116 protein-coding genes, 1 tRNA gene and 3 pseudogenes (2 of these 120 cut by a window edge) are annotated in these 110,089 nt (G+C 66.2%); 65 read left to right on the top strand and 55 right to left on the bottom strand.

Features of this window, described 5'->3' with window-relative positions:
• Both SL003B_RS21015 and SL003B_RS21010 read left to right on the top strand, forming a co-directional pair.
• Window positions 1-1,253, top strand: partial view of a CHASE domain-containing protein gene (locus tag SL003B_RS21015; RefSeq protein WP_013654881.1) — the 3' portion only. Its footprint begins 391 nt before the window's first position; the window shows 1,253 of its 1,644 coding nt (coding positions 392-1,644); the start codon falls outside the window, past its left edge; the stop codon is at window positions 1,251-1,253.
• A gap of 145 nt (window positions 1,254-1,398) precedes the next feature.
• Window positions 1,399-2,220 carry a lytic murein transglycosylase gene (locus tag SL003B_RS21010; protein WP_013654880.1) on the top strand — a complete coding sequence of 274 codons (822 nt, stop codon included), beginning with the start codon at window positions 1,399-1,401 and terminating at the stop codon, window positions 2,218-2,220.
• An 8-nt stretch (window positions 2,221-2,228) separates the two neighbouring features.
• Here the strand turns inward: SL003B_RS21010 and maiA (SL003B_RS21005) are convergent, their stop codons facing one another.
• The 3 genes from maiA (SL003B_RS21005) to SL003B_RS20995 all read right to left on the bottom strand — a co-directional run bounded on the left by maiA (SL003B_RS21005) (window position 2,229) and on the right by SL003B_RS20995 (window position 5,345).
• Window positions 2,229-2,879 (bottom strand): maleylacetoacetate isomerase, encoded by a 651-nt coding sequence (gene maiA, locus SL003B_RS21005; RefSeq protein WP_013654879.1) that lies wholly within the window; start codon window positions 2,877-2,879, stop codon window positions 2,229-2,231.
• A gap of 139 nt (window positions 2,880-3,018) precedes the next feature.
• Window positions 3,019-4,269 (bottom strand): alpha/beta hydrolase family protein, encoded by a 1,251-nt coding sequence (locus SL003B_RS21000; RefSeq protein WP_013654878.1) that lies wholly within the window; start codon window positions 4,267-4,269, stop codon window positions 3,019-3,021.
• Between the two features lie 269 nt (window positions 4,270-4,538).
• Window positions 4,539-5,345, bottom strand: coding sequence for an undecaprenyl-diphosphate phosphatase (locus SL003B_RS20995; RefSeq protein WP_013654877.1), 807 nt, complete (start codon window positions 5,343-5,345; stop codon window positions 4,539-4,541).
• A 174-nt stretch (window positions 5,346-5,519) separates the two neighbouring features.
• On the opposite strand from SL003B_RS20995, the gene SL003B_RS20990 reads away from it, so the two are divergent.
• Both SL003B_RS20990 and queG read left to right on the top strand, forming a co-directional pair.
• Window positions 5,520-6,212, top strand: coding sequence for a glutathione S-transferase family protein (locus SL003B_RS20990; RefSeq protein WP_013654876.1), 693 nt, complete (start codon window positions 5,520-5,522; stop codon window positions 6,210-6,212).
• A 35-nt stretch (window positions 6,213-6,247) separates the two neighbouring features.
• Window positions 6,248-7,369, top strand: a complete 1,122-nt coding sequence (gene queG / locus SL003B_RS20985; protein WP_013654875.1) for a tRNA epoxyqueuosine(34) reductase QueG — start codon at window positions 6,248-6,250, stop codon at window positions 7,367-7,369.
• Here queG and SL003B_RS20980 read toward each other — a convergent pair.
• From SL003B_RS20980 to rplU, 17 genes are all read right to left on the bottom strand, one after another.
• On the bottom strand, window positions 7,351-8,556 hold the full coding sequence (locus tag SL003B_RS20980) for an acyl-CoA dehydrogenase family protein (RefSeq protein ID WP_013654874.1): 1,206 nt from the start codon (window positions 8,554-8,556) through the stop codon (window positions 7,351-7,353). The genes queG and SL003B_RS20980 overlap by 19 nt on opposite strands.
• Before the next feature lie 17 nt (window positions 8,557-8,573).
• Window positions 8,574-9,344: an SDR family NAD(P)-dependent oxidoreductase gene (locus tag SL003B_RS20975; RefSeq protein WP_013654873.1), complete on the bottom strand. Its 771-nt coding sequence runs from the start codon at window positions 9,342-9,344 to the stop codon at window positions 8,574-8,576.
• A 57-nt stretch (window positions 9,345-9,401) separates the two neighbouring features.
• A complete protein-coding gene (locus SL003B_RS20970; RefSeq protein ID WP_013654872.1) occupies window positions 9,402-9,932 on the bottom strand; it encodes an RNA pyrophosphohydrolase in 531 nt (176 codons plus the stop codon).
• A 124-nt stretch (window positions 9,933-10,056) separates the two neighbouring features.
• Window positions 10,057-11,217, bottom strand: a complete 1,161-nt coding sequence (locus tag SL003B_RS20965) for a divergent polysaccharide deacetylase family protein (protein WP_148259358.1) — start codon at window positions 11,215-11,217, stop codon at window positions 10,057-10,059.
• A gap of 114 nt (window positions 11,218-11,331) precedes the next feature.
• Window positions 11,332-12,678 (bottom strand): S41 family peptidase, encoded by a 1,347-nt coding sequence (locus tag SL003B_RS20960; RefSeq protein ID WP_013654870.1) that lies wholly within the window; start codon window positions 12,676-12,678, stop codon window positions 11,332-11,334.
• Entirely contained in the window at window positions 12,675-14,069 is a 1,395-nt protein-coding gene (locus tag SL003B_RS20955) for a murein hydrolase activator EnvC family protein (RefSeq protein WP_242390294.1), read from the bottom strand. The genes SL003B_RS20960 and SL003B_RS20955 overlap by 4 nt, the downstream gene beginning before the upstream one ends.
• Window positions 14,070-14,180: 111 nt before the next feature.
• The gene (gene rlmH / locus SL003B_RS20950; RefSeq protein ID WP_013654868.1) at window positions 14,181-14,663 is read right to left on the bottom strand and encodes a 23S rRNA (pseudouridine(1915)-N(3))-methyltransferase RlmH; all 483 of its coding nucleotides are present in this window, start codon (window positions 14,661-14,663) and stop codon (window positions 14,181-14,183) included.
• Window positions 14,664-14,725: 62 nt separating this feature from the next.
• Entirely contained in the window at window positions 14,726-15,115 is a 390-nt protein-coding gene (rsfS, locus tag SL003B_RS20945; protein ID WP_013654867.1) for a ribosome silencing factor, read from the bottom strand.
• 179 nt (window positions 15,116-15,294) lie between these two features.
• Window positions 15,295-15,891, bottom strand: coding sequence for a nicotinate-nucleotide adenylyltransferase (locus SL003B_RS20940; protein ID WP_013654866.1), 597 nt, complete (start codon window positions 15,889-15,891; stop codon window positions 15,295-15,297).
• 38 nt (window positions 15,892-15,929) lie between these two features.
• Window positions 15,930-17,210 (bottom strand): glutamate-5-semialdehyde dehydrogenase, encoded by a 1,281-nt coding sequence (locus SL003B_RS20935; RefSeq protein WP_013654865.1) that lies wholly within the window; start codon window positions 17,208-17,210, stop codon window positions 15,930-15,932.
• Between the two features lie 47 nt (window positions 17,211-17,257).
• Window positions 17,258-18,394 carry a glutamate 5-kinase gene (proB, locus tag SL003B_RS20930; RefSeq protein WP_013654864.1) on the bottom strand — a complete coding sequence of 379 codons (1,137 nt, stop codon included), beginning with the start codon at window positions 18,392-18,394 and terminating at the stop codon, window positions 17,258-17,260.
• Complete coding sequence (gene obgE / locus SL003B_RS20925; protein WP_013654863.1) at window positions 18,394-19,440, bottom strand: GTPase ObgE; 1,047 nt, start codon at window positions 19,438-19,440, stop codon at window positions 18,394-18,396. Before obgE ends, proB begins: the two co-directional genes overlap by 1 nt.
• Window positions 19,441-19,464: 24 nt before the next feature.
• Entirely contained in the window at window positions 19,465-20,001 is a 537-nt protein-coding gene (locus SL003B_RS20920) for a GNAT family N-acetyltransferase (RefSeq protein ID WP_013654862.1), read from the bottom strand.
• Window positions 19,998-20,564: a GNAT family N-acetyltransferase gene (locus tag SL003B_RS20915; protein ID WP_013654861.1), complete on the bottom strand. Its 567-nt coding sequence runs from the start codon at window positions 20,562-20,564 to the stop codon at window positions 19,998-20,000. The genes SL003B_RS20920 and SL003B_RS20915 overlap by 4 nt, the downstream gene beginning before the upstream one ends.
• Window positions 20,561-21,166 carry a GNAT family N-acetyltransferase gene (locus SL003B_RS20910; RefSeq protein ID WP_013654860.1) on the bottom strand — a complete coding sequence of 202 codons (606 nt, stop codon included), beginning with the start codon at window positions 21,164-21,166 and terminating at the stop codon, window positions 20,561-20,563. Before SL003B_RS20910 ends, SL003B_RS20915 begins: the two co-directional genes overlap by 4 nt.
• A 125-nt stretch (window positions 21,167-21,291) precedes the next feature.
• Window positions 21,292-21,561, bottom strand: coding sequence for a 50S ribosomal protein L27 (gene rpmA / locus SL003B_RS20905; RefSeq protein WP_013654859.1), 270 nt, complete (start codon window positions 21,559-21,561; stop codon window positions 21,292-21,294).
• 49 nt (window positions 21,562-21,610) lie between these two features.
• On the bottom strand, window positions 21,611-21,988 hold the full coding sequence (rplU, locus tag SL003B_RS20900; RefSeq protein WP_041375682.1) for a 50S ribosomal protein L21: 378 nt from the start codon (window positions 21,986-21,988) through the stop codon (window positions 21,611-21,613).
• Between the two features lie 542 nt (window positions 21,989-22,530).
• Here rplU and SL003B_RS20895 point away from each other — a divergent pair.
• Window positions 22,531-22,620, top strand: a tRNA-Ser gene (locus SL003B_RS20895).
• A 495-nt stretch (window positions 22,621-23,115) separates the two neighbouring features.
• Here the strand turns inward: SL003B_RS20895 and SL003B_RS20890 are convergent.
• Entirely contained in the window at window positions 23,116-23,964 is an 849-nt protein-coding gene (locus SL003B_RS20890; protein ID WP_013654857.1) for a MurR/RpiR family transcriptional regulator, read from the bottom strand.
• Between the two features lie 152 nt (window positions 23,965-24,116).
• Here SL003B_RS20890 and SL003B_RS20885 point away from each other — a divergent pair, with 152 nt between their 5' ends.
• Genes SL003B_RS20885 through SL003B_RS20870 form a run of 4 tightly spaced genes read left to right on the top strand, consistent with a single transcriptional unit; the run spans window position 24,117 to window position 28,082 of the window.
• Window positions 24,117-24,776, top strand: coding sequence for a 5-formyltetrahydrofolate cyclo-ligase (locus tag SL003B_RS20885; protein WP_013654856.1), 660 nt, complete (start codon window positions 24,117-24,119; stop codon window positions 24,774-24,776).
• A gap of 24 nt (window positions 24,777-24,800) precedes the next feature.
• Window positions 24,801-25,763: an ABC transporter substrate-binding protein gene (locus SL003B_RS20880; RefSeq protein ID WP_013654855.1), complete on the top strand. Its 963-nt coding sequence runs from the start codon at window positions 24,801-24,803 to the stop codon at window positions 25,761-25,763.
• Window positions 25,763-26,527: an ABC transporter ATP-binding protein gene (locus tag SL003B_RS20875; protein WP_013654854.1), complete on the top strand. Its 765-nt coding sequence runs from the start codon at window positions 25,763-25,765 to the stop codon at window positions 26,525-26,527. Before SL003B_RS20880 ends, SL003B_RS20875 begins: the two co-directional genes overlap by 1 nt.
• A gap of 16 nt (window positions 26,528-26,543) precedes the next feature.
• Window positions 26,544-28,082: an ABC transporter permease gene (locus SL003B_RS20870; RefSeq protein ID WP_206771948.1), complete on the top strand. Its 1,539-nt coding sequence runs from the start codon at window positions 26,544-26,546 to the stop codon at window positions 28,080-28,082.
• A 464-nt stretch (window positions 28,083-28,546) separates the two neighbouring features.
• Here SL003B_RS20870 and SL003B_RS20865 read toward each other — a convergent pair whose 3' ends face one another.
• Window positions 28,547-29,488 (bottom strand): EAL domain-containing protein, encoded by a 942-nt coding sequence (locus SL003B_RS20865; RefSeq protein WP_158306648.1) that lies wholly within the window; start codon window positions 29,486-29,488, stop codon window positions 28,547-28,549.
• On the opposite strand from SL003B_RS20865, the gene SL003B_RS20860 reads away from it, so the two are divergent.
• Window positions 29,481-30,515 carry an IS481 family transposase gene (locus tag SL003B_RS20860; protein ID WP_013651458.1) on the top strand — a complete coding sequence of 345 codons (1,035 nt, stop codon included), beginning with the start codon at window positions 29,481-29,483 and terminating at the stop codon, window positions 30,513-30,515. The genes SL003B_RS20865 and SL003B_RS20860 overlap by 8 nt on opposite strands.
• Window positions 30,516-30,580: 65 nt before the next feature.
• On the opposite strand, the gene SL003B_RS20855 is transcribed toward SL003B_RS20860, so the two are convergent.
• The 5 genes from SL003B_RS20855 to SL003B_RS22940 all read right to left on the bottom strand — a co-directional run bounded on the left by SL003B_RS20855 (window position 30,581) and on the right by SL003B_RS22940 (window position 35,161).
• Complete coding sequence (locus SL003B_RS20855) at window positions 30,581-32,560, bottom strand: sensor domain-containing diguanylate cyclase (protein ID WP_083812140.1); 1,980 nt, start codon at window positions 32,558-32,560, stop codon at window positions 30,581-30,583.
• Between the two features lie 222 nt (window positions 32,561-32,782).
• Window positions 32,783-33,166, bottom strand: a complete 384-nt coding sequence (locus SL003B_RS20850) for a hypothetical protein (RefSeq protein ID WP_013654850.1) — start codon at window positions 33,164-33,166, stop codon at window positions 32,783-32,785.
• Window positions 33,163-34,488 carry a recombinase family protein gene (locus SL003B_RS20845; RefSeq protein ID WP_013654849.1) on the bottom strand — a complete coding sequence of 442 codons (1,326 nt, stop codon included), beginning with the start codon at window positions 34,486-34,488 and terminating at the stop codon, window positions 33,163-33,165. Before SL003B_RS20845 ends, SL003B_RS20850 begins: the two co-directional genes overlap by 4 nt.
• On the bottom strand, window positions 34,485-34,940 hold the full coding sequence (locus SL003B_RS20840; RefSeq protein ID WP_013654485.1) for a DUF2924 domain-containing protein: 456 nt from the start codon (window positions 34,938-34,940) through the stop codon (window positions 34,485-34,487). Before SL003B_RS20840 ends, SL003B_RS20845 begins: the two co-directional genes overlap by 4 nt.
• Window positions 34,937-35,161 (bottom strand): hypothetical protein, encoded by a 225-nt coding sequence (locus SL003B_RS22940; RefSeq protein WP_013654486.1) that lies wholly within the window; start codon window positions 35,159-35,161, stop codon window positions 34,937-34,939. Before SL003B_RS22940 ends, SL003B_RS20840 begins: the two co-directional genes overlap by 4 nt.
• 167 nt (window positions 35,162-35,328) lie before the next feature.
• Between SL003B_RS22940 and SL003B_RS20835 the strand changes: the two genes are divergently transcribed.
• From SL003B_RS20835 to SL003B_RS20785, 10 genes are all read left to right on the top strand, one after another.
• Window positions 35,329-36,042, top strand: coding sequence for a hypothetical protein (locus SL003B_RS20835; protein WP_013654487.1), 714 nt, complete (start codon window positions 35,329-35,331; stop codon window positions 36,040-36,042).
• 73 nt (window positions 36,043-36,115) lie between these two features.
• Window positions 36,116-36,373, top strand: coding sequence for a type II toxin-antitoxin system ParD family antitoxin (locus SL003B_RS20830; protein ID WP_013654488.1), 258 nt, complete (start codon window positions 36,116-36,118; stop codon window positions 36,371-36,373).
• Window positions 36,373-36,717, top strand: coding sequence for a type II toxin-antitoxin system RelE/ParE family toxin (locus tag SL003B_RS20825; RefSeq protein ID WP_013654489.1), 345 nt, complete (start codon window positions 36,373-36,375; stop codon window positions 36,715-36,717). The genes SL003B_RS20830 and SL003B_RS20825 overlap by 1 nt, the downstream gene beginning before the upstream one ends.
• Before the next feature lie 401 nt (window positions 36,718-37,118).
• Window positions 37,119-40,610: a toprim domain-containing protein gene (locus SL003B_RS20815; RefSeq protein WP_013654490.1), complete on the top strand. Its 3,492-nt coding sequence runs from the start codon at window positions 37,119-37,121 to the stop codon at window positions 40,608-40,610.
• Window positions 40,607-41,134: a hypothetical protein gene (locus SL003B_RS20810; protein ID WP_013654491.1), complete on the top strand. Its 528-nt coding sequence runs from the start codon at window positions 40,607-40,609 to the stop codon at window positions 41,132-41,134. Before SL003B_RS20815 ends, SL003B_RS20810 begins: the two co-directional genes overlap by 4 nt.
• A complete protein-coding gene (locus tag SL003B_RS20805; protein WP_013654492.1) occupies window positions 41,131-41,559 on the top strand; it encodes a hypothetical protein in 429 nt (142 codons plus the stop codon). The genes SL003B_RS20810 and SL003B_RS20805 overlap by 4 nt, the downstream gene beginning before the upstream one ends.
• Entirely contained in the window at window positions 41,556-41,765 is a 210-nt protein-coding gene (locus SL003B_RS20800; protein WP_479687517.1) for a hypothetical protein, read from the top strand. Before SL003B_RS20805 ends, SL003B_RS20800 begins: the two co-directional genes overlap by 4 nt.
• A 316-nt stretch (window positions 41,766-42,081) precedes the next feature.
• Window positions 42,082-43,401: a site-specific DNA-methyltransferase gene (locus SL003B_RS20795; RefSeq protein WP_013654848.1), complete on the top strand. Its 1,320-nt coding sequence runs from the start codon at window positions 42,082-42,084 to the stop codon at window positions 43,399-43,401.
• Window positions 43,401-44,390: a DNA cytosine methyltransferase gene (locus tag SL003B_RS20790; protein ID WP_013654847.1), complete on the top strand. Its 990-nt coding sequence runs from the start codon at window positions 43,401-43,403 to the stop codon at window positions 44,388-44,390. Before SL003B_RS20795 ends, SL003B_RS20790 begins: the two co-directional genes overlap by 1 nt.
• Window positions 44,387-44,656 (top strand): DUF7220 family protein, encoded by a 270-nt coding sequence (locus tag SL003B_RS20785; RefSeq protein WP_013654846.1) that lies wholly within the window; start codon window positions 44,387-44,389, stop codon window positions 44,654-44,656. Before SL003B_RS20790 ends, SL003B_RS20785 begins: the two co-directional genes overlap by 4 nt.
• Window positions 44,657-44,665: 9 nt before the next feature.
• On the opposite strand, the gene SL003B_RS20780 is transcribed toward SL003B_RS20785, so the two are convergent.
• Both SL003B_RS20780 and SL003B_RS20775 read right to left on the bottom strand, forming a co-directional pair.
• On the bottom strand, window positions 44,666-45,253 hold the full coding sequence (locus SL003B_RS20780) for a DUF3489 domain-containing protein (RefSeq protein ID WP_013654845.1): 588 nt from the start codon (window positions 45,251-45,253) through the stop codon (window positions 44,666-44,668).
• 95 nt (window positions 45,254-45,348) lie between these two features.
• Window positions 45,349-45,678: a hypothetical protein gene (locus tag SL003B_RS20775; RefSeq protein ID WP_049792625.1), complete on the bottom strand. Its 330-nt coding sequence runs from the start codon at window positions 45,676-45,678 to the stop codon at window positions 45,349-45,351.
• Between the two features lie 85 nt (window positions 45,679-45,763).
• On the opposite strand from SL003B_RS20775, the gene SL003B_RS20770 reads away from it, so the two are divergent.
• Genes SL003B_RS20770 through SL003B_RS20755 form a run of 4 tightly spaced genes read left to right on the top strand, consistent with a single transcriptional unit; the run spans window position 45,764 to window position 50,307 of the window.
• Entirely contained in the window at window positions 45,764-46,375 is a 612-nt protein-coding gene (locus SL003B_RS20770) for a hypothetical protein (protein ID WP_013654843.1), read from the top strand.
• On the top strand, window positions 46,323-49,415 hold the full coding sequence (locus SL003B_RS22935) for a terminase gpA endonuclease subunit (protein WP_083812139.1): 3,093 nt from the start codon (window positions 46,323-46,325) through the stop codon (window positions 49,413-49,415). The genes SL003B_RS20770 and SL003B_RS22935 overlap by 53 nt, the downstream gene beginning before the upstream one ends.
• A gap of 3 nt (window positions 49,416-49,418) precedes the next feature.
• Window positions 49,419-49,634, top strand: coding sequence for a phage head-tail joining protein (locus SL003B_RS20760; protein ID WP_013654841.1), 216 nt, complete (start codon window positions 49,419-49,421; stop codon window positions 49,632-49,634).
• A 4-nt stretch (window positions 49,635-49,638) separates the two neighbouring features.
• Window positions 49,639-50,307, top strand: coding sequence for a phage portal protein (locus SL003B_RS20755; RefSeq protein WP_013654840.1), 669 nt, complete (start codon window positions 49,639-49,641; stop codon window positions 50,305-50,307).
• Here SL003B_RS20755 and tnpC read toward each other — a convergent pair.
• The 3 genes from tnpC to tnpA form a co-directional block, all read right to left on the bottom strand.
• Window positions 50,290-51,855, bottom strand: coding sequence for an IS66 family transposase (tnpC, locus tag SL003B_RS20750; protein WP_013654839.1), 1,566 nt, complete (start codon window positions 51,853-51,855; stop codon window positions 50,290-50,292). The two genes, SL003B_RS20755 and tnpC, sit on opposite strands and share 18 nt — an antisense overlap.
• Window positions 51,856-51,924: 69 nt before the next feature.
• Complete coding sequence (gene tnpB, locus SL003B_RS20745) at window positions 51,925-52,281, bottom strand: IS66 family insertion sequence element accessory protein TnpB (protein ID WP_013654838.1); 357 nt, start codon at window positions 52,279-52,281, stop codon at window positions 51,925-51,927.
• Window positions 52,278-52,694 carry an IS66-like element accessory protein TnpA gene (gene tnpA / locus SL003B_RS20740; RefSeq protein ID WP_013650727.1) on the bottom strand — a complete coding sequence of 139 codons (417 nt, stop codon included), beginning with the start codon at window positions 52,692-52,694 and terminating at the stop codon, window positions 52,278-52,280. Before tnpA ends, tnpB begins: the two co-directional genes overlap by 4 nt.
• A gap of 52 nt (window positions 52,695-52,746) precedes the next feature.
• Here tnpA and SL003B_RS23920 point away from each other — a divergent pair, with 52 nt between their 5' ends.
• Window positions 52,747-53,364 (top strand): phage portal protein, encoded by a 618-nt coding sequence (locus SL003B_RS23920; RefSeq protein WP_013654836.1) that lies wholly within the window; start codon window positions 52,747-52,749, stop codon window positions 53,362-53,364.
• Here the strand turns inward: SL003B_RS23920 and SL003B_RS20730 are convergent.
• The 8 genes from SL003B_RS20730 to SL003B_RS20695 all read right to left on the bottom strand — a co-directional run bounded on the left by SL003B_RS20730 (window position 53,342) and on the right by SL003B_RS20695 (window position 60,025).
• Window positions 53,342-53,941, bottom strand: a complete 600-nt coding sequence (locus SL003B_RS20730) for a glutathione binding-like protein (RefSeq protein ID WP_013654835.1) — start codon at window positions 53,939-53,941, stop codon at window positions 53,342-53,344. The genes SL003B_RS23920 and SL003B_RS20730 overlap by 23 nt on opposite strands.
• A 58-nt stretch (window positions 53,942-53,999) precedes the next feature.
• Window positions 54,000-54,617 carry an OmpW/AlkL family protein gene (locus SL003B_RS20725; protein ID WP_013654834.1) on the bottom strand — a complete coding sequence of 206 codons (618 nt, stop codon included), beginning with the start codon at window positions 54,615-54,617 and terminating at the stop codon, window positions 54,000-54,002.
• 101 nt (window positions 54,618-54,718) lie between these two features.
• Window positions 54,719-55,939 (bottom strand): NAD(P)/FAD-dependent oxidoreductase, encoded by a 1,221-nt coding sequence (locus tag SL003B_RS20720; RefSeq protein WP_041375677.1) that lies wholly within the window; start codon window positions 55,937-55,939, stop codon window positions 54,719-54,721.
• Between the two features lie 54 nt (window positions 55,940-55,993).
• A complete protein-coding gene (locus SL003B_RS20715; RefSeq protein ID WP_013654832.1) occupies window positions 55,994-56,899 on the bottom strand; it encodes a VOC family protein in 906 nt (301 codons plus the stop codon).
• Window positions 56,900-56,932: 33 nt separating this feature from the next.
• On the bottom strand, window positions 56,933-57,529 hold the full coding sequence (locus SL003B_RS20710) for a 2-hydroxychromene-2-carboxylate isomerase (protein WP_013654831.1): 597 nt from the start codon (window positions 57,527-57,529) through the stop codon (window positions 56,933-56,935).
• The gene (locus tag SL003B_RS20705) at window positions 57,526-58,629 is read right to left on the bottom strand and encodes a dihydrodipicolinate synthase family protein (RefSeq protein WP_242390293.1); all 1,104 of its coding nucleotides are present in this window, start codon (window positions 58,627-58,629) and stop codon (window positions 57,526-57,528) included. Before SL003B_RS20705 ends, SL003B_RS20710 begins: the two co-directional genes overlap by 4 nt.
• Window positions 58,593-59,651: a gentisate 1,2-dioxygenase gene (gtdA, locus tag SL003B_RS20700; protein WP_013654829.1), complete on the bottom strand. Its 1,059-nt coding sequence runs from the start codon at window positions 59,649-59,651 to the stop codon at window positions 58,593-58,595. Before gtdA ends, SL003B_RS20705 begins: the two co-directional genes overlap by 37 nt.
• A gap of 50 nt (window positions 59,652-59,701) precedes the next feature.
• A complete protein-coding gene (locus SL003B_RS20695; RefSeq protein ID WP_013654828.1) occupies window positions 59,702-60,025 on the bottom strand; it encodes a 2Fe-2S iron-sulfur cluster-binding protein in 324 nt (107 codons plus the stop codon).
• Between the two features lie 360 nt (window positions 60,026-60,385).
• Between SL003B_RS20695 and SL003B_RS22535 the strand changes: the two genes are divergently transcribed.
• On the top strand, window positions 60,386-60,910 hold the full coding sequence (locus tag SL003B_RS22535; RefSeq protein WP_013654827.1) for a MarR family winged helix-turn-helix transcriptional regulator: 525 nt from the start codon (window positions 60,386-60,388) through the stop codon (window positions 60,908-60,910).
• Between the two features lie 52 nt (window positions 60,911-60,962).
• On the opposite strand, the gene SL003B_RS20685 is transcribed toward SL003B_RS22535, so the two are convergent.
• The 7 genes from SL003B_RS20685 to SL003B_RS20655 all read right to left on the bottom strand — a co-directional run bounded on the left by SL003B_RS20685 (window position 60,963) and on the right by SL003B_RS20655 (window position 68,512).
• Complete coding sequence (locus SL003B_RS20685; RefSeq protein WP_013654826.1) at window positions 60,963-61,820, bottom strand: fumarylacetoacetate hydrolase family protein; 858 nt, start codon at window positions 61,818-61,820, stop codon at window positions 60,963-60,965.
• 114 nt (window positions 61,821-61,934) lie between these two features.
• Window positions 61,935-63,287, bottom strand: coding sequence for a cytochrome P450 (locus tag SL003B_RS20680; protein WP_242390292.1), 1,353 nt, complete (start codon window positions 63,285-63,287; stop codon window positions 61,935-61,937).
• 73 nt (window positions 63,288-63,360) lie between these two features.
• Entirely contained in the window at window positions 63,361-64,812 is a 1,452-nt protein-coding gene (locus tag SL003B_RS20675) for an aldehyde dehydrogenase (RefSeq protein ID WP_041375676.1), read from the bottom strand.
• Between the two features lie 155 nt (window positions 64,813-64,967).
• Complete coding sequence (gene hcaB / locus SL003B_RS20670; protein WP_013654823.1) at window positions 64,968-65,801, bottom strand: 3-(cis-5,6-dihydroxycyclohexa-1,3-dien-1-yl)propanoate dehydrogenase; 834 nt, start codon at window positions 65,799-65,801, stop codon at window positions 64,968-64,970.
• 32 nt (window positions 65,802-65,833) lie between these two features.
• Window positions 65,834-66,139 carry a non-heme iron oxygenase ferredoxin subunit gene (locus tag SL003B_RS20665; protein ID WP_083812138.1) on the bottom strand — a complete coding sequence of 102 codons (306 nt, stop codon included), beginning with the start codon at window positions 66,137-66,139 and terminating at the stop codon, window positions 65,834-65,836.
• A gap of 11 nt (window positions 66,140-66,150) precedes the next feature.
• Complete coding sequence (locus SL003B_RS20660) at window positions 66,151-66,747, bottom strand: aromatic-ring-hydroxylating dioxygenase subunit beta (RefSeq protein ID WP_277914632.1); 597 nt, start codon at window positions 66,745-66,747, stop codon at window positions 66,151-66,153.
• Between the two features lie 46 nt (window positions 66,748-66,793).
• Window positions 66,794-68,512, bottom strand: a complete 1,719-nt coding sequence (locus tag SL003B_RS20655; protein ID WP_277914612.1) for an aromatic ring-hydroxylating dioxygenase subunit alpha — start codon at window positions 68,510-68,512, stop codon at window positions 66,794-66,796.
• Between SL003B_RS20655 and SL003B_RS20650 the strand changes: the two genes are divergently transcribed.
• The 7 genes from SL003B_RS20650 (at window position 68,394) to SL003B_RS20620 (ending at window position 77,340) form a co-directional block, all read left to right on the top strand.
• A complete protein-coding gene (locus tag SL003B_RS20650; protein WP_277914611.1) occupies window positions 68,394-69,350 on the top strand; it encodes a TAXI family TRAP transporter solute-binding subunit in 957 nt (318 codons plus the stop codon). The two genes, SL003B_RS20655 and SL003B_RS20650, sit on opposite strands and share 119 nt — an antisense overlap.
• A 90-nt stretch (window positions 69,351-69,440) precedes the next feature.
• Window positions 69,441-71,387 (top strand): TRAP transporter permease, encoded by a 1,947-nt coding sequence (locus tag SL003B_RS20645; RefSeq protein ID WP_013654817.1) that lies wholly within the window; start codon window positions 69,441-69,443, stop codon window positions 71,385-71,387.
• 29 nt (window positions 71,388-71,416) lie between these two features.
• The gene (locus tag SL003B_RS20640; protein ID WP_013654816.1) at window positions 71,417-72,112 is read left to right on the top strand and encodes a fumarylacetoacetate hydrolase family protein; all 696 of its coding nucleotides are present in this window, start codon (window positions 71,417-71,419) and stop codon (window positions 72,110-72,112) included.
• Between the two features lie 8 nt (window positions 72,113-72,120).
• Complete coding sequence (maiA, locus tag SL003B_RS20635) at window positions 72,121-72,780, top strand: maleylacetoacetate isomerase (RefSeq protein ID WP_041376357.1); 660 nt, start codon at window positions 72,121-72,123, stop codon at window positions 72,778-72,780.
• Between the two features lie 21 nt (window positions 72,781-72,801).
• Entirely contained in the window at window positions 72,802-75,156 is a 2,355-nt protein-coding gene (locus SL003B_RS20630) for a hypothetical protein (protein ID WP_013654814.1), read from the top strand.
• Between the two features lie 55 nt (window positions 75,157-75,211).
• Complete coding sequence (locus SL003B_RS20625; RefSeq protein WP_013654813.1) at window positions 75,212-76,444, top strand: CaiB/BaiF CoA transferase family protein; 1,233 nt, start codon at window positions 75,212-75,214, stop codon at window positions 76,442-76,444.
• Window positions 76,441-77,340 (top strand): hydroxymethylglutaryl-CoA lyase, encoded by a 900-nt coding sequence (locus SL003B_RS20620; protein WP_013654812.1) that lies wholly within the window; start codon window positions 76,441-76,443, stop codon window positions 77,338-77,340. Before SL003B_RS20625 ends, SL003B_RS20620 begins: the two co-directional genes overlap by 4 nt.
• A 139-nt stretch (window positions 77,341-77,479) precedes the next feature.
• On the opposite strand, the pseudogene SL003B_RS23915 reads toward SL003B_RS20620, so the two are convergent.
• A pseudogene (locus tag SL003B_RS23915) lies at window positions 77,480-77,911 on the bottom strand (IS66 family transposase); the annotation flags it as partial.
• Between the two features lie 308 nt (window positions 77,912-78,219).
• Window positions 78,220-79,224 (bottom strand): annotated as a pseudogene (locus SL003B_RS20615) (ISAs1 family transposase); the annotation flags it as partial.
• Window positions 79,225-79,543: 319 nt separating this feature from the next.
• Here SL003B_RS20615 and SL003B_RS20610 point away from each other — a divergent pair.
• The 9 genes and pseudogenes from SL003B_RS20610 to SL003B_RS20575 all read left to right on the top strand — a co-directional run bounded on the left by SL003B_RS20610 (window position 79,544) and on the right by SL003B_RS20575 (window position 87,047).
• Window positions 79,544-80,749 carry an IS256 family transposase gene (locus SL003B_RS20610; protein ID WP_013654810.1) on the top strand — a complete coding sequence of 402 codons (1,206 nt, stop codon included), beginning with the start codon at window positions 79,544-79,546 and terminating at the stop codon, window positions 80,747-80,749.
• Window positions 80,750-80,943: 194 nt separating this feature from the next.
• The gene (locus tag SL003B_RS20605) at window positions 80,944-81,267 is read left to right on the top strand and encodes a 2Fe-2S iron-sulfur cluster-binding protein (protein ID WP_013654809.1); all 324 of its coding nucleotides are present in this window, start codon (window positions 80,944-80,946) and stop codon (window positions 81,265-81,267) included.
• Between the two features lie 54 nt (window positions 81,268-81,321).
• Window positions 81,322-81,744, top strand: a pseudogene (locus SL003B_RS24065) (cupin domain-containing protein); the annotation flags it as partial.
• Window positions 81,745-81,829: 85 nt separating this feature from the next.
• On the top strand, window positions 81,830-82,381 hold the full coding sequence (locus SL003B_RS23900; protein WP_013654808.1) for a cupin domain-containing protein: 552 nt from the start codon (window positions 81,830-81,832) through the stop codon (window positions 82,379-82,381).
• A gap of 71 nt (window positions 82,382-82,452) precedes the next feature.
• Window positions 82,453-83,451, top strand: a complete 999-nt coding sequence (locus SL003B_RS20595) for a dihydrodipicolinate synthase family protein (protein ID WP_242390290.1) — start codon at window positions 82,453-82,455, stop codon at window positions 83,449-83,451.
• Window positions 83,448-84,044 (top strand): 2-hydroxychromene-2-carboxylate isomerase, encoded by a 597-nt coding sequence (locus SL003B_RS20590; protein WP_013654806.1) that lies wholly within the window; start codon window positions 83,448-83,450, stop codon window positions 84,042-84,044. The genes SL003B_RS20595 and SL003B_RS20590 overlap by 4 nt, the downstream gene beginning before the upstream one ends.
• A gap of 36 nt (window positions 84,045-84,080) precedes the next feature.
• A complete protein-coding gene (locus SL003B_RS20585) occupies window positions 84,081-84,986 on the top strand; it encodes a VOC family protein (RefSeq protein WP_013654805.1) in 906 nt (301 codons plus the stop codon).
• Window positions 84,987-85,086: 100 nt separating this feature from the next.
• Window positions 85,087-86,292 (top strand): NAD(P)/FAD-dependent oxidoreductase, encoded by a 1,206-nt coding sequence (locus tag SL003B_RS20580; RefSeq protein WP_013654804.1) that lies wholly within the window; start codon window positions 85,087-85,089, stop codon window positions 86,290-86,292.
• Between the two features lie 98 nt (window positions 86,293-86,390).
• Window positions 86,391-87,047 carry an OmpW/AlkL family protein gene (locus SL003B_RS20575; RefSeq protein WP_013654803.1) on the top strand — a complete coding sequence of 219 codons (657 nt, stop codon included), beginning with the start codon at window positions 86,391-86,393 and terminating at the stop codon, window positions 87,045-87,047.
• Window positions 87,048-87,319: 272 nt separating this feature from the next.
• Here the strand turns inward: SL003B_RS20575 and SL003B_RS20570 are convergent, their stop codons facing one another.
• The 3 genes from SL003B_RS20570 to istA (SL003B_RS20560) all read right to left on the bottom strand — a co-directional run bounded on the left by SL003B_RS20570 (window position 87,320) and on the right by istA (SL003B_RS20560) (window position 90,547).
• On the bottom strand, window positions 87,320-88,228 hold the full coding sequence (locus SL003B_RS20570) for an IS3 family transposase (protein ID WP_013654802.1): 909 nt from the start codon (window positions 88,226-88,228) through the stop codon (window positions 87,320-87,322).
• A gap of 289 nt (window positions 88,229-88,517) precedes the next feature.
• Window positions 88,518-89,288: an IS21-like element helper ATPase IstB gene (gene istB, locus SL003B_RS20565; RefSeq protein ID WP_041375673.1), complete on the bottom strand. Its 771-nt coding sequence runs from the start codon at window positions 89,286-89,288 to the stop codon at window positions 88,518-88,520.
• A complete protein-coding gene (gene istA, locus SL003B_RS20560) occupies window positions 89,285-90,547 on the bottom strand; it encodes an IS21 family transposase (RefSeq protein WP_013654800.1) in 1,263 nt (420 codons plus the stop codon). Before istA (SL003B_RS20560) ends, istB (SL003B_RS20565) begins: the two co-directional genes overlap by 4 nt.
• 514 nt (window positions 90,548-91,061) lie before the next feature.
• Here istA (SL003B_RS20560) and istA (SL003B_RS20555) point away from each other — a divergent pair.
• The 21 genes from istA (SL003B_RS20555) to SL003B_RS20455 all read left to right on the top strand — a co-directional run bounded on the left by istA (SL003B_RS20555) (window position 91,062) and on the right by SL003B_RS20455 (window position 107,457).
• Window positions 91,062-92,558 carry an IS21 family transposase gene (gene istA / locus SL003B_RS20555; RefSeq protein WP_013650724.1) on the top strand — a complete coding sequence of 499 codons (1,497 nt, stop codon included), beginning with the start codon at window positions 91,062-91,064 and terminating at the stop codon, window positions 92,556-92,558.
• Window positions 92,555-93,325: an IS21-like element helper ATPase IstB gene (gene istB, locus SL003B_RS20550; protein WP_013650723.1), complete on the top strand. Its 771-nt coding sequence runs from the start codon at window positions 92,555-92,557 to the stop codon at window positions 93,323-93,325. The genes istA (SL003B_RS20555) and istB (SL003B_RS20550) overlap by 4 nt, the downstream gene beginning before the upstream one ends.
• 152 nt (window positions 93,326-93,477) lie before the next feature.
• On the top strand, window positions 93,478-94,077 hold the full coding sequence (locus SL003B_RS20545) for a hypothetical protein (RefSeq protein WP_013654799.1): 600 nt from the start codon (window positions 93,478-93,480) through the stop codon (window positions 94,075-94,077).
• Entirely contained in the window at window positions 94,037-94,972 is a 936-nt protein-coding gene (locus SL003B_RS20540) for a hypothetical protein (protein WP_013654798.1), read from the top strand. The genes SL003B_RS20545 and SL003B_RS20540 overlap by 41 nt, the downstream gene beginning before the upstream one ends.
• Window positions 94,973-95,095: 123 nt before the next feature.
• Window positions 95,096-95,677, top strand: coding sequence for a sigma factor (locus SL003B_RS20535; RefSeq protein WP_041375671.1), 582 nt, complete (start codon window positions 95,096-95,098; stop codon window positions 95,675-95,677).
• 34 nt (window positions 95,678-95,711) lie between these two features.
• Entirely contained in the window at window positions 95,712-96,053 is a 342-nt protein-coding gene (locus SL003B_RS20530; RefSeq protein WP_013654796.1) for a hypothetical protein, read from the top strand.
• Window positions 96,053-96,547: a hypothetical protein gene (locus SL003B_RS20525; RefSeq protein ID WP_013654795.1), complete on the top strand. Its 495-nt coding sequence runs from the start codon at window positions 96,053-96,055 to the stop codon at window positions 96,545-96,547. Before SL003B_RS20530 ends, SL003B_RS20525 begins: the two co-directional genes overlap by 1 nt.
• Entirely contained in the window at window positions 96,544-96,843 is a 300-nt protein-coding gene (locus SL003B_RS20520) for a hypothetical protein (protein WP_013654794.1), read from the top strand. Before SL003B_RS20525 ends, SL003B_RS20520 begins: the two co-directional genes overlap by 4 nt.
• Entirely contained in the window at window positions 96,843-97,676 is an 834-nt protein-coding gene (locus SL003B_RS20515) for an ATP-binding protein (protein ID WP_013654793.1), read from the top strand. The genes SL003B_RS20520 and SL003B_RS20515 overlap by 1 nt, the downstream gene beginning before the upstream one ends.
• 6 nt (window positions 97,677-97,682) lie before the next feature.
• Entirely contained in the window at window positions 97,683-98,426 is a 744-nt protein-coding gene (locus SL003B_RS20510) for a hypothetical protein (protein ID WP_013654792.1), read from the top strand.
• A gap of 5 nt (window positions 98,427-98,431) precedes the next feature.
• The gene (locus tag SL003B_RS20505) at window positions 98,432-98,659 is read left to right on the top strand and encodes a hypothetical protein (protein WP_013654791.1); all 228 of its coding nucleotides are present in this window, start codon (window positions 98,432-98,434) and stop codon (window positions 98,657-98,659) included.
• Between the two features lie 140 nt (window positions 98,660-98,799).
• On the top strand, window positions 98,800-99,015 hold the full coding sequence (locus tag SL003B_RS20500; protein WP_206771947.1) for a DUF6511 domain-containing protein: 216 nt from the start codon (window positions 98,800-98,802) through the stop codon (window positions 99,013-99,015).
• Between the two features lie 8 nt (window positions 99,016-99,023).
• Window positions 99,024-99,794 carry an isoleucyl-tRNA synthetase gene (locus SL003B_RS20495; protein ID WP_013654789.1) on the top strand — a complete coding sequence of 257 codons (771 nt, stop codon included), beginning with the start codon at window positions 99,024-99,026 and terminating at the stop codon, window positions 99,792-99,794.
• A complete protein-coding gene (locus SL003B_RS20490) occupies window positions 99,791-101,071 on the top strand; it encodes an ATP-dependent DNA helicase (RefSeq protein ID WP_013654788.1) in 1,281 nt (426 codons plus the stop codon). The genes SL003B_RS20495 and SL003B_RS20490 overlap by 4 nt, the downstream gene beginning before the upstream one ends.
• 58 nt (window positions 101,072-101,129) lie before the next feature.
• Window positions 101,130-103,991, top strand: a complete 2,862-nt coding sequence (locus SL003B_RS20485; RefSeq protein WP_206771946.1) for a DUF7146 domain-containing protein — start codon at window positions 101,130-101,132, stop codon at window positions 103,989-103,991.
• 107 nt (window positions 103,992-104,098) lie between these two features.
• Entirely contained in the window at window positions 104,099-104,638 is a 540-nt protein-coding gene (locus tag SL003B_RS20480) for a hypothetical protein (protein ID WP_013654786.1), read from the top strand.
• Entirely contained in the window at window positions 104,635-104,892 is a 258-nt protein-coding gene (locus tag SL003B_RS20475) for a DUF6378 domain-containing protein (protein WP_013654785.1), read from the top strand. The genes SL003B_RS20480 and SL003B_RS20475 overlap by 4 nt, the downstream gene beginning before the upstream one ends.
• The gene (locus SL003B_RS20470) at window positions 104,889-105,089 is read left to right on the top strand and encodes a hypothetical protein (protein ID WP_013654784.1); all 201 of its coding nucleotides are present in this window, start codon (window positions 104,889-104,891) and stop codon (window positions 105,087-105,089) included. Before SL003B_RS20475 ends, SL003B_RS20470 begins: the two co-directional genes overlap by 4 nt.
• The gene (locus SL003B_RS20465) at window positions 105,082-105,522 is read left to right on the top strand and encodes a DUF6362 family protein (RefSeq protein WP_013654783.1); all 441 of its coding nucleotides are present in this window, start codon (window positions 105,082-105,084) and stop codon (window positions 105,520-105,522) included. Before SL003B_RS20470 ends, SL003B_RS20465 begins: the two co-directional genes overlap by 8 nt.
• Before the next feature lie 394 nt (window positions 105,523-105,916).
• Window positions 105,917-107,239: a DNA modification methylase gene (locus SL003B_RS20460; RefSeq protein WP_041375670.1), complete on the top strand. Its 1,323-nt coding sequence runs from the start codon at window positions 105,917-105,919 to the stop codon at window positions 107,237-107,239.
• Window positions 107,236-107,457, top strand: a complete 222-nt coding sequence (locus tag SL003B_RS20455; RefSeq protein ID WP_041375669.1) for a DUF7220 family protein — start codon at window positions 107,236-107,238, stop codon at window positions 107,455-107,457. Before SL003B_RS20460 ends, SL003B_RS20455 begins: the two co-directional genes overlap by 4 nt.
• 52 nt (window positions 107,458-107,509) lie before the next feature.
• Here the strand turns inward: SL003B_RS20455 and SL003B_RS20450 are convergent, their stop codons facing one another.
• From SL003B_RS20450 to SL003B_RS20440, 3 genes are all read right to left on the bottom strand, one after another.
• A complete protein-coding gene (locus tag SL003B_RS20450) occupies window positions 107,510-107,755 on the bottom strand; it encodes a hypothetical protein (RefSeq protein WP_013654780.1) in 246 nt (81 codons plus the stop codon).
• 4 nt (window positions 107,756-107,759) lie between these two features.
• Window positions 107,760-108,305, bottom strand: coding sequence for a DUF3489 domain-containing protein (locus SL003B_RS20445; protein WP_013654779.1), 546 nt, complete (start codon window positions 108,303-108,305; stop codon window positions 107,760-107,762).
• Between the two features lie 102 nt (window positions 108,306-108,407).
• Window positions 108,408-108,629, bottom strand: coding sequence for a hypothetical protein (locus SL003B_RS20440; protein WP_013654778.1), 222 nt, complete (start codon window positions 108,627-108,629; stop codon window positions 108,408-108,410).
• A gap of 147 nt (window positions 108,630-108,776) precedes the next feature.
• On the opposite strand from SL003B_RS20440, the gene SL003B_RS20435 reads away from it, so the two are divergent.
• Together SL003B_RS20435 and SL003B_RS20430 are read left to right on the top strand one after the other, a co-directional pair.
• Window positions 108,777-109,346, top strand: a complete 570-nt coding sequence (locus SL003B_RS20435) for a terminase small subunit, Nu1 (RefSeq protein ID WP_013654777.1) — start codon at window positions 108,777-108,779, stop codon at window positions 109,344-109,346.
• Window positions 109,261-110,089: the 5' portion of a phage terminase large subunit family protein gene (locus SL003B_RS20430; protein WP_041375668.1), read on the top strand. It continues 1,148 nt past the right edge of the window; only the first 829 of its 1,977 coding nucleotides appear in the window; the start codon lies at window positions 109,261-109,263; the stop codon falls past the right edge of the window. The genes SL003B_RS20435 and SL003B_RS20430 overlap by 86 nt, the downstream gene beginning before the upstream one ends.

The following is a 110,089-nucleotide window of genomic DNA, read 5'->3' as shown; positions in this document are numbered from 1 at the left end:
AGTGGCGCACGCCGATCGTCCTGATCGAGCCGGCCAACCCGCGCAACGAGGCGGCGCTGGGCTTCGACATGTTCGGCGAGGAACGCCGGCGTGCGGCGATGCGCCAGGCGATCGAGACCGGCGAGGCGACGGCCTCCGCACCCGTGCAACTGGTCCAGGAGATCACCGAAGACAAGCAGGCCGGCTTCCTCGTCTACCTGCCGTTCCATGCCGACGGCAAGCCCGACAGGACAGGAAACGGGACCTTCCGGCTGCCCGACGGCTTCGTCTACGCGCCATTCCGGGCCGGCGACTTCCACCAGGCAGCGCTGTCGAAGCAGCCGGTGCTGCCGGTCGTTCTGGAGACCTTCGACGTGACCGATGGCAACCCGGTGCTGCTGTTCCGCTCCGGGGCATTCGACGCCCTCGCCGCGCCGCGCGGCATGGCGGTCGACCTGACTGCGGACATCATGGGCCGAACCTGGCAGTTCCGCATCCACTCTACCCTGGGCTGGAGCGACCAGAGCGACTTCATGGCCGTCTACGGCCTCGGCGCCATTTCCCTCGTGCTCGCCTTTTCGCTCGCCGCGCTGGCCCATTCCCAGTACCGCGGCTTTGCCGCGATCCGGGCCCTGGCCGAGGCCAATGCCCGCAGCCTGCAGGAAAAGGAACTGATGCTTCAGGAGATGAAGCATCGCATGAAGAACGCGCTCGCCCGTGTGCTCGCCATCGCGCGCCAGACCGCGGCGAATTCGGAATCGCTCGATCACTTCACCAGTTCCTTCTCTGCGCGGGTCATGGCCATGTCCAACGCCCAGGACATGCTGACCCGCTCGCGCTGGCAGAAGGCCGATCTCGACAGCCTGCTGCGCATGGAGCTGGTGCAGGTGCTCGGCGAGGATCTGATCGACAAGGCGCTCTACGGTCCGCCGGTGGAGGTTAACGAACGCGCCACCCAGGCGCTCGGCCTGGTCTTCCACGAACTGGCCACCAACGCGCTCAAGTACGGCGGCGTCTCGGACGAGGGCGGTGCGCTCGAGGTGCGCTGGGCCTGGGAGACGGCGGGCCGCGACCGCTTCCTCTCGATCGTCTGGACCGAGACGCGTCCGCAGGCCAGCGAACAACCGCTGCCGCCGGCCGAGGAGCGCAAGGGCTTCGGCACGCGCCTGATCAGGGTCAATGTCGAGGGCGAGTTGCGCGGCACGGTCGAGCGCGAGGTCAGCGCGGCCAGCACGGTGATCCGCATCCGGCTGCCGCTCAGGTCGCTGGCCTAGGCCCGGACCAGAGCCGGCGGCAGTTTCCCAGGGACAACCGGCCATGAGGCGTCGCAATGGAATACCGTCGCGTCCACAAACGGGTTAGTCTGCTTGAGGGCGGCCTTCGCGGCGGTCCTGCCGCATCGTTTCGGAGGTCCCGGTCGTGGTCGCACGCCTGTTGCTGCTGCTTTTCGCCCCGCTTGTGTCCCTGTGCCTATTCTTCGTCCCGCCGGCAGCCGCAGCCCGCTGCGGCGATGGGCCAGCCGGCTTTCCCGTCTGGCTGGAGGCGTTCAAGCGCGAAGCGCCCGGCCACGGCCTGAAGGGCCACACGGTGGAGGCCGCGCTCGCCGGCGTTACCTACGATCCCCAGGTGGTCAGGCTCGACCGGTCGCAGAAGTCGTTCAAGCTCAGCTTCGAGCAGTTCTACGCCCGCCGCGTCGACAACGCGATGATCGCCCGCGGCCAGCGGCTGGCCCGCGACTATGCCGGCCTGCTCGGGCGGATCGAGAAGACCTACGGCGTACCGCCGGCCGTGCTGATCGCGATTTGGGGCCTGGAGACCGGCTACGGCGCCAATTCCGGCAAGATGTCCGTGCTGCGCTCGCTGGCCACGCTCGCTTACGACTGCCGGCGCTCGGCCTTTTTCACCAACGAACTGGTCGCCGCGCTCAAGATCGTCCAGCGCGGCGACATGGCTCCGGCCGAGATGCGTGGCGCCTGGGCCGGCGAGATCGGCCAGACCCAGTTCCTCGCCTCGTCCTACCTGAACTACGCCGTCGACGGCGACCGCGACGGCCGCCGCGACCTGATCCGCTCCGTGCCCGACGTGCTCGCCTCCACCGCCAACTACCTCAAGGCCAAGGGCTGGCGCGCCGGCCAGCCGTGGGGACCGGGCACCGCCAACCACGCCGTGCTTAAGGAATGGAACCGCGCCGAGGTCTACGTGAAGACCATCGCGGTGATGGCCGAGAAGATCGGCCGCTGATCCCGCCGTTACTCCGCGTCGGGCTGATTCGCCGGCGCGGCGTCGACGAAGGCCGGGATCTGCATGCAGGCCGCGTGGATGCGCCGGATGGTCGGATAGGGTGCCATGTCGACGGCAAAGCGCGCGTTGTTGGCGACCTGCGCGACCAGGCAGATGTCGGCTAGGCCGACCGTGTCGCCATGGCAGAAGGTGCCGGTCTCGGAACTGTCGGCAAGCAGCCGTTCCATCGGCGCGAAGGTCTCCGCCACCCAGGTACGGAACCAGTCGGCGACCGCGGCGTCGTCGGCGCCGAAGCGGTCCTTGAGCGCGTTGAGGATCCTCAGGTTGTTCACCGGATGGATGTCGCAGGCGATCATCTGCGCCAGCATGCGCACCCGCGCGCGCGCCTTCGGATCGGCCGGCAGCAGCGGCGGCTCGGGCACCGTCTCGTCCAGGAACTCGATGATCGCCAGCGACTGGGTGATCACGGTACCGTCGCGCCACAGCAGCGCCGGCACCAGGCCCTGCGGATTGACGGCGAGATAGTCCGCCTCGCGGTGCTTGCCGAAGCGTAGGTGATGGGTCACCTGACGGTAGGCCAGCCCCTTCAGCGCCAGCGCGATGCGCGCCCGGTAGGAGGTCGAGCTGCGGAAGTAGCTGTGCAGGACGATGTCGGACATGGCGGTTGCCTCGCGCCTGTGGGGACGGTGCCGGGCGGCGCTGCCACGGCCGGCAAGTGATTGCAGATGCAACCATTGCCGGTCAAGGGCGGGCGGGGGCTTCGGGACCTTGGCCGCGGCGCGGCGGCGACGGACGCGTCTATTGGCTGCCGTCGAACCAGGTCTTCCACAGCGGCACGGCGCGGGCAAAGGTGCCGCGGTGCGAGGTGTCGCCAGTGGAAATCGCCTCGACGAGCGGATTGCCGTTGCCGATCGCCTGCTGATAGGTCATCGCCATGCGGCCGATGCCGGTCGTGATCGCCTCGTCCGTTTCGCCGTAGTAGTTGCGCACCGGCGTGCGGATGACCCACCGGTACGCCTGTGTCTCGGCAATCAGCCGGCCGTAGGCGGAGGCGGCGAAGAACCGGGCGTCGAAATATTCGGGCTTCAGCAGCGTCTTCAGGTCGGTCGGGACGTCCGCGGGGTTCAGCGGCTCACGGGCATAGGCCTTGCGCGACACCTCGTAATACGCGTCGGCGATCAGCGAGCGGGCGAGGCCCGGAATGCCGTAGTAGTTCTCGAAAGAGAACGACGACAGGATGAACAGGCTGTTGACCCAATCGGCGTCGATTTTGCGCGGGAAGTTGAGGAAGCCGTTCAGCGCCGCGAACACGTCGAGCGGCGCGCTCGCGGTGGCTGCCCCCTTCACGGCGACGCCGGCCTGTTCCAGCTTTTCCAGCATGGCCATGGTGACGAAACCGCCTTGCGACCAGCCGGCCAGATGGAGCCCGGTGTCCTCCAGGTTCATGTGCGCGAGTACGGCCCGGCTCGCCGTCAGCATGTCGTATGTCGCCTGCTGGTGGCTCGCCTTGACCATGTAGCCCTCCGGCTCCGCCGACTGGCCGAGGCCGAAGTAGTCCGCTCCGATCAGCAGGTAGCCCTGACCGGCGAACTGGGCGAGCATCAGTTGCGTTTCCGGCGACTGGTCGGCAAAGGACGGCACCTCCTCCTTCCCGTACACTGTGCCGTGCTGGTAGGATATCAGCGGGAAGCGCGTTGCGTCCGTGTCCGGGACGGCGAGCAGCCCGGTTGCCACCGTCGGCTTGTTGCCCCGCTCCGGGATCGTTGAGGAATAGGTAATGCGATAGAGCCGGACCGCGTTCGCCGCCGGCGTGTAGGTCTCGGTGATGCCGGCGAACTTCGGCGTGTCGACGGTCAGGATCTGGTTCAGCTTGTCGACGTCCCAACGGGCGAGAAACTGGTAGCTGACGCCCGAAGTCACCTGCGCCGGCTGGCTGTCCTCCGCCGTGGCCTGCATGCCGCCTCCACCGGCGAACAGCGCCCCTGCCGTCGCTACGGTCACCACCGCCGCGGCGTTCCGGCCCACAGCCAAAATTGCTTTGAAAATCATCTGTGTCTCCGAAACAGGTCCCGCCCCGCTGTCGCAGCCCCTTGACGCGGCACCGATCGTCCCAGCCTGCGCGCCTTCTTCTATCCGGTTCGATCTAAGAATCCGTTTAAGCGCCCGTTGCGGGTGCAGGCGCACGTCTTCCGGCCGGCAGGCCATGTGTCTTGGGGGCATCCCCCGAGACGCCCGCTGCGCGGGCTTCTCGGGATAAGGGCGGGGTCGTAAGGGCGTCTGAGGATGGCGGCGGATGGGCAGGGCGCGGCTGCCGCGCTTCAGCCCGCGAAATACAGCCCGACGAAGCCGGCGACGCCGACGAAGATGCGCCAGTAGGCGAAGGGGGCGAAGCCGTGGCGGGAGACGAAGTCGAGCAGGCCCTTGACCACGAACACGCCGGCGACGAAGGAGGTGACGAAGCCGATGGAGATGATCATGGCGTCGTCGGCCGACAGCACGTCACGGTTCTTGTAGAGGTCGTAGGCGAAGGCGCCGGCCATGGTCGGCATGGCCAGGAAGAAGGAGAATTCCGCCGCCGAGCGCTTGTCGGTGCCCATCAGCAGCGCGCCGGCGATGGTCGCGCCCGAGCGCGACACGCCGGGGATCATCGCCACCGTCTGGCACAGGCCGATGGCCAGGCACAGACCGAGCGGATAGTCCATGGCGTTGGTGTAGCGCGGCTTCAGCGGCAGGCGGTCGATGTAGAGCAGCACCACGCCGCCGATCAGCAGGGTCGAGCAGATCAGTTCCGGCGATTCGAACAGCACGGTCTTGATGAACCCGTGGGCGAACACGCCGATGACGGCCGCCGGCAGGAAGGCGACGACGATGCCGGCGACGAAGCGGCGCGAGCGCGCGTCGGAGGGCAGCGCCAGCGCGATCGACCACAGCCGGCCGAAATAGACCGTCAGGATGGCCAGGATGGCGCCGAGCTGGATCAGCACCTCGAAGGTCTTGCCCGTGCTCTCGAAGCCCAGAAAATGCCCCAACAACAGGATATGGCCGGTGGACGAGACGGGAATGAACTCCGTCAGCCCCTCGACGATGCCGAGGATGAAGGCGCTGACGATCGTGTCGTTGGTCATGGTGCGAAGGGCTCCGGAAAAAAGAGGTCTGCGCGCAGGATTGAATGTTCGCCGCGTCCTGGTCTAAGCGGGACGCGGGCGGAGGGAAAAAACCGGAAACAGGATGCTAACCATATTCCCCTAGGGTGGCGTCCGCGACCGGGAGCAACCCGGCGCCGAAGGTGCAGTCACTGAATGCTCACGCTCTATCATCATCCATTCTCTCCGTCTTCCCGTTTCGTGCGTCTCATCCTCGCCGAGTATGGCGCCGGCTTCGAAATGAGGCACGTCAACCCCTGGGAGCGGCAGCGCGACTTCCTGCTGCTCAATCCCGCTGGCACCTTGCCCGTTCTGGTGGAAAACGACGGCCCGCCGATCTGCGGACCGGGGCCGATCATGGAATATCTCGACGAGACGCGCGGCTATGCCGTCGGCGACCGTCGGCTGATGCCCGACCACCCCGAACGGCGCGCCGAGGCCCGCCGGCTGGTCGACTGGGCACTGCGCAAGTTCGACGACGAGGTCGTCGGCCATTTCGTCCGCGAGCGCATCTACAAGCAGGACATGCCGCGCTCGGTCGGCGGCGGCGAACCGGATTCGGCGGTGCTGCGCGTCGCGCGCGCCAATATCCACCACCACATGCGCTATTTCGGCTATCTTGCCGCCTCGCGCAAATGGCTCGCCGGCGACCGGCTCAGCTTCGCCGACTTCGCGCTCGCCGCCGAGCTGTCCTGCGCCGACTACCTGGGCGAGGTGCCATGGGCGGAGGAGGAGAACGTCAAGACCTGGTACGCGCGGGTCAAGTCGCGCCCGAGCTTCCGCCCGCTGCTGGGCGAGAAGATGCTCGGCATGCCGCCGGCCCTGTGCTACGCGGATCTCGACTTCTGAACCCGGAGGGCGCCCGGACTGCACCGGCGAAGCTGATGGCGGCGCTGCGCGCCCGTGCCGCCGCGCTCGGCTTCGATGCCCTCGGCGTCGCGCCGTCCGACGCGATTCCGCAGGCGCCGGCGCGCCTGCGCCGCTTCCTGGCCGACGGCCATCACGCCACCATGGCCTGGATGGCCGAGACGGAAGCGCGCCGCGCCGACCCGCGCGTGCTGTGGCCGCAGGTGCGATCTGTCATCATGCTCGCGATGACCTACGGCCCCGACACCGATCCGCTCGCCCATCTCGCGGATCCGTCCTCCGCCGGCATCTCTGTCTATGCCCGCAACCGTGACTACCACGACATCGTCAAGGGCAGGCTGAAGGAACTCGCCAGCCTGCTCGTTGCGCGCGCCGGCGGCGACGTGAAGGTCTTCGTCGACACCGCCCCGGTGATGGAAAAGCCGCTGGCCGAAGCCGCGGGTCTCGGCTGGCAGGGCCGGCACACCAACCTGGTCTCGCGCCGGCTCGGCTCCTGGTTCTTCCTCGGGTCGATCTTCACCACCCTCGACCTGCCGGCCGACGGACCGGAGGCCGATCATTGCGGCTCCTGCCGCGCCTGTCTCGACGCCTGTCCGACCGATGCCTTCCCCGCGCCCTATCGGCTCGATGCCCGCCGGTGCATTTCCTATCTGACCATCGAGCACGACGGTCCGATTCCGGTCGAGTTTCGCAAGGCGATGGCCAACCGCATCTACGGCTGCGACGATTGCCTCGCCGCCTGCCCGTGGAACAAGTTCGCCCAGGCGGCCCGCGAGGCGAAGCTCGTCGCCCGTTCCGATCTGGTGGCGCCGCGCCTGGCCGACCTGATCGAGCTCGACGACGCCGCCTTTCGGCAGAAATTCGCCGGCTCGCCGATCAAGCGCATCGGCCGCGACCGGTTCGTCAGGAATGTCCTTGTCGCGGCCGGCAACAGCGGCGACGTCGGACTGATTCCGGCGATTCGTAGGAGACTCTCCGCAGACTCGTCGCAGGTGCGCGGCGCGGCCGTCTGGGCGCTCGCGCAGCTGGCGCCCAAGGCCTTGTTCGAACAGGAGAAATCGACGCATCTGGCGGCCGAGGACGACCCCGCCGTACGCGCCGAGTGGCTCGCCGGGGCCGCTCAGCCCCACTGCCAGTAGTCGCTGCCTTCCTTGCCGTAGAAGCGGGCGAGGACCATCTTGTGGACTTCCGACGCCCCGTCGACCAGCTTCGCCGCCCGGGCATAGCGGTAGATCCATTCGAGGATTGTGTCGGTCGAGTAACCCCTGGCGCCGTTGAGCTGAATCGCCGTGTCGACGGCCTTGAACAGGGTGTCGGCAACGTGGATTTTCGCCGACGACACCTCCTTGCGCGCGCGGTCGCCCTGGTCGAGTTTCCAGGCCGCATGCATGACCAGCAGCCGGCCGATCTGGATCGCGTGGGCGACCTCGCCGAGGGTCAGTTGCACCGACTCCCGCTCCGCCAGCCGGATCCCGAATCCCGTCCGGGTGGAGACATAGTCCTGGGCGATCTCCATGCAGCGCTTCGACAGGCCGAGCCAACGCATGCAATGGGTTAGCCGAGCCGGGCCGAGCCGGATCTGGGTCAGCCGCAGGCCGTCGCCGATCTCCATCAACCGGTCGGAGTCGTCGATTTCCAGCCCGTCGAACTCCAGTTCGCACACCCCGCCATGCTCGTCCGGTCCCATGTTGCCGATCCGCCGCACGATGCGCCAGCCGGGCTGGTCGCGGTGGAACAGGAAGGCGGTCAATTGCCGGCGCTTCTCCTCCGGGTTCGGGTCGGTGCGCGCGATCAGGATGAAATGGCTGGCGACGGCCGCGCCGGAGATGAACCACTTGCGTCCGTGGACCTTCCAGCGGTTGCCGTGCCTTTCCGCTCTCGTCGCGATCATGGACGGATCGGATCCGCCGCCCGGATGCGGCTCGGTCATGACGAAGGAAGAATTGACCGCTCCGTCGACGATCGGCTGCAACCAGCGCGCCTTCTGCTCTTCGCTCGCCGCCATCTCCAGACAGCGCATGTTGCCGTCGTCAGGCGCCGCGCAGTTGAAGCAGACCGGCCCGAAGATCGAGCGGTTGGCCTCCTCGTAGAAGATCGCCTGCTCTGCCATCGGCAGGCCGAGGCCGCCGCGGGCCTGCGGCATCTGCGGCGCCCACAGGCCGGCCGCCCTGGCCTTCGCCCGGATCTGGTTGCGCAGGTCCATGCGGATGTTCTCGAATTCGTTGTAGCTGGTCGTATCGCTTTCCAGCGGCAGGATCTCGTCGGCGACGAAGGCCCGAACTCTTTCCCTCAGCTCTGCGATCCGCGGCGAAACCGTGAAGTCCATGGCGTCTCTCCTCCCGATTACAGCGGCGCGACCAGATGGCCGCCGTCGACCGGCACGATCGCCCCGGTCATGAAGCGCGATGCGTCGGTCGCCAGCAGCAGGAATGGGCCGTCGAGATCCTCCAGCCGGCCGATCCGCCGCATCGGCACGCGCTCGATCGTCCTGCGGCCGGCTTCCGTCTCGAAGAAGCCCTCGTTGATCTCGGTCTGGAAGTAGCCTGGCGCCAGCGCATTGACGCGGATGTTGTGGCGGGCGAATTCCAGCGCCAGCGCCTTGGTCATCTGCACGACGCCGGCCTTGGACACTGCATAGGAAGCGACCCCAGCGGCCACCCCGAGGCCGAGCACGGAGGCGATGTTGATGATCACGCCCGGCGTGCCGGTTTCCCGCCAGTGGCGTCCGCAGGAGATCGCCATCAGCCAGACACCCCGCAGGTTGACGTCCATCACCGCGTCGAACTCCTCCGCGGTCTGGTTCATCGCCAGACCCTCGCGGGCGATCCCGGCGTTGTTGACCAGGATGTCGAGGCCCCCGAGCCCGTCGACCGCCTGGGCTCGTGCCGCGTGGATCGCCGCGGCATCGCTGACGTCGAGCGCGATCGGCACCGCCGTCGGCGCGCCGAGTCCGCGCAATTCCTCCGCCAGGATTTTCAGCCGGTCGAGGCGACGGGCCGCTATCGCCACATGGGCACCGCAGCATGCGCACAGGCGGGCGAAATGGGCGCCGAGCCCGCTCGATGCCCCGGTGATCAGGACGCGCTTGTCCTTGAGGTCTCGCCCCAGATCCATGGTTCCTCCCAGTCTTTCCGGTCTTGTCGTCTCGCCGGACCGGTTCGGCGGCGCCGATCAGCCGGTCAGGTGCGCGAAGGCCGCGACGACCTGTTCGTAGACCTGGCGCTTGAACGGAATGATCAGGTCCGGCAGCTTCCTGGCCTCCTCCCAGCGCCAGTCGCTGAATTCCTGCTGGTGTCCCTCCGGCGGTTGTAGGATGTTGATTTCGTCCTCGCTACCCTCGAAGCGGAAGGCGAACCACTTCTGTGCCTGGCCGCGATAGCGCCCCTGGCGCGTGGTGCCGATGAGCGCCGGCGGATAGTCGTAGACGAACCAGTCGGGCGCCTCCTCGATCAGGCTGACCGACCGGACCGAGGTTTCCTCGTAGAGCTCGCGATAGGCGGCCGCCAGCGGATCCTCGCCTGCATCGATTCCGCCCTGCGGCATCTGCCAGGCGTGGGTCGGATCGACCTTGCGCGGCGAATCCTCGCGTCTGCCGATCCACACGCGCCCCGCCGCATTCAGCAGCATGATTCCCACGCAGGGCCGGTAGGGCAGGCCGTCGACGTCTGTGGGGAAGCGGGGGTCGAGGACGGGAATGTGCACGGCAGGCTCGGCGGCTGGCAGGGACCGGACACCGGCGGCGGGTGCGGTCCGAAGAGACTGCTTCTTCTTTACGGGAGAAACGGGGCAGAGGGAAACCCCTTCCGCTGCCGCCGAACGTCGCGGTCTAGCCCTGCGGTCGATCGACGGTGGCGCTGATCGGCACCAGCATCAGGCCGCGCTGCTCTAGGTCGCGCGACCAGTCTGCGAGCTGCCTGACGGTGACCGGCAGCGCGGAGCCGGCGGCAACTGCGATGCCGCGTGCGCGCGCCAGCGCCTCCAACTGCAGCAGCCGGGCGTTGATCTCGTCCGGCTTCGGCACGGCGTCGAGCACCACGTCGACCTTGCTGAACGGCGTCTGGGCGGCCGAGGCGACCGGCTGGGCGACGCTGCGCGACGAACTGCCGTCGTCGACATACATCAGTCCACGCCGGGTAACCTCCTCGAGAAGATACTGCATGGAGGCTTCCGTCGAACTGAACCGGGCGCCCATGAAGTTGACTACGCCGACATAGTTCGTGGTGCGGCTGAGAAGCCAGGTGAGCCGGTCCATGAATTCCGCGCCGCGCAGGCTGACCAGCAGCGTGTGCGGCCCTGGGTCGTTGTCGGGAAAGTCGAACGGCTCGAGCGGCAGCTGCAGGAGCAGTTCGTGGCCAGCTTGACGGGCCTCCTGCATCCACCCTTCGATCTCGTTGCCGTAGGGCGCCAGCGCCAGGGTGACGTCCGCCGGCAGGCTGTCGAGGGCGTTGCGCGAGCCGGCTTCCGACAGGCCGATACCGCCGATCACGATTGCGATCTTGGGCGTCGAGCCGAGTTCCGCGGTCACGCGCTTGGCGTAGACGTCGAGCGGCCGCAGGCCGTTGTCGCCGATCTTGGGCAGTAGGCCGTAGTCCGTCCGCTCGGTCACGCGCGAATCGGGCGTCGTCGACAAGGCCACGCCGGGGCCTTCGCCCGACCCGGCCTCGCCCTGCGCCTCGGCGCCCTCGAACCGCGGTCCGAGGGCGCCCTGCCTGGCGGATCGCGAGGCATCCGGCCCGAGCGGGCCATCGGCGAATTCGGGTTTGAGTTCGACGACCGCGATATCGCGCGACGACAGGCCTTCGACGGTCTTCTCGAGCGGGATCACCGCAATAGGTTCGCCGCCGAACGGGTCGTCCACGACGCCGATCCAGACCAGCGCCGTGGTAATCATGACCGTGAACAGGCCGGCGCCGATCAAGCCGAACGGAAGGCGGAAGAATTTCCGCTTTCCCATCCCCAGGGGGGCAGTCAGGTCATCCGCCGCCATCTTGCGCGTTGCCACTCCTCAGGAGGACCGCTCCGCTGCGGGAGGGGCCTTGCAGGGCATCGGGAGCCGGGTCGACGCGCGACGGATTGACCCGGCGGGCCCTATGCTGAAGGGTCAGTTCGGTACACTCGCACGCTCGCCCGCGATCGGCGGGAAGGCGCTGTTCACCTGGATGCCGCGCAGCAGGTCGAGCGCCAGAGCCAACTGCTTGTCGTCCTTCGGATCGGCGGGAACATAGGCCTGACTGCCGGAACTTTCCTTCTCGGCTTCATCCTTGCCTTCGGCTTCGAGATGGCCGCGCAGTCCGGCCTCGCCCTTGGTCTCGCCGCGTCCCTGCATGTCTTCCGGCAGTTCCTGCAGCACCTCGATATCGGGGATGATGCCCTTGGCCTGGATCGACGCGCCGGACGGCGTGTAGTAGCGCGCGGTGGTCAGGCGGATGGCGCCGTTAGCCCCGAGCGGGATGATGGTCTGCACCGACCCCTTGCCGAACGAGCGGGTGCCCAGGACGGTCGCGCGGCGATGGTCCTGCAGCGCTCCGGCGACGATCTCGGAGGCCGACGCCGATCCGCCGTTGACCAGAACGATGACCGGCTTCCCGCTGGTCAGGTCGCCGGCGCGGGCGTTGTAGCGCTGGGTTTCGTCGGCGTTGCGCCCGCGGGTCGAGACGATCTCGCCGCGGTCGAGGAAGGCGTCTGACACGGCGATCGCCTGGTCGAGCAGCCCGCCCGGATTGTTGCGCAGGTCGATGATGTAGCCCTTCAGCTCGGACTTACCGATCTTGCCGCTGAGTTCCTCGACTGCCTTCTGAATACCGTCGAAGGTCTGCTCGTTGAACTGGGTGACACGGATGTAGCCGACGTCACCCTCCTCACGCCAGCGCACCGAGCGGATGCGGATTACGTCGCGGGTGATCTTGATCTCCAGCGGCTCGGCGCGGCCTTCGCGCCGCACGGTGATGGCGATGTCGGTGTTGACCGGGCCGCGCATCTTCTCGACCGCCTCGTTGAGGCTCAGGCCTTGCACCTGCTCGCCGTCGATATGGGTGATCAGGTCGCCGGCCAGCACGCCGGCCTTGTGCGCGGGCGTGTCGTCGATCGGGGAGACGACCTTGACCAGTCCGTCCTCCATCGTGACCTCGATGCCGAGGCCGCCGAACTCGCCGCGCGTCTGCACCTGCATGTCGCGGAAGGTCTTCGGCGACATATAGCTCGAATGCGGGTCGAGCGAGGTCAGCATGCCGTTGATCGCGGATTCGATCAGTTGCGCGTCGTCGGGAACCTCGACGTAGTCGGAGCGGACCCGCTCGAACACGTCGCCGAACAGGTTGAGCTGGCGATAGGTGTCGGAGGCTGCGGCGTTGGCGGCGCCGCTGACCCGCAGGGGCAGCTGAGACAGGGTGGACACAGCGACGGCCCCGACCAGGACACCGGCGAACAGCAGAGAAGCTTTCCGAATCATCCGCGAACCTTTTCTTCCTCGGTGCGGGCCCACCACGGGGTGGGGTCGATCGCACTTCCGTCTTTTCTGAATTCAACATACAGGACGGGCTGGGTCGAGCCCAAGCCAAACGTCGACGCACTTGCCCAATGCGTTGAGCCCATCACTCCGACAGGTTCCCCCGCGAGCACGAATTGCCCCAGTTCCACATCGATCCTGTCCATGCCAGCCAGCAACACATGATATCCGTCGCCGGCGTTCAGGATCAAGAGTTGCCCGAACGAGCGGAACGGCCCGGAATAGACCACCCAGCCGTCGTTCGGTGCGGTGATGCGCGCGCCCGGGCGCGTCGCGATCGACTGGCCTTCGGTCCGTCCGCCGAAATCGTCCTCCTGGCCGAAATCCTTCAGCAGCACGCCCGAAACCGGTTTCGGCAGCTGGCCTCTGGCCTCGATGAAGGCGACCGCCGGGGTGAGTCGTCCGGGATCGACGAACGGGTTCGACACCGGCGGCCGCCCGCCCTGCCGGCTTTCGGCGCTGCGTGCGGCCGCCCTTGCGGCCACTCTGGCGCTCTCGATCTCGGCTTCCATCTGCGCGATCAATTCTTTGAGAGACCCGGCCTTGTCTGCAAGCTCCTCTGCGCGTTGCCGCTCAGCGGCCAGTTTCTCGGCGCTCGTGTCGCGCTGCCGGCGCTTGGCTGACATCAGCAGCTCGAGTCGGGACTGTTCCTCGGCAAGCCGCATCGCGTCTCCGCGCAGCCGGTTCTTTTCGCCTGCGATCGTCGTCTTGAGCCTGGTCAGCTCCTCTAGGTCGGCCGCCAGCGCTTCCGCCTCGATGCGGATCTCCGGCATCACCGCATTGAGCAGAATCGCACTGCGCACGGCCGCCAGCGCGTCGCTCGGCCGCACAGCCAGCGCCGGCGGCGGCCGTCGTCCGATCCGTTGCAGTGCTGCCAGCACCTCCGCGAGCACGCCCCTGCGTTCCTGCAGGGACGCGCGCACTGCATCCTCGTTCTCGCCGAGGCGCGCCAACCGGCGTTCCGTGTTGGCGAGATCGCCCTCCAGGGCCTTAACCTTCTGCGCCGTCCTGAGGATCGTCGCCGTCAGCGCCTGACTGTCCCGGTCGATGGCCTCGATCTCGCGCGCGATTTCGCTCTGCTGCCCGGCCGACAGCTCGATGTCGCGGCTCAGCGCGGCCAGTTCCGCCTCGCGTTGCTGCTTGCGTTGGAGCGATTCGGTGATCGCCTCGTCGGCGGCCGTAGCCTTGTCCGGGTCCTCTACCGCCTGCGCAGGAACCGACGCGACCGCCAGCACCGCGGTCAGTAGGCCGGCGCGCAACATTTTGTCCCGGAACGGTCTCACCCGGCGTGCAGCCACTCTGTCGATCCTGATGCCACGGTTGTCGCGCAGCATGCCGGTCGCGTGTTAACGAAACGTTTACCTTCCCGTCTGCGGGACGCGAAAGCCAAGGAAGCCTAGGTGGCGAATGCGGCGATATGCGGGCGCTCCCGCGCGCGTCTGCGATCATGCCCGGTGGTAGGGGTGGCCCGCCTGGATGGTCAGCGCCCGGTACACCTGTTCGGCCAGCAGGATGCGCACGATCTGGTGCGGCCAGGTCATCGCGCCGAAGGCGAGGCTGACATCGGCCCGCTCGATCATCGCAGCGCCGTGCCCGTCCGCGCCGCCGATGGCGAAGGCGATATCGGAGACGCCGTCGTCCATCCAGGCCTGCAGCAGAGCGCTGAAGCCGGCGCTGGTCATCGCCTTGCCGGCCTCGTCGAGCACCACCAACCGCGCCCGGCCGGGCAGGGCGGCGAGCAGGGCCGCGGCTTCCTCGCCCTTGCGGTCCTCGGCGCGTGCGGCGCGGCTTTCGGCGAGTTCGATCACCTCGACGGCGGACACGCCCAATCCGCGTCCGACCTTGCGCGCCCGGTCGAGATAGCGGTCGAAAAGATCCTTGTCGCTGCCGGCCTTCATGCGACCAATGGCTGCAAAGACGAAGCGCATGATGTCATGCCCGGACTCTGTGTCCGGGCTCCGTTGGTCGGGACAGGATCGGCCGTCTGCCGTCAGCCGATGTACTGGGTCGTTTCGCTCGCGTCGGCGGCCCACATCTTCTCGAGGTTGTAGAACGCCCTGACTTCCGGCCGGAAGATGTGCACGATGACGTCGCCCGCGTCGATGAGCACCCAGTCACAATGGGTCTGGCCCTCGATCCGGGCGTTGCCGAAGCCGGCCTCCTTGAGATCGCGCAGGAGGTGATCGGCGATCGCGCCGACATGCCGGTGAGAACGGCCCGAAGCGATCACCATGTAATCGGCGAGCGGACTCTTTCCGGCGATTTTCAGGGAAACGACGTCCTCGGCCTTCGATTCGTCCAGGCTCGCGAGGACCGTGTCGATCAGGTCGCCCTGCAGGACTGCGCCTACGGAGGACTGAAGAGGGGCGGACGTAGCCATCCCCTCGCTTTCAAAGGTCATGGTCAGGTGTGTTGCCTTTCGCCATTGGTTCTCCAGGGTGTGCGGCTCGATTGCCCGCAGATCCCGTGGCGCCGGCAGTGTTTCAGACCTAGTCTGCCGCGCGCCCCTTAAGATAAGCTCTGCAGTCTGACGATTTCAAGACGCTTACCGCCCTCCCGTCACCCCGGTGTGTCCTGCTGGCGCAGGCGAGTCGACGAGGTCGGGTCCAGCGGCGCGTGCAGGAATACCCAGGCAGGCGGTTTGCAGATGGGGAGCAGCCCGGCGTCTTCCTCCGCCAACCGGTCGGCGTGGAACGCCTGCGCCATGGGCGAGGACAGCGTCGCGAAGCCGGAGCCTGGCCGGTTGACGATGGCAACCGGGACCCGGGCCACGATCGAGCGCCAGTCCTGCCAGCGGTGGAAGCTCGCGAGGTTGTCCGCGCCCATCACCCAGACGAAGCGCAACGCCGGATGGCGGTTCTGCAGCATCTCGATCGTGCGTGCCGTGTAGGGGGTGCCGAGCAAGCATTCGTGCGCGGTCACCTTCATGCGCGGATGGTCCGCCAGCGCCGAGGTGCGGTGGATGCGCATCTCCAGCGGCGCCAGCGCGGATGGATCCTTGAGCGGGTTGCCGGGTGTCACCAGCCACCAGACCTGGTCGAGGCCGAGCCGCTTGAGCGCAGTCTCGGCCACCAGGCGATGTCCGGAGTGCGGTGGGTTGAACGAGCCGCCGAACAGGCCGATCCGGTTGCCCGGCTCAGCATGTGGCAGCTTCATCCAGTCAGCAATCGGACCCCCTGCGGGCGGGACAAGGCTCATGGACGGGTCTGGCCCGTGCCCCGGACGCGATATTTGAAGCTGGTCAGTTGCTCCACGCCGACCGGTCCGCGCGCATGCATGCGGCCGGTGGCGATGCCGATTTCCGAGCCCATGCCGAATTCGCCGCCGTCGGCGAACTGGGTCGAGGCGTTGTGCAGCACGATGGCCGAGTCCACCTTGCGCAGGAAGGTCTCCGCCGCGACTGCATCCTCGGTCAGGATGCAGTCCGTATGGTGCGAGCCGTAGGTCTCGATGTGCTCGATCGCAGCGTCCAGGCCGTCGACCACCCTCACCGACAGGATCCTGTCCAGATACTCGGTCGTCCAGTCCTCGCCGGTCGCCGGCACGACGCTCGTGCACAGGCGCTGGGTCTCGGCGTCGCCTCGGATCTCGCAGCCTCCGGCCTGAAGCGCCTCGACGACCGGCCTGAGGTGCGTTTCCGCCACCGCCCTGTCGACCAGCAGCGTCTCCAGCGCGCCGCAGATGCCGGTCCGCCGCAGCTTGGAATTGACGATCACTTCGATCGCCCTGTCGAGGTCGGCGGCCCTGTCGAGGTAAATGTGGACGAGGCCCTCCAGATGCGCGAACACCGGCACGCGGGCGTCCGCCTGCACCCGGGCGACCAGGCTCTTGCCGCCGCGCGGCACGATGACGTCGAGATTGCCGTCGAGCCCGCGCAGCATCTCCCCGACAGCGGTGCGATCGGCGGTCGGTACGATCTGGATCGCGTCCTCGGGCAGGCCGGCCGCGGCAAGACCCTTCTGCAGCGCCGCGTGGATCGCACGGTTGGAGTGGATGGTATCCGACCCGCCGCGCAGGATCACAGCGTTGCCGGCCTTCACGCAAAGCGCGCCCGCATCGGAGGTGACGTTCGGCCGGCTTTCGTAGATCACGCCGATGACGCCGAGCGGCGTGCGCACGCGCTCGATCTTCAGCCCGTTCGGCCGTTCCCACGCGGCGATCACGCTGCCGACCGGATCGGGCAGGGTGGCGATGTCCTCCAGAGTCCTGGCGATCGCCTCGATCCGCTCCGCCGTCAACGTGCCGCGGTCCAGGAAGGCGACCGTCTGTCCGGCAGCGGTCATCGCCTCGACGTCGCGGGCATTAGCGGCCAGGATCTCAGGCGCCGCGGTCCGCACGGCGCCCGCCATGGCGGTCAAGGCCCGGTTCTTGGCCTCGGTCGAGGCAGTCGACAGGATCCGCGCCGCCGCGCGGGCGCGCCGGCCGATGTCGGCCATGAGCGTTTCGATGTCAGTCGTCTGCGCCGTGTCCAGCATGGCCTTGTCCCGTTTCTCAATTCCGGCCCTGGGCCGCGTCGTTTTTCCTACAGGTCTTTCGTGCCGGGTGCATCATCCAGCACGAGGTCGTCGCGGTGAATCATCTCCGCCCGTCCCGGATAGCCGACGATTGCCTCGATCTCGCGGCTGTTGCGGCCGGCGATCATACGCGCCTCGGCCGCGTCATAGGCGATCAGGCCACGGCCGATGTCGCGTCCTTCTGGTGACAGGACGCGCACCGCGTCACCGCGCGAGAAGGTGCCGGCGACGGCGGTGACGCCCGCCGGCAGCAGGCTTTTGCCGGACTTCACGGCTTCCAGGGCGCCCCTATCCAGGGTGATTTCCCCGCGCGGCTCCAGATGTCCGCCGATCCAGGCCTTGCGGGCGGTTGTCGGCGTCGACGGGGCCAGGAACCAGGTGCAGCGCGCGCCCTCGTCGATGGCCTTCAGCGGGTTCAGGCGCTTGCCGGAGGCGATCGCCATCACCGTGCCCGCCGAGGTCGCGATCTTGGCCGCGTCGATCTTGGTCTTCATGCCGCCGCGCGACAGTTCCGATCCGGCACTGCCGGCCATTGCCTCGATCTCGGCCGTGATCCGCGGCACCTCCGGCAGGAACACCGCGTCCGGATGGGTCGCCGGCGGCGCCGTGTAGAGCCCGTCGACGTCCGACAGCAGCACCAGGCAGTCGGCGCTCGCCATGGTCGCGACGCGCGCCGCCAGACGGTCGTTGTCGCCGTAGCGGATCTCCGAGGTCGCCACCGTGTCGTTCTCGTTGATGATCGGCACGGCGCCAAGCCGGAGCAGCATGCCGAGCGTGGCGCGCGCGTTCAGATAGCGCCGCCGCTCCTCGGTATCGCCGAGCGTCAGCAGCACCTGTCCGGCACGCAGGCCCCGCCGGTCGAGGCATTCCGAGTAGGCCTGCGCCAGAGCGATCTGCCCGACCGCCGCCGCAGCCTGGCTTTCCTCAAGCCTGAGCGCCCCTCTTGGCAGGCCGAGCACGCCGCGCCCGAGCGCGATCGAGCCCGAGGACACGACCAGGATCTCGCAGCCGGCGGCGGCGAGTGCGGCCAGGTCGTCGACCAGGGCTTCGAGCCAGGCACGCCGCAGCTCGCCCTTCTCGACCAGCAGGGCCGAGCCGATCTTGACGACGACGCGCTTGTGGTCGCTGAGCTTGCGGGCAGACATCAGGGACGCCACTCCTCGTCGCGGACGGCCGGCACCTGGTTGCCCGCCTCTTCCTTGTCCCGATCCATGGCCCTCAGGATCATCCGCAGCGCGGTGTCGACGTTCTCGCGGCTCGCGGCCGACAGGACCAGCGGCTTGCGCCCGCAGGCCGCTTCCAGCGCCGCCGCCTTCTCCGCCCTGAGTTCCGGCGACAGGGCGTCGGCCTTCGACAGGGCGACGATCTCCGGCTTGTCGGTCAGTCCGCCGCCGTAGGCTTCCAGTTCATGGCGCACGATTCTGTAGGCCTCGCCGGGATCTTGCTCCGACGAGCCGTCGACCAGGTGCAGCAGTACCCGCGTGCGTTCGATGTGGCCGAGGAAGCGGTCGCCGAGGCCGGTGCCCTCGTGCGCGCCCTCGATCAGGCCGGGAATGTCGGCCAGCACGAAGCCGCGCCCGTCGATCTCGACCACGCCGAGGTTGGGGTGCAGCGTCGTGAACGGATAGTCGGCGATCTTCGGCTTGGCCGCCGAAACGGCGGCGAGGAATGTTGACTTGCCGGCATTGGGCAGGCCGACGAGACCTGCATCCGCGATCAGCTTCAGGCGCAGCCAGATCCATTTCTCCTCGCCCGGCAGACCGGGATTGGCGTGGCGCGGCGCCTGGTTGGTCGACGACTTGAAATGGGCGTTTCCGAAGCCGCCGTTGCCGCCGCGCAGCAGCAGCACGCGCTGGCCGACCTCGGTCATGTCGGCGATCAGCGTCTCGTTGTCCTCTTCCAGCACCTGCGTGCCGACCGGAACCCTCAGAACCACGTCCTCGCCGCCTGCGCCGGTGCGGTTGCGGCCCATGCCATGGATGCCGGTGCCGGCCTTGAAATGCTGCTGGTAACGGTAATCGATCAGCGTGTTGAGGCCGTCCACGCATTCGACCCACACATCGCCGCCGCGCCCGCCGTCGCCGCCGTCCGGACCGCCGAACTCGATGAATTTCTCGCGCCGGAACGACACCGCGCCGGCGCCGCCGGTGCCGGAGCGGATGTAGATCTTGGCCTGGTCGAGGAATTTCATGGAAATCGCTTTCTGTCGCGGCGGTCAGGCCGCCCCGGCCTGCAGGAAGATGTCACGATGGAGCCTGAGTTTGGTCGACGGCCTGGCTTCGCCGCGTGCGAGACTGGAGCAAGTGCCTGTACCGTCGTCCTGAAACCCCAGCTTGCGCAAGACGTTCATCGAGGCCGGGTTTTCGTCCATCGCCTGGCTGACCACCTTGCCGGCCGGGTATTGGTCGAAGAACCAGGCGAGGGCGGCGCGTGCCGCCTCGCTCATGTAGCCCTTTCCCCAGTACGGCCGACCAAGCCAATAGCCCAAAGAGGGCGCTTGCTGCAACTTTCCCAGCGACACGCAGCCGATCAGGCCGCTGCCGTCGTCGACCGCCCAGGTCGTCTCGCCGTCGGGCGTCCCGGCGTTCACCCTGGCGAGCCAGGCGAGGCCGTCCTCGTGCCGATAGGGATGCGGCACAACAGCAAGCATCTTGGCGACCTCGTAGTCGCCCACGAGCGCGACCAGCCGGTCGAGATCGGCCGATTCAGGTGCGCGCAGCGTCAGCCGCCCGGTGGCCAGTGTGCCGATCATGCCGCGATCCTCCGCGCCTCGAAGTCGGCCCGCCCGAGCCGCATGACGATGGTGGGCACCTTGCGGTCCAGTGCCTTCGCGTAGCGCATCGTCCTGGCTGCCGGACGGAAGCCGAGCCGGCGCAGGACGGCGCGCGAGGCGGCATTGTCCTCGAAGGCGCGTGCCGCGATCGCCGGGCAGGCGTGCATGGCGAAGCCCCAGTCGAGCGCCGCCTGCGCCGCCTCGGCCGAATAGCCGGCCCTCTGGAACGGCCGGCCGATCCAGTAGCCGAGCGTCGGGCAGTCCGGCGCCTCGGAGAGATCGCCGGGCGCTTGGACCGCGACGCTGCCGATCAACACGCCGCCCAGCGTCACCGCGAACACCGCCTCGTCGCGGGCGGGGTCGGCGGCGCGCGCTGCCGTGACGAAGGCCTCGGCCGCACCCTCCTCATAGGGCCAGCTGCAGCTCGTGAGCCAGCGGGCGACCGCGAAGTCTCGGCCGCACAGGGCGGCGACCGCCTCGGCGTCGTCCGCCTGCAACGGCCGCAGGACCAGCCGGCGCGTGGTCAGGACGGGCAGGCTCATGCCGATCTCCCCCAGCGCTTGAGCGCACGCCAGATCGACCGTTCGAGGCCGTAGCGCTCGATCGGCACGCTGCCGCCGGCGGCCAGCGAGCGGATCATCGCCTGGTCGCGGTACTGGAAGCCGCACTTCACCAGCACCCGCCGCGAGGCGGGGTTGGTGACCCGGCAGGCGGCCGCGAGCTCGTTCATCGAGCCGCAGGAGAACGCCTGGTCGACCAGCGCCTGCACGGCTTCGGTGGCATGGCCGTTGCCCCAGAACGGCTCGCCGAGCCAGTAGCCGACATGCACCGGCCCGCCGGGCTCGGTGCTGCCATATTTGGCGACGCCGATGAAGCGGCCGGTAGACTTCAGGCGGATGGCATAGAGGGCGGCGTCGGCCGAGGTTGCCTGGCCGCGCTGCACGAGCCGGCGCGCGTCGTCGCCGGAGAAGGGGTGGGGCATGGTCGCCAGGTTGGCGGCGATCTTGCGGTTGTTGGCCAGGAACACGATGTCGGCCAGGTCGTCCGTTCGCGGCTGGTCGAGCCGGATCCGGGCGGTTTCCTGCGGCAGCACGGCCGCGCCGAGACAACTTTCCTCTAAGGGTCCTTCGCTTTCGACAACCATGGTACGCTCCGATCAAAGTGCAAAGAAAAAGGGGAGATGGCGACCCATCTCCCCCGTGAACTTTGACCGGTTCGCCAGAACCGCCGGGTCGATGGGACGCCGGCGATTCCTGGGATCACTCGGCGTTACTCCGCTGCTACCGCTGCCGGGAGCACGTTGATGAAGGTTCGGCCGTTGGCTTTCGGTTGGAACTCCACCTTGCCCTCGACGGTCGCGAAGATGGTGTGGTCCTTGCCCATGCCGACGCCCGTGCCCGGATGCCAGGTGGTGCCGCGCTGACGCGCGATGATGTTGCCCGGAATCACGGCTTCGCCGCCGAACTTCTTGATGCCGAGACGGCGGCCGGCGGAGTCGCGGCCGTTGCGGGACGAACCGCCTGCTTTCTTGTGTGCCATGACGAAACTCCTCGTCTTACCTGTTCAGTTGCGACCGAAGGTGCGGCGATCACTCGCCAGCGGCTTCCTCGGTCTCGGCCTTCTTCGATGCGCGCTTCTTCGCCGGCTTTGCGCCTGCTGCCAGGATATCGGTGATCTTGACGAGCGTGTAGGCCTGGCGATGTCCGTTGCGGCGACGCGAATTCTGGCGGCGGCGCTTCTTGAAGACGATGATCTTGCGGGTGCGGCCCTGGTCGACGACTTCCGCGGTCACGGAAGCGCCCTCCACAAGCGGCGCACCGACGGTGGTTTCTGCGCCGTTGCCGATCATCAGCACCTCGCCGAAGGTGACGGTGCTGCCGGCTTCGGCATCGAGCTTCTCGACCTTCAGGAGGTCGTCGGCGGCGACGGTGTACTGCTTGCCGCCGGTCTTGATCACTGCGAACATGTCTCGCACGTCCTTCTTTTCGTTCGTGTCTGGCGTCCTTCGGCGGTTCCGCGCGCGGCCCGCACACGCAGGCAGGACAGCGACAGCGGAGCTCTTTGCGACCGGCTTCGAGGGGGGCGCCGCTGGCGGTTTTCCCCGTGTCCGGTCAGGCCTCGAACAGCAGAAAAGGCGGCACCCGCGAGGGACCGCCACTTTCAGGAAGCCGCACTATAGTCAGGGCGGGCCCCAAGTCAATGAAGAACTGGGCGTCCGACGGGCAAATCCTGCTCTTTCGTGCTCTCTGGCGCGCGCTTCCTCTCGCGTACCCCTCTCGCGTCCTGGGTCGCGTCGCCTGCGCGCGGTTGCGCCCACGCCTTGCCGTCCGCGGTTGCGCCCACGCCTTGCCGTCCGTGGTTGCGCCGGAAGGACTCGGGTTGCCCGGGATCTGCGCCGTCGTCCGCGGTCGGTCGGGAAAATGCAAAAAGCCGCGTGCGACCCTCTTGCGGGCGCCCGCCGCCTTGTCTATGTTCCGCGCCACTCGAGGCCCCGATCTTGAGTGCCGCGGAGAGGTGCCGGAGTGGTTGAACGGGGCGGTCTCGAAAACCGTTGTGCGGGCAACCGTACCGAGGGTTCGAATCCCTCTCTCTCCGCCACTTGCCCTCGCGAAAGCGTTCTCCCGATCCGGCTGCAGCCGAATTTTGTCGTGTTTTCAAAGGGGTTTGCGGGACAGGCTGAACACCGCTTTATCGGCTGTCGGCCCAAAATCCGTTCTCTTGTCCGGCTATTCTCTGAACCTGATGACTGCGCCGATTTAGTGAATTTCTTGCAATGCACTGTAAGTAAGGGATTTTCCTGTAGGCCAACCTAAACACTTCGACCGGAGTCGCGTTCGGCGAGATGGAACAGGAATCGAACGTTCGCCGGTCCGTAGGTCTCGTTCAGCGTGCCGGTTGCTGCGGTGCAGCACACGTCAAAATTCTGCAGGATGGGCGGAAATCGGTCGTTCGCCGCGTTCTGTACCAATGTCCGCAGAGGGCCGGTCACGACTATCTCGACTTTCTGATACAAGAAACCCAGGGCTTTCAGCAGAACGCCAAGCGCATGCGGATTGCATCTCTACTGCGGCATCGGCAGTCCTTTGCTCGTGTTCATTCCGACAGGTCGAGTTCCTCGTTGATGGCATCCAGCGTGGCGATGCGTTGGCTGACGGCGTCGGGGTTTTCCCCGAGGTAGGACAGCGCCAGCAGCCGCAGCATCGAAATCATCGTCGCATGGGTCGGCAGGATGCCGTAGCTGGCGATGTGGCACGGCAGCACGAAATCCGAAAAGCGCTGCGCCTGCGCGGCATAGGCATGATCGGTGATCGTGATGACCCGCATCCGCGTTGTGCGGGCGTGTTTCAACAGAACCGGCAACAGCCGGGGGCGCGGCTCGAACGTCAGCAGGATCAGCGCATCGCGCGGGCCGGTCATCGCCAGTTCCGCCGCCCAATCCTGCCCGGCCCCTTCGATCTGGTGCACGCCATGGCGCAACCGTGTGAACATGGTGCGCCCCAGCCGTGCAAGCCCGTATTCATCGCCAAACCCGAGGAACCACAAGTTCGGCGCCTTCTCCAGCACGCTCGCGATTTCCGGCAGCAGGTCGGACCGCATCTCCTCGAAGGTGCGTGACAGGTTGCGGCTTTCCAGTGCCAGATGTTCGGACAGGGTTCTGCCCAGCGACGCGGCCTCGGGTTTCGGGTCGAATCGTGCATAGGGCGCGCGGCTGTTGCGTTCGTCGCGGGCTTGGATGCGCACTTCCTCGAAATCCGCGTAACCCAAAGTGCGGAAAAAACGGGCAGTCGTCGCTTTTGATACCCCGGCCAGAGACGCAAGCTCTGTCGCGGTGTGCGTTTCCACAAGCCCCTGATTTTCCAGCAGGACAGAAGCGATTTTCTGTTCGCTCGATGTCAATCGGGTGAATTTTTCCTGAATGCGCAGGATCAGTCTGGAGGCCATCTCACCGGAATTCCCTTGACGAATGAAACCCACGTTTCACAGAATTGAAACAGTGAAACGACAAGGGGTGCAAGATGACGTCCTCCAGGATGATCCGCGAAAGAATATGGACGAAGCTGCACGAGGTGGCGAGGCCGGATACCCGGTTCCACATGAACTTTGCCGAGGTGATCCCGGATTTCGATGGCTCTGAAACCGCCACCGACCATCTGGTGCAGGACCCGGCCTATCAGGCCAGCAGCTTTGCCTTCATCACGCCCGACAACTGCCTCGTCGATCTGCGCCGCAGGATGATCGAGGCGGGCAAGCCCTTTGTCATGTCGACCTACGGCATCTATCGCGGGTTCCTCTATCTCGACCCGGCCAAGGTGCCTCCCGGTGCCGCGCTCTATGCTGCCTGGCTCGACGGGATGGAGCATTTCGGCGAGCCGGTCACGCTGGAGGACATCTCGAAGAAGGGGCGCTTCGACTACCTCGTCACCGGGGCCTCCGCCGTGTCGAAGAACGGTGTGCGCTTTGGCAAGGGGCACGGGTTCTTCGACCTGGAATGGGGCATGTTCACCGACCTTGGTTTTGTCGATGAAACCACGCCCGTCCATGCGGTGGTGCATGACATCCAGCTGGTCGAGGAGCAGTTGCAGCCCTCGGAAACCGACATCCTCGTGGACAAGATCTTCACCCCCGGCGGCACCCATGTGGTCGAACGCCGGGCGAAACGCCCCAGCGGGGTGAAATGGCCGCTGCTCGACCCCAAGCAAATAGACGAAACCCCACCCTTGCAAGAGCTTCAGCGCCTGCAGGGTCTCGCCTGACATCCCCAACACGGAGAAAAGACCATGCTCAATCGCCGCAGTTTCCTTGGCACCGCCGCTGCCGGTCTCGCCGCCTCGGCCCTGCCATTCCGCGCCCGGGCTGCCACCCCGCTGACCATGCAGGCCGCGTGGATCAACGATGCCGAATTCGCAGGCTATTTCCTGGCCATGGATCAGGGATATTACACCGAGGCCGGCCTGGACCTCGAATACCTGTCCGGCGGGCCGGACGTGATCCCCGAAAGCACGATCATCGCGGGCCGCGCCGATCTGGCGCTGACCACGCCCGACACCACCATCAAGGCGATCGTCGAACAGGGCGCGCCGTTCAAGATCATCGGCGCGCAGTATCAAAAGAACCCCATCGGCATCGTGTCGCTGGCGAAAAACCCGATCAATACGCCGCAGGACCTGATCGGCAAGACGCTGGCCGTGCCGCCGGTCAACGTGATCTCGGTCGAGGCGATGCTGAAGATGAACGGCATCGAGCCGGGGCAGGTCAACATCGTGCCCTATGCCTATGACCCGACACCGCTGGTCAAGGGAGAGATCGACGCCAGCCTCGATTTCACCACCAACGTGCCGTTCACGATTCAACAGGCGGGTGAAGAGGCCACGTCCTTCCTGCTCTATGATTTCGGCTACACGATCTATAACGACACGGTTGTCGTCACCGAACAGGTGCTGGCTGAAAAGCGCGATCTGCTGGTGGCCTGGCTGCGCGCCTCGCGCAAGGGCTGGGCGGAAAACCTCGCCGATCCCACGGTCTGGCCGCCGAAATTCGCAGACACGCATTTCAAGGGCACGGGTCGGTCGATCGAGAACGAGGTCTATTTCAACACTGCGCAAAAGCCGCTGATGGAAAGCCCCGAGGGCTACTTTGCCCTGACCGAGGACGGCATCGAAAAGTGCCTGAGCGCGCTTGGCGAGGTCGGAATCGTGGGCAGCACCGACATGTTCGACACCTCGCTTCTGGCGGAGGTCTGATGATCCAGCCTGACGGGATTTCGCTGGACGGGGTGAGCAAGACCTTCAGCGGGCGGGGCAAGGTCGTCGAGGCGTTGCGCGACGTGACCCTTTCCTGCCCACGGGGCACATTCACCGCGATCATCGGCCCGTCAGGCTGTGGCAAATCCACCGTGATGCGCATCGCCCTGGGGTTGGAAAGCCTTGATGCAGGGGTGGTGCGGATTGCGGGTGAGCCTCCGCTGGCGGCCGCCCGGGACGGCGTCACCGGCGTCGCGTTTCAGGACGCGGCGCTGTTGCCGTGGCGGTCGGTGCGGCGCAACATCGAGGTGCCGTTGGAGGTGCTGCGCCGCAAACCCGATGCGGGCCATGTGCAGGCAATGATCGACCTCGTGGGCCTCAAGGGATACGAAAACTCCCTGCCGGGCGAGTTGTCCGGCGGGATGCGCCAGCGGGTGGCCATCGCGCGGGCGCTGGTGACGCATCCGCAGGTCTTGTTCATGGACGAGCCCTTTGGCGCGCTGGACCAGATCCTGCGCCGCCAGATGAATGTCGAATTGCAGCGCATCTGGGCCGAGACCGGATCGACCGCGCTGCTGGTCACGCATGGCATCGACGAGGCGGTGTTCCTTGCCGATCGCGTCGTGGTCATGCACGCCGCGCCGGGGCGGATCGTGGATGTGATCGACGTGCCGTTCGACCGGCCACGCAAGCCGCCGCTGTTTTCCGATCCGGCGTTTCACAAGGTCTGCGATCACGTGGCCGAGGTGCTGCATGGCGGCTGAAAGACGCTTTGCCGGGGTGCGCAACGCCCTGATCCTTTTGCTCTTGTGGGAGGTCATCGGTCAATTGGGGCTGGTCGCGGGTGGGGCTTTGCCACCACCCAGCGACATCCTGATCCGCCTTTGGCAGGATCGCGGCGACTACCCCGGCCACATCATAGCCACGCTGCAAGCCTCGGTCGCGGGGTTCGTGATCGGCAACGTGGTGGCCGTCGCGGCGGGGGTGATCTTTGCCCTGTCGCCGCCCATGCTGCGGCTGTTCCGGGGCATCAACATCGCCGCATTCGCCCTGCCGCCCATCGCCATTGCGCCGATCCTGGCGCTGACCCTGTCGGGTATGGCGCCCCGCATCACGCTGGCCGCTTTGGGCGTCTATTTCGTCACCATGACCGCCACCGTGATCGGCATCGCGCAGGCCGACAGCCGCGCCAAAGACGTCGTGCGCGCCTATGGCGGCTCGCGCTGGCAGGTGCTGCGGCTGGTGCAGTTTCGCGGCGCGGTGCCGTCGATCCTCGCCGGTCTGCGCATCGCCGCGCCCAACGCCGTGCTGGGCGCCATCCTGGCCGAGTTCGGCGGCGGCGGGCGCTGGGGCCTTGGCACTTACCTGCTGGGGTCATTGGGGCGGGGCGAGCCGGATCGCCTCTGGGGCATCGGACTGATCGCAACGCTGATCGCCGGGCTCAGCTATGCCGGCTTCGCGCTGTTGTCGCGAAAGCTGCTGGGCGCGACCAAGGCGGTGACGCTGAACGCCGCCGTGCCCACGGGCAAGGGTGACAGCGGCCCGCTTTGGGCGCGCATCGGCATGGCGCTGGCGTCCGTCGCCCTGCCGTTTGCGCTGTGGTGGGCGCTGATCAAGCTCAGCGGCGCGCCCTCGATGATCGCCAAGACACCGGGCGACGTTTTCACCTATCTCTTTCTCGCGCCGTCTGCCGAAACCGCACAGGCCAAGCTGCTGGCCGCCCTGGCGCAAACCCTGCCCATCACCTTCATCGGGATGGTGGCCGGGTTGGCCTTTGCCTTTGCGCTGGCGATCCTGTCGAAACTGTCGCCCCGCTTCATCTCAGGCTTCATGCCCGTGGCGCTCATCACCCAGACCATGCCCCTGGTCGCCCTGACGCCGCTGCTGGTGCTGATCCTCGGGCGCGGCACGTCGCTGACGCTGTGGATCACCATATCCGTCACCTTCTTCCCGGCCTTCGTCACGCTGGCGCAGGGCCTTGCCCTGGTGCCGCGCAGCGCCGAGGACCTGCCGCGCGCCTATGGGGCCAGCCGCTGGACGGAACTGCGCATGGTGACGATCCCGGCCTCTCTGCCCTACCTCTTTGCCGCAACGCGGCTGACGGTGCCACGCGCGCTGCTTGGCGTGATGATCGCCGAATGGCTGGCCACGGGGCGCGGGATCGGCAACCTGCTGAACCAGTCGCGCGGCTATCTCGACTACGGCATGATCTGGTCCGTCGCCGCCGTTTCGGTGATCTTGTCGGTGGTGTTCTATCAACTGGTCGTGGTGGTCGAGCGGCGGGTGTTGGGACGCCTTGGCATGGCAACCTCGGAATAGCTGAACAACACGACAAGTGCCCGCTCGGGCATACGCTCACTTCGATCCGAAGCCCGCCCTATCGAAAATTATCGCAGGCTTTTCAAGAATGCTGCACCAAAGAGCAAATGTCCGCTCTGGAGCAGAAGCGCCGCTGCGACGAACCAAGTTGCCAAAGTCCGCAGTGGGCCGTCTGCGTGGCTCTCGATGCCTGGTTTTAGCTGGCCAATGCCTTTCGGTGTTGATCGTGCGGCTCGGCGAGAGCCTCGGCGGTCGCGGCGGTCCGCCCGGACTTTGCCACGGCTGACGTTCCACCATACCCGGTAGCAAACTCAGCTGAGGAAATACGGGGGGTCAGTTTGCCGTGCCGCCTGACACCGTCCGTTATCGAGGCGGGTGATGTGCAGCCTGGGTCAGCCGATCGATCGACACAGTGCACGTGCAGCCTTCGGCCGAGTGCGCATGCCTCGACCGGCAATGGTGCCTCAGCTTGTTCGCCTGGCCTGGTTTTGCGCGATAGCGGAGTCGAGGCGTGCAATTTTGGCGGGCGCGCTGTCAAGTATCGCGACGCACTCCTGCGCGGGCATCGGACGCGCGAAGTGGTAACCTTGAAAGCTGGTGCATCCCATCTGTTCGAGGGCCTCGGCCTCTTCCGCGCGTTCGACACCTTCGGCGAGCACGTCAAGCCCGAGGCGGCGTCCGAGCCCGACAATGGCGTCGGTCAGGATCGCAAGGTTCGGGTCGCTGTCGACACCGGTGACAAGGCTTCGGTCGATCTTGATGCGGTCCACGTTGAGGCTGCGCAGGCTTGCTATCGCTGTGTGGCCTGTTCCGAAATCGTCGAGATCGATTGCGAAGCCCGCCTCGCGAAACCGCAACACATTCTCGATCACGTGTGACGCGCGCTCCTCCAGCAGGGTCGTTTCGAGAATCTCGATGCGGAACTGGGAAGGCGTGACGCCGTGGGCGTCGAGCAGCCACAGGTACTGATCCACGATGTCGGGCATCTTGAGATGGGCTTCGGCGAGGTTGATCCCGATGCGCAGGTCGGCACGGCCGCGATCGCGGAGCGTTCGTGCCAGGTTAGCGGCCTCTTTAAGAACGACGCGATCGAGGGCGGTCGTGTGCTCGGCGGCTTCGCTTGCAGTCAAGAAGTGGGCGGGTGTGAGCAGGCCCTTTTCGGGGTGGCGCCACCTCAAGAGCGCCTCGTAGCCTTGAACAGCGCCACTCGCCGCGTTGACAACCGGCTGGAAATACGCGGTGAATTCCTCGGCTTCAAGCCCCCGCGCAATATCGTCGGCTGTATAAGTTATGACTTGATCTGACAGGCGGCATCGTGAAGCTGAGGTGAGAGCCGAGGCCGGGCGTGGAGCGGTTGGGGTGGCGTAACGCCCGGCCTCGGCGTTGGAGGACGTCGAGATGACCAAGGACCAGAAGATCATTCGTGCGAAGGTGGGGCTGCTGGAGCTCGCCCGGCAGCTCGGCAATGTAAGCCAGGCCTGCAAGATGATGGGCTATTCACGGGACAGCTTCTATCGCTTCAAGGAGCTCTACGAGACCGGGGGCGAGATGGCGCTGCAGGAACTCAGCCGGCGCAAGCCGCTTCTGGCGAACCGGGTGGCGCCGGAGGTGGAAGCGCTGGTCATCGAGCTGGCGCTGGAGCTGCCGGCCTATGGACAGGTGCGGATCGCCAACGAGCTGCGCAAGCGCGGGCATTCGATCTCGCCGGCGGGCGTGCGCGGCGTCTGGCAGCGCAATGACCTGGAGACGATGAAGAAGCGCCTGAAGGCGCTGGAGGCGAAAGTCGCCCAGGACGGGATCGTGCTGACCGAGAGCCAACTCGCCGCCCTCGAGAAGGCCAAGGCCGACAAGGAAGCCCATGGCGAGTTCGAGAGCGAATGCCCGGGCTACTGCGGCGCGCAGGACACCTTTTACGTTGGCAACATGAAAGGCGTGGGACGGATCTATCAGCAGACTTTCGTCGACACCTACTCGAAGGTGGCCTTCGCCAAGCTCTACGACCGCAAGACGCCGATCACGGCGGCCGATCTCCTGAACGACCGCGTGGTGCCGTTCTTCGATGCCCAGGAGGTAAAGCTGTGCCGGGTGCTGACCGACCGCGGCACGGAGTTCTGCGGCAACCCCGAGCGCCACGAATACGAGCTCTACCTCGCGGTCGAGGATATCGACCATTCCAGGACGAAGGCGAAGAGCCCGCAGACGAACGGCATCGTGGAGCGGTTCCACAAGACCGTGCTCGAGGAGTTCTACCGCGTCGTGTTCCGAAAGAAGATCTATCGGTCCGTGGACGAGCTGCAAGCCGACCTCGACGACTGGATCAGGAGCTACAACGAGCAGCGTGAGCACCAGGGCAGATGGTGCTTCGGCAAGACGCCGATGCAGACATTTCTTGACGCCAAGCCGCTCGCAAAGGAGAAAATGATCGCAGCCTGATCGGCATCCGACAGGCGCGACCCGACCGACATCCAGATGTCAACTGTCCGACGAAGTCTAAACTTCTACACGTCGGCAATCCTGGCGGTGAGGACGCTTGCCTCGCGCATCGCCGGTTCGAACACCGTGACGGTGTTGCGCCCTCGCGTCTTGGACACGTTCAGCGCGATGTCCGCGTTCTGCATCGCGTCCTCGATGGAAACGGAATCGCCCTGTCCAAGCGACCAGGTCGCGACGCCCACGCTGGCACCGATCCGCACATGCTGGCCCTGCAAGTGCATCGGGCGGACCAGCGCGTTGCGGATGCTGTCGGCCACCTGTGCAGGGTCTTCTCGAGTCCGGTGCGCGCCGTAAGCGACGAGGAACTCGTCGCCACCCACGCGCGCGATGACGGCACCCTCGGGTGCGGCGTCGCGCAGGCACTCCCCGACATGCGAGAGCAGCATGTCGCCGAACTTGTGCCCAAACGCGTCGTTGATGGGTTTGAAGCGGTCGAGGTCGATGTGGAGAAACGCGACCTCTGCGTCGTCGTCCGGCAGTCCGTCAACAAGTCTCTGCATCGCGATCTCGGCGCCACGTCTGTTGAGCAGGCCCGTGAGTGAGTTCGTGGTGGCGGCTTTCTCCAGATCGAGCTGGTTTTGCTTGAGCTCCGTGATGTCGATGCGGAACCCAACAATGCCGCCGTCGGTGGTGCGTTCGTTCAACGAATGGACCCAGCGCCCGTCGTCGAGTTGGTAGACCATCTCGTAGGACTTGTTGGTCCGGTTCTGCAGCACCTCGTCGAGCCAGGCGTCCTCGCGGCCTGCTGCATCGGGATACTGTCCTGCCGCCAACCCGGCGCGAATGATGTCTTCGTATGTGCGGCCGATCTCGAGCAGGTCCGACGACGTGCCGTACATCTTGCGGTACATCTCGTTGAACATCACCAGCCGGTCCTGCTCGTCGAACAGCCAGAACCCGGCGGGCAGAGCGTCGATGGCATCGACAAGGCGCTGCTCGGCACGCTCGGCGCGCTCGCGGCTTTCGATGTAGTCGGTGATATCGATGCGCAGGCCGACCCGGCCGCCGTCCTGCGTCTTGCGCTCGATGATCTGCAGGCGTCGGCCATCGGCGAGGTGCTGATAGACCGGGCCGCGCGCCTCCTTGTGCCGGATGAGACGTTCCGCGAGCCAGTCTTCCTCGCGGCCGACCGCGTCGCGGTACTCGCCGGCCGCGAGCCCGGCGCGCAGGATTGTCTCGAAAGAGACGCCCGGGCGCATGGCGTGGGCGCTCTCGGGATAGAAATGCCGGTACTGCGCGTTGCACAGAACGAGCCTATCGTTGCGATCGTAAAGCACGAAGCCATGCGGCAGCGCCTCGATCGAGGCCTCAAGTGTTTTGCGCGCGTCTTCCGCCGCGTCGGTCAGGGTGCGGATTTCCGCTTCACGCACGCGGAGCTGGGCTCTCTGGCGCATGAACCCCGCGACTGGCACCGCGATGACCATGAAAGTCAGGAGCAGGATCAGAGCGCTGACCTTGCCAAGCTCCCGGCCAATGGCCGCCGCAGAGGCGCTGTTATCGACGTTGAGCTCCGCCACTCCCAGGACGGCACCCTGTCCGTCGAAGATAGGCATGTAGATCTCTACATATCGCGTCGGCGTGCCATTCGACGGACCGCCTGCCTCGACGCTGGCCGAGGGCAGACCGCTTTGCGCAACGTCCGCGGCGGCATCATAGACGGCGCCGGTTTGCCAGGAGGCGCCGCCTTTGGAGTCGAACACCTCGCGCCCTGCGCGGTCGAAAAACCGGACCTCGAAGATCTGCGAGCCGATCATCGCCGCATTGACCACGGCGCGCTGCGCGTCGGTAACGTGGGCGCCGTCGACCAAGGCCGGCAAATCGGGTACGGCATGCTCGATCTGCGCGACCCAACGCGCCGCGCTCTCCTCGGCTTGCGCGGTAATAATGCTTCTTACCGCGCTTTGCAGCCACAGCATCCCCACCAGCGCCGCCGCAATTACCGCAAGTCCCCACGGGATGGCAGACCGAACCTTCGTCAAATGCATGTCTGTCCTGTGCTGGTGCTTGCCTTGTACGCAAAAATGGCATGTCGGCGTTAATGCCGCGTTAACGAATTGGAGGCGAAGCCAACACGGCGTTCAACATATGACATTCTTCATACGCCGCAGCCGGCCAGACCAACCCGTGGCAACAATCTGATGCCTCGGCGTTGTTGTGGCTCTTCGCTGCGGCTCGCATGAATGTCGGCTCTGGGCCGGTCGCGTCGGTCAGGCGAATAATTGTCTTTGTTCTTCCCACTCCAGCGGAAACGGCTCCAACACCCGCGCCAGCGTCACCGCCGGCCCCTGCTTCCCGTCTAGGATCGCCTCGACGTTGTCGGGCGAAAGCAGCGTCAGTCGCAGTACCCGAGTCATGTAGGACGGCGCGATCCCTTCGCGTTCGGCCAGTTCGGTGATGGTAGCGAACTCACCCGAGTCGAGCATCCGCTTCCAGCGGAACGCGCGGGCCAGCGCCTTGACCAGCGTGTTGTCTGTCCGGCGCGGCTGCACGGCACCGTCCGGCATCTGCATCTCCTTTCGCCCGCCGCGCTTCACGACCCGGAACGGCATGTGCAGCGTCACGGTGTCGGGGATCGGCGCCCCGCGATTCATGCCGCCACCTCGATTCCGCCGGCGAGCATCTCGCGCGCGAGGTCGTTGAGGCCGTCCACCCGGAGCCGGACGTTCAGGCCGTCCGTACCGATGTCGACCCGTTCAACCAGCAGCGCCACGATACGCGCCTGCTCGGCGGGGAACAGTTCGTCCCACAGCGGATCGAGCTGCTGCAGGGCCGCGCGGGCGTCGTCTTCGTTGATGTTGTCCACGTGGGAGCGCGCGGCCTTCAATGTCCCCGCCACGATCTCGGGCTGGCGGAACACGGCGCGCACCTGGTCGATGACGGCCGCCTCGATCTCTCCCGCGGGCACGCGGCCGACCGGACATGAGCCGGCACCATGTTTCAGTACTGTCTGGCTGACATAGTAGCGGTACAGCCGGTCGCCCTTGCGTGTATGCGTCGGCGAGAAGGCCGCGCCGTCGGGTCCGAACAGCAGCCCCTTCAGCAGCGCTGGCGTCTCGGCGCGGGTACGCGCGGCGCGCTTGCGGGGGCTCTCCTGCAGGATCGCATGGACACGGGCCCACGTCTCGCGGTCGATGATGGCGTCGTGCTCGCCGGGATAGCTGTCGCCCTTGTGGACCGCCTCGCCGATATAGGCGCGGTTGTTGAGCATCCGGTACAGGTACTTCTTGTCGATCCGGTTGCCGCGGGGCGTGCGGATGCCGCGCTTCGCGACCTCGCGGGCCAGTTCCGTGCCCGATCCGATCTCGAGGAAGCAGGCGAAAATCCAGCGCACGTGCTCGGCGACGTCTTCGTCGACCAGCAACCTCCGATTCTCGACGCGGTAGCCGTAGGGCGGCACGCCGCCCATCCACATGCCCTTCTTCCGGCTCGCCGCGACCTTGTCTCGGATGCGCTCGGCCGTGACCTCGCGCTCGAACTGGGCGAAGGACAGCAGGATGTTCAGCGTCAGCCGGCCCATGGAAGTCGTCGTGTTGAAGGACTGCGTGACCGAGACGAACGTGACACTGTTTCGGTCGAATACATCTACCAGCTTGGCGAAGTCGGCCAGCGAGCGGCTGAGGCGGTCGATCTTGTAGACCACGACCACATCGACCAGCCCGTCCTCGATGTCGGCAATCAGTCGCTTCAGACCGGGGCGTTCCAGCGTGCCGCCCGATATACCGCCGTCGTCATACTGATCGCGGACCAGCACCCAGCCCTCTGACCGTTGGCTGGCGATATACGCCTCGCAAGCCTCGCGCTGGGCGTGCAGGCTGTTGAATTCCTGCTCCAGCCCTTCCTCGGAGGATTTCCGCGTGTAGACCGCGCAGCGGAGCTTGCGGGCGAGCTTCGATTTCTCCGGGGGCTCCGTCATGTCCGCCCCCTATGGTTCTTGAGACCGAAGAAGACCCATCCATTCCACCGGGTGCCGGTGATGGCCCGCGCGATGGCAGAAAGCGACTTGTAAGGCCGCCCCTGCCATTCGAAGCCATCGGCTGTGACGGTGACGACAAACTCGACGCCCTGCCATTCGCGCAGGAGCCTCGTTCCGGTGATGGGGCGATCGCGGTCGAGGCGCATTCCGCGCTTTTTCCTGTCGCCGCCATCCAGTTCCTCGCCAAGGCGTTCCAGCCGCCGGATCGTCTCCGGTTTCAGCCCGCCATAGGCGAGTTCCTGGATGCGGTAGGCCAGACGGGATTCAAGGTAGCGCCGGTTGAACGGTGGCGGCTCGCCGTCGAACAGGTCGCGCCACTGCTTTTTCAGGTCTGGCGTCGGCGCGGTCTTCAGCGCGGCCAGGCGCGCGGGGATGGGGTCGTGCGTCGTCATGCTTTCTCCGTTGGCTTCCGGGTTGCATGACGGCATTGGTCGGCCTGATAGTGTAGGCGAATTTCTCCAGTATCGACAGAAGGTTCGCCGCGTTCGCGCAGCCGCAACCGGACCAGCCCGAGCGCCAGCAGGCCGCACAGCTCGGCGCGGCGTTCGGCGGGGGTCATCGCCGAAGGGGCGAGTGGGTTGGGGCGACGAATGGGACCGGGATCGAACATCATGATCCATCGGTGTCGGATTGCGCCGCCGGCCGCGACCTCGGAACGGGTCAGCCCGCGACCGACAGGAAAGGGTGAACCCCTCCGATGTTGCAACACCGCGATGGGTTGAGGGATCAGGGCGTTCCCACTATGTTCGAACTGTCCCCAATCGATTCACGAGGCCGCCCATGTCGCTGCAATCGCTCGACCGTACCCAATGGAGTTTTGCAGAGGCGCTGGCCCATGTGCAGAATGTGACGGTCGCGCGGCGCGCGGTGGAAGCGGCAAAGCTGCCGCCCAAACCGGTGCCGGCATACCAGACCTGGAACCCGCCGCAGGATCCCAAAGTGGCCTGGAAGGCGGAGGCGGAGACCGAGTTGCTCGTCGCTCTGCGAGACGGAGATCTTCTGGCGCAGGGGCGCTTCACCGAGGAGCGGACGCATGGTTGGGGCAACGGCGGCAGTAGTAGCGGCTTTGGTCTGCATTCGGGCTACCACACCAGCATACGTCCCGAGCAGTGGCGCGAGGGCAAGTATTCATTCGGGCGACTGACCGCGCGGGATTGGGAATTCATCGACATCCGCGTGGCGCGTTTCCTCGTGAAGGCGATCTGGCCGGATTACATCCCGGAGCCGGTGCGACCCGCGCAAGGCGCAGCAGATGCAATATACACCACGCCCTATCTCGACCTGATGCAGGCCGCGATTGCACATTTCGGAATTTCACCGGGGAACCAGGGCAAGAAGGAATGCCTCATGGACTGGTTTCTCGAGCAGCAGATCGAGGGCGAGCCGGTGTCGAACAAGCTCGCCGACGCCATGGCCACGCTGATCCGGTTGCCCTCGGCGCAGCGCGGCGGTGCGAAGCGGGTGTTGGGTCCGGATCTGCGGCAGACCGGCTGACGCGGGAGACGGCACCTGGTCGACACATGACCGTCATTGGCATATATTGCCAATATGCCCAAGGGAGATGCCGATGCCGACCCGCAATGTCGTCCTGACCGACAGCCAGACCGACCTGATCGAGCGACTGATCGCCGATGGTCGTTACCAGAACGCGTCGGAGGCGCTCCGGGCCGGGCTTCGGCTGCTCGAGCGCGAGGAAGCCGAGATGACCGCCTTGCGCAACCGGCTCGCCGCCGGACTGGACGAAGCGCGCTCGGGTGCGCTCGCCGAGGGCACCGGTGAGGACGCGATCCGCAGGGCCTTCGCCGCCGCGCGCACCGCGTCCTGATGCCGAAGCCGTGGCGGCTGACGCGGCAGGCGGAACGGTCGCTCGTCGAGATCGCCCGCTGGACGCTGGAGACCTTCGGGCCGCGCCAGGCCGAGGCCTACGAGGCCGATCTCATCGCCCGCTGCGCCGCCATCGCCGCGGGTGAGGCGCCCTCGCAGGACTGCCGCCGCCTGATCGATCCCGACCTGCCGGAGGACCTGCGCTTCACGCGGGCGGGGCAGCATTTCATCGTGTTCGTCGAGATGCCGGATCAGGTGGTCGTGGTGGACGTGCTGCACAGCCGCTCGGACCTGCCGCGTCGGCTGGCGTCATTGGGTCCGCGGAAGGATCCCGAACAGCACTGACAATGGCCAACTCCAAGGGGTGACCCCAAGGCCGCGGCAGCCCGAAGACGGGCGGAACCGTTCACCCCGTTCGCGCAGACGCGGGATCACCCCTCTGATCGGCCGCGGCCGCTCAGGGCGCTCTTCAGGAGTCGTTAGGCCCGTTGGGCTCCACCCATGATCTGACGTTATTTCAACGCCTTGCCGGAAGGGGTCACCCCTTTCCGGTAGGGCTGCGCGCGGCCGGGCGGACCGGTTCCGACGTCGCGAGGGCGGTCTGATCCGCGGCAGAACCGGGGGCAACGACCCCCTCATTCCGGTTCCGCAGCACCCGTGTCCGCCTGTCTCCGCCATCTCCAGCGCCCTGCCGGCTCGGCGGCCCTCCGGCCGACCGGCGATGCGCCCGTTCCGCGGGGACGGCGATGAGCGGGCGGGACTGGCGGGCCTTCGACGCCGAGCTGCGTGCCCGCGTGCCGGAACTCGCGGTGGAGCTTCTGGGCAAGCCGACCTTTCGTGCAGGGCAAGAATGGCGCTGGGGTCGCAAAGGCAGCCTCTCGGTCGTCATCTCCGGCGCGCGGGCGGGGATGTGGTTCGACCACGAGGAAGGCCGGGGCGGCTGGTTTTCGGATCTTGTCGGCCGCGACCTCGGCATGGCCCGGGAGGATGCGACCGACTGGATTGCCGACCGGATCGGCATGGCGGCGTTGCCCCGGCCGACCCGTCAGCCGTCGACACCAGGCGCAACGGCGGCGAACGATCCGGCCGAGCCGCCACTGGCGCTGGCCACGGCACCTCCCGAGCCACACCCCGATGGCGATGCCGCGCCCGCGCCGAACCGCACGGATGAGGCCGCCGCGCGTGCCAAGCGGATCTGGACCAGCGCCCGTCCCGCCCCGGAGGACCATCCCTATCTCATCGCCAAGCAGGCCGCGCCGCTCGCCCTGCGCATGGACGCCGGCCGCCGGCTCGTCGTGCCGCTGCAGGACATCGACGGCCGGATCCACAGTCTCGAGACCATCGCGCCCGATGGGGCCAAGCGTTTCCTCGCCGGTGGGGCCAAGAAGGGTCATTTCGCGGTGGCGGGCGCGGAGCCGGGGCCGATTGCCGAACCCGCTGGCCCCGTCCTGATCTGCGAGGGCTGGGCGACCGGCGCGAGCCTGCACATCGCCACGGGCCATACCGTGATCGCGGCGATGGACGCGGGCAACCTGATGCCGGTGGCCGAGGCGTTGCGGGCGCGTTTTCCGGCGGCCGATCTCGTCCTCGTCGCCGACAACGACGCGAAGCCCGATCGCGACGACAACCCCGGCGTCGAGGCCGCGCGCAAGGTCGCGCTCGCAGTCGATGGCCGTCTGGCCGTGCCGGAGAGCCCCGGAGACGCCAACGATCTGTTCTGCGCCGAGGGGCCGGACGCCGTTTCGGCGCTCGTCGCCAGCGCGGCGCGGATCCCGCCGTCACCGCCCACCTATCCCGCACCTGTTCTCACGCCAGACGAGGCCCGCGTCCGCCTGGCCGAGGCCATCGCCGGTTTCATGGCCGCGATCCCGGACTACTGGGCCGCCGTCGAGGCGGCGCAGGAGGAGGCCAAGAGCGCCGACGCCGACCGCGACCCGCTGGATTTCAACATCGTGGCGCGGGCCGCCTTGCCACCGCTTCTCGGCCTGCCGGTCGATGTGGGCCTCGGCAAGACCTCGAGCGCGCGCGCCGCCATTGCCGAGTTGATCGCCGCGGGCGGGCTCGGCACGCGCAAGGTCGTCTACGCCGTCCCGCGCCACGATCTCGGGGCCGAACAGGTCACGGCCTTCGAGGCATTGGGTCTCAGCGCCATGCTCTGGAAGGGGCGCACCGCGCCTGATCCCACGCCGGGCAATCCCGACCAACTCATGTGCCTCGACCCCGAAGCTACCTTCGACGCGCTCGAGGTCGAGCATCCGGTCGAACAGAGCTGCTGCAAGGTCAAGAACGGCGCGGAGCTGCTGCTCTGCCCCTGGTTCCACGACTGCGGCTACCAACGCCAGAAGCCACTGGCGCAGGCGGCGCAGGTCATCGTCTGCGCCCATGACAGTCTCTTTCACATGAAGCCGCAGGCCATCGGCGAGGTCGGGCTTCTCGTCATCGACGAGGCCTTCTGGCAGTCGGGCCTGCGCGGTCTCGACGGCAAGGCGACGCTCACGCAGGACGGGCTGGAGCCCGGCCGGACCTCGCTCACCTGCTATACCGGCAAGGGCAGGATGGATGTCGGCGCCACGGCCGACCTGGTCGCTGCGCGGGAGCGGCTCTGCAAGGCGCTGCGGGTCACGGAGCCGGGTTCGCTGCGCCTCGGCCTTCTGGAAGCGGTCGGTCTCACGCCGGACGACTGCCGCCATGCTGCGACGCTGGAACGCCGCCGCATGCGCGATGCGGGCCTCCGCCCTGGCATGTCGCCGGTCGAGCGGCGCAAGCGGATCGAGGCGGTCCTGCCGCAAGCGGGCGAGCCATGGGCGCCGCCCGGTCGCTGCGCCACGCTCTGGCTGATCCTCGCCGAGGCGCTGGAGAACGGCCACGATGCCGCCGGCGCCGAGCTCGTTCACGAGATAACCGAGGCCGGTTCGGTCCGCGCGCTCCGTCTGCGCTGGCGCAGCCGCATGCGGACCGGCTGGGCGGCCCAGGCGCCGATCCTGCATCTCGACGCGACGCTGCGCCCGGAACTCGTGCAGACCTACCTGCCGCGGTTGCGTCTAGGCGCGCCCGTCGCTGCCCGCCAGCCCCATGTCCGCGTCCGCCAGGTGACCGGCAGCCCGACCTCGGCCCGCGCGCTGTCGCCCTCCGCCGATGCGCCCGAACGGGACCGCAAGGCCGCCGCCACCCGTCTGCGCGATCTTCGCGCCTGGATCGACCTCCGGGCCCGGCAGTGCCATCGCCCCGGCCAGGCAATCGATCTGCTGGTGGTGGGCCAGAAGGCCGCCATTGATGCGCTCAGGTCCGCGGGGCTGCCGCCGCGGGTTGAGGCGGTGCATTTCAACGCGCTGAGCGGGCTCGACCGCTGGGGCGGGATCGGCGGCATGGTGATCCTCGGCCGCACTTTGCCTGCGCCTCACACGGTCGAACTGATCGCCATGGCGCTGACCGGCCGGATGCCCGCATCGAACCCGGAGGACGCGGGCTGGTGGTATCCCATGGTCGAACGCCGCATCCGGCTCGCGGGCGACCGGACCGCGCCGCTCACGATGGAGGAACATGCCGATCCCATTGCCGAGTCCGTGCGCTGGAGCATCTGCGAGGGCGAGCTCATCCAGGCGACGGGGCGCGGGCGCGGCGTCAACCGCACCGCCGCCACGCCGCTCGAGATCGACCTGCTCACGGACGTGGTCCTGCCGGTCACCGTCGATGCGCTCGTTCCCTGGTCCGACCTGCGCCCGACCCGACGCGACCTGATGTCCCTTACCGGCATCGTCCTCGAGAACGCCGCCGATATGGCCGCCTGCTTCCCGGAGTTCTGGCCGACCCGCGAGGCCGCGAAGAAGGACGGCCAGAGGAAGGGGACAAATGGCTATTATAGAGACCTCTATAATAGCAGAATGTCCCCATCCTCGGCGGAGGTGACCTATCGCCCGGAGGGTCCCGGCCATCGCGCCCGCACCGCCCGCGTCGATCTCTCCCGCATTCCCGATCCGGAAACCTGGCTCACCAACCGCCTCGGGCCGCTCGCCAGCTTCGAGATGCGGCGCGTCGAGGGCGCCGACATCGACGCGCCTGGTGCCTCCGCTTCCGCGCGCCTCGACGCCCTCGCATCCCGCCTGACCGACAGCATGCAGGCCGTGCTCGACGCGCGCCGCTTGGCCCTCGACGCGCTGTCTGCGCGGCTAGACGCCGCGAAGCCCGCCGCCCTGCGCCGCACCCACCACCCCCAACCAGAAGAGGAGACCGAGGCATGAGTTTTGACAGGATGCGCCTCTACGACGCCGGCCGCTTCCACGACACGGAGTTGCCCGACTGGTATCATGCGGCCGTGCGCATCAGCGAGACCGAACGCGTGGACTGGCATCGCGCGCTCGAGCGTGTTCTCGACTGCGAATACACGCTGCTGACCGAGGAGGGCTTGCTGGGCGGTGCGCTCGAGATCCGGTTCTGGCCGAGCGAGATCCACGGCTTCTTCGTGCTGATCGAGACCCCACTGGCCTTCGTCGAGCAGGTCGTCGTCCCGAACCCGGCCGACTGGCTGCCCTTCCTCTCGCGCCATCTCGCGCCGCTCATCGGGGTCGCCAACCAGAGCTCCCTGATCGCGCTCCACGGCAGGATCGGCAACGCCTTCATCGCCTGGGCGCGCCACGGCAAGGGCACCCATATCGGTCGCGAAACGGGCGAGAGCCGGATCGACCTCGCCAATGACCGCGACCGTCGCCGCGCCCAGCAGGCCCGCGCGGTGATGGAACGCGAACGGCGGGAGGGGCGGACATGAGCCAGCATCGCCATATCGGCCTCGAGCGCCAGGACGGCTACGACGTCGGCCGCGATCCTCGCGGGCTTTCCACCGACGACCTGGAGCGGCTCGGTCACGCCCGTATCTCGCCCCTGCGCGCCCTGCGGCTGAAATGCCTCGATTGCTGCAACGGCTCGGCGCGGGAGGTGCGGCTCTGCACCGCCGTGGACTGCCCGAGCTGGCCGTTCCGGATGGGAAAGAATCCGTGGGCCGGGCCGGTTAGCGAGGCACGCCGCGAGCATGGCCGGCGCCTCGGCCTTCGCCGTGCCGCCGATCTCGCCGATGCATTTGCCGAAAAGGACGAAAGCTCCGGCTCACCTTCCGATGGGGTGAGGCAGCCGGCAGACGCTCGCCCCCGATCGCTTAAGTCAGAAAAGGACAAGCCGGAAGGAGGGCGGACATGAAAACCATGCGGTGGCATCCCCCGGGCTATGGAGGTGAGCGGCGAGACGCAGACCGCGTCAAACGCGACGGCTGGCGGGATCAGGGCGTGCTCGCCGTCTCCATCGACGACGAGCGTCTGAGCTGGCCCGAGCGGGAATTGATAAGACAGCTGGGCGAGAAGCTGTACGGGCCGAGAAATCGCGATCCTGACGCGCGGGAGCGGTGACCGGATTCCATGCTGGACCCCGGACTCCGCACCGGGGTCCAGACGGGGTCCACCCGCCAACCCGTTGAAGTTTCTGGTTCCTTCTGCGCTATTCCGTATACGGGAGGGCGCAGCGCGGCACATCGCTAGCGACAGGGCCGGATTTTTGGGAAGCCACCCGGAAGCCAGCGCCGACTAGACCCGCCTGAAACACTGCAAATTCAAACCCTTGATTCTGGACACCCCTGGTGGCCGCTGGACCCCGCTTGGAGTCCAGTCTGGACCCCGGAGTCCGAAAGCCGGGGGTATCCACCTTGATCCGAGGAATGACCCGCCGATGACGCTGAGCTTTGCCCCGGATCGGATCGCGATGTGGCCGCTGGCGAAACTCCAGCCCTACGCCCGCAATGCGAAGGCGCATGGCGCGGACCAGGTCGCGAAGATCGCCGCTAGCATGGCGGAGTTCGGCTGGACGGTGCCCTGCCTCGTGGCAGAGGATGGCGAACTGATCGCGGGTCATGGCCGGGTGCTGGCCGCGACGCAGCTGGGGCTGCTTGAGGCGCCGGTGATAGTTCTGGGCCATCTGACCGAGGCGCAGCGCCGGGCGTACCGTATCGCGGACAACAAGCTGACGGAGCTTGGCACCTGGGACGAGGCGCTTCTGTCTGCGGAACTGAACGACCTGCTGGCCGAGGATTTCGACCTGTCGCTTGTCGGCTTCTCCGACGGCGAGTTGGACAAGCTTCTGACCTTCGCGCCGGAGGGGGACGGGGAAGAAGGTGGCGCCGGGGGCTCCGTGCCGCCGGTGACCATCCCCGAGCCACCGCGCAATCCAGCATCACGAACCGGGGATCTCTGGATCCTTGGCGACCACCGGCTGCTCTGCGGCGACAGCACCAGCGCGTCCGACGTGCGCCGCCTGATGAATGGCGAGCGGGCGATCCTGTTCGCCACCGACCCGCCATACCTGGTGGATTACGATGGCTCGAACCATCCGACCCGGAACAAGGACTGGTCTGCGTCCTACGGCACCACGTGGGACGACAGTTCGCAGGGCGCGGAACTCTACGACGGTTTCATCGCGGCGGCCGTGGCCGAGGCCATCGCCGAGGACGCCGCCTGGTACTGCTGGCACGCCTCGCGCCGCCAGGCGATGCTGGAGGCTTGCTGGGAAAAGGCCGGCGCCTTCGTCCACCAGCAGATCATCTGGGTGAAGGACCGGGGCGTGTTGACCCGGTCCCACTACCTCTGGAAGCACGAGCCCTGCTTCATGGGCTGGCGCCGCCCGAACCGCCCGCCGAAGGTGGCCGAGCAGACGCTGCCCTCGACATGGGAGATGCCGTCCTTCGCCAAGGACGAGCGCCCCGACCATCCAACCCCGAAACCGCTCGACGCCTTCGGGATCCCGATGCGCCAGCATGTGGCGAGGGGCGGGCTCTGCTACGAGCCGTTCTCGGGCTCCGGTTCGCAGATCATGGCGGGCGAGGCCAACGGCCGCCGTGTCTTCGCTATGGAAATCAGCCCGGCCTATGTAGATGTCGCCGTCGAGCGCTGGCAGGCCGAGACCGGCAAGGACGCGATCCTCGATAGCGACGGCAGGACCTTCGCCGAGGTGAAGGCCGAACGGCTGGGCGAAAAGGCCGAGACCGCTGCCTGATGGCCGTCTACTACAACGATGCCGATCCCGCGGCCTGCGAATGGCTGCGGGAACTGATCGCGGCAAGGCTGCTGCCTGCCGGCGAAGTGGACGAGCGTTCCATCCTCGAGGTGGAGCCCGCCGACCTTCGCGGCTTCGTGCAATGCCATTTCTTCGCCGGGATCGGTGGTTGGCCTTACGCACTCCGCCTCGCGGGTGTGGCCGAGGATCTGTCCGTCTGGACCGGCTCGCCGCCCTGCCAGCCCTTCAGCCAGGCCGGGCAGCGCAAGGGACAGGACGATGACCGCCACCTCGCCCCGGCCTTCCTGCGGCTCGTCGCAGCCTGCCGCCCGGAGCTCGTCTTCGGCGAGCAGGTCGCGAGCGCGGCAGTACTCGGACCGGTTGGCAGAAAGTCTCGCGCGGCAGTTGAGGGCCCGGCTGGCTGGGCGTGGCTCGACGCTCTGGCGGCTGACCTGGAAGCGGCATCTTACGCCGTCGCGGCGGCCGATCTGCCGGCTGCGGGCATCGGCGCGCCGCACATCCGCCAGCGCCTGTTCTTCGGCGCCGTCGCCCTGGAAGCAACCCCTCTCGGGGTGGGCGACGGCCTCGGCGCGGGATCACAAGGATGGATCGGAATGCCGGGCGGTGCCGATCAACGCGCTGCTCGGCCGACAGGTCTGGCTCGCGGGCTGGCCGACGGCGATGGCGGGCTCGCCCGCGACTGCAGCGTACAACGCGGCCGGCAACACCGATGCGAGCCGCAGGACGGTGAAGCTGGTCGACTGGTCGAAGGCGCCGACCCTGCCGGCGCCGATGCGACGGACGGCGTCTGGCGAGATCCGGACTGGCTCCTCTGCCGGGATGGAAAATGGCGGCCCGTTGAGCCCGGAACATTCCCGCTGGCTGATGGGCTACCCGGTCGCATGGGGCTGCTGCGGGGCTACGGCAATGCGATCGTACCGCCGCTCGCGGCGGAGTTCGTGATGGCGTTTCTGGAGAGCCTGCGATGAAGCAGAGCCGGACCATGTCGATGGTCGAGGCCGCGGCAAACGTTGTCGTCGGCTACGTTCTGGCCATCGCCACGCAGATCGCCGTGTTCCCGTGGTTCGGGATCGAGGCGAGGCTTGCTGAGCATCTGTCCATCGGCCTCGCCTTCGTGGGCGTGTCGCTGGCGCGGGGCTATCTGCTGCGCAGGCTGTTCGAGGCGATCCGGATGCGGAGCTTGGAAAAAGAGACCGCCGCCCCATGCGGGACGGCGGCATCGGGACCGTCGTGATATGCGGTGTCAGTCCTCGGCGATCATGTACGCCCTGCCGCGCCCCTCGATCTTGTCAGAGGTGATCGTCAGGCCGAGTTTCTTTTTCAGCGCGCCGGCAAGCGCACCCCTCACGGTGTGTGGCCTCCACTGAAGCGCGGTCGCGATTTCGTCGATGGTGGCACCGCCCTCGGCGCGGAGCATCTCGATCAGCTTGACCTGCTTCGTGCCTGCGCGCGGCGTGCGCGCCTTGGGCGCGGGATCGGCCTCGGCGGGAGCGTCCTGCGGGTCCTCCGCACTCGGCGCCACGTCGGCGCCCGTGGGCGCGCTGTCGCCGCCTTCCGGCTCGACGCCGATGGCGGCGAGACCCGCGTCGGTGATGTACAGGAGGATGGCGTCGCCGTCCTCGTCGTTGCGCCAGATGCGGTTGAGCGCGGCATCGGCCTTGGTCTGGCTGTCGGTCACTTTCTCGGCGATCAGCCCGCGCTTCATGAGCGCGCCGATCACCTTCTTTGCCGCGCCTCCGCGCAAGCTGCCGGGCAGCGGCAGGACGTTGCGGTCGTCGCGCTGCGCGGCGGCGCTGAGGATCACGAGTTGGGTGTCGGAAAGCTTGGTCATCGGGGGTCTCCTTCATCGGGGCCGCGACCGTCGCGACCCTTCTACGACCCCGAGCCGCGCAGGACGCGCGGCGGGAGTTCCGGCGGTGCCGGAGATCACTCGGCGTGTTCGCCCTCGCCAAAGGCGCTGTCGGTGATGCGCTTCACGAGGCTGGCGTAGTGTTCGAGGGTGCCGACGTGGCCCCAGTTCACTTCGTCGGGGTGGGCGTTGAAGTGGTCGTCGCTGAGCGCCTGCAGGCGGGCGAGCATCTCGTCGATCTCGGCCTTCTTGCCGATGAAGGCGGCGAGCGCGTTCGCCCGGTTCCTCGAACCAGTGGCGGAACCGGGCTCACCCTTGTTCCGGCGCGCCTTCTCGGCGCGGAGTTCATGCCGGGGTGTGGTCTGGGGGTGAGGCGGCTCATGGCGGGCTCCGTAGCTGAGTTGCATCGTCCTTGTGATGACAGGTTCGCTCTGGTCGGGAGGCTTATCAACACCATAAGCACATGATTTCGAATGATAATCGGAGCGCGCCATGCAGGGCATGAGCGAGCGCCAGTACGCTGTCCATGTCGGGCTGTCGCGCGGTGCGATCCAGAAGGCCAAGGCGACGGGGCGGCTGGTGCTGCACGAAGATGGCAGCATCGACGCCGCGGCCTCCGACAAGCGGCGGGCCGAGACGACGGACCCGTCGAAGATCCGCAAGCCGCCCGCGCCGAAGCTGAAACCCGTGCCGGAGGCAGCCGTCGCCGCCGTCGGCGACACGTTGCGGGAACAGGGATTGACCGCTCCGGCCGTCGGCGGCGGCACCACCTTCCTGCAGGCCAAGACCGCGAACGAGGTGCTGAAGGCGCAGGAGCGGCGGATCCGGCTGCAAAAGCTCAAGGGCGAACTCGTCGACCGCGCCCGAGCGGAAACGCTCGTGTTCCGGCTCGCGCGCGAGGAACGCGACGCTTGGGTCAACTGGCCGGCGCGGGTGGCGGCGCCGATGGCCGCCGAACTGGCATTGGCGCTCGCACAGGCTGCGGATGCCGAAAACGGAAATGCGAAACCGGCGGTCACGACCGCGCTGATCCAGAGACTGCTCGAAACCCATGTCCGCGCCCAGCTCGAAAGCCTCGCCGAGGTCCGGCCGAGGCTCGGGTGAGAGCGCGCTCGACTTCGACGGCGCGGAAGGACTGCTTCGGGCGTGGCGCAGCGGCATCCGCCCCGATCCGGATCTGACGGTCTCGCAATGGGCGGATCGGCATCGGCGGCTGGGGTCGCGCGCCTCCGCCGAACCGGGGCAGTACCGGACAGCGCGTACGCCTTACATGCGCGAGATCATGGACCGGCTGAGCCCCGGCGATCCGGCCCAGCGTGTCGTGTTCATGAAGGCGGCCCAGGTGGGCGCGCCGCTCGCGCTCGACACCGCGGTGCCCACGCCCTTTGGCTGGACGACCATGGGCGAGATCGCCGAGGGCGATCTGCTCTACGACGAAAGCGGCCGCATCTGCCGGGTCACGGGCCTGTCGCCGGTGCTCGAGGACCGCGCCTGCTTCGAGGTGGTCTTCGACGATGGCGAACGGATCGTCGCCGATGGAAAGCATCGCTGGCCGGTGTGGGACTTCACGAACGACCGGCCGGTCGCGCGAACGCTGACCACGGAACAGATGGCCGGGCGCGTGACGATCGGGGCGGCGGGCAAGCGCAGGCGCTATGCCATCGACTGTTGCGGCGCGGTCGACATGCCGGAGCAGGATCTGATCCTGCACCCTTACGTGCTCGGGCTCTGGCTTGGGGACGGCTCGTCGATCATGAACCATGTGTCGGTGCATGAGGATGACGCCGAGATCGTCGAGCATCTGCGCGACTGCGGTGTCGAGGCCGAATTCCGGCTGCCGACGTGGCGCAAGGGCCGGATTGCCAATGTGGTGATCGATCCGACCTTCCGAACGCGGCGGGCGGATGGCGGGTCGGTTTCGGAATGCTTCCGATCACGCTTCGTGACGCGGCTGCGCCAGCTTGACGTGCTCGACAACAAGCATGTGCCGCTCCCGTACATGCGGGCGAGCCGCGCGCAGCGGCTCGAGCTGGTGCGCGGGTTGATGGACTCCGACGGCACGATCACACCTGACGGCAAGCGCTGCGAGTTCTCGAACGCCGACCGGGGGCTCGTCGACGCGATGGTCGAACTGCTCCGCAGCCTCGGCTACAAACCGGCGGTCTATCGCATGGCCAGTCGGCGGAAGGTCTTCGGGCGGGACGGCCGCGCGACGACGTCCGCCGAGTACTGGCGCGTGTCGTGGACGGCCTATGCCGAGGAGCCGATGTTCCGGCTCTCGCGCAAGCGGGCCCGGATGCGCTCGATCGAGTCCGGGCGGCCGTGGAAAAGCCGTCGCCGGCGCATCGTCGCGATCCGGCCTGTGCCGAGCGTGCCGGTGCGCTGCATCGAAGTGGACTCGCCGAGCCACCTTTTTCTGTGCGGGAAGGGCTGGATCCCGACGCACAACACCGAGGCGGGCAACAACTGGATCGGCTTCGTCATCCACCAGGCGCCGGGGCCGATGCTCGCGGTCCAGCCGACGGTGGAACTGGCCAAGCGGAACTCGCGCCAGCGCATCGACCCGCTGATCGACGAGAGCCCCGAGCTGCGGGAGCGGGTCAAACCGGCCCGGTCCCGCGACGCGGGCAACACGATGCTTTCGAAGGAGTTCGCGGGCGGCATCCTGATCATGACCGGGGCGAACTCGGCGGTGGGGCTGCGGTCCACCCCGGCGCGTTACATCTTCCTCGACGAGGTCGATGCCTATCCGGCCTCGGCCGACGAGGAAGGCGATCCGGTGACGCTGGCCGAAGCGCGCTCGCTGACCTTCGCCCACAGGCGCAAGGTGTTCCTTGTCTCGACCCCGACGATCCGGGGGCTGTCGCGCATCGAGCGGGAGTTCGAGGCGTCCGACCAGCGGCGCTACTTCGTGCCGTGCCCGCATTGTGACGCGATGCAGTGGCTGAAGTTCGAGCGGCTGCGCTGGGAAAAGGGGCGGCCGGAGACGGCGGAATATCACTGCGAGGGCTGCGAGCGGACCATCGCGGAGCACCACAAGACGCAGATGCTCGAGCGCGGCGAGTGGCGCGCGACCACCACGGCCGCCGATCCGACCACGGTCGGCTACCACCTCTCGGCGCTCTATTCACCGGTCGGGTGGCTCAGCTGGCAGCGGATCGCGCGGGCGCATGAGGCGGCACGGGGCAGCGACGAGGCGATGCGGGCATTCCGGAACACCATCCTCGGCGAGACCTGGATGGAGACCGGCGAGGCGCCCGACTGGCAGCGGCTGGCGGACCGGCGCGAGGCGTGGGCTCCAGGCACGGTGCCCGAGCGCGGTCTGTTCCTGACCGCGGGCGCCGACGTGCAGAAGGACCGGATCGAGGTCGATGTATGGGCCTGGGGCCGAGGCCTCGAAAGCTGGCTCGTCGATCACCTCGTGCTCGAGGGCGGACCGGGCGATCCGGCTTGCTGGCAGCAGCTGACCGACCTGCTCGGGCGAACATGGGCGCATGGGTCTGGCCAGCGGATGACGCTTGCCCGGCTCGCCATCGACACGGGGTATGAGACCAGCGCGGTCTATGCCTGGTCGCGCCAGGTGGGCTTTGCGCAGGTGGCGCCGGTGAAGGGCGTCGAGGGGTTCGCGCGAACGAGTCCGGTGACCGGGCCGACCTATGTCGACGCGACCGTCGCGGGCAAGCGGCTCCGGCGCGGCGCCCGGCTCTGGACCGTGGCCACATCGACCTTCAAGGCCGAGACCTATCGCTTCCTGCGGCAGGACCGGCCGACGCGGGAAGAACAGGCGGCGGGCGCGCTGTGCCCGCCCGGCACGATCCACCTGCCGGACTGGGCGGACGGCGAATGGCTGAAGCAGCTGACCGCCGAGCAGCTGGTGACCGTGCGGACGAAACGCGGCTTCGCGCGGCTCGAATGGCAGAAGCTGCGCGAGCGCAACGAGGCGCTGGACACACGGGTCTATGCCCGTGCGGCGGCGTGGATCGCGGGCGCGGACCGCTGGCCCGAGGCGCGCTGGGCTGATCTGGAGGCCCAGCTCGGGGTGGCGAAGCAGGACGGACCCGAGGCCGGACCGGGAACGCCGGCGCACGTTGAGAGACGAACCTCGCCGCGCCGGCGCACGGTGCGCTCGAGCTACATGAGGTGATCCATGGCCACGGCCGCAGAGCTCCGCGCCCGGCGCGACGCCCTGACCGCGCAGCGGTCCTCGGGCGTGGCGCGGGTCAGCTATGACGGCAAGACCGTGGACTATCGCAGCGTGACGGAGATCGACCGGGCCGTCGAGGCGCTGGATCGCGAGATCGCCGCGGCCGAGGGGCGTCGGATTGTCCGGCAAGTGCGCGTAACGACGGCGAAGGCTCTCTGAACCCATGGGCATCTTCGACCGTTTCCGCCGCCGCTCGACCGGCGGTCCCGCTGCGGTGCGCGCCCGCCTCGAGGGCGCCATGGCGAAGCGCCGGCTCCGTGGCTGGAACCCGCCCTTGGAGAACATCAACGCGCTGGTGGCCTCGGGCGGGCCGCGACTGCTGGCGCGGGCGCGCGAGCTCGTGGTCACCAACGGCTATGCGGCGAACGCCTGCGAGGCCTTCGCCGCGAACCTCGTCGGCGACGGGATCAAGCCCTCGTCGCTGATCGAGGATGCGGCCCTGCGGGATCGCGTCCAGCGGCTCTGGCTGGCCTGGACCGACGAGGCGGATGCGGACGGGCTGACCGACTTCTACGGCCTGCAGGCCATGGTCGCGCGCGAGATGTTCGTGGCCGGCGAGTGCTTCGTCCGGCTGCGGCCCCGCCGGGCCGAGGACGGGCTGACGGTCCCACTGCAGATGCAGCTCCTGCAATCGGAGATGCTGCCCTTCGAGAAGACCGGCACCGCGGCGAACGGGAACCGGCTGCGCTGCGGGATCGAGTTCGATGGGATCGGCCGCCGCGTGGCCTACCACTTCCGCCGCCGCCACCCGGGCGACAGCACCGACCAGGGGGCGGCCATCCCGGAGACGGTGCGTAAGCGCCACGGCGTGACCCTACGCGGCGAGGCTTGACGGCATCCTGAAGCGCCACGGCATAAGGTCTTCGATGCCACTCTGCGGATGGCCGTCGAGGATGGCGCGAAGGGTGGCTTCGAGGTAGTCGACGGGGTTCACGCCGGACATCTTGCAGGTGGCGACCAGCGAGGCGAGCATGGCCCAGTTTTCGGCACCGACCTCGTTGCCTGCGAAGAGCGCGTTTTTCCGCGTCAGGGCAATCGGTCTGATTTGATTTTCGACAGGGTTGGTGTCCAGCTCGAGGGTGCCTTCGTCCAGAAAGCGGATCAGGCCGGGCCAGTGCGCGAGGGTGTAGCGGATGTCCTCGGCCAGCTGGGATTTCTGCGGGATGCGCGAGAGCTGGGCTTCCAGCCAGGGCTTGAGTGCTGTGATGATCGGGCTTGCATGTTCGCGTCGGGCGAGCAGCCGCACTTCCGCATCCTTGCCGCGCACGGTCTTCTCGATCTGATACAGCAGCGCGATCTGGCGCAGCATCTCCTCGGCGATGGGGGAGCGGTCGCTCTCGAAGCGTTTCACGAAGCGGCGGCGGACATGGGTCCAGCAATAGACCAGCTGCCACGGGCCGGTGTCGCGCGCGATCTCCGTCAGAGCGTTGTAGGACTGATAGGCGTCGCATTGCAGGAACCGGCCGCGGTATCCGGCAAGGAACTTCAGCGGATGCTCCTTCCCCCTCCCGGGGGCGTAGTGGAAGAGCACGATGGGTGGGCCGACACCGCCATGGCCGCGATCATCGGACACGACGGCCCAGAAGAAGCCGCTCTTGGTTGCCTTGCGGCCCGGGTCCAGCACCGGCGCGCGGGTCTCGTCGACAAAAATGCGGTCCGCGCCGCGCAGATGAGCCTTCATGTGATTGATGATCGGCATCAGGTGGAAACAGGCGCGGCCGACCCAGTTGCCGAGCGTGCCGCGGTCCAGATCTATCCCCTGCCGTTTGAAGATCTCCGCCTGGCGGTAAAATGGCAGGTGGTCACCGAACTTGGACACGATGATCGAGGCGATGAACAGTTCCGTGGGCAGCCCGCCGGGCACGACATGCTCGGGTGCGTGCGCCTGTGCCACGGCCTGCGAGCAGCGGCGGCAGGCATATTTGGGCCGCCGCGTGACCAGCACCCGGAACTGCGCGGGGATCACGTCGAGCCGTTCGGACACGTCCTCGCCGATCTTCGCCATCTCGCCGCAGCCGCAGGGGCAGCGCGTGCTTGCAGGCTCGATCACGCGCTCGACCCGGGGCAGATGCGACGGCAGATGCCCACGGTTGCGCTTGGGCTTACGGGGCTCTTCACCGCGCGCCCTTTGCATCGCAGCTTCAGCCTTCTCCTGTGCGGCCTCGAGCACTCCCTGGGCCAGTTCGGCATCTTCCAGAGGGAGGTTGAACTGATCAGGCGACAGCTTCTCCGAGCGCTTGCCGAACTTCTCGCGCTGCGACGTGCGCAGGATGTCCTCCAGCCTACGGTTCGCCTCCTGCGACTCCGCAAGCGCCGCCTCCACCTCAATCAGGCGGGCTTTCAGAAGGGCGTTTTCTCGGGCGAGAACGGCGGCATCCATGGTCCGAAGTGAATCATGAGACACCCGTTCTGGCCAGCAAAAACAGGAGTTTCCAGAGCCCCCAGGCGATCATCCCGCCACCAGCGGGCGCCGCGCGCGCTCCGGCCGGACCAGCCGCCAGTCCAGCCCTTCGAACAAGGCCGCCATCTGGGCGGAGGATATCCGCATCACCCCGTCCTGCGCCTGTGGCCAGACGAACTTGCCGCATTCCAGCCGCTTGTGGACAAGCACCATCCCGGTCTGATCCCATATCAGAAGTTTGATCCGGTCCGCGCGTTTCGACCGGAACACGAAGACCGCGCCACAGAACGGATCGAGCCCGAACATCTCCTGCACCGCCAGCGCCAGGCCATCAATACCCTTGCGGAAGTCCACCGGCCGTGTCGCCACGAAGACCTTCGCCGACCCGCCCTGGCCGAACATCATGATGCCGCGGCCCGCGCCGCGCGGATCGCTCGCGTCAGTTGCCTTTCGTCGGTATCGGCACCCGCCCGGATCACGACATCGCCTACAACAATCTCCAGATCGGATGCGGGACGCGCCGTCGCTGCATCCACCGCGCTGTCGTCGACAACCAGTTCCGCGAACATCGGAAGCGCCGCGATGCTATCGGGCAGAACCAGGTTGCCTTTGCGTATCTGCCTGCGCCAATCGTAGATTTGCCAGCGGGTGGTGCCGTGCTTGCGCGCGACATCGGCCACCTTCACACCCGGCATCATGCTCTCCGCCGCGATCCGCGCCCGATCAGCCTTCGTCCGCCGCCGACGCCCGCTGGGCCCCTCGATCACCTCGAGCCGGGAAACCCCAACACCCCTTGAGCCGTCCAAATGGACGTCCATTTTGCCGTCTCTTTCCAATATCCAAACCCTCCGTCACGCACATGCGCGCAGAATGGCCGGATCAGCTCAGAAATGGCAGGAGGTGGTCGGCGTCGCGCTTACGACGGTGCGCGTGCCGGCGGCGGACGTGCTGCACATCTATCGCCCCATCGACGCGGGCCAGATCCGGGGGCTGCCGCATATCGCGCCGGCGATGGTGCGGCTGTTCCTGCTCGACCAGTACGACGACGCCGAGCTCGACCGAAAGAAGACCGCGGCGATGTTCGCGGGCTTCATCACCAAGACCGCGCCGGAAGAGCCGATGATGGGCACGGAGGAGTCTGAGGCCGACGGCGCGGCCATCGCCAGCCTCGAGCCCGGCACGCTGCAGGTGCTGCTGCCCGGCGAGGACGTGAAGTTCTCGTCCCCGGCGGATGTCGGCGGCGGCTACGAGGCGTTCCAGTACCGCACGTTGCTGGCGGTCTCGGCCTCGCTGGGGCTGCCCCCGGCACGCCCGACACCGAGGCCGCAGCTCCGTGCCCGTCTGTTCGCTGTTCGGCCAGCAAAGATCGCACATGTCACCGCCCCGCTTCGGGGCAGTGAATCACGTAGCGCGCCAAATCAACGCATCCTGACCCTTATCCGCAAATGGCGGTGTAAAGCCGCATTCAGGCCAGGCCTTCTTCCTTGAGCGCCTGCTGAACTGCGGGGCGGCTGCCGATGCGCTGTGCGTATTCGCCCAGCTTCGGCCAAGGCGACATGTCCATCTTCAGGAAATTGCACCAGCCGAGCAGCGTGAAGAAATAGGCATCGGCGATCGTGAAGCCATCTCCAACGAGGTAGCCAGAGCTTTCGATGCGGTCCTGGGCCGCGGTCAGCCGACTGGAAACCAGTTTCTCGAAAAAGGGCCGGGCTTCGCCGGGCAGGTCCGGGCGAAACAGCGGCCCGATCGACTTGTGAATCTCGGTCGCGAGGAAATTCAGCATCTCGAGCAGCTTCCAGCGCCCCGGTCCGGTGACATCACCGAGGCGTCCCTCCGCCATGTCGGCGATATACTGAAGCACGACTGCGGCTTCCGAGATCTTCCGGTCACCATCGACCAGCGTCGGCACCAGTCCGAGCGGGTTGATCTCGGTGTAATCCGCGCCGTCAACCGTGTTTCCGGTCGGGCTCATCTCGACCCTCCGGAAAGTCGTCGGCAGGCCGGCCTCGAGGCTGGCGATATGGGCGGCCAACGAACAGGCCGCAGGGATATAGTAGAGTTCCATGATTCGACTTCTCGCTTTTGCAGGTGGGTTGACGGTTCAAGGGCTCAAGATCCGCTGGTCAGAAGCGCCAGACCAGACCGGCCCCGACCAGAAGGGGGTCGAGGGTCGCCTGGCCGGCCGCCGGCGGCCCGCCAACCCCGAACGTGCCGCCGACATCGGTTTCGAGCCAGATCTTCTTGACATCGAAATAGATGCCCATCTTCTCGTTTATCATGCTCTCGAAACCGACCTGAAGCACCGCACCCCAACCGTTATCGACCTTGAAGTTGGCGACGTCGCGCCCGTCCTCGTCGAGAATGATGGTATGGTTGACGCCGGCCCCGACATAGGGCTCGAACTTCGGATTTCCCGTCGGAATTCGATACTGGAGCGCCAGAACGGCCGGGGCATAGGTCACGTCGCCCAGATAGGCACCGGCAACGGAACCGGCGCCACGGATCTCTGCCGTGGGCGGAACGCCGAAGGTGAAGCTGCCGGAAAGCCGCTCGTTGAACCGGTAGCCGATATCGAAGGTAAGCGAATAGTTGTCGTCAACCGAAACATCCGCGCCTGGAACCGTCGCGCCGGCGATCGAAAGATCCACGCCGGGGCTGAAAAACACTCCGACCGGACCGCCGCGGAAATACCAGCCGCGATGACCCGCATCCTGAGCCACAGCGGGAATACCGATCGACATTGAAAGACACACGCCTCCGATCGCTGCAAAATGGCGCATACGTTTCCTCCCTGATGTGCCAAGTCTTTGTTGAGTTCTTGTGATCCGCAGGACCCGGGGTCCTACAGAAGCTTCCGAAGGTCCGGCGCCGTCACCAGCGCGTCGTCTGTCACGACATAGCCCTTCGACATCAGCCGACGGATGATCGCCATGTCGCGCGGCGTGCCGAAGCAGATGGCGCCGACCAGACGCCCATCGACCACCGAAAAGCGCGTAAAGGCCCTTCCCTCGCCCCTCCGCACAAGCACACTGCCACCTTCGGGCTGAATGTCGCCGATCATCTGGATGTTCAGATCATACTGGTCGGACCAGAACCAGGTGTTGACGACATAGGGCACGTTCCTGCCCAGGATATTCCGCGCCGCCATGGCAGCCTGGTCTTGCGCATTGGCCCAGGACTCCATGCGCACAAGACGACCATCGCCCATACGCATCGCCGCCACGTCGCCGGCAGCGAAAACGTTCGGATCGGATGTGCGAAGGAACTCGTCCACGACGATTCCGTTGGCGGTTTCAAGCCCCGCTTCGCGGCCAAGCACATCATTGGCGATCGCGCCAATCCCGACAACGACCATGTCCACCGCAAGGGTCTTGCCGTTCGACAGGGTAACGGACTCGATCCGATCCTGGCCGCCGACGCTCTCGATCACGGTGTTCAGATGGATGACCGTGCCGTGCCCGCGGTGCACCTCGGCCAGCGCGGCGCCGGCATCTGCGGGCAGGCTGCGGGCGCAGAGACGATCGGCAAGTTCCACCACCGTCGCCTGCATCCCCATCTTGCGCGCGGTGGCAGCCACTTCGAGGCCGATCCAGCCCGCACCGATCGACAGCATATGCCGGTCGGGTGCCATCGCGGCCCGCAGCGCCGCGGCATCGTCGAGACTGCGGAGGTAGAAGACGTTGCGCTTGTCGGCGAAGTCCCCTTCAAGCCTGCGGGCCCGGCTGCCGGTCGCGATCAGCAGACTGTCATAGTGCAGGATCCCGCCGGAGCCGAGCTTTACGGTCCGGTTGCCACGGTCGATGGCTTCCACGCGCTGGCCGAGCCGCACGTCAATGTTGTGGCTCCGCGCGTCATCCTCGCTTAGCAGGCAGGTGCTGACTGCGTCCGCTGTCCCCTGAAGCACCGCCTTGGACAGCGGCGGTCTCTCATAGGGGTAATAGACCTCGTCCGACAGGATGACGACCCCGCCGTCGAACCCCTCGCTCCGCAACGTCCTGGCTGCCGATGCGGCGGCCTGGCCACCGCCGACGATTACAACCTGCTTCATGGCGATCCTCCCCATCGCACGAAAATCGGTCGGCGCGGACCCCCTCCGCGCCGATGTTCCTGCCCCGGATCAGGAGCCGATCTTGAAGCTTTCGGGGAACGGCGCGCCCCACGAACTGAAGATGCCGGGCTGATCCGCGCGCCAGATGAAGGGCGGAGCCTTGCGATCCACGCAACGCGGCATCTCGCCGGACAATTCGTAACGGTTGCCGTCCGGCGTGAAGAAGTAGGAATAGAGGTTCGAGCCGACGCCATGCCGCCCCGGTCCGGCCTCGGTCATGACGCCACCGCGGGCGACCTGGTCGAGCATGAGCTTCATGAACTCGAAGTTCGGGATCGTCCAGGCGAGATGGTCGAGCGTTTCGTGCGGCGCGCCGGCAAACATTGCCACGTCATGGTGGAAGTCACCGACATGGAGCCAGGCGGCGAGCCGTCCCTGACCGCCGGGAAACTCGACGATGTCGGATGCGTAGAAATCGACATGCTTGGTGAGGAACTCGATCGTCTGCGTCGCATCGGGCCCGACGCGGAGCGTGATGTGATCGAGATCCACCGGTGCCAGCGCCGACAGACGGTTGCGAACGCGCGCGGCAGGGTTGTAATAGTGCTTGCGCGCCGAGGCATCGAGCAGAGCGATCTGCATCTTCTGGTTCTGCGGCGGCAGATCGAATTCGATGATCTTTTCAACGCCCGGATCGGGCGCGGTCATTTCACGCACCTCCACACCGGCCTCGGACACGCGCTTCTTGTAGTGTCTGAGATCCTCATCGTCATCCGCCGCGATGGCAAAGCTGATGACGCCCGACCCGCCCTCGGTCACGGCAACATCGAAGGTTCCGTCGGTGCCGCAAGTCAGATACACGACGCCGTCCTGCCGGGCGACTTCCTCCAACCCGAGAACTTCGGTGTGGAACTGCACCGATGCATCGAGATTCCTGACGCGCAACCGCGCATGAGACAGTTTTTGAAGAGCCATAGAATTCCTCCCTCCGGCCAGAGCCGGTCTCGTTCAAAGCCCCGACTGGAGCGATTTTTCCATGAAGGCGAGGCGATCGTTGCCCCACCACATCTCGTCGCCCACGATCATCGTGGGCATTCCGAAGACACCGGCCTCATGCGCGGCCCGTGTCCCGGCCTCGTAACGGGCTTCCGCCTGTTCGGATGCGACCCAGGCCGCCAGGGAGTCTTCATTCCAACCGAACTGCCGAGCAAGCCCTGCCAGAAGCGACGGATCGGCCGGATCGGCACCTTCCCCCCAGACCCGGTCCCACGCGGCCTTGATGAAGGCCTCGCCCGCGCCATGGTCTGCCGCATGGAGAAAGGCCTTGTTCAGGGTCTCTGACGCAAGCGATTTCGGGAATACAAGGGGCACGCCATAGAGTGCCGCCCAGCGATCGAGATCCTTGCGAAGATAGCGGAGCTTCAGCGGAATGGTCACATTGGCCGGACCGGTATTGCCCGCCAGCAGCTTCAGCCGGGGCAGGTTCGCCACATGCGGACGAAACTCCAGCCCGTATTCCCGGCAGAGCGTCGGCACCTTCTGGAAGGCCAGATAGGCAAAGGGGCTCATGAAGTCGAAATAGAAGTCCAGCGCGCGCGCTGTCATTCCGCCCGCTCCGTCGCAAGCTCGGCGGCGAGTTTCGCCCATTGCCGACCGGATTCGCGGGCTCCCTCAAGATAGGGCTCGGGGACCAGGGAATAGGGCGCGCGGCAGGGACCCGCCTTCATCCACCCGGCCGCGTCCATGCGGGCCTTTTCGATGCCGATGTTATACACCGAAAAATCCTTGAACGAACCGTTCGGGAACAGAGTGCGATAGGTCTGGCCGATCCGGTCGGTCAGCTTTTTCGCGCCGGTCCAGTCGCCGGTTTTCTTGGCCTTCGACACGAGATCGCGCAACTGGATCGCAGGGGCCGGTCCGCAGACGGCGCCGCTGGTCCAGAAGGCCGTGCACGCATCCGGGTCGATCCGCGCTGCGGCATAGTAATCCACGTCCAGCGGCATCAGCCGGATCCTGCGCTTGGTCAGGTTCAGGTCGGCATAGAGGCCCGCGGTATGGATATACTTTGCCGAGACGATCTGCGGAATATCCGCGATCTGCGCCCAGAAGGCGCGGGGAAACTCGAACTTGAAGGCCTCCGGGTTGGCATAGGCGCAGATCGCCACGTCGGGACAGGCCGATGCAACGTCGCGGAAGAACTGGACGGCTGTCGCCAGATCGGGCTGCACCCACATCGGCAAGCCCAGCATGACACCATCGACGCCGATTTCGCGTGCGGCGCGGGTCATGCGGATCGTATCGCGGGTGTTGAGTGATGTGGTGCCGCCGAAGACCGGCACACGCCCGCGAACCGTCTCGACCAAGGTGCGCATGAACGCCTGTTTTTCTTCCCAGGTCGTGGTCGCGGCCTCGCCGAAGGTGCCAAGCGACAGGATGCCATCCACGCCTGCGGCAACCAGAGCTTCGGCCGCGCGCGCGGTTTCTTCCAGATCGACCGTATCGACGGCGTTCGGATCGGATGCACCGGGTTTGGACGGCGTGGGCATGATCGCCCAGCAGCCGTTCACATCATCCACGGTCAGAAGTTTTCGTGTCATTGCGTCTTTTCCTGTGGGAATTTTGCCTGCGGCGACCCCTGCCGCAATCGCGGCAGGACGATGCCCGATGTTCAGAGCGGAATCGCGTTTCCGCGATCTTCCCGCCACAGCCCGAGTTTCTCCTGGCAGACGCGGTCGGAATAGGAAAACAGCACGGCATCGCTGTCGGCCTCATGGGTGACTGCTTTCCAGCTGGGCACCACGAAGATGTCCCTCGGACCCCATTCGTAGGTCTTTCCGGCAATCGTGCTGCGCCCCCTCCCTTCGGTGACGACGAAAACGGTGGCATCGGTCGAGCGATACCTCTGGGACTTGAATCCCCGAGGCAGAAGCTGAAGACAGGGCGAGATCGTCGGCATTGCCCAGCCGCCATCGACGGGATTGACATAGCGCATCTTGATGCCGTGGCACGGATCCAGTTCACCCTGCCTTTCGAGATGGGCGAGCGCTTCGCGCGACCTTTCGTAAGGATAGTTGAAGATCGGCGACGAAAGCCGGGTCCGCTCGTAATCGACCGGCAGCATGTTCGCGCCGAAGCGCCAGGAACTGTCTTCGACCTGGCGGGTGATCGGCTGCTGGTCCTCGTGATGCTCTTCCGCGAAAGACGCATCGAAGACCGACACGATCGGGATGTCCAGCCCGTCAAGCCAGACCATCGGCTGATCGGAATCGTTGCCGTGATCGTGCCAAGCGCCCGGCGGCGTGATCACGAAATCACCGAACTGCATGATCGTGCGCTCGCCGTCCACCGAAGTGTGCGCCCCCGACCCGTCCATCACGAAGCGCAGGGCAGACTGGCTGTGGCGGTGCGCCGGGGCGACCTCTCCCGGCATGACGATCTGAAGCCCGGCATAAAGGGAGGTGGTGATGCGGGACTGACCGCGCAGGCCGGGGTTTTCGAGCACGAGCACACGCCGCTCGGCCTCCTTGGCGGTGATGAGATTGCCCGCCTCCAGAAGATAGGCCTTGGCCTCGTCGAAATGCCAGAGATGCGACTGACAGGTGCTGCGCGGCTCCGGCGTGATGATGTCTGACAGAACCGTCCACAGCGCGGTATACGAAGAACTGTCGATCTTTTCGTAGAATTCGCGACGCTCCGGCGTTTCCACCGGCTTTTCGATAAGCGACATTCGGCTCCTCCACTAGCGGCCCGCGCGAGGGCGGGCATCCCTCAGCGATTTCAGAACTGGAACTCGGGGGTGGACACGATAAGACCATCCATCTCGGCGGTCAGCCTGATCTGGCAGGCGAGGCGGCTGTTTTCGCGCCGGTTGGCCGCAAAGTTCAGCATGTTCGCCTCGGGGTTGCCGACGGGAGGCAGACGGGACTGCCACTCGGCATCGACATAGACCTGACAAGTGGCGCAGGCACAGGCCCCGCCGCAATCCGCGTCGATGCCGGGAATCCCGGCCAGGCACGCGGCTTCCATCAAAGTCCGCCCTTCCGCGGCAGAGATCTCGCGCCGTTCGCCGGTCGAGTCGATAAAAACCAGATTGATGGCCACCTAAGAATCCCTCCCAAGATCGACACGGAACCGGCCGGGCCCACCAGGGCCCCCACCCGCCTTCTCCGCACGCATGTTGCCAACCAGGCCCTTGACTGCTGTGCCACTGCGCCCGGTCAACCGGCGACTTTATCAAGCATGCATACTATTCTCTAACGACCCCGGGCCAGCCCGTCAAGCCAAATGAAGCCGATTGCGCAAGCCGCACACAAGCCTTGGGCCGATCCCGTGTTCGGCGGTGTTGCCGCCCTCGGTCATTGCGGCGCCGCGAGTGATCATGCACAGTCGTGCACAGTTCTAGTCGTGGCCTGCGCCCCGGGGGCGCCGGTCAGGGGCTCACCCACACAATGGACGTTGCGAATGAAAGACCATGCCATGGCCGATCCCCAGGGCGCGCAGGATGCGCTCTGTCGCCAGAAAGTTCTGACCGAACATCCCGCCCACCTGATTCGGCGCATCTACCAGATCTTTCTTTATTGCTTTGACGAAGCCATGGCAGGTCTGCACCTGACACCGGTGACCTGGATCCTGATCGCGACAGCGCGGAATTTTCCCGGACTGTCGGTTACGGAACTTGCCCGCCGCGCCGCGGTGGACAAGGCGAGCTGCGGCAGGACGGCCACCATGCTCGAAAAGCGCGGATTGCTGCTGATCCGGAAAAGCGAGGCGGATGGCCGCCAGAAGTTGCTTGAACTGACAGCGGCGGGCATGGCCCTGGCAATCGCGGGCGAAGGCCGGATTGAACTGCTGCGGTCGCTGCTGCTGGATCAACTCGATCCTGACGAGGGGGCACAGTTCGTGGCGCAGTTGATGAACTACGTCCAGAAGTCCGGCAAGCACACGCGGTCGTCGATTCCCGACGCGGCGATGCCTGAAAGCGGCTGAGCGGCAGGCGCGGGCGGTGGGCTCCATTGCTTTCCGGTCGCCGACCCAGGTTTCAGCAGATCCGAACGTCCATGGCCCCGATCCTGTCTATCCAGGCATGCAGGCGGTTTCCGGGCAGAACCTGACCGACGCCTTCGGGGGTTCCGGTGAAGATGACATCGCCGACCTCGAGCGTATAGAAGCGGCTTGCCATCTCGATCAGCTCCGGAACGCTCAGCACCAGATCGCGGGTATTCGCCTTCTGCCGAGTGACACCATCAACCTTAAGCTCGAAGTCCAGCCGGGACGGATCCGGGATCTCGTCGGCCGTGACCATCCAGGGGCCAAGCACGGAATAGGTGTCGATTGACTTGCGCATACTGCGCTCTTCGGCGCCGCGCACAGTCATGTCCAGCCCGATCGCATAGCCGGCCACATGTTCAAGCGCCCGCTGCGCCGACACGCGGTCCGCGCGGCGTCCGATAATCACCGCCAGCTCGATCTCATGGTCGGAGCGGCGGTCGGGGAAGCGCAGCGTTACGGGGTCCGAGGGGCCGATCAGGCTGCTTGTCGCCTTGAGGAAAAGACCCGTCTCGTGGATCACGCGGATCTGCGCGGCATTGTTCTGGTGCAATTCCTTCTGCTCGCGCGCCTCCTCGAGATGCTTGACGTAGTTGACGGGCGCCGCCACCAGCTTGCCGGGGTTCGCGACCGGAGATTCGAGCGATACTTCCGAGAGCTTCCGACGCTCGCCGCTGCGCGATGCCGCGGCAAAGGCCGGCATCAGCAGATCGAGATGTGCGATCATGGGGTCGTGGCGCGGCAGCGGATAGCGCACCTGCGGCAGCAGATCAAGCGCGGCGGTCACATCGACGACCTCGGCACCCTCGACAAGGCCGACGCGAGTCTTGTTGAAACGGCAAATCTTCATTTTGTGTTTCCCGATCCGTGATGCCATCCGCGTCGCGCATGGCTTTGGAGGCTCCGGCGGCCCCATTGCGGCGGCCGGAACTGAATTCACGCGCCGTCCCGGCGCCTGGATGGATCAGGCGATCCTGACCGGAAACTGTTCCAGTCCCCTGAACCGCGTGTTGCGCTGGAAGCGGACATCCCCGCCGCGCGCCAGCGTCGGCAGTTCGCGCAGGACGGTGGGAATCGCGATCGAAGCTTCGAGCCTGGCCAGAGACCGCCCCAGACAGACGTGAATTCCCGCCCCGAAGCCGACGTGATTGTTTGGCCGGCGGGCGAGGTTCAGTCTGTCGGGACTGTCGAATATCCGTTCGTCCCGGTTTGCCGAGGCCTGGCACAGAACCACTTCGGTCCCTGCCGGGATGGTCCCGTTCCCGCTGTCCAGAACCACGTCGCGGGTCGTGCGCCGCCCCTGAAGCTGCAGGGGTGTGACGAAACGGATCAGTTCCTCGAGGGCGGTTGCGATCGGCACTTCGCCGTCGCGTAGCTGTTTCAGGCTTTCCGGGTCGTCCATCAGGAAGTGGATCGACTGGGAAATGAGGTTGGTGGTGGTCTCGTGGCCGCCGTTCAGCGTCACGATGCACATGTGCAGGATTTCGTCGTCGCTGATTTCGACACCCTCACGCTGGGCCGCAGCCATTGCGCAGAGAATGTTTTCAGCGCGGTCGATCGATGGCCGCGACTTGATCTCCTGCAGAAAGGGAAGCAGGTAGGTCTTGAATTCGGCAACAGCATCGTGCCCTTCGGCGATCGCGCTATCCGGCACCTTGGGGTTCAGCGGGAACAGAACCTTGCGGCCGACGGCCTGGATATAGTCTGCGTCCTCGACAGGCACGCCGATGATCTTGCAGATCAGGGTGACGGGGATCCGGAAGGCGAAGTCGCGGACGAAGTCGAATTCGCCCATCCGCTTCACCTTCTCTATCTCCTGATCGACCACATCCTGGGTAAACCTCGACAGCTGCTGGATCGAAGTCTGGGCAAAGAACGGGTTGACAATGTTCCGCAGACGGTCGTGATCCGGATTGTCCCGGAACAGCATGGTCGAGGTGTGATGTTCAAGCAGCGGGCCCTCTCCGAAACGCTGGCGGAACTGGTCGCCCTTGTAAACCAGGCCGCTCAGATCGCGCCAAACCTGCCGCACGTCGTCATAGCGGGTAAGAAGGACGCTGCCGTCTTCCTGGGCGTGCAGCGGATCCCCGTCGCGAAGAAGGCGGAAATACGGGCCAGGATCGTCGAAATAGTCCTCGGGAGGATCGAAAAGGTTAAACCCCCGGGCCTGACCCGACAGGACTTCATCGGCTGCGGTGGATACTGTCATCTCTTCCTCCTTATGGTGCGCTGGGACAACGATAACGATTGCAGGCACGACATCCTTTCGGTCACGGCGGGTCGATGATGTCCTGTCTTGCGTGGTGCCTTCATACAAGCGCCGGTGTCCCGGCCGGTCCGGCCGATGGTAGTGTTCACGGCCGGACCTGATCTGAACGGCTGGTCGCCGGTTACAAGGGATATCGTTGGGACGGCTGCTCGAACGTCAGCCACTTCAATTCGGTGAACTCCTCGATCACAGCCTGGCTGTCGAAACGCCCCCAGCCGCTCGCCTTGGTGCCGCCATAAGGTGCCTGCGCCTCATTGGCGACGGTGGCCCCGTTGATGTGCACCGAACCGGTCTGGATGCGCATCGCCACGTCGAGCGCACGGGTTACATCGTTGCTGAAGACGGCGGCCGAAAGACCATATTCCGTGTCGTTGGCAACATGCACAGCCGCATCCGCATCCTTGACCCGGATCACTTGCAGGATAGGGCCGAAGGCTTCCTCGGCATAGATGCGCATCTTCGATGTCACACCATCCAGGACGGTTGCCGGCATCAGCGTGCCTTGGGCGGGACCGCCTGCCCTGATTTTCGCGCCCTTCTCCAAGGCGTCGTCAAGCAGTGCGTTCAGCCGGTCGGCGGCACCCTGGCTTACGACCGGGCCAAGCGCGCAGGCGGTCTGGCTGCGCGGGTCGCCGGCCTGAAGCTCGGCGGCACGTGCCGCGAGCTTTTCGACAAAGGCGTCAGCGATCGGCTCTTCGACGATCACCCGCTCGGTCGACATGCAGATCTGGCCCTGATAGAGGAACGCCCCGAAAATCGTCGCATTCACAGCGCCGTCTATATCGGCATCGCGCAGCACGATCATCGGCGACTTGTCGCCAAGTTCCAGGATGCACCGTTTCAAATGGCGGCCGCATTTCTCACCGATGATCCGGCCGACGCTGGTCGATCCGGTAAAGTTCACCCGGCGCACCGCCGGGTGCGCGATCATGGTCTCGATGACTTCGGGGGCGTCCTTGGGATCGTTGGTCACGAAGTTCAGCGTTCCCGCCGGAAATCCCGCAGCATAGACAGACTCTGCCACCAGGGCGTGCGTCTTCGGCGAGGTTTCCGAGGCCCGGAACACGACCGTGTTGCCGCACATCAGGGGATAGGCAATGGCGCGCGCCGCAAGCACGATCGGTCCATTCCACGGCACGATCGAAAGGATGACACCGACCGGCTGGCGCACGGTCAGGGACAGCGTGCCCGGCTTGTCCGAAGGAATGCTGCGTCCCTGGATTTGCGTCGTCATCGCCGCTGCTTCGCGGAACACATTCGCCGCCAGCAGGACATTGAACCGCGCCCACAGATCGCCCGCGCCGACCTCGCCCTTCATGGCGGTCACGAATTCTTCGGTCCGGTTCTCGATCTCGTCTGCGGCGCGCAGCAGCAGGCCGCGGCGCTGTCCCGGTCCGGTCTGAGACCAGGTCGCAAAGGCACGTTGCGCCGATTCGACCGCCGCCACCGCATCCCTTGCCTTGGCCGCTGCGCCATGCGTCACAGCCTCTCCAGACACCGGCGAGCGGCGGACGAAGGTGCCGCCGTCGCTGGCACCGCGCGCCTCGTTGTCGATATAGAGATAGGTATCCACCGCGTTTCCTTTCCTTGTTGATTGGACGAGGTCATCGACGCCGCCAAGCTTGCGCCGTCGAACCGAACCAGCATTCTGGGCCACTATGCGCAAAATCCCGCTGTCCGTTCGGGGCAGTCCGACCCGTTGGCGGGATCGAACCTGCCCCTGCAGATTCAGACGCTGCCAAAGGCTTCCACCAGTTCGCCGCCCATGTTCGGAGACGTGAAGCCGCGCATGCCGATGCCGCCGTCGAAGTTCAGCACACTGCCGGTTGCCGGCTGGTTGTCCCGGCGATCGGCAAAGAACACATAGGCACCGGCATATTCCCGCGCGTGAAACGCGCGCTCGAGCGGAAGCATCTGCTTCATCAGGTCGTTCAGCGGCAGTTCCGAGAACTTGTGTCCGGCCTGGCCAAGCGCACCGATCCCGGCAAGGTTGCTGCCGACGATTCCGCCGGGGGCGACGCCGTTCACACGGACATGCGGCGCGAATTCGTGCGCCATCTGCTTGATCATGCCGACCACCGCGTGTTTCGTCGCAGTATAGATGACGCCACCGCCGCCCGGGTAGAAGGACGCATTCGATGCCGTGAAGATCATCTGCCCCCGGGACTTGTAAAGTTCGGGCAGCGCCGCCTTGGCTGCAAGGACGTAACCCTTGACGTTGATGGCGAACATCTCGTCGAAAGCGGCGACGAGCGCGTCGTCCTCCGTGGACACCAGCGATTTCGACCAGTCCCACACACCGGCATTGCCGACCAGGGTATCGAGCTTGCCGAATGCCCTGACACATTCCGCGACGGCGCGCCTGTTGTCGTCCATTTCGCGCACGTCACCGACGATGCCGATGACCCTGTCGCCGAGTTCCTTCACGACTTCGTCGATTCGTTCCTGCGAACGGTCGAAGATTGCGACGCGGGCGCCCTCTCCGACATAGCGCTCGACGATGGCGCGGCCCAGTCCCGACCCGCCGCCCGTGACGAGCGCGACCTGATCCTGAAGTTTCATTGCGTTTCCTCCCGTTGCCTCCAGGGCTTCCGTCAGCAATCTATGTAGATGTCGTCGTTCTCGATCTTCGCCGGGAAGACCCGAAGAGCCTCGCAGGCCGGAGGCGCCTTCACTTGCCCCGTCCTGACGCAGAACTTCGCAAAGTGAAGGCTGCACTCGACGATCCCGTCTTCAAGGAAACCGTCTGACAACGACCAGGTGTCATGTGTGCAGGTATCTTGGACCGCGAAGACCTGCCCATCGAGTTTGCAGACCAGAATAGGTTCGGCCGCCCCGGTGAACTGCTTCATTTCTCCCTCCGGCAGGTCTGCCGAAGGAAAAGCTCTTGTCCACGCCATCCTTCCGCCTTTCAGAAGAAGAAGCTGAGGTTGTTGGAAAGGATGGTGCTCTGATCGATCAGGATCTTGCGGCTCGCGATCTGGAAACCGGCCTCGCTAGCGACGCGGCGCAGGACATCCTGGCGCTCGCAGGCGAAAACGTCGAGCTGGCGTTCCTGCCGCGTGCGATAGACCATCACGGCCGAGACGACATTGAGGGTGTCGTCGCTTTCGGGGACGATCATCACATTGCCGACCAGATAGCGAAGGCGCGAAGCCGGGTTCTCGGACCAGCCCACATCCGACATGATCTTGCGGATACGACCCTTCATCGTGTGCCAGTTGTCGTCGAAATGTGCGAAACCGTTCTCATCGGTGTATTCCTGAGCGACTTCGCGCATGATCCGGGTCGATCGGATCGGCATCCAGTAGCGGAGATCCGTGGCCAGAAGGTCGAACCATTCCTGGTAACGGCGATCTGTCAGCAGCTTTGCCTCCCAGTACAGGAACTGTTCGACCTCGTGCTGAAGTTCCAGAGAAACGGCCTTCGGCTTGCGTTCGAAGGCGGACTTGAAAGTGCTGTCGAGCATGGCTTCCTCCCACTGCATTAGGGCGCCTGCCGGATGCACCGGCAAGCGTTTTGACCAGAGTGCGGACTGCCGCCGCAGGGGGCGGCTATTCAGCTGCCACAGGCTGTTGCTGGATCTTGCGGATCGAAGGCCAGTCCGGTGCGGTCATGATCTGGGTCCAGTACCGATAAAAACCGCGCGCCGATTCCTCACCATAGGTATAGGCGAAGCTGATCCCCGGAAACCCCTCGGGATTCTCGGTCGAAACCGTGTGGCTGGCCATCTCGATATTGAATTTCTGCTGCTGGGCAACGTGACCCTTCAGCACCTGCTGGATGTCGCACCAGTTCTCGCCGTCATCCTGCTCGAACACGCCGCCGGCCGTGAAGGTCCGGGAAATATTGCGGCGCCATTCCTCCTTGATGTCGTCCGGGGCGGTCTTGTCCACGACGCCGAACGTCCAGACTTCGATTTCATGGGGACCGCGCGGCTGCCACATGCGGACCGTGTTGATCCCGGCAAGGAAGGACAAGTTCGGGAAAATGTTGCAATGGCACAGATGCACATCCGTCCGCGACTTGCCCAAGCGGCGCGTCGCTTCCTCGTAGGCCGGCCCCGAGGTCAGGTATTCGGTCACCTTCGGACCGAGAATCGTCATGTAGAACATCGGGTTGCGCAGGAACAGGCCACAACCGTGACCGTTCGACATATGCACGTTCAGCCCCGAGGTCGGTGGCGCGACCTGAGAGAGATCGACATCCTCGGGCACACCCGCCATGATGCCCGACAGATGCGAGGTGGTTCCCGCATGATAGGCGTCCGACGCGAACTGTTCGGCGGCAAATTTCCAGTTGCAGGGGATCACCCACTTCTGGACGCCCGGCAGCGCCTCTGTGCCGCCTTCGCAACGGTCGAGCATGATGTCCATGTAGAACTTTGCTTCGCCGAGGTATTCGTCCAGCGAGGGCGCGTCGGCATCCCAGTTCGCGAAGATCAGACCCTTGTAGGTTTCGACACGCGCCTGCTTCGGCCCCCATTCCTTCTTGTTCAGGCAGCCACCGAAGGCCTCCTGCTCCATCGGGACACTGACCAGATCGCCACCCTGATTATAGGCCCAGCCATGGTAGGTGCAGGTGAATGCCTTGGCATTGCCCGAATCCGCACGGCAGATCCGCATCCCGCGATGCCGACACTGATTCAGGAACACCCGGATGCTGCCATCCTTCTGACGCACCACCACCACCGGATCCTCGCCGATGTAGGCGGTGATGAAGTCGCCGGGCTTCGCGATCTGCGATTCGTGACCCATGCAGATCCACGTCCGCGCGAAGATGCGCTCCAGCTCGAGCCTGTAGAGCGATTCATCGGTATAGATCTTCGGATCGTAGACGCCGCGCTTCTCGTCGATCATTCCGAGAATTTCGGCGTCAGAGTAGGCGGTCCGAGCGGTCTGCGCGCTCACATTCATTGGAGTTCCTCCCGTTTCAGTCTGGCCAAGCGGCAGCCCCTCCGCGAGCTGCCTGTCCCGGCCGATTTCTAGCGCGCCGCGGGGGTGCCGGCAAGAAAAAAAGCATGCTTTTAATATCTGCGATGTCGGGTATGATCCGGTCGCGGCGCTGCGGGAGGGCAGAGCCGGAGTGATGATGCCCGGATGATCCTGTGAAGGGGGGAACAAGATGAATGTTTTGTCGTCGGTGCGCCTGTCGGTGCGCCGCGTGGTTTCGGCGGCGGCGGTGTGCCTGTTGCCTTGCGGCGCCTTGGCGCAAGTGGTTTCGGTCGCGACCCCGCCGGCCGGATCGGTGTGGAACACCATGGCTTCCGTCATCGCGGCCGAGGTCCGCAAGGCCGGCGGCCCTCGGCTGGTCGTGCAGCCCTATGGCGGCAATGCCCAGATGATGCAGGCGGTCAATGACGCGCTGGCAGAGTATTCGCTGAACGATATCAACGACATGATAACTGCGCTGACCGGGACGGGCGAATATTCCGCGCCGATGCCCAATCTCCGGGTCGTGGCCCGGGTCAATCCCTTCCCGGTCGGGCTGTTCGTGCGCGCGGATTCGGGAATGACCCGTGTATCCGATCTGGCGGGCAAGCGCGTTCCTGCCGGCTGGGAGCAGTTCCCGCTGAACCGGCCCCTGGTGAGTGCACTGCTGGAGGCCGACGGGATCAGCTATGACGAGGTGGTCGGCGTGCCGATGCCCGAACTGATCCGCGCCGCCGACGCACTCGTGTCGGGCATGACCGATGCGGCCTTCTTCGCCGTGGGCGGGCCAAAGGTTGCCGAGGTTGCTGCCTCGGTCGGCGGGGTCCGCTACCTGGAAGTCGCTTCGGACGAGGCGGCACTGGCGGCCGTGCGCAAGCATCGTCCCACCTACTACTTCTCGGAAGTCACGCCGGCACCGGTCCGGGTCGGGATCGAGAAGCCGATGATGATGCTGACCTGGGACAATGTGCTGGTGGCCGGCGCGCACGTTCCCGACGAGCAGGTCAAGGCACTGCTGACCGCGATCTTCGACAGCCGCGATGCAATCATGGCAGCCTATCCGCCGCTTGCCGCGCTGAACGTCGAAACCGCCTATGTGGACTACCCCGGGGTGGAATACCATCCGGGCGCCGTGGCGTTCTTTGGCGAACGTGGTGTGGCCAGGATTCCGGCGAACTGACCGGGCCCGGGCGGCCGGGTGGGTCGGCATAGGATCCCGCCCGGCCGCCATTTCGCAACACGACGAATCATCAAGCGGGAAAAATTCAAGATGACACAGGCAAGCCGCGTCCGGCCGTCGTCTGTCCGCCCTGCCGTCGTGCAGGGACTTTCGGTTGTTCTGACCCTCATCGCCATTGCCTTCGCGCTCGACCTGCCCAGCCGTCTGGGCCTGCGCATCTACACCGAACAGGTGCTGGCTGCGGCGCTCGGTGTCGGCCTCGCCCTGGTGTTCCTGATCGAGCGTCGCGGCAGCGACGGGAACGAACGGCCGGTTGCGGGACAGATGATCGACTGGATGCTGGCCGCCCTCGGGCTGGGTGCTTCGGCCTATGTATCCTTCCACTACGCCGACCTGGTCGGTCGCGCGATGTCGGTCGCAGCGGATGTGGTAACGATTGCCGCCATCCTGTTCCTGCTGGTGCTCGAAGGCCTGCGCCGGGTCGTGGGCTGGCCTCTGGTGCTTGTCGTGCTCGGCATTGCCGGCTACGGGCTGCTCGGCCATCTGGTGCCGGGCTCCTTGCAGACCCGGCATGTGGCAGCGGAACAACTGCTGACCTACGTCGCCTTTGATGTCAACGGCATACTGGGTCTTACGCTTAACGTGGCGGTGACCGTCGTGATCGCCTTCGTGCTGTTTGGCCAGATCCTCATGCGCGCGGGCGGTGCCGAGTTCTTCAACGACATATCCCTTGCCGCGCTGGGACGGCGGCGCGGCGGCGCGGCCAAGATTTCGATTCTCGCGTCGGCCCTGTTCGGCACGATATCGGGGGTTGTCGTTTCCAACATCGTGGCGACCGGCGTTGTCACCATCCGGCTCATGATCCGTTCGGGCTACAGGGCACCGATGGCCGCGGCGGTCGAGGCCGTGGCCTCGACCGGGGGGCAGATCGCGCCGCCGGTCATGGGCGCCGTCGCCTTCCTGATGGCGGATTTCCTTCAGGTTCCCTATGCAGAGATCGCGCTGGCCGCCGTCATTCCCGCGGCGCTCTACTATCTGGCGCTATACTTCCAGGTCGATCTGGAGGCTGCCGCGTCCGGTATTGCCCCGCTGTCCGAAGAGACGATTCCCTCCGCCGGCAGGACGCTGCGGCGAGGCGGGATCCTGATTCTGCCCTTTCTGGTCATGGTGGGCGCATTGTTCTGGATGGGCCAGCGTCCGGAAACCGCCGCGCTTTGGGCAACCGCCGTCGCGTTGATCTGCGGCGCAGCCTTCGGCTACGGCGGTCAGCGAATCGCGCCGCGCGCGATCTGGCAGTCGCTGGTCGAGACGGGGTTCGCGATGACCGACATCCTGATGATCTCGGCCGGGGCGGGGATCATCATCGGGGTTCTGAACATCACCGGGCTGGGCTTTGCCGGCACCTTCGCGCTCGCTGAGATCGGCGAGGGCAACCTCTTTCTCCTCCTGGTCCTGACGGCGATCGCCAGCCTGATCCTGGGCATGGGAATGCCGACCGTCGCGGTTTATCTGCTGCTGGCCGTTCTGCTTGCCCCGCCGCTCGTCGAGGCCGGAGTGTCGCCGGTTGCCGCACATTTCTTCATCTTCTATCTCGGCATGATGTCGATGGTCACGCCGCCGATCGCCATCGGCGCCTTCTTCGCGGCGGCGCTGGCCAAGGCGCCACCGATGCAGACCTCGCTCATCGCGATGCGGCTGGGCTGGACGGCCTATGTCGTGCCGTTCCTGTTCGTGGTTTCCCCCCCGCTGCTGATGCAGGGCAGCGCGGTGGAGATCGTCACGACCGCCGGCGCGGCAATGTGCGGGGTCTATGCGATATCCGCGGCCGCGGCCCGCTGGTTTGGCGGACCGATCGACAACCTCCAGCGCATGTTTCTTGCCCTGAGCGGTGTGCTGCTCCTGCTGCCGATCGCTCCGGGCGGATTTCCGGTTGCCGCCGCGCATGGGCTCGGGCTCGCAATGCTGGCGGCGTTCTGGCTCTTGCGCAGGATGTTCGCCGCATCGCCCGAGCCGAAGCAGACCCGACAAGAACCCTGAGACGAACCCCCGCGCAAAGGCCTTTCCCCATGAACTACTGCTTCCCGCCGCCGCCCGTTCCCAGCCTGCCTGTCGCCGGCAGCGACACGCGCTTTCCCGTGCGGCGCATCTTTTGCGTCGGACGCAACTATGCCGAGCACGCGCGCGAAATGGGCAAGGATCCGGATCGCGACCCGCCCTTCTTCTTCACCAAGCCCGCCGATGCGGTGGTCGAGGACCGCCAGACCATCCCCTACCCGCCGCTGACGGAGAATTTCCATTACGAGGCCGAGCTTGTCGTCGCGATCGGCCGCGCCGGTTCGGATATCTCGCCCGAGCAGGCACTCGACCATGTCTGGGGATACGCCATCGGAAACGACCTGACGCGGCGCGACCTTCAGCTCGCCGCGCGCGAATCGGGGCGGCCCTGGGACTGGGGCAAGGCGTTCGACCGCTCGGCGGTGATCGGGCCGATCCACCCGGTCTCGGCCGTAGGCCACCTCAGCACCGGCGCGATCAGGCTGACCGTCAACGACGCTGTCAGGCAGAGCGCGGACCTGGCCGACCTGATCTGGTCGGTCCCCGAGATCGTGTCGATCCTGTCGCAGTCCATGGAGATCCGGCCGGGCGACCTGGTCATGACCGGCACGCCGGCCGGCGTCGGGCCTCTCGTGCCCGGCGACGTCTGCCGCGTCACGATCGAGGGGCTGGGCGACATCACGACGACGATCGGACCGCGCGCATGAACACGCAGATGCCCGAGACCTTCCGTCTTCACAACTTCTTCCGGTCCTCGACCTCCACCCGGTTGCGGGCCGCGCTGAACCTCAAGGGAATCAGCTACGAGTATCTGGGCTATGCACTGCGCAAGGGCGAAACCCGCACGCCGGAGTTCCTGTCGCTCAATCCCGCCGGTCTGGTCCCGGTGCTCGAGCGCAAGGACGGCCCGCCGCTGGTCCAGTCACTGGCGATCATCGAATGGCTGGACGAAACCCAGCCGGGCCCTGCCCTGCTGCCGCGTGATCCCGACGGGCGGGCGCGGGTGCGCGCGATCTCGTTCATGATCGGCTGCGAGATCCATCCCCTCAACAACCTTCGCGTGCTCGCACGTCTGGCCGAACAGTTCGGCGCCGACGAAGCGGCCCAGAAGGAATGGTTCACGCACTGGGTGCGCACGACCTTCGACCCGCTCGAGATCATGCTGGCCAGCGATGAGCGGACCGGACGCTTCTGCCACGGCGACACGCCCGGCATGGCTGATTGCTGCCTCTATGCCCAGATCTGGAACAATCGCCGCTTCGATGTGGACAGCGCGGCCTGGCCGACCATCGCGCGGATCTTCGCTGCTCTGGATGATCTCGCAGCCTTCCGCGATGCTGCCCCACCCCTTCAACCCGACGCTGTCCCGGCCTGAGGCGTCAAGGAGCCCCCGCCCATGCAACTTGAGCATCTCCAGACCGTGCACCGCCGGCTGCTGTGGCTTTCCTCGTGGACGATCCACAATGCCAACCATCTGCGCGACAAGGATGACACGGATGTGAAGGTCGGCGGGCACCAGGCCTCGTCCGCCTCGATGGCCGCGATCATGACGGCGCTCTACTTTCATGCGCTGCGGCCCGAGGACCGGGTGGCCGTCAAGCCGCATGCCGGCCCTGTCTTTCACGCGATGCAGTACCTGATGGGGAACCTCCCGCTCGAAAAGCTGGTGGCCTTCCGAGGGTTCGGGGGCGTGCAGAGCTATCCCTCGCGCACCAAGGATGTCGATGACGTCGATTTCTCGACGGGCTCGGTGGGGCTCGGGGCGGCGCTGCCGGTCTTTGCGAGCATCGTGCAGGACTATCTCCAGGGGCATGGGCGCGATGCGCCGATGGGGCGCATGGTGGCGCTGATCGGCGACGCCGAGCTTGACGAGGGCAACATCTACGAGGCCCTGCAAGAGGGCTGGAAACATGACCTGCGCAACGTCTGGTGGGTCATCGACTACAACCGGCAGAGCCTTGACGGGGTGGTGCGCGAAGGGCTTTTCCAGCGCATCGAGGCGATCTTTTCGGCCTTCGGCTGGCGGGCGGTGCGAATCAAGTATGGCGCGTTGCAGCAGGCGGCCTTCGCGGAGCCCGGCGGGGATGCGCTCCGGCGCTGGATAGACGGCTGCCCCAACGCGCTTTACTCGGCGCTGACCTTCCAGGGCGGTCCGGCGTGGCGCAAGAGGCTGCTGGCAGACCTGGGAACGGCCAACGACGCGGCCGATCTGATCGGCCGGCGCTCGGACGACGAGCTTGCGGCCCTGATGGAAAACCTTGGCGGCCACTGCCTGCGCACGCTGTGCGAGGCGTTCGACGACGCCGACGACGACCGGCCCACCGTCTTTCTGGCCTATACCATCAAGGGCTGGGGAACGCCGCTGGCGGGCCACAAGGACAATCACGCCGGGCTGATGACCCCCGCCCAGATGGCCCAGTTCCAGGCGGCCATGGGCGTGGCACCCGGGGCCGAATGGGATCGGCTTGCCGCCGTCCCGGATCCGGCTGCGCTCCAGGCGTTCCTCGACTCGGTCCCGTTCTTCCGGGCCGGACCGCGCCGGTTCCGGGCCGCGGCGATTGCGCCCCCCCCGCGGATCGATCTGTCCGACACGGTTCAGTCCACGCAGGCCGGGTTCGGCAAGATCCTGAACGAGATCGCCCGGCAGGGCGGAGCGTTTGCCGACCGCGTCCTGACCATGTCGCCGGACGTGACGGTTTCGACCAACCTCGGGGGCTGGGTAAACCAGCGGGGGCTCTTTGCGCGCGAGCTGCGCGACGACACCTTCCGCGCCGAGCGGGTGCCGAGCACGCAGAAATGGTCCTTCGGCCCCTCGGGCCAGCACCTGGAGCTTGGCATCGCCGAGATGAACCTGATGCTGGCGCTGGCGGCTGCGGGCCTGTCCCACAGCCTGTTCGGCGAACGGCTGATCCCCGTCGGGACGGTCTATGATCCCTTCGTCGTGCGCGGTCTGGATGCGCTCAACTATGCCTGCTATCAGGATGCGCGGTTCCTTTTGGCGGGGACGCCGTCCGGCGTGACCCTGGCGCCCGAGGGTGGCGCCCATCAGTCCATCAACACGCCCCTGATCGGCATGGCCCAGGACGGGCTTTGCGCGTTCGAGCCGGCCTTCCTCGACGAATTGTCGCTGATCCTCGACTGGAGCTGGGCGCATCTCCAGCGGGACGGCGAGGCCCGCCCGGATCCGCGGACGCACCTGACCGATGCGGCCGGCGGATCGGTCTATCTGCGCCTCTCGACCCGGCCGATCCAGCAGGCATTGCGCCGGTCCGATCCCGATTTCGCGCAGGGTGTGATCGACGGCGCCTACTGGCTGCGCCCGCCGGGGCCGAACGCCGAGGTGGTGATCGCCTATCAGGGGGTCGTCGCGCCGGAGGCGATCGAGGCCGCGGGCCGACTGGCCGGGCTGCGCCGCGACATCGGCGTTCTGGCCGTGACCTCGGCCGACCGGCTGCACGCCGGCTGGTGTGCCGCGCGCCGGATCCCCGGCGCCCGGTCGCACGCCGATCGCCTGCTGGAGGGGCTGCCCCCGCATTGCCTGATCGTCACGGTGATCGACGGCCACCCGGCCACCCTGTCCTGGCTGGGATCCGTGGTCGGCCACCGTGTGGCTGCCCTGGGGGTCGAACGATTCGGCCAGACGGGACGGATCGCCGATCTCTACCGGTATTTCGGACTGGATGCCGACGCGATCCTGGCTGCCGTGGCGCGTCACAATCCCGGCCGCCCCGTTATCGCCGCCTCGGCCTGAAACAGATGCGCCGCTGTCGTGGCGCCCGACCCGCCCATTCGTCCAAGGAGGGGACATGGCAAATTCCACCACATCGCCTGCACCGCTTGCCGGAATCCGCATCGTCGAGATCGGACATTTCATCGCCGCCCCTTTCGCCTCGCGGATCCTTGGGGATCTGGGTGCCGAGGTCATCAAGATCGAACCACCCGGCGGCGACCCGGTCCGTGGCTGGGGTGAAAAGGTCAACGGCGCCTCGCTGTGGTGGAGCGTCCATGGCCGCAACAAGCGCTCGGTCGTCATCGACCTGAAGCGTCCCGAGGGCGTCGAGGCCGCCGCCCGCCTGATCGCCCGTTCGGACGCCTTGATCGAAAACCTCCGGCCCGGCGCGCTGGCGCGGCTCGGACTGGGCCGGGAACGGCTGGAAAGCCTTCGCCCCGGGCTGATCGTGGCGCATGTCTCGGGCTACGGTCAGGACGGGCCGATGCGCGACCGCGCCGCCTTCGGAGTGATCGGCGAGGCCATCGGCGGGCTGCGGTACCTGACCGATCATCCGCCGGGGACGACCGATCTGCCCCCGCCGCGTGTCGGCATCAGCATCGGCGATTCGGTCGCCGGGCTCTACGCGGCGATCGGCATTCTTGCGGGGCTCGTCAGTCGCGGGATGAAGGGCGATGCGGCCGACCGGCTCTGCGTCGTCGATGTCGCGCTGACCGAAGCCGTGCTGTCGCTGATGGAGGGGGTCGTCACGGAATACGGGGCCCTGGGGATCGTCCGCCAGCCTGTCGGCTCGCGCATCACGACGGCCGCGCCGACCAACGCCTATCCTTCTTCGGACGGCCGCTGGGTCATCATCGCCGGCAACTCGGATCTGCTGTTTCAGCGGCTGATGCGTCTGATCGGCCGCGAGGATCTGGGCGCGCGCGCCGACCTGCAAAGCAATCGCGGGCGGATCGCGCATGTCGATGAAATCGACCAGGCGATCAGCCAGTGGTCGCGCCAGTACGATGCCAGGAGGCTGGCAGCGATCCTCGCCGAGGCGGACATCCCCTCGACCCTGATCTATACTGCCGCCGAGATCGCCGAGGATCCGCAGTTCCGCGCCCGCGGCATGGTGCGCGAGGTCGAGGATCCGCGCCACGGGCCGCTGCTGCATCCCGGGATCGTCCCCATGTTTCCCGACAGCCCCGGGACGATCCGCAACACAGGTCAGGATGTCGGCGCGGACACGGATGCGGTGCTGACGGACATCGCCGGATACGGCCCTGACGACATCGCCCGACTGCACAGCCAGGGAGTAATCGGATGAGCGCAGTCCAGATCGTCGAGGTCGGCCCCCGCGACGGCTTCCAGAATATCGGCCCCTTCATCCCCACGCAGACCAAGATCGCGATGATCCGCGATCTTGCGGCGGCCGGCCTGAAGCGGATGGAGGTCACGTCCTTTGTCAGCGCCCGTGCCATCCCGCAGCTTTGCGACGCGCCCGAGGTGCTGGCGGACACCTTGGCGCAGGCGAAGACCCTGGCCCAGGTGCTGGTGCCGAACGCCCGTTACGGCCTTAAGGCGCTCGAAGCCGGGGCCACGTTCCTGTCCTACGTCTTTTCGATTTCGGAAAGCCACAATCGCTCGAATGTCCGCGCAAGCCCCGAGGAATCGCTGGCCGACTACGCGCGGCTCGTGGACGGGCTTCCGGCCGGAACGCGGATGCGGCTCAATCTTGCGACCTCGTTCGACTGCCCGTTCGAGGGGCGCACTCCGGCGGCTCGCGTGCTTGAGTTTCTCGAGAGGGCTTTCGAGATCATGCCCGAAGCCGAGATCTGTCTGTGCGACACGACCGGCCGGGGCGAGCCGGACCAAGTGGGCGAGCTGTTTGCTCAATCCATGGCAAGATGCCCCGAGGTCGCAGCCTGGGCGATGCATGCGCACGACACCTACGGGCGGGGCGCCGACAATGTCCTTGCCGCACATGCGTCGGGTGTGCGGATATTCGATGCGGCCATTGGCGGCCTTGGTGGCTGTCCCTATGCCCCCGGTGCCAGCGGCAATGTTGCCACCGAGGATGTGGTGCGGCTCTTTCACGACATGGGTGTGCAGACCGGTGTCGATGCCGAGGCATTGCTTCCGATAGCCCGCCGTGCCGCTGCCCTGCCCGGGGCCAATGCCGGCAGCCGCTGCCTGCTGCCGGCCGCCGGCGCGCCCCGCTGACTGTGTGACACGGGCGCAACGGCAAAATGTAATTCGCTGGATCCGCACCCTGCCTGGGCGGTCCCGCGAGGTCGGGTGTCCAGCAGCAGACCAGCCGCCATGGGCCACCGTCACGCTCGATTTCCGTCAGCGCGTTGCAGGACTGGTAGGCGTCGCATTGCAGGAAGCGCCCGCGGTATCCGGCGAGGAACTTCAGCGGATGTTCCTTGCCGCGGCCGGGGGCGTAGTGGAACAGCACGATGGGCGGATCGGCACCGCCATGGCCGCGATCGTCGGACACGACGGCCCAGAAGAAGCCGCTCCTGGTGGCCTTTCGGCCCGGGTCCAGCACCGGCGCACGGGTCTCATCGACGAAGATGCGGTCCGCTCCGCGCAGATGGGCTTTCATGTGATTGATGATCGGCATCAGGTGGAAACAGGCGCGACCGACCCAGTTGCCGAGCGTGCCGCGATCGAGGTCTATCCCCTGGCGCTTGAAGATCTCGGCCTGGCGGTAGAACGGAAGGTGGTCCCCGAACTTCGAGACGATGATCCAGGCAATGAACAGCTCCGTGGGCAGCCCGCCGGGCACGACATGCTCGGGGGCGTGCGGCCTGCGCCACGGCTTGCGAGCAGCGGCGGCAGGCGTATCTGGGCCGCCGCGTGACCAGCACCCGGAACTGCGCGGGGATCACGTCCAGCCGCTGGGAAACGTCCTCGCCGATCCTGGCCATCTCGCCGCAGCCGCAGGGACAGAGGGTGCTGGCAGGCTCGATCACCCGCTCGACCCGGGGCAGATGCGGCGGGAGATGCCCGCGGTTGCGTGCCGGCTTGCGCGGTGTTTCCCCCCGCGCCCGCTGCATCGCTGCTTCGGCCTTTTCCTGTGCCGCCTCGAGCACCCATGTGACGGAGGACGGCGAAGTTATGGGGGCCGTTGTCCATGCGGTTGCGTGAGGCGTCTTCGTTCATCGTCACGTCGAGGCGCCAGTGCAAGGCGTTCTCCACGCCCCAATGGCTGCGCACGACCTCGCCGACACGCTCGGGCGACAGCGGCGCGCTGAGAAGATAACAGGCTGTTTCCGTGGAGAGTTTATCGGTCTCCGGCGTTGATCCGGGGATCTCGCGTGTGCGCGTGACCTTGGCAATGGCCTTCAAGCCGGGCCATTGATGGCGCTCCTGCAGCCAGTCGATATCGGTCGAGACGGCGACGCCCCTGGTTTCGATGCGGCCATGATCGGCGTCGACCGTGGGGATGCTCGTTTCGACCTTCGCCAGCGGATCGTCGAGATAAAGGCGGACATCCTCGTGGAGCGTTCCCTGATTGCCCTTGAGCGCGAAGGCGTAGTCGCCACCCTGATCGACGATCTGCCGGGCGATGGCGCGCTGGCAATTGAGCGCGTCGACGGTCACGATTGACCCTTTCAGCGTCAGCATCTCCAACAGCTTCGGCACGGCGGTGATCTCGTTCGACTTGGCGTCCGTGGCGATCTGCGCCAGCACGAGGCGCTGCTCGCAGCCCCAGGCCGAGACCATATGCAGCGGCGACTTGCCGCTGGCCTTGTCGAAGGAGCGGCGCAGCACCTTGCCGTCAATGGCGATCACGCCTTCACAGGCTTGCGAGAACCGTCCCATGAACTTCAAAAAGCAGGCGCGGAACTGCTCGGGGTCGAGGAGGCGGAGCACGCGGGAAAACGTGTCGTGGCTCGGCAATCCGTTCTCAAGCTTCAGGAATTGCCGCAGGAACTCTTCCTTCTCGCGCGCGAACAACGCCATGTCCGAGGCGTATTGCCCGCCGCACAACACGGTGCACAGCGCGATGACCATGATCTCGGTGAGATCGTGAAGCCCGGCGTTGCCGGTGCGCGGGTCTTCCAGGTCCTCAAAACAAGCCGCCAAGCCTTCCATGCGATCCCCCAGCCGTCGCCCGATCCGCCATCGGCTAGAATCGATTCGTCACAAGCCTGCAACCCCAAAGCTATTGTCAAGCGCGTTCAAATGCGATTCCCCTGCGCAGCCAATTCATCGATCTTGACGAGCGCCGAGCGAGGTGTTACGTGGTCATATGCATGCTTGCTATAATGGTTGGCATGCAGGTAAGGGGCGTTAGCGTCCGAGGAGCTGGTGTAATTTCATCGCCGTCGGCGGTGTGATCCCAGGTGGCCATCGAGGTGTATGTTCGAGGTGGAGTTTGGCGACTTCAACCACGGCCCCTACGGAGACCCCGATGACCAAGACGAACATGGACCTGTCCGAGCTTCTGGCCAAGCACGATCAGGGCGACTTCTTGCGCGGCATTGCCGAAGCCGTGCTGCAACTGATCATGGAGACCGATGTGGAAGGCATCATCGGCGCCGGCCGGCATGAACGCAGCGGTGAACGCACGACCTGGCGCAACGGGTATCGAGAGCGCGCTCTCGATACCCGTTTGGGCACGCTGAACCTGCGGGTGCCGAAGCTGCGGCAGGGCAGCTATTTCCCGGGCTTCCTCGAGGCCCGCAAGACCTCCGAGCAGGCGCTGGTGGCGGTGATCCAGGAGGCTTGGATCGGCGGCGTCTCCACCCGCCGCGTCGACGAGCTGGTGCAGGCCATGGGGCTCAGCGGGATATCGAAGAGCACGGTCTCGAAGCTCTGCAAGGATATCGATGACAGGGTCGGGGAGTTCCTGAACCGGCCGCTCACCGGCGACTGGCCCTATGTCTGGCTCGACGCCACCTATCTCAAGGTCCGCCAAGGCGGGCGCATCGTGCCGGTCGCGGCCATAATTGCGGTGGCGGCCAACACCGAGGGCCGAAGGGAAATCATCGGCTTGGGCATTGGGCCCTCAGAGGCCGAGACCTTCTGGACCGAGTTTCTGCGTTCCCTCCGCGCCCGGGGGCTGAGTGGGGTCAAGCTGGTGATCAGCGATGCCCACACCGGCCTCAAGGCAGCCATTGCCCGGGTGTTCGAAGCGACCTGGCAGCGATGCCGCGTTCACTGGATCAGGAATGCTCTCGCCCACGTCTCGCGCGGCCAACACACCGTTGTCGCCGCCGCGATCCGCCAGGCTTTCGACCAGCCCGACCGCGCCCATGCGGGCGAAACCTGGCGCAAGGTTGCCGAACAACTGCGCCCGCGCTGGCCCAAGCTGGCCGATCTCATGGACGCCAGCGAGCATGACGTGCTGGCCTACATGTCCTTCCCGCGCCAGCACAGGACCAAGCTGCACAGCACCAACCCGATCGAGCGCCTGAACAAGGAGGTAAAGCGGCGCTCCGATGTCGTCGGGATCTTCCCCAACGAGGCCTCAATCATGCGCCTGATCGGCGCCGTGCTCTTCGAAGCCAACGACGAATGGCAGACCTCGAGCCGCTACATGATGGTCGAGGCCTTCGCCGAGATCGACAAGGAGGAGATCGACCCCATTCTCAGCATAACCACGAAAGCCGCCTGATCATGCCCTCAGGCCATCCAGGAATTTACACCAGCTTGACGGACGTGACCTAAGGGGCGACAGCACGCTTCGCGACCGCTGGCGTCCTTAGGGGGGTATTCCGCGGTGCGTGGTCTGGTGGCTCGACGATGGGGCCGAAGCCTCGCCTGTCGGCATATCGTCAGGACCATGAGCAGCCGGGGAGGGCAGCAATCATGACAATCAATCTGGTCTTCATAGATTCTTCCGGTGCGCGGCGTGAAATCACCTCGCCGGAAGGTCAGTCGCTGATGGAAACCGCCACGATGGCGGGTATTCCCGGAATCGACGCGGATTGCGGTGGCGCATGCGCCTGCGCGACTTGCCAAGTCTATGTGGCCGAGGAATGGGTTGGCAAGCTTCCGCCGATTGCAGAGGCTGAAGCCAACATGCTGGAGTTTGCGGCCAACCGCCAAGCCAACAGTCGCCTCGCCTGCCAGATCAGGCTGACGCCGGAACTCGACGGTCTGACCGTGACCACACCCGAATTTCAATTCTGAAATTCTGAAAGATATCGGATCCGCCCCCGGCGCGGGTTGTTTGGGAGAAAAGCCATGTCGCTTACTGAAAAGCCTGCCGATACGCCGGCCCTGAAAGCCTTTTATGACAGGATCGACAACGGGTCCTACACCGCCCTGTGGACCGTTCTGTCGAACATCATCACACCGGAGCCGCGCAGCGTGTGCCGCCCGCATCTGTGGCATTTCGATGAGGCCAAGCATTACCTGCTCGAGGCGGGCGGCCTGATCACGGCCCAGGAGGCCGAGCGGCGGGTGCTGATCCTCGAGAATCCTGGCCTGCGCGGGCAGTCGCGGATCACAACGTCGCTGTATGCCGGTCTGCAGATCGTGATGCCCGGCGAAGTCGCGCCGGCTCACCGCCACAGTCAGTCTGCCTTGCGCTTCGTGTTGGATGGCGCGGGTGCGCAGACCTCGGTCGATGGAGAGCGGACGATCATGGGGTTCGGTGATTTCGTGATCACCCCGCCCGGCGCTTGGCACGACCACGGCAACGAAAGCAGCGAACCGATGATCTGGCCTGGATGGGCTGGACATTCCGATCGTGTCGCTGTTCGACGCATCCTTCGCCGAGGAGCACCAGGAGGATCAGCAGCCGATCACCCGGCGCGACGGGGACAGCAGCTGGCGTTTCGGTGCGAACATGCTGCCGGTCGATTACGAGCCGACCCGCATGTCCTCGCCGATCTTCAACTATCCCTACGAACGCTCGCGCGAGGCGCTCGAGCATCTCAAGCTGCAAGGCGAAGTGGATCCCTGCCACGGGTTCAAGATGCGCTACATCAACCCGATCGACGGTGGCTGGGCGATGCCGACCATCTCGCCCTGCCTGCAATTGCTGCCGAAGGGCATGAAGACGAACCCCTATCGCTCGACCGATGCGACCGTGTTCGTCGTCACCGAGGGAACAGGACGCACGACTATCGCCGGAAACACCTATGAATGGGGTCCTAGGGACATCTTCGTGGTGCCGAGCTGGAAGTCGGTTGTCCACGAGGCCGGGACCGATGCCGTCATGTTCTCGTATTCCGACCGGGTCTGCCAGGAAAAGCTGGGCCTCTGGCGCGAGGACCGGGGCAACGCCCTTCCGCTCTGATTTCCTGAAATCCCTGTCTGCCCCCTTAACCGGGCGGGGTGCCCGATGCGCATCCCGCCGAACAGGAAGTCATGATGAAGCGCGACATGCTCACCGTTGATGATGTAACCGGATGCTGGGCGATCATGCCCACACCTTCCAAGCCGAACGCCTCGGATCCTTCGGCCACCGACACTGTCGACCTGGACGAGACTGCGCGCGTTGCCGAAGCTCTGGTCGCTGCGGGGGTCGATGGGATCCTGTCGCTTGGCACGCTTGGCGAATGCGCGACGACCACTTGGGACGAGAAGCAGGCGTACATGCGGACCCTCGTCGAGACCCTGCGCGGCCGGATCCCGGTCTTTGGCGGCACGACCGGACTGAACACCCGCGATTCGATCGCGATGACACGCGCCGCGCGCGAGATCGGCGTCGATGGTGTCATGCTGGGCCTGCCGATGTGGGTTCAGCCCGATGTGCCGACGGCCGTCCAGTTCTACCGTGACGTCGCGGCCGCGTGTCCCGATGTTGCGATCTGTGTCTATGCCAACCCCGAGGCGTTCAAGTTCGAATTCCCGCGGGCCTTCTGGGCACAGATCGCCGAGATCCCGCAGGTCGTCTCGGCCAAGTATATCAATATCGCAGCGCTCTACACCGACCTCAACCTGACGCGCCGCCGGATCCGCCTGATGCCCTTGGATGTCGATTATTATGCGGCTGCGCGGGTCGATCCCGAAGCGTGCAGCGCATTCTGGACCAGCGGCGCGGTCTGTGGCCCGGCGCCAGCGATCCAGCTGCGTGACCTGGTGCTGGAGGCCCGGCAGAGCGGCGACTGGTCGAAGGCCAAGGCGCTGACCGACCGGATCGGCATGACCTATCGGACGCTGTTCCCGAACGGCTCCTTCAAGGAATTTTCGGTCTATAACATCGGGATCGAAAAGGCGCGCATGGATGCCGCCGGCTGGATGACCGCCGGGCCCGTCCGTCCGCCCTACCATATCGTCCCCGAGGCGATCCTCGAGGGTGGTCGGGAATCCGGGCGGCAATGGGCGAAGCTTGCGGCCGAGCTCGAGAGGGAGGCTGGCCGTTGAGCCCGTCGCGTCTGGACTTCTACTTCGACTTCATGAGCCCTTTCGCCTATTTGGCGTTTCAGAAGCTGCCGGCAATCTGTCAGCGCCATGGGCTCGAACTCGTCCCTCATGCGGTAAACCTGCCCAAGCTGAAGCTGCTGGCCGGCAACACCGCGCCGCCGAATGTCAGCCTTCCTCTCAAGATCCGCTATCTGTCGAAGGATCTCGAGCGGTGGGCTACGCTTTACGGGGTGCCGCTGGTGTTCCCGAAATCGCTTGCGTCCGAACGGCTGAACAAGGCTTTCTTCTTTGCGCAGGATCGTGGTCAGGGCGAGGCCTTCATTCGCGAGGCCTGGGACAGGGTATGGGGCCGCGGGGTTGATCCCGCCGATCCCGCGCTTCTGGGGGAACTGGCCGGCCTGTTCGGGTGGGCGGCGGACGAACTCAATGCCTGGGTGAATTCCGCCGATGCCGGCGAGCGCTACGAGTCCGAGACCCGCGCGGCCCACGAGGCCGGGGTGTTCGGCACGCCGACAATGATCGTCGGAGACCAGATGTGGTGGGGCAATGACCGCCTCGCATTCATGGAAACGGCCCTGGAAAAGGGCCTCTGATTTCTAACAGTCGCTCTCGAGGGAGGGAGTAAGAGCATGGCTCTGCAGAAGCTTTCGCATGCGTGTTTGCGGGTTAAGAATATCGAGGAATCGGTGCGGTTTCACACCGAGGTTCTCGCGCTTGAGGAAATCACGCGCCAGGATGATGTGGTCTATCTGACCTGTGGTACCGACGGGACCTATGACGTCGCGCTGTCCGAAGGTGGCACCGGCGTGATCAGCTTTGCGATCGCGGCCGATGACGAGGATGACCTCAGGCATTACCGCAAGCGCGTCGAGGATGCCGGCGTCGAAGTGCGCGAAATGACCAACCCGGACCCGGGCGTCGAGAAACTGATCGAGTTCGACCTTCCGCCGCAGCAGCAGAAGATGCAGATCGCTCTTCTGGAGCGGACGGCGCGGCAGCATTACTACAGTCCCGCCGCGCGCGTGCGCAATCACCTCAGCGGGCTCGCACCGCTCGATCTCGACCACATCACGCTGCGTGTCGGGCCGGACGCGACCCTGACGATCGAGTTCCTTGCGAAGCATGTCGATTTCCATCCCGCCGATATCGTGGAGTTCCCCGGGGGAGAGGGTCGGCTGGCCGCCTGGATGCATGTCGGCGACTATCACCACGACGTGGCGATGTTCGCTGGTGCGCCGCACGAGACGCTGGATCACCTCGCCTGGACGATCCCGAACATGGAATACATGAAGTTGATGCTGGACCAGATCGCCCGCGGCGGCATCAACACCGAGGCCGGACCCGGCCGCCATGGTGTGGGCTCGAACATCTACTCCTACTTCTTCACGCCGGATGGCAACCGCTACGAGCTTTCGGGAGAGATGCCGCGTTGCGTCGATCGCAAGGCCGGGCCCAAAATGTGGCGTGCAGACCAGCCGGGCATCTTCAGCTCTTGGGGGCTTCCCTTCCCGGAAAGCTTCAAGGTCGGTTCCTGACCGATCTGGGCCCTGCGCCCCGGCGCGGGGCGCGACGACACCGATCGCATCGGGCCGGCGGCGCCGGCCGGGTGCATCTGCATGAAAGGGAGAGAGGATCGTGGAGCGGTTCATTATTGTGGGCGGCGGGCAGGCGGCGGCCTTCGCCGCCAAGACGTTGCGCAGCGAAGGCTTCGAGGGAGGCATCACGATCCTCTCGGAAGAGCCGTATTACCCCTATGAGCGGCCGCCCTTGTCGAAAGCCGTGCTGCAGGGCGCGGCGGATGTTCATGGCACCTGCCTGCTGACCGAGGAGGCCGCCGCGGATCTTCGGATCGAGATCACGCTCGGGCAGCGCGCCCGGTCGATCGACCGCGAGCAGCGCGTGGTCCATCTCGAGACCGGAGAGGCCCTGCAATATGACAGGCTTCTCATTGCCACCGGCAGCCGCGCGCGGCGCATCGACGGCCACTTCGCGAACAAGTCCAACGTGTTCTACCTGCGAACGCTCGACGACGCGCTTGCGCTGCGGGCAAAGCTCGGATCGGGCAAGCGCCTGGTTTCGGTGGGGGCGGGGTGGATCGGGCTCGAGGTTGCGGCGACGGCGCGCAAGCTGGGCATGGAGGCGACGGTCGTCGAGCTGGCCGACCGGATCTGTGGACGAAGCCTGCCGGCCGAGGTGGGGGCTGCGCTTGCTGACCTGCATCGCAGCCATGGAACCCGCATCTGTCTGGGGGCCGGGATCACAGCAGTCTCCGGCGCCGATCAGGTCGAAAGCCTGACGCTCTCGAGCGGTGAAACACTGCCTGTGGACGTGGTGGTTGTCGGGGTCGGTGCGATCCCCAATGACGAGATCGCCCGCGAGGCAGGGATCGAGACCGCGAATGGCGTCCTCGTGGATGAGTTTCTGCGCAGTTCCGACCCGCTAATCTTCGCCGCGGGGGACGTGGCGGCGATGCGCAGCGGGGGCGGCCCGCCGATCCGGATGGAAACCTGGGCCAATGCACAGGATCAGGGGGTGGCCGCGGCACGCAACATGCTTGGCAGGGATGTCCCCTACACGCCGAACACATGGTTCTGGTCGGATCAGTACGATGTGAATATCCAGATGATTGGCAACGTCCAGCCAGCCGCAGGAACAGCGTTGACCCGGAAGGGAGAGGGCAACGGGTTCACGCGCTTTTCGGTGGTCGATGGCCGTCTGGTCGGTGCGATCTGCTTCGGCTGTCCGCGGGACATGGCCATCGTCAGGCGGCTGCTTTCCAAGGGCTATGTCGTCACCGACGACGCGCTGGCGACGGCGCCCGACCTGCGCAAGCTTCTGTAGGAGGGAAGCGGCGCAACGTTGGGAGGGAGGGGGCCTGCCGGCTTGGCGGGCCGATCTAAAAAATAACTTTGTACCACTGCAAATCAGGGAGGTTATGCATGGGTCACTTGTCGAAGTTCGGTGCAATCTGTCTTGCAATCCTGGCCGCCACATCGACCAGCGCGCAGGATGCTACTGATGCCGGCTGGTTCTTTCGGACCGGGCCGATCGGTATCTTCTTCTCGCCGGGGGCCGACCTGTCGGTGGGCGGAGCGAAGGTCCCCGGGTCCGATGTTACCGTGGACAACAACTACTCGATCTCGTTCGACATCGGCTATCGCTTCAATAAGAACGTGTCGGCGACGTTCACCTTCGGGATTCCGCCGACGGCCGAGGTCAAGGGCTCCGGGAGCCTTGCGGGCAGCTATCTGGGCGACGTGAAGTACGCCCCCGCGATCCTTGCCCTGCAGTACCGGATCCCCACGCAGAACCCGAACTTCGAGCCCTATGTCGGTGCCGGTGTCAACTACACCACCATGCTTGAATCCGACGACCGCGACGTGGCGGGATTCGATGTCGACAGCGGGTGGGGCTTCGTGCTGCAGGCCGGTTTCGAGACGATGATCACGGAACGGATGGGCGCCTATTTCGACGTCAAGAAGATCTGGATCGAGACCGATGCCCGCGGCTTTTTCGGTGTGGGTGGTCCACCGGCCGATGCCAAGGTCACGCTCGACCCGCTGCTTGTCGGTGCCGGTATCGTCTGGCGTTTCTGACCCCGGGGGCGGCGATCTGCCGCCCCTTTCGCCAAGCGCGGGCCTCTGCGCCTCGACTCCGCGCGGGATCGCGATCTTTGTCCCACGCACGGGGCATTGCTGGTGCAGCCGGGGATGTCCCGGCTGATGTTGAATGGGTTGGGGCACGGTTTCTTGAGACAGTTCGCAGCGCTATTTTCCGATCGAAGGAGAATAGGATATGGACGACAAGAACAGCTCGACACCTGACGCAACGGATGAACCGGACCCGGTTCCTTGGACACTTGGTTAGGTTACGCGGCCATGGGCATGGCGGCAAGTTGGTGCTGGCGGCGGAGGGCCGCGGGGCTGAGGTAGCCGTTCTTCTCGACCAGCCACTCGGCGTTGTAGCGGGCGATGAAGGCGCGGACCGCCTCGCGGACGTCCTCGATGGTCTCGTAGACGCGGCCATGGACGATCTGCTCCTTCAGGGTCCGGAAGAACCGCTCGACGACGCCGTTCGTTTCGGGCTGGCCGACGAAGGCGAAGCTCGGCGTCATGCCCCAGGCCCTGATCTGGGTCTGGAAGTCGTCGGCCGTGAAGCAGCTGCCGTGATCGTGGCGCAGCTGCACGCCGCGGGCGGCGTCGCGGCCGAGGTGGCCGAACTGCTGGCGAACGGCCATGCTCGTGGCCTGAAGCGCCTCGCAGCGGGTGCCACGCTTGCTCACATGCCAGCCGAGGGCTTCGGCGTTCCAGTGCTCCACCGTGGCGAAGAGCCATACCTTGCCGTCCCGCACCGTCGTGATCTGGGTGCCGTCGGTGGCCCACATCACGTTCGGCGCGTCGGTCACGATCTTGCGGTCATGGTCCGCTTCCGGGCGTGGCCGGGCCCGATGCGGCGACAGCAGGTTGTGCTCGCGCATCAGACGCAGGACCCGCTTGCGTCCGACGTTGAGGCCGTCGAGCACCCGCAGCCGCGCCCAGACCTTCCGATGGCCCTCGCCCGACCAGGGCGAGCGGGCGAGGTCGGCCCGGATCGCCTCGAGGAGCGCGTCATCCGAGACGGAGGGCTTCGGCCCGCGTCGGCCCTTGGGCCGCACCGGGGCAGGATCCCGGGCCAGCCGGCGCGCAAGGTAGAAACTGGACCTCGGCACGCCCCAGACCTTGCAGACCCGCGCCACGCCATAGGCGCGTCCGGTGGCGGGAGAGAACGATCCGGCCATCACCGCCACCGTCTCCGGCCCAAAGGGCCTTTCTGCTCCATCTTCGCGCGCATGAGCTCGTTTTCCATGCTGAGCTCGCCGATCCGCTGGAGCGCCGCGGCGAGCTCCGGCCCCTCGGAGCCCGGATCCCGCTCCTTCACCTGTCAAGCGACACCCACCTTTACGAGCTAAGGCGACACCCAGTGTTACGAGGTTTGGCGCAACGGAGCGGCCCCGGGGGGCGCGCTGACCCCCAAGAGTCAAAGCGCGCGCTCCGGGGCCGCGGTCCGTAGTGCATTGATGGCTTGGCTCAGGCCTTCAAGGTGTCCTCGAGGTCGCGGAGCCGGTAGCTCCGGCCCTTGATGTTGAGGACATGGGCATGATGGAGCAGCCGGTCGAGGATTGCGGTGGCCAGCACCTCATCACCCGCCAGAAGTTCAGTCCAGTCGCGGATGCTCTTGTTCGTGGTGATGATCATGGCGCCGCGACCGTAGCGGTAACTTATCAGCCGGAAAAACAGGCTCGCATCTTCGCGCGTCATCGGATCATAGCCCATCTCGTCGACCAGAAGCAGCGCGGTCGACATGTACTTGCGCTTCTTGAGCCGGTTCGGTGGCAGGTGGGCGTCGGCCCGCAGGGCGGTCAGCAACTCGTCGAAGCGAAAGTATTGGACCGAGAAGCCGAGCTGGATCGCCCGGATGCCGAGACCGCACAAAAGATGCGACTTGCCCACCCCGGGCGGGCCCTGCATGAGCACGACCTCTGAGTTGCGGATCCAGGCACCGGTGGCGAGCGTCTCGATGCGCGAGCGCTTGATCGCCGGCTGGAACGCGAAGTCGAAGTTCTCCAGCGTCGCGCCGACCGGGATCTTCGCGGTCTTCAGCATTGTGCGCACGCGCCGCTCTTCGCGGCCAGAGCGTTCCGCGTCGAGCAACCGGTCCAGAAAGACATGGGCCTGCATCTCGGCCCGCACCGCCTCGGACAACAGACCCTCCAGCGCAGAGGTGGCATAGCCGAGGCCCAAGGCAGCCAGCTTCTCCCGGGTTGTGTCGATGTCGAGTCTTACTCGGGGAGCGGTCATCGCGCGACCTCCGCCAGGCGGGCGTAGAGATCAAGCGAACGGTGCTGGACCTTGGCGGCCGCGATCTCCTGCAGGCGGCGCCCCATCCGGCCAAGCGGCATCGGCGCCCGGACACGCTCGGTATCTTCGCCCTCGTAATGAGCCTCGTTGCGCAGGATCAGCATGTCGGTGCCGCGGGGATGCTCGGCGATCACCGCGCAGTCCTTGAGCATCTGCACCCGGCCGGCGAGGCCGCGAACCTCGACTTCCTGCCGCACGAAGCGAAACGGAACGCTATACTGCCGCCCCTCGAAATTGACCATGCAGTCCGGCCCGACCGGGCGGCGCACAACAATGTCGAAAGGCTCTGGCAGCGTCTCGGGCAAGGGTGTCAGCAGCCGACGCTCTTGCTCCCAGGCTGCGGCGACGCTGGTGCCGGTCGCGGGGCAGCGGAGATGGTGGGCACGTTCCTCAAGGCGGGCATCGGTCCAGACCTGCAGATCCTCAAGGCTGTCGAACACCTGGCCACGCGGATCGACCGCTTCACGCTGGTCACGCACCGTGCGCTCGACCTTGCCCTTCCCCTGCGGGTGGCGCGGCTGACAGGCGTCGACATGAAAGCACAACTGCGCGGCGAAACGGCGATACGTCTCGTTGATCGTGCCCCACGCTCCCGCGCCCCCGGACAGCGCCGTCTTGACGTTGTCGATCCGCAGCACCGCCGGAACGCCGCCGAGCCGCTGCAGGCAGGCGGTCTGGCAGGACTGCCACGAGAGCATGTCCTTCGACCGCGCCCAGACCACGGCGCGCTTGCGGCTCCACGACAGCGTTACCACCAGCGCGACAAGATCCACGGTCTCGCTGCCGATCACCATGCCGGGATACTCGGCCCAGTCCACCTGGGCCTGTGCCCCCATCGGCGTCTCGACCCGCCGCCGCGCCCGGATGGCCGGTGCCGGAAACGTCCGCTTCCAATAGCCCTGGACTGACTTCAGGCTCCCGTTGTAGCCATGCTCGCGCTTCAGCCAATCGTGCAGCGCCGCCAGGTTCACCCGGCCCACGGGCTGCTGACTGCGCCAGTGGGCAATCGCCTCGGCCACCGCTGCCGCCTTGCCAACCTGCGTCGTGCGCCCATCCACGGCCCCGGCTGCGCTGCGCCGCCGATGATATCGCACTGTTCCTTCGCTCACGCCCAGCATCCGCGCCACCGCGCTCTGGGAATGGCCCTGCTTCAGCAACACTGTCATTGCCGTCCGCGCCTCGTTCTCGAGACGACCCATCGTCACTCCCCGGCAGACCACCTGCCGGAAATCGATCAGGCCAAGACGGCACCTCGTAAAGATGGATGTCGCCTTACGGTCTCAATGGCCTGTCCCGCTACAGCAAACCAGAAACCTTCTCCGAGCTCCGAGCTCGCTCTTGGAGATTTGGCCCCGCTCCGCGCATCACCATCCCGGCCAGCGGCGCCATGTCAGCCGCACGAACAGGCCTGACAAAAGACCGCACTCGATCACATGTCCAGACGATCAGAAATTCCTTGCAAACCGAGCGGCATCCACAAAAGAAGGTTCGACATCAGACCCATCCCCTCCGCCATTTCTAACCTGTCGAACGTTCTCCGCGCTCGAATGCGGGGCTGAAACGCCAAGGAACCGCGCGGTTCGGGCGCAGATGAGAGCGGCGGTGCAAAATTCGGCCACGGTAGCGGCGGGATAGTCCTGCCGCGGGCGGCGTAAAAGTCGTCCACCTATTTTCCTTCTGCAACATGTGCAGGAGGGTCAGGGGATCTACACCGTGGACTTATATCTGAAGGTGCGTCTGGCGGTCTCGGAGGGGATGAGCCGACGTCAGGCAGCGAAGCATTTCAATATCTCACGCGACAGCGTTTCCAAGATGCTGTCGTATTCGACGCCTCCGGGCTATCGCCGTCAGGCCCCGGTGCGTCGGCCGAAGCTGGACGCCTTTGTTTCGACCATTGATCATTGGCTGGACGAAGACCTGAAGGTACCGCGCAAGCAGCGCCACACGGCCAAGCGTGTGTTCGACCGGTTGCGGGCTGAGTGCGGGTTCACCGGCGGCTATACGATCATCAAGGACTACATGCGCGAGCGGGAGCAGCGCCGGCAGGAAGTGTTCGTGCCGTTATCGCATCCGCCGGGCCACGCGCAGGCTGACTTTGGCGAGGCTGTGGTTGTCATCGGCGGCGTGGAGCAGAAGGCGCACTTCTTTGTGCTCGACCTGCCGCACAGCGACGCCTGCTATGTGCGGGCCTATCCGGCGGCGGTGTCAGAGGCCTGGATTGATGGCCACGTCCATGCGTTCGCCTTCTTCGGGGCGGTGCCACAATCGATCGTCTATGACAACGACCGCTGCCTGGTGTCGAAGATCCTGGCCGATGGCACGCGCAAGCGGACAGTGCTGTTCAGCGGCTTCCTGTCCCACTACCTGATCCGGGATCGCTATGGCCGCCCCGGCAAGGGTAATGACAAGGGAAGCGTCGAAGGCCTCGTCGGCTATGCCCGTCGCAACTTCATGGTGCCGATCCCGCGCTTTGCGACGTGGGATGAGTTCAACGCCTGGCTGGAAGAGCAATGCCGCAAGCGCCAGCGCGACAGGCTGCGCGGCGAGAGCGAGACGATCGCAGAACGGCTGCAGCGCGATCTTGCGGCGATGCGGCCGCTGCCAGCTTCGCCTTTTGAGGCCTGCGATCAGGCCAGCGGTCGGGTCTCTTCCCAGGCGCTGGTGCGCTACAGGACCAACGACTACTCCGTCCCGGTCGCCTTCGGCCATCAGGATGTATGGATCCGGGGCTATGTCGACGAGGTGGTGATCGGCTGCCGTGGCGAGATCATCGCTCGTCATCCTCGAAGCTGGGAACGGGAAGACGTTGTGTTCGACCCGCTGCATTACCTGCCGCTGATCGAACAGAAGATCAACGCGCTGGATCAGGCCGCTCCTCTTCAGGGCTGGGATCTGCCCGAGGCGTTCGCCACGCTGCGCCGCCTGATGGAAGCGCGCATGGCAAAGCATGGCCGGCGCGAGTATGTGCAGGTGCTGCGGCTGCTGGAAAGCTTCGAGCTTGCCGATCTGCATGTGGCGGTGAAGCAGGCCCTCCAGATCGGGGCCATCGGCTTCGATGCCGTCAAGCATCTTCTCCTGTGCCAGGTGGAGCGGCGGCCGCCGAGACTGGACCTGTCCATCTACCCGTACCTGCCAAGAGCCACCGTCGAGAAGACATCGGCAAAGGCCTATATGCGGCTTCTGTCGACGCATGCGGGAGATGCCGCATGAGCACCCAAGCGTCAGACAATCCCCCTGCGATCCTGCTCTCCCACACGCTCAAGACCCTCAAGCTGCCGACCTTCCAGCGCGAGTATCAGAAGCTGGCCCGGCTCTGCGCCACACAGGGCGTGGACCATGTCGGATACCTCACTCGGCTTGCTGAGCAGGAGATGATCGAACGGGATCGCCGCAAGGTCGAACGCCGCATCAAGGCGGCGAGGTTCCCGGTCGTCAAAAGCCTCGACAGCTTCGACTTCGCCGCTATCCCGAAGCTCAACAAGATGCAGGTGCTGGAGCTGGCCCGCTGCGAATGGGTCGAGCGGCGCGAGAACGTCATCGCGCTTGGCCCCAGCGGCACGGGCAAGACCCATGTGGCGCTCGGTCTCGGTCTGGCCGCCTGCCAGAAGGGCTTGTCCGTCGGCTTCACGACCGCCGCTGCCCTGGTCAGCGAGATGATGGAGGCGCGCGACGAGCGACGTCTGCTGCGTTTCCAGAAGCAGATGGCAGCCTACAAGCTCCTGATCATCGACGAACTGGGCTTCGTGCCATTGTCAAAGACCGGGGCGGAATTGCTGTTCGAGCTGATCGCGCAACGCTACGAACGCGGTGCCACCCTGATCACCAGCAATCTGCCATTCGACGAATGGACCGAGACGCTGGGATCGGAACGGCTGACCGGCGCACTGCTCGACCGGCTGACCCACCACGTCAACATCCTCGAGATGAACGGCGACAGCTATCGTCTCGCTCAAAGCCGCGCCCGAAGGGCAGGCTGAAGCCCCTCAAAAAGTCGCCAACGCCGCACGCGGGAAACTCTGGTCGGGCTACGCCCTCCCGACGTTCCCCGCGTGCGGCGTCAGGTGGCCTACTTTTACGCCGCCCAATGGACGACTTTTGCTCCGCCGTTGACAAAAAGGACAAAAAGCGCGTGATCAGCTTCCGCGCCGCCGAGCACGCGGTGCTTTCCTACAGTTCCACGACAGGCCTGTTGAAGATCGGCGGCGTGGCCAAGGCGCGCCGTGCCGATCTCGCGGAGTTATTCGCAGACAAGATTCTCGGGAAACCCGAATTCTTCGCCGGCGACGACGCGCAGAACCTCTACACGCTCGACCCGGTGCAGCGCGCGGGCTTCGGCTTCGCGTTCAACCATGACTTCGATCCGGGCATCCAGCGGGTCCAGATCACCGAGGTCCAGGTCGACCGCGTCGGCGCCGATCCGAAGACGGGGGAGACGCGAACCTTCTACTCCTATCTCGCGCGCGACGGCCGCGACAATGCGCTGGCCAGGTTGGGCGAGATGATGCCGGGCGCTCGTCTCGGGTCGGATTGGCGCCTCAACCACATCGTCCTCCGCGTTCATTTCGCGACCGGCGGCAAGTCGGCGAAGAAGGTGACCGTCAAGCTGAAGCCGCCGGCACACGCCATGTTCAAGCGTCAGCAGTTCGAGGGCCGCATTATGACGCTCCTTCGCCGCAACGGACTGCTCAATGACCGAGACGCTTCCCAGGCTGCTGTTGCGGCTGAGTGAGGCGGGCGATCCCGCAATCCTTTGGGGCCGACAGGCTTCGTCTCATGCCGGGCGCGATTTCGAGCGGCTGCTCGATCACGGCGTCCTGGTCGAGCAGGCGCCGGCAACAGAGTGGGATGTGTGCCCAGCCTGTGATTGCGGTCTCGACGCGCGACCTGTCCAGCAGGTCAAAGGGCAATACATCGCGGTTTGCCCGACGGACCGGCGCAGCGACGTCGTTCTCGGCGATGACGATCTGCGGAGCTTTCGGATTCATCCCTCCGCACTGGTCCGCGAAATCGCCATGGCGTCCGGGTTCGGAGGCACGCCGGCGCCGGTGGCGGCAGGCGTCTGGCATCTGGGGGAGACGTCGGACCAGCGGGCGCTGTTCCTCGCACTGTCGCGGGATGCAGTGCTTCAACCGGGAATGATCGGCCTGATGCGTTCGGCCGCCCGGTCGTCGCCCATCATAGTGATCGCGCCCGCGATGGCGGCGGACGAACTCGCCCGCTTCGTCGAAGCTGCGATCTCCGTCATGTCGATTGACGGTTGTCTGGGCAGGAACGCGACGGGCTTCGCGATCGACCTTTCGAAGCTGGAATCCGCTGCGACTTTCGAGCCGCGTCTGGTCATTTTCCGTCAGAGCCAGCGGGTGATCCTGGATGGCATCGAGATGCACATCCCGCAGCAGCCGTTCAAGCTTCTCGTGATTCTGGCCGAGGCTGTGGGAACTCGGAAAGGCCATTTGACCCCGCAGGAAATCGAGGCCGAGAACAGCGGCCGCAGCGCTGGCGACCTGATCCGTGACCTGAGAAATGCACTTCACGACGATCAGAAGACGCTGATCAGGACCCGCCAAAGCCCGACCCGCTATTTCCTGGGGCTGGCTGCTGGAGAGTTTGATCTGCGGCCATAGGGCAGCTGGCCCGCGTCTCGGCCCGTCTTCCCATTCTCGCCCATCCCAAACCCATCCCGCTCCCACCTGACGGATCGGCGGCTTCGGCAGGCTTGAGGTCATCAACAGTAATGACCTGAGGCCATGCCGATGCATTCTTCCATTTCCCGAGACGACCTTCAGATCCTTCTTCATGAGGCGGACATCGCCGCCCGCCGCCTCGTCCGCCAGCTGCGGCTTCCTCGCGCCGATCTCGACGATGTCCGCCAGGACCTGCTCGTTGATCTGATAGCCCGGCTTCCCGCCTACGACGCAGATCGCGGCACGCTCGGCGCCTTTGCCGGCGCCATCCTCACCAACAGGGCGACGCGCATCGCCAACAAGGTGAAGGGGGAGCGCCGGATGTATGGCGCGACGCCGATCTCGCTCGATGAGGTCATTCCCGAGAGCGACGGGCTGACCCGCGGCGACCTCATCGCCGAAGCCGACGGGCTGTCAGCGCTCTTCGGCCAGCCCGTCGATGCGTTCGCCACCGCCGAGGAGCGTCTCGATGTCGAGCGCGGTCTTGGCTCGCTCGAACCCGCCGACGGCGCTCTCTGTGCAGCCCTCTCCCGGACCACCGTCGATCGCCTTGCGGCGAGCGGCCATGGCGCCCGCAGCAGCCTCTACCGCCGCGTCAAGGACATCCGCCTTGCCCTGACGGCGATCGGTGTCCGGGCCGCGTGAGACGGTTCGGCGAGCGCGTGAGTAGGAGCCCATCATGAACGTCATTGCATCCAGATTCCCCGCGGTCCGGAACCCGCTCACCGAGATCGGACTCTGTGGTTGGGTCGGCCAGGCCGCGCCCGGCGACATCCTCGAATATCACCGTGGATTCCTCGCGCTCGACACCATGCCGCAGGGCACGCGCCTTGCCGAGCGGGAGCGGGCGGAACTCGCCCGCGTCGCGCGCCGCGCCTGGTGGGCGGCCGAGCGCGGACTGATCCATCTCGTGCAGCGTCGCCACCGGTCGGACGATTACAGCTATCTCGCCATCGCCCGCCCGAAGCCGAAGCAGGCCTCGGTCTCGCTGTCCTCGCTTCTGCTGGCGGAGGTGGCGTGATGGCATCTGATCGCAACAACCGCCCCAGCCTCGACGACATCCGCACCATGCCGGTCGGCGAGATCGCAAAGCTTCCGGCGGAGCATCTGGCGCTGCTCCAGGAAGATGCCGACTCGGCCCTGGATGCCGCCAAGCGGCTCAAGGAGTGGCTCGAAGGTGCGATCGCGCGTCGCTACGCCGACGCGGCAGCGACGGTGCGCCGGGCCGAGGGCAAGGACACCGGCCTCGTTCGTTTTGAGGACGGCGCCGTCGTCGTCGCTGCCGATCTCCCGAAGAAGGTCGACTGGGACCAATCGCTGCTCGCCGCACTCGTCGAGCGCATCCGTGCGAGCGGGGAGAACCCGGCCGATTACGTCGACATCGGCTTCAAGGTCCCCGAGCGCAAGTACACCGCCTGGCCCTCCGCCGTCCGCGAGGCCTTCGCCGCCGCCCGCACGGTGCGGACCGCCAAGCCAACCTTCCGTCTCACCATCAAGTCCGAGGATGCCCGATGACCAGCTCTGCTGCCCTGACCGAGATCCGCAAGCGCCACTACGCGCTCGAAGCGCTGCCCGACACCATCGTCATTCCGGTGCTCGGCGAGATCCGCCGCGAGCAGGTGGTCAAGCCGATCGAGGACGCCACGCTCGACGATATCGCCTTCGCCTTGCTGGGTGTCGAAGCCGAGTTCAGCGCCGTCGGCGACCGCCTGCACGCCTTGCGCAAGCTCTATGGTCTCGCCCGGCAGGCCGGCGGGCACGGGAGTGAGCGCGCGCTCGATGTCGCGTCGCGCAACACGGGAGGCCGCTGATGGCGCTGCGCATCGTCAGCGCCGACGAACGGCTGTCCGCGGCCGGCGCCAAGACCACCATGGCGATCTTCGGTCCGAGCGGCGTCGGCAAGACATCCTTGCTGAAATCGCTGCCGCCGGCCGAGACGCTCTGCATCGACCTCGAGGCGGGCATGAAGTCGGTTCAGGACTGGCCCGGCGACAGCATTCCGGTACGCACCTTCGCCGACGCCCTCGACATCGGCTGTCTCGTCGGCGGGGTCAATCCGTCGGCCGACCCGAGCGGCTTCTTCTCCGAGGCGCATTACCAGCATCTCAGGGAAAGCTATCCCGATCTCGTCCAGATGATCGCGGGCAAGCGCATCATCTTCGTCGACAGCATTACCGATCTCACGCGCCAGGCCATGGCCTGGGCGAAGACCCGGCCCGAGGCCTTCTCCGACAAGACCGGCAAACCCGACACCCGCGGCGCCTACGGGCTGCTCGCCCGCGAGGTCATCGGCCTCCTGAAGCACCTGCAGCACGCGCAGGCAAAGACCGTGATCTTCGTCGGCATCCTCGAACGCGTCACCGACGAGTTCAACCGCACGACCTGGCAGCCGCAGATGGAAGGCGGCAAGGCCGGCCGCGAGCTTCCCGGCATCGTCGATCAGGTCATCACCATGAGCCTGTTCGCGCGCGACGGGGACGGCTGGCGGCATGAGCCCGAGCGCGGCGAAGACCGCCGCCTCGTCTGCCGCGCCGGCAATCCCTGGGGCCTTCCGGCCAAGGATCGCAGCGGTCGTCTCGATGTCACCGAGCCGCCCGACCTCGGCGCGCTGCTCTCCAAGATCAACGCAACCCGGAAAGGATGACGAGCCATGAGCTTCGACATGAACGACGCCGAGCCGCAGAAGAGCGGCGAACTGATCCCCGACGGCACCTTCGCCAAGGTCACCATGACCATCCGGCCGGGCGGGACCGACGGCCAGAGCGAGATCGACCGGGGGCTCCTCAAGGCCTCGAACGCGCCCGGCAGCGACGTGCTGATGGTGGATGCCGAGTTCACCGTCGCCGAGGGCCCTCACGTCCGGCGCAAGTTCTGGCAGATGTTCACCGTCTCCGGCGGCAAGGTCGACGAGCAGGGTGTCTCGATAGGCTGGAAGATCTCGAAGGGGAGCTTCCGCGCGATGATCGACAGCGCGCTCGGGCTCGATCCGCAGGACATGAGCGACGCGGCGAAGTCGAAGCGGATCCTGCGCGGTCTGGCCGACCTCAGCGGCATCACCTTTGTCGCCAAGATCAAGGTCGAGCCCAGCGACGATCCGCGCTACGGCGACAGCAACAAGCTCGACCGCGTGGTTCTGCCGAGCGAGCCGGAATGGCGAAAGGTGATGGACGGCGAGGTCCTGGCGCCGAGCCCCAGCACCCGCGCGCGGCCCAGGGCTGCCTCGCCCGCATCGCCCGCAGCTCCGGCCTGGGGGCAGCCCGCCGCATCGCCGCCCGCGAGCGCTGCCCCGGCCTGGAGCCGGCCGGCACAGCCGGGCACGGCTCCGGCAACGGCCGCGACAGCCGCGCCTGCAGCGACGCCGGCCCCGAGTGGCCCGGCCTGGCTCAACACCTGACCGTCATGACGGCCGATGAGTGGCAGGCGCACGTCACGCGCGAGGCAGCGAAGGCGATGGGACAATGGCTCGAAGGACGCGGAAGGCTTCACCAGCCCATCGCCGCTCTCACGCTCCCCGAACTGGACGCCATGGCGGCGAACGCGATCGCGCGGTTCATCGTCCTGGCCTCGCACCGGATCAAGGATCAGCCGGACGACGCAGAGGACCTGACCCGGCTCTTGCTCGGGTAGGCGTCTGCGCCGTCTGCGGACGTCAGGCGCGGGGCTTCGGCTACGTCCACCAGCTGCGCTGGGACCGCTTTCCTTACCACCGCTTCTGCTCGATGCGCTGCCTCGATGTCGGCGCGGCGCTCGCCAACAGGAACAACGGGATGATCGACAAGACCGACATGGAGACCCGAGCGATCAAGGAGGCGCGCCGGTTTCTCGCCGAGACGCTCACCGAGCTCGACCTGATGGCGCCGTTCTACGACCGGAAGCCAGAAGAAATCGACCGCATCATCGAGGCCTGCGTCGACGGGTTTCAGGAGTCGATGCAGCGCCAGGCAGCCGCCCGCGACCCGCTCGACGATCCGATTCCCTTTTGAGGTGGCGCATGGGAATCGATCTCAACCACGGCTCCGGCTTCGTGTATGGCCGCATCGGCCACGCGATCAGCGTGTCCGATCGGGTCAATGCCCTGATCGATGCGGCGCTGGTGGCACGCAATCGCCGGCAGACGCCGCGCGATTATCTCGGGGGCAGCCGGATCGGCGAGCCCTGCGTGCGCAAGCTCGTCTACGAGGTGACCCATACGCCCAAGGATGAGGGACGGGATTTTGACGGCGCGATCCTGCGCATCTTCGACGCTGGCCACCAGTTCGAGACGCTCTCCATCCGCTGGCTGCGCGGCGCGGGCTTCGACCTTCGCACCGAGCGCGCGGACGGCGGGCAATTCGGGTTCGAGACGGCGGGCGGCAAGCTGCGCGGCCACATCGACGGCGTGATCGTCGCTGGCCCCGACGTCGGCCTGCGCTGGCCCGTGCTCTGGGAGCACAAGGCGCTGAACGCCAAATCCTGGAACGACCTGGTCAAGCGTGGCTTGCGCGCCTCCAAGCCGGTCTACTTCGCGCAGGTCCAGCTCTACATGGGCTACCTGGAGCTGGAGACCGCCCTCGTCACGGCCCTCAACAAGGACACCGAGGCGCTCCACCACGAGATGGTCGCGTTCGATCCGCCTTGCGCGCAGGCGCTGTCCGACAAGGCCGTCGATATCCTGCGCGCCGCGGCAGCCGGCGAACTCCCGGCGCGGATCGCCGCAGCCCAGGACTTCTATCTCTGCCGCATGTGCGCCTATGCGGAGCGCTGCTGGGAGGGCGAGCGATGAGCTTCATCCCGTCTCCGCAGCAGGCGGCGGCAATCGCCGCGATCGAGAACTGGTTTCGGCGCGGCACGCCCGATCAGCAGGTGTTCCGCCTGTTCGGTTACGCAGGAACGGGCAAGACCACCATCACCCGGCATGCAATCGGCGAGCTCGGTCTCGAACCGATGGATCGCATGGGTGGTGCGGGCGGCGTGCTCTATGCCGCCTTCACCGGCAAGGCGGCCCTGGTGATGACCCGGAAGGGAACGCCGGCCTCGACGATCCACAGCCTGATCTACAAGGTCTCCGAGGCGACACCGGAAGAAATCGAGCGCGTCACCCGCGAGTTGGAGACGCTGCGCAAAGGCTTGCGGAGCATGGGACCGGCCGAGCGTTCCTTCGCGGAGACCCAGATCCGCCGCCTCGAGCTCCGGCTCGCCGACATCCATCAGCCCCGTTTCATTCTGAACGAGCAGTCGCTGGTCCGCGACGCCGACCTGATCGTGCTCGACGAGGTCTCCATGGTCGGCGCCGAAATGGCGAGCGATCTGCTCGCCTTCGGCAAGCCGATCCTGGTGCTCGGCGACCCCGGCCAGTTGCCGCCGATCAAGGGCGACGGCGCCTTCACCGACGCCGATCCCGACGTGATGCTGACCGATATCCATCGCCAGGCGGAGACCAGCGCGATCATCCGTCTCGCCACGCTCGCGCGGCAGAGCGTGCCCATTCCCTACGGCGAGCACGACGACTTCGTCTGGAAGATGCGGCGCTCCGACATCGGCCCGCATCAATTCCTCAAGGGCGGCCAGGTGATCTGCGGCCGCAACGCGACGCGGCTCTTTCTGAACACCGCGATGAAACAGGCGGCCGGCTTTCCCGACGCTTACCCGCGAGGGCGCGGTGAGAAGATCATCTGCCTCAAGAACCGGCACGATCTCGGTCTCGTCAACGGCATGTTCCTCGACCTTTCGGACATCCGCGACGAAAGCCCGCTCGCGTTCAGTGCCTCGGTGCGCACCGAAGACGGGACGAGCGTTCCCGGCCGCCAGTGGTTCTACAAGGGGCATTTCGACGACCACGTCGCCTACGACGCCGAGCGCCTGCGCCGCGATTGGCGTGACATGCGGGGGCTTGTCGAGAGCGTCTGGGGCTACGCCATCACCTGCCACAAGGCCCAAGGGTCGCAGTGGGAGAACGTGATCGTCTACGACGACGGTCTCGGGCGGACCGCCGAGGACCGCGCCCGCTGGCTCTACACCGCCATCACGCGCGCGGAGCAAGGGCTGGTGATCCTTGATTGACTTCAACGACATCGCACCCGCCAGAACGCTTGCGGTCCATTACGATCTCGACGCCATCGTGGCCGGCCTGCGTGACAGGACCGGCGCTTGGGTGCCGCAGCACTTCCCGAACGGCCGGCGCAACGGCGACGAATGGCGTCTCGCCAATATCAATGGCGCTGCGCCGCGAAAGAACGGTTCCTGCGTGATCACGCTCAGAGGCGAGCACGCCGGCGACTGGATCGACTTCGACGGCGGCCAGGGCGGCGGACCGCTCAGCACGCTGGAACAGGCGACCGGCCTCAAGGGCCGCGACCTCTTCGCCTATGCCGCCGATCTGGTCGGATGGTCGGCCGCGGCGCCAGCGCGGCGCGACCCCTCGGCGGCTCCTGCGAAACCGGAGAAAGACCCTGCCCGAGAAATCGAGATCATCCTCTCGCGGGCCCTCCCGATCGCCGGCACACCGGGCGAGGCCTATCTGCGCGCACGAGGACTGACGGTCCCGCCACCGTCCGACCTCCTGTTCCATCCGGACCTCACGCATTGGGACACGAGGACCGGGTTCCCGGCCATCGTCGGGCTGGTTCGCGACCGCGCCGGCAGCGTGGTTGCCCTGCACCGCATCTACCTGCGGCCGGACGGGGCGGCGAAAGCCGAGGTCGAAAAGCCGAAGAAGATGCTGGGCCGGGTTGGCGGCGGCGCGGTGCGCCTGGCGCCGATCGGCGACGACGCTGTCCTTGGTCTCAGCGAAGGCATCGAAACGGCGCTCGCCGTGATGACGGCCTGCCCGGATATGGCGGTATGGGCGACGCTCTCGGCCACCAACCTCGAACAGGTCGTCCTGCCGCCGGAGGCCCGGCGTGTCGTTCTGCTGGCCGATCACGATGCGTCAGGCGCGGGCCTTCGTGCAGCCGAGGCGGCGGCGCGGCGTCTCCTCGCGGAAGGCCGCAGCGTCGCCATCGCCCTACCGCGGGCGGAAGGCGAGGATTTCAACGACGTTCTGCTGCGCAACGGCGCGGGCGCGGTCCGCCAGATCATCGACGCGGCCGAGCCCTGTGCAGTGGCGGATGGCACGGATGCGCAGGATGGCGCCCGAAACCGCCCGATCGGCTTCGTCGAGCCCCAGGGGCGCTTGCCGCAACTGCGCGCCGATGAGGGCGATCTCGCCCGCGCCCACGCACGCAGCTGGGGTTTGCTGCTCGCCTCGAACAGGACACCCTGGCTCTTTCGCAGCGGCGGCATGCCGACATGGGCCGTGCACGACGATGACGGCCTGCCCATGGCCCGGCCGGTGACGGAAGAGCGCCTGCGCCACATGCTGGCCAAGCTCGCCGATTGGCGGCGTCTGGCGCGAAACGGCGATCTCGTTCCCGCGCATCCGCCGACGCCGCTCATCAAGTCGCTGCTGGCGACGCCCGATCCCGGCCTGCCGGTCCTGGCGGGGATCGTCACCACGCCGGTCTTCGGCCGCAATGGCGCCCTCCTGACCGAGCCCGGCTACCACCCCGATGCGCGGCTGCTCTACCAGCCGACACCAGGCTTTGCCGTGCCGCAGGTGCCGGAGCGCCCGTCGCCGGCGGAGATCGCGACCGCGCGCAGTCTCATCGTCGACGACATGCTCGGCGAGTTCCCCTTCACCGGCCACGCGGAGCGGGCGCATGCCGTTGCCTTGATGCTGCTCGGCTTTCTTCGCGCCATGATCGACGCGCCGACGCCGCTCCACCTGATCGAGAAGCCGACACCCGGCACCGGCGCGACCCTGATGGTCGACGCAATCGCGACCGTGCTCACCGGCGTCAGCGCCTCCGTGATGACCGAGGGCCGCGACGACGAAGAGTGGCGCAAGCGGCTGACCGCCAAGCTGCGCCAGATTCCCTCGATCGTGCTCATCGACAATCTGCGTCATCCGCTCGACTCCTCGGCGCTCGCGGCAGCGCTCACCGCACCCTTCTGGGAGGACCGGATTCTCGGGGCGTCCGAGATGACGCGATTGCCGATCCGCTGCGTCTGGATCGCGACCGGCAACAATCCCGAATTCTCCAACGAGATGGCGCGCCGCATCGTGCGCATCCGCCTCGACGCCCGTGTTGATCAACCCTGGCGGCGCGAGGGGTTCCGTCACCCCGATCTCATGAGCTGGGTCCGCGCCAACCGGCCCCGCCTCGTCGCGGCCTGCCTTACGCTGTGCCGGGCCTGGCTGGCCGCCGGCAGGCCACGGGGCGCGCGCATGATCGGGAGCTACGAGAGCTGGTCGCGCATCATGGGCGGCGTCCTCGAGGTCGCCGGGATCGAAGGGTTTCTCGCCAACCTCGACGAGATGCTCGCTGCCGCCGATGGCGAGGGCGCGATCTGGCGCAGTTTCATCGGCGCCTGGTGGGACCGCTTCGGGACGGCGGAGGTCGGCACCAGCGATCTCTATGAGGTGGCGTTGGCCTGCGAGCCGCCGCTGCCGCTGGGCGCCGGGGGCGACCGGTCACAGCGCACACGGCTCGGCAAGGCGCTCGCCCGCATGCGCGACCGGGTCTTCGATATCGACGGCCGCAAGATGCGCGTGCGCACGCTGGGCGTCTCCCATCAGGCCAAGCGCTGGCAGCTCACGATCGAAGGGGAACGTGGGGAACGTTTTCCGCAAGGTGTCGCGGCATCGGGCGGGGAACGTTGCGCCGAAAAAGGGAACGTCGAAACCCAACGTTCCCCGGCACAACCCATTGAAACAAAAGGCTCCGGGGAACGTGGGGAACATGGGGAACGTTTTTCGACACTAACGCATGTGCGCGGCTGCGCCCACGCGATGGAGGATGGGGAAAAACGTTCCCCACCTTCGTCACCTTCCCAAAGCGCTTGTTCCTCAACGGCTTGCACCGGGGAACATGCGGGGGAACATCCCTCACCACGTTCCCCGAACGGCGTTGCGCCGGACTGGCTCAAGGAGGTGCTCTGATGGGCATGCTCCGTCAACTCGGCCGTCTCCCGGCGGCAGCGACCGGTCCGCCGCGATGGGTCTTCGATCCGAAACCCGACCCTTGCCCGCGCTCCTTGGAGACAATCATGATCTCGACCATCGAAACCGGCCCCGCCGAAGCGGGGGTCATCACATTCCGTCCGCATCCGGCTCATGCGCATCGCGCCATTCTCAGCCTCGATCTCGGCACCACGACTGGCTGGGCGTTGCGCAGCCATGACGGCCTGATCACGAGCGGCACGGTCTCTTTCCGGCCGAGCCGCTATGACGGTGGCGGCATGCGCTACCTGCGCTTCCGGAGCTGGCTGGACCAGATCGCCGCCGACGCCGGCGGTCTCGCGGCGATCTATTTCGAGGAGGTTCGCCGGCATGTCGGTACCGATGCGGCCCATCTCTATGGCGGCTTCCTGGCGACGCTGAGCGCTTGGTGTGAGAGCCACGCGATCGCCTATCAGGGCGTTCCGGTCGGCACGATCAAGCGGCACGTCGCCGCCAAGGGCAACGCCGACAAGGCCGCCGTCATGGCCGCCGTTCGCGCCCGCGGCTTCTCACCCGCGGACGATAATGAAGCCGACGCCATCGCCATCCTGCTCTGGGCCATCGAGACCGAGGGAGGTGTGCGATGAGCGGGGAGACGATGCTCAAACATGCCGCGTCGGTCGTCGCCGAGCGCCGCAAGATATACGGCGAGCCGGCCGCCGCGATGGCCGTGGTCGCCAGACGCTGGTCGATCACGCTCGGCCGGCCCATCACGCCGGCGGAGGTCGTGCTCTGCCTCATCGATCTGAAGCTGGCGCGGCTCGGGCACGATCCGAAGCATCAGGACTCGATCCTCGACATCGCCGGCTATGCAGCGGTGCTGCAGGAGGTCGGACGATGAGATGGCTGCCGAAAGGATATGGCGGCGAACGCCGGTCGGCCGAAGAGGTCAAGCGGGAGGGTTGGCGCGAGCAGGGCCTCCTCGTCGTCAGCCCCACCGATCCGCGCCTCACCTGGCCCGAGCGAGAACTGGTTCGCCAGCTCGGCGAGAAGCTCTATGGCGGACGGCGCCTGCCGACGGAGCAACGGCATGGCTGATTGGACTCGCGAACAAGTCGAGGAGCGGCTGATCGAAGCTGCTGACGTCATGAAGCGCCTCCCCGAGGTTCGGGTGCAGGGGTATTTCTCGGTGTGGCCGAAGATCGTGCATGAGTTCGCTGATCTCGTCGGTCAGGAGCCGCCGCGCATGAAGCGTCCGCCGCCCTTGCCGGACGCCATCAGCCGCATGGAGGCGACGCTGCCCTGGCTCAGATGGCTGGAGCCCGACGATGCCCGGCTTGTCTGGGCGCGCGCCGAGGGCACGCCGTGGAAGCCGATCTGCTGGCGCTTTGGGATCTCCCGCGCCACGGCGTGCCGCCGCTGGGAGTACGGCCTCAGCGTCATCACCTGGAAGCTGAATGGACAGCAAGTGCCGGCGAAGCGTTCGCGCGCCTTCCTCGTCGACCGAGTTCGGTCGTCAAGTTCATTTTGATTCGTGAGACAATTTTCGCTGAGACATTTCCCGGCGAGACACACATCGGCGATTTGGGCTAGTTCTCCGGTATCCTCAGGCGAGCCGCGTGCGGGGATGATCACCGACCGGCGAGATGCACGGTTCCTCCCTGGCCGAAATCGTATGCTGGCGGCAATGGCGCGACACTTTCCCAGTGACGGCGCCGAAATAGGCCATTTCGTTTCGCTCGCATCGTCGCGCTCGTGAATTCAAACACTTGGGCGTCTGCGGACCTCGGCGACAGCGTAGCCGCCGGTCGGGGGCGTTTCGTTTCGAGCGCATCGGCGAAGCGGCACTGGTTTCGCCGGCGCAGCGCGTCGGCGGGCTTCGCGACCGCCGGATCAGATCCTTCACCCATCGCACCGGACCGACCATGGACGTCGTCGAAACGCCGATCGACAAGCTTGTGCCCTATGCGCGCAACCCGCGCCGCAACGAGGAGGCTGTCGCCACGGTCGCCGCCTCGCTGGCCGAGTTCGGCTGGCGTCAGCCGATCGTCGTCGACGAGGACATGGTGATCGTCGTCGGCCACACCCGCTACGAGGCGGCCAAGCGGCTCGGCATGACGAGCGTGCCGGTGCATGTCGCGCATGGCCTGACGCCGGCGCAGCTGCGCGCCTACCGGCTGATGGACAACCGCTCGCATCAGAATGCGAGCTGGGACGACGAGCTGCTCAAGCTCGAACTGGCCGATCTGAAGCTCGACGAGTTCGACCTGGCGCTGACCGGTTTCGAGGACGACGAACTGGCCCGTCTCCTGGCCGAGGCGCCCGTCGAGGGGCTGGTGGACGAAGACGAGGTTCCGGAGCCGCCCGCCACGCCCGTCACCCGCCGCGGCGATCTCTGGATCCTTGGGGAGCACCGCCTGCTCTGCGGAGATTCGATCTCGGCCAAGGATGTCATCCGACTGATGAACGGCGAACGCGCCGCGCTGTTTGCGACCGATCCGCCCTACCTCGTCGACTATGACGGCACCAACCATCCGACGAAGAAGAACGCATCCGCCCGCGCCAAGAAGATCGCGAACAAGGACTGGTCCGACGACTACATCGAACAGAAGCACTGGGACGATTCATCCCAGGGGCCGCAGTTCTATGAAGCGTTCATGCAGGTCGCCATCGACTGCGCCATCAAGGAGGACGCGGCCTGGTATTGCTGGCATGCCTCGCGGCGCCAGGCGATGCTGGAAGCCTGCTGGTCGAAGTTCGACGTTCTGCATCACCAGCAGATCATCTGGGCCAAGAGCCGTCCGGTGCTCACGCGCTCGATCATGCTGTGGGCGCACGAGCCCTGCCTGTTCGGCTGGCGCTCGGGCAACAAGCCGCGCGTCAACCGCGAAGGCTTCGAGAACTGGCCGACGACGGTGTGGTCCATCCCGTCGAGCGAGATCGAGACGCGCGAGCACCCGACCTCGAAACCGGTGCGCGTGTTCACGCTGCCGATGGAGCTGCACACCGTGCCGGGGGAAATCTGCTACGAGCCCTTCTCGGGCTCGGGCTCGCAGATCATCGCGGGCGAGCGCACGGGTAGACGCGTCTACGGCCTCGAACTCTCTGAGACCTTTTGTGACGTGATCGTCAACCGCTGGCAGGCCTTCACGGGGAAATCGGCAAGGCTGGACGGCGAGAATCGCAGCTTCGACAAGGTGAAGACCGAGCGCATCGGCGCTCGTGACAGCGATCAGGACGCCGCATGATGCAGTCGCGCCGAATGTCCTTGATCGAGGCGTTGAGCAATGTCGCGATCGGTTACGGCGTGGCCGTGCTGACCCAGATCGCGGTCTTCCCGCTGTTCGGTCTGCAGGTGTCCCTGAGCGACAATCTGTTGATCGGCGCTCTATTCACGCTGGTATCCGTGGCGCGCAGCTATGCCGTGCGGCGCATGTTCGAGAGAATGCGCTCTTGGACTGCATAAGCAAAACGCCGCCGCCCATGGCGGGCAGCGGCGGCTCAGTGATGATGGCGTGTCAGCGGGTGGTCGTTCCGAGCAGCTTCGCCCGGAAGTCGGCGCCCACCGGCCGGCTCTCGCCAACGGTGCGGCCGGCCCGGAGCGCGCCGGCACGGCCGACAAAATAGAAGCCGACCTGTTCGCCGGTTTCCCGGCGCGTTCGCGTGAGGACCGTGTAGCGGGTCGAGCGCGCATCAGCGATGATCGCTTCGCCTCGGTGCTGCAGGGCGGCGACGAGACGGTCGTGGATGGTGATCCTCGCCATGGCCTCAACCCTCCCGGCTGAGGCGGTAGACCCGACCGCGTCCCTCGATCTTCTCGGAGGTCACGTCGAGCCCGAGCTTCTTCTTGAGCGCCCCGGCGATGGCGCCGCGCACGGTGTGCGGCTGCCAGCCGAAGGCGGCGGCGATCTCGGCGATGGTTGCTCCGTCGGCGCCCTGCAGCATGGCGATCAGCTGGGCCTGCTTGCTGCCTTCGCGGGCATTTGGCTTCGTTGGCGTCTTGACGGCAGCGTGATCGCTTTGCGTCGGCTCCGCAGCGTCGCGCGAGGCCTCCGGCTCGATGCCAATGGCGGCGAGCCCGTGCTCGGTGATCGCGAGTGTGACGCCGTGGCCGTCGCCGGTCTCGCGCCAGACGTGCTCGCCGATGCGCGCGTCGGCATCGATCTCTTCAAGCAGGCCCTGCTTGAGGAGCGAAGCGATCACTTTCTGCGCGGCGCCGCCCTTGAGGTTCTTCGGGAGCGGTAGCGCCAGCATGTTCGCGCGCTGCGCGGCGGCGCTGAGGACGATCGTCTGTGTGTCGGAGAGTTTGGTCATGGGGCAACCCTTCTTCAGGAGAGGCGCGCGACCATCGCGGACCTTCTACTGCCCCGAGCCCCGAGGGCGCGCCCATCGGGGCGAAGGCGGGAAGCAGCGCGCCTAATCGGCGTGCTCGCCCTCCTTGAAGGCGGCGTCGGTGATGCGCTTCAGGAGTTCGGCGTAGTGGCTGAGCGTTCCGACGTGGCCCCAGTTGATCTCGTCGGGGCTGGTGTCGAAATGGTCGTCGCTCAGCACCTTGATGCGCTCCAGCATCGCGTCGATCTCCGCCTTCTTGGCGATGAAAGCGTCGAGGGCGGAAGCGGTGTTTCGGGACTTGGTCATGGCGGTCTCCAGCGCTTGATGGTGACCCCATACAGGCTCTGATCGGCACCCTCATCAAGTCGATAAGTGCATCATTTCATTGCTTTTTCTGCAGTGATGGCGGGGCTCCCGACATGACCTGATCTTGCCCGGGAGCGGCCCCCGTTCATGGCGACCAATACCCAACCGATCGCGGTCATCGCCCGGCTCCTGGACCTGACCGAAAGGCGGGTCCAGCAGCTGGCGCGCGACGGGATCATCCCGGCGTCAGCCCGCACCGGCCCCGAGCGCGGGCGCTACGATCTCGTCGGCACGGTGCGCGGCTATGTGCGCTACCTGCGCGAGCTGGCGACGCGGTCGCAGACGGGCGCCGCCGATTTCGGTGTCGAGCGCGCCCGGCTGATCAAGGCCAAGGCCGATCTCGCCGAAATGGACGCCCAAGTTCGGCGCGGCGATCTCTTGCCGGCCGCTCAGGTCGAGGAGGCGTGGATCGCGGTGCTGGCCCGCCTGCGCGCGCGTCTGCTGGTCCTACCCGACAGGCTGGCGCCGCTCGTCCACGAGGAGACGACCATTGCCGGCACGCGCGCGCAGATCCGCGACGCGATCACCGAAGCGCTCGCGGAACTCGCCAGCCTCCCGACCATCGCCGTTGATGCTGAAGGGGCCGGCGCGGCTGGCGCAGGCGACACGCAAGGCGCTGATGATCCTGGCGCCGCCGCCGACCCTGACGATCAGTGAATGGGCCGACGCCAGGCGCCGCCTGAGTTCCGAAGCCAGCGCCGAGCCCGGCCGCTGGCGCACGGAACGGGCCATCTACCAGCGCGGCATCATGGACGCGATCTCCGATCCGGCGGTCGAAAGCGTCGTCGTGATGTCGTCGAGCCAGACCGGCAAGACGGAGGTGCTGCTCAACACCGTTGCATTCCACATCGACCAGGACCCGGCGCCGGTGATGGTGGTGATGCCGACGGAACGCGATGCGGAGACCTGGTCGAAGGACCGTTTCTCGCCGATGGCGCGCGATACGCCCTGTCTGCATGGGCGCATCTCGGATCCGAAGTCGCGGGACGGTTCGAACAAGATCCTGCACAAGAAGTTTCCCGGCGGGCATCTGACCATCGTTGGCGCCAATGCACCCTCGGGCCTGGCCAGCCGGCCGATCCGCATCCTCCTGTGCGACGAGGTCGACCGCTATCCGTTCAGCGCCGGCGCCGAGGGCGATCCGGTCAATCTGGCGAAGAAGCGCACCGTCACCTTCTGGAACCGCAAGATCGTCCTGGTCTCGACGCCGACCATCCGTGGCGCGAGCCGGATCGAGACCGCCTATGCCGAAAGCGACAGGCGCCGGTTCTTCGTGCCGTGCCCAGAATGCGGCGAGCATCAGACGCTGGTCTGGGAGCAGGTTCGCTGGGACCGCGAGGCGGACGGCGCCCACCGGCCGGAGACCGCGCGATACCAATGCCGCCATTGCGGCGCGCATT

The sequence above is a fragment of the Polymorphum gilvum SL003B-26A1 genome (assembly GCF_000192745.1).
GTDB lineage: Bacteria > Pseudomonadota > Alphaproteobacteria > Rhizobiales > Stappiaceae > Polymorphum > Polymorphum gilvum.
Note: the sequence above shows the minus strand (reverse complement) of the source record. Positions and strands in the feature narration are given on the sequence as shown.

Excerpts from the sequence above, each read along its gene's own strand:
- maiA (WP_013654879.1), bottom strand. The coding sequence starts at position 2,879 with ATGTCCGACATCGTCCTGCACAGCTACTTCCGCAGCTCGACCTCCTAC.
- SL003B_RS21000 (WP_013654878.1), bottom strand. The coding sequence starts at position 4,269 with ATGATTTTCAAAGCAATTTTGGCTGTGGGCCGGAACGCCGCGGCGGTG.
- SL003B_RS20995 (WP_013654877.1), bottom strand. The coding sequence starts at position 5,345 with ATGACCAACGACACGATCGTCAGCGCCTTCATCCTCGGCATCGTCGAG.
- SL003B_RS20990 (WP_013654876.1), top strand. The coding sequence starts at position 5,520 with ATGCTCACGCTCTATCATCATCCATTCTCTCCGTCTTCCCGTTTCGTG.
- queG (WP_013654875.1), top strand. The coding sequence starts at position 6,248 with ATGGCGGCGCTGCGCGCCCGTGCCGCCGCGCTCGGCTTCGATGCCCTC.
- SL003B_RS20980 (WP_013654874.1), bottom strand. The coding sequence starts at position 8,556 with ATGGACTTCACGGTTTCGCCGCGGATCGCAGAGCTGAGGGAAAGAGTT.
- SL003B_RS20975 (WP_013654873.1), bottom strand. The coding sequence starts at position 9,344 with ATGGATCTGGGGCGAGACCTCAAGGACAAGCGCGTCCTGATCACCGGG.
- SL003B_RS20965 (WP_148259358.1), bottom strand. The coding sequence starts at position 11,217 with ATGGCGGCGGATGACCTGACTGCCCCCCTGGGGATGGGAAAGCGGAAA.
- SL003B_RS20960 (WP_013654870.1), bottom strand. The coding sequence starts at position 12,678 with ATGATTCGGAAAGCTTCTCTGCTGTTCGCCGGTGTCCTGGTCGGGGCC.
- SL003B_RS20955 (WP_242390294.1), bottom strand. The coding sequence starts at position 14,069 with ATGCTGCGCGACAACCGTGGCATCAGGATCGACAGAGTGGCTGCACGC.
- rlmH (WP_013654868.1), bottom strand. The coding sequence starts at position 14,663 with ATGCGCTTCGTCTTTGCAGCCATTGGTCGCATGAAGGCCGGCAGCGAC.
- rsfS (WP_013654867.1), bottom strand. The coding sequence starts at position 15,115 with ATGGCTACGTCCGCCCCTCTTCAGTCCTCCGTAGGCGCAGTCCTGCAG.
- SL003B_RS20940 (WP_013654866.1), bottom strand. The coding sequence starts at position 15,891 with ATGAAGCTGCCACATGCTGAGCCGGGCAACCGGATCGGCCTGTTCGGC.
- SL003B_RS20935 (WP_013654865.1), bottom strand. The coding sequence starts at position 17,210 with ATGCTGGACACGGCGCAGACGACTGACATCGAAACGCTCATGGCCGAC.
- proB (WP_013654864.1), bottom strand. The coding sequence starts at position 18,394 with ATGTCTGCCCGCAAGCTCAGCGACCACAAGCGCGTCGTCGTCAAGATC.
- obgE (WP_013654863.1), bottom strand. The coding sequence starts at position 19,440 with ATGAAATTCCTCGACCAGGCCAAGATCTACATCCGCTCCGGCACCGGC.
- SL003B_RS20920 (WP_013654862.1), bottom strand. The coding sequence starts at position 20,001 with ATGATCGGCACACTGGCCACCGGGCGGCTGACGCTGCGCGCACCTGAA.
- SL003B_RS20915 (WP_013654861.1), bottom strand. The coding sequence starts at position 20,564 with ATGAGCCTGCCCGTCCTGACCACGCGCCGGCTGGTCCTGCGGCCGTTG.
- SL003B_RS20910 (WP_013654860.1), bottom strand. The coding sequence starts at position 21,166 with ATGGTTGTCGAAAGCGAAGGACCCTTAGAGGAAAGTTGTCTCGGCGCG.
- rpmA (WP_013654859.1), bottom strand. The coding sequence starts at position 21,561 with ATGGCACACAAGAAAGCAGGCGGTTCGTCCCGCAACGGCCGCGACTCC.
- rplU (WP_041375682.1), bottom strand. The coding sequence starts at position 21,988 with ATGTTCGCAGTGATCAAGACCGGCGGCAAGCAGTACACCGTCGCCGCC.
- SL003B_RS20890 (WP_013654857.1), bottom strand. The coding sequence starts at position 23,964 with ATGGCCTCCAGACTGATCCTGCGCATTCAGGAAAAATTCACCCGATTG.
- SL003B_RS20885 (WP_013654856.1), top strand. The coding sequence starts at position 24,117 with ATGAACTTTGCCGAGGTGATCCCGGATTTCGATGGCTCTGAAACCGCC.
- SL003B_RS20880 (WP_013654855.1), top strand. The coding sequence starts at position 24,801 with ATGCTCAATCGCCGCAGTTTCCTTGGCACCGCCGCTGCCGGTCTCGCC.
- SL003B_RS20875 (WP_013654854.1), top strand. The coding sequence starts at position 25,763 with ATGATCCAGCCTGACGGGATTTCGCTGGACGGGGTGAGCAAGACCTTC.
- SL003B_RS20860 (WP_013651458.1), top strand. The coding sequence starts at position 29,481 with ATGACCAAGGACCAGAAGATCATTCGTGCGAAGGTGGGGCTGCTGGAG.
- SL003B_RS20855 (WP_083812140.1), bottom strand. The coding sequence starts at position 32,560 with ATGCATTTGACGAAGGTTCGGTCTGCCATCCCGTGGGGACTTGCGGTA.
- SL003B_RS20850 (WP_013654850.1), bottom strand. The coding sequence starts at position 33,166 with ATGAATCGCGGGGCGCCGATCCCCGACACCGTGACGCTGCACATGCCG.
- SL003B_RS20845 (WP_013654849.1), bottom strand. The coding sequence starts at position 34,488 with ATGACGGAGCCCCCGGAGAAATCGAAGCTCGCCCGCAAGCTCCGCTGC.
- SL003B_RS20840 (WP_013654485.1), bottom strand. The coding sequence starts at position 34,940 with ATGACGACGCACGACCCCATCCCCGCGCGCCTGGCCGCGCTGAAGACC.
- SL003B_RS22940 (WP_013654486.1), bottom strand. The coding sequence starts at position 35,161 with ATGATGTTCGATCCCGGTCCCATTCGTCGCCCCAACCCACTCGCCCCT.
- SL003B_RS20835 (WP_013654487.1), top strand. The coding sequence starts at position 35,329 with ATGTCGCTGCAATCGCTCGACCGTACCCAATGGAGTTTTGCAGAGGCG.
- SL003B_RS20830 (WP_013654488.1), top strand. The coding sequence starts at position 36,116 with ATGCCGACCCGCAATGTCGTCCTGACCGACAGCCAGACCGACCTGATC.
- SL003B_RS20825 (WP_013654489.1), top strand. The coding sequence starts at position 36,373 with ATGCCGAAGCCGTGGCGGCTGACGCGGCAGGCGGAACGGTCGCTCGTC.
- SL003B_RS20815 (WP_013654490.1), top strand. The coding sequence starts at position 37,119 with ATGAGCGGGCGGGACTGGCGGGCCTTCGACGCCGAGCTGCGTGCCCGC.
- SL003B_RS20810 (WP_013654491.1), top strand. The coding sequence starts at position 40,607 with ATGAGTTTTGACAGGATGCGCCTCTACGACGCCGGCCGCTTCCACGAC.
- SL003B_RS20805 (WP_013654492.1), top strand. The coding sequence starts at position 41,131 with ATGAGCCAGCATCGCCATATCGGCCTCGAGCGCCAGGACGGCTACGAC.
- SL003B_RS20800 (WP_479687517.1), top strand. The coding sequence starts at position 41,556 with ATGAAAACCATGCGGTGGCATCCCCCGGGCTATGGAGGTGAGCGGCGA.
- SL003B_RS20795 (WP_013654848.1), top strand. The coding sequence starts at position 42,082 with ATGACGCTGAGCTTTGCCCCGGATCGGATCGCGATGTGGCCGCTGGCG.
- SL003B_RS20790 (WP_013654847.1), top strand. The coding sequence starts at position 43,401 with ATGGCCGTCTACTACAACGATGCCGATCCCGCGGCCTGCGAATGGCTG.
- SL003B_RS20785 (WP_013654846.1), top strand. The coding sequence starts at position 44,387 with ATGAAGCAGAGCCGGACCATGTCGATGGTCGAGGCCGCGGCAAACGTT.
- SL003B_RS20780 (WP_013654845.1), bottom strand. The coding sequence starts at position 45,253 with ATGACCAAGCTTTCCGACACCCAACTCGTGATCCTCAGCGCCGCCGCG.
- SL003B_RS20775 (WP_049792625.1), bottom strand. The coding sequence starts at position 45,678 with ATGCAACTCAGCTACGGAGCCCGCCATGAGCCGCCTCACCCCCAGACC.
- SL003B_RS20770 (WP_013654843.1), top strand. The coding sequence starts at position 45,764 with ATGCAGGGCATGAGCGAGCGCCAGTACGCTGTCCATGTCGGGCTGTCG.
- SL003B_RS22935 (WP_083812139.1), top strand. The coding sequence starts at position 46,323 with ATGTCCGCGCCCAGCTCGAAAGCCTCGCCGAGGTCCGGCCGAGGCTCG.
- SL003B_RS20760 (WP_013654841.1), top strand. The coding sequence starts at position 49,419 with ATGGCCACGGCCGCAGAGCTCCGCGCCCGGCGCGACGCCCTGACCGCG.
- SL003B_RS20755 (WP_013654840.1), top strand. The coding sequence starts at position 49,639 with ATGGGCATCTTCGACCGTTTCCGCCGCCGCTCGACCGGCGGTCCCGCT.
- tnpC (WP_013654839.1), bottom strand. The coding sequence starts at position 51,855 with ATGGATGCCGCCGTTCTCGCCCGAGAAAACGCCCTTCTGAAAGCCCGC.
- tnpB (WP_013654838.1), bottom strand. The coding sequence starts at position 52,281 with ATGATGTTCGGCCAGGGCGGGTCGGCGAAGGTCTTCGTGGCGACACGG.
- tnpA (WP_013650727.1), bottom strand. The coding sequence starts at position 52,694 with ATGGACGTCCATTTGGACGGCTCAAGGGGTGTTGGGGTTTCCCGGCTC.
- SL003B_RS23920 (WP_013654836.1), top strand. The coding sequence starts at position 52,747 with ATGGCCGGATCAGCTCAGAAATGGCAGGAGGTGGTCGGCGTCGCGCTT.
- SL003B_RS20730 (WP_013654835.1), bottom strand. The coding sequence starts at position 53,941 with ATGGAACTCTACTATATCCCTGCGGCCTGTTCGTTGGCCGCCCATATC.
- SL003B_RS20725 (WP_013654834.1), bottom strand. The coding sequence starts at position 54,617 with ATGTCGATCGGTATTCCCGCTGTGGCTCAGGATGCGGGTCATCGCGGC.
- SL003B_RS20720 (WP_041375677.1), bottom strand. The coding sequence starts at position 55,939 with ATGGGGAGGATCGCCATGAAGCAGGTTGTAATCGTCGGCGGTGGCCAG.
- SL003B_RS20715 (WP_013654832.1), bottom strand. The coding sequence starts at position 56,899 with ATGGCTCTTCAAAAACTGTCTCATGCGCGGTTGCGCGTCAGGAATCTC.
- SL003B_RS20710 (WP_013654831.1), bottom strand. The coding sequence starts at position 57,529 with ATGACAGCGCGCGCGCTGGACTTCTATTTCGACTTCATGAGCCCCTTT.
- gtdA (WP_013654829.1), bottom strand. The coding sequence starts at position 59,651 with ATGTCGCTTATCGAAAAGCCGGTGGAAACGCCGGAGCGTCGCGAATTC.
- SL003B_RS22535 (WP_013654827.1), top strand. The coding sequence starts at position 60,386 with ATGAAAGACCATGCCATGGCCGATCCCCAGGGCGCGCAGGATGCGCTC.
- SL003B_RS20685 (WP_013654826.1), bottom strand. The coding sequence starts at position 61,820 with ATGAAGATTTGCCGTTTCAACAAGACTCGCGTCGGCCTTGTCGAGGGT.
- hcaB (WP_013654823.1), bottom strand. The coding sequence starts at position 65,801 with ATGAAACTTCAGGATCAGGTCGCGCTCGTCACGGGCGGCGGGTCGGGA.
- SL003B_RS20665 (WP_083812138.1), bottom strand. The coding sequence starts at position 66,139 with ATGGCGTGGACAAGAGCTTTTCCTTCGGCAGACCTGCCGGAGGGAGAA.
- SL003B_RS20655 (WP_277914612.1), bottom strand. The coding sequence starts at position 68,512 with ATGACGGAAGCCATGGTGTTCCACACCGATCCGGCCGGCGGGGTCGCG.
- SL003B_RS20645 (WP_013654817.1), top strand. The coding sequence starts at position 69,441 with ATGACACAGGCAAGCCGCGTCCGGCCGTCGTCTGTCCGCCCTGCCGTC.
- SL003B_RS20640 (WP_013654816.1), top strand. The coding sequence starts at position 71,417 with ATGAACTACTGCTTCCCGCCGCCGCCCGTTCCCAGCCTGCCTGTCGCC.
- maiA (WP_041376357.1), top strand. The coding sequence starts at position 72,121 with ATGCCCGAGACCTTCCGTCTTCACAACTTCTTCCGGTCCTCGACCTCC.
- SL003B_RS20630 (WP_013654814.1), top strand. The coding sequence starts at position 72,802 with ATGCAACTTGAGCATCTCCAGACCGTGCACCGCCGGCTGCTGTGGCTT.
- SL003B_RS20625 (WP_013654813.1), top strand. The coding sequence starts at position 75,212 with ATGGCAAATTCCACCACATCGCCTGCACCGCTTGCCGGAATCCGCATC.
- SL003B_RS20620 (WP_013654812.1), top strand. The coding sequence starts at position 76,441 with ATGAGCGCAGTCCAGATCGTCGAGGTCGGCCCCCGCGACGGCTTCCAG.
- SL003B_RS20610 (WP_013654810.1), top strand. The coding sequence starts at position 79,544 with ATGACCAAGACGAACATGGACCTGTCCGAGCTTCTGGCCAAGCACGAT.
- SL003B_RS20605 (WP_013654809.1), top strand. The coding sequence starts at position 80,944 with ATGACAATCAATCTGGTCTTCATAGATTCTTCCGGTGCGCGGCGTGAA.
- SL003B_RS20595 (WP_242390290.1), top strand. The coding sequence starts at position 82,453 with ATGATGAAGCGCGACATGCTCACCGTTGATGATGTAACCGGATGCTGG.
- SL003B_RS20585 (WP_013654805.1), top strand. The coding sequence starts at position 84,081 with ATGGCTCTGCAGAAGCTTTCGCATGCGTGTTTGCGGGTTAAGAATATC.
- SL003B_RS20575 (WP_013654803.1), top strand. The coding sequence starts at position 86,391 with ATGGGTCACTTGTCGAAGTTCGGTGCAATCTGTCTTGCAATCCTGGCC.
- SL003B_RS20570 (WP_013654802.1), bottom strand. The coding sequence starts at position 88,228 with ATGGCCGGATCGTTCTCTCCCGCCACCGGACGCGCCTATGGCGTGGCG.
- istB (WP_041375673.1), bottom strand. The coding sequence starts at position 89,288 with ATGACCGCTCCCCGAGTAAGACTCGACATCGACACAACCCGGGAGAAG.
- istA (WP_013654800.1), bottom strand. The coding sequence starts at position 90,547 with ATGGGTCGTCTCGAGAACGAGGCGCGGACGGCAATGACAGTGTTGCTG.
- istB (WP_013650723.1), top strand. The coding sequence starts at position 92,555 with ATGAGCACCCAAGCGTCAGACAATCCCCCTGCGATCCTGCTCTCCCAC.
- SL003B_RS20540 (WP_013654798.1), top strand. The coding sequence starts at position 94,037 with ATGACCGAGACGCTTCCCAGGCTGCTGTTGCGGCTGAGTGAGGCGGGC.
- SL003B_RS20535 (WP_041375671.1), top strand. The coding sequence starts at position 95,096 with ATGCCGATGCATTCTTCCATTTCCCGAGACGACCTTCAGATCCTTCTT.
- SL003B_RS20530 (WP_013654796.1), top strand. The coding sequence starts at position 95,712 with ATGAACGTCATTGCATCCAGATTCCCCGCGGTCCGGAACCCGCTCACC.
- SL003B_RS20525 (WP_013654795.1), top strand. The coding sequence starts at position 96,053 with ATGGCATCTGATCGCAACAACCGCCCCAGCCTCGACGACATCCGCACC.
- SL003B_RS20520 (WP_013654794.1), top strand. The coding sequence starts at position 96,544 with ATGACCAGCTCTGCTGCCCTGACCGAGATCCGCAAGCGCCACTACGCG.
- SL003B_RS20515 (WP_013654793.1), top strand. The coding sequence starts at position 96,843 with ATGGCGCTGCGCATCGTCAGCGCCGACGAACGGCTGTCCGCGGCCGGC.
- SL003B_RS20510 (WP_013654792.1), top strand. The coding sequence starts at position 97,683 with ATGAGCTTCGACATGAACGACGCCGAGCCGCAGAAGAGCGGCGAACTG.
- SL003B_RS20505 (WP_013654791.1), top strand. The coding sequence starts at position 98,432 with ATGACGGCCGATGAGTGGCAGGCGCACGTCACGCGCGAGGCAGCGAAG.
- SL003B_RS20500 (WP_206771947.1), top strand. The coding sequence starts at position 98,800 with ATGATCGACAAGACCGACATGGAGACCCGAGCGATCAAGGAGGCGCGC.
- SL003B_RS20495 (WP_013654789.1), top strand. The coding sequence starts at position 99,024 with ATGGGAATCGATCTCAACCACGGCTCCGGCTTCGTGTATGGCCGCATC.
- SL003B_RS20490 (WP_013654788.1), top strand. The coding sequence starts at position 99,791 with ATGAGCTTCATCCCGTCTCCGCAGCAGGCGGCGGCAATCGCCGCGATC.
- SL003B_RS20480 (WP_013654786.1), top strand. The coding sequence starts at position 104,099 with ATGATCTCGACCATCGAAACCGGCCCCGCCGAAGCGGGGGTCATCACA.
- SL003B_RS20475 (WP_013654785.1), top strand. The coding sequence starts at position 104,635 with ATGAGCGGGGAGACGATGCTCAAACATGCCGCGTCGGTCGTCGCCGAG.
- SL003B_RS20470 (WP_013654784.1), top strand. The coding sequence starts at position 104,889 with ATGAGATGGCTGCCGAAAGGATATGGCGGCGAACGCCGGTCGGCCGAA.
- SL003B_RS20465 (WP_013654783.1), top strand. The coding sequence starts at position 105,082 with ATGGCTGATTGGACTCGCGAACAAGTCGAGGAGCGGCTGATCGAAGCT.
- SL003B_RS20460 (WP_041375670.1), top strand. The coding sequence starts at position 105,917 with ATGGACGTCGTCGAAACGCCGATCGACAAGCTTGTGCCCTATGCGCGC.
- SL003B_RS20455 (WP_041375669.1), top strand. The coding sequence starts at position 107,236 with ATGATGCAGTCGCGCCGAATGTCCTTGATCGAGGCGTTGAGCAATGTC.
- SL003B_RS20450 (WP_013654780.1), bottom strand. The coding sequence starts at position 107,755 with ATGGCGAGGATCACCATCCACGACCGTCTCGTCGCCGCCCTGCAGCAC.
- SL003B_RS20445 (WP_013654779.1), bottom strand. The coding sequence starts at position 108,305 with ATGACCAAACTCTCCGACACACAGACGATCGTCCTCAGCGCCGCCGCG.
- SL003B_RS20440 (WP_013654778.1), bottom strand. The coding sequence starts at position 108,629 with ATGACCAAGTCCCGAAACACCGCTTCCGCCCTCGACGCTTTCATCGCC.
- SL003B_RS20435 (WP_013654777.1), top strand. The coding sequence starts at position 108,777 with ATGGCGACCAATACCCAACCGATCGCGGTCATCGCCCGGCTCCTGGAC.